The sequence below is a fragment of the Pseudomonas sp. S2_E02 genome (assembly GCF_054668355.1).
The window spans coordinates 2,744,562-2,837,500 of record NZ_CP162761.1; the positions used below are offsets into that span (position 1 = coordinate 2,744,562).

The 92,939-nt window shown below is 59.3% G+C and carries 81 protein-coding genes, 7 tRNA genes, 2 rRNA genes and 2 pseudogenes (1 of these 92 only partly in view); 36 read left to right on the forward strand and 56 right to left on the reverse strand.

The features are described from left to right. Positions 1 to 352 carry the 3' portion of a DUF2062 domain-containing protein gene (locus tag AB4O01_RS12230; protein WP_095048627.1) on the forward strand. The gene continues 167 nt to the left of window position 1, outside the view, so only the last 352 of its 519 coding nucleotides appear in the window; its start codon lies off the left edge, out of view; it ends in the stop codon at positions 350 to 352. Positions 353 to 499: 147 nt separating this feature from the next. On the opposite strand, the gene AB4O01_RS12235 is transcribed toward AB4O01_RS12230, so the two are convergent. From AB4O01_RS12235 to AB4O01_RS12250, 4 genes are all read right to left on the reverse strand, one after another. Then, positions 500 to 1,279, reverse strand: a complete 780-nt coding sequence (locus tag AB4O01_RS12235; RefSeq protein ID WP_008087860.1) for an ABC transporter permease — start codon at positions 1,277 to 1,279, stop codon at positions 500 to 502. Then, positions 1,276 to 2,208 carry an ABC transporter ATP-binding protein gene (locus AB4O01_RS12240; protein ID WP_093435472.1) on the reverse strand — a complete coding sequence of 311 codons (933 nt, stop codon included), beginning with the start codon at positions 2,206 to 2,208 and terminating at the stop codon, positions 1,276 to 1,278. Before AB4O01_RS12240 ends, AB4O01_RS12235 begins: the two co-directional genes overlap by 4 nt. Before the next feature lie 133 nt (positions 2,209 to 2,341). Next, positions 2,342 to 2,965 carry a glutathione S-transferase family protein gene (locus AB4O01_RS12245; protein ID WP_093435475.1) on the reverse strand — a complete coding sequence of 208 codons (624 nt, stop codon included), beginning with the start codon at positions 2,963 to 2,965 and terminating at the stop codon, positions 2,342 to 2,344. Between the two features lie 43 nt (positions 2,966 to 3,008). Beyond that, positions 3,009 to 3,668 carry a transglutaminase-like domain-containing protein gene (locus AB4O01_RS12250; protein WP_093435478.1) on the reverse strand — a complete coding sequence of 220 codons (660 nt, stop codon included), beginning with the start codon at positions 3,666 to 3,668 and terminating at the stop codon, positions 3,009 to 3,011. A 248-nt stretch (positions 3,669 to 3,916) separates the two neighbouring features. Between AB4O01_RS12250 and AB4O01_RS12255 the strand changes: the two genes are divergently transcribed. Together AB4O01_RS12255 and AB4O01_RS12260 are read left to right on the forward strand one after the other, a co-directional pair. Beyond that, a complete protein-coding gene (locus AB4O01_RS12255) occupies positions 3,917 to 6,364 on the forward strand; it encodes an acyl-CoA dehydrogenase (RefSeq protein WP_460091914.1) in 2,448 nt (815 codons plus the stop codon). Between the two features lie 74 nt (positions 6,365 to 6,438). Then, positions 6,439 to 6,846 carry a PA2817 family protein gene (locus AB4O01_RS12260; RefSeq protein ID WP_460091917.1) on the forward strand — a complete coding sequence of 136 codons (408 nt, stop codon included), beginning with the start codon at positions 6,439 to 6,441 and terminating at the stop codon, positions 6,844 to 6,846. 108 nt (positions 6,847 to 6,954) lie between these two features. Here the strand turns inward: AB4O01_RS12260 and AB4O01_RS12265 are convergent, their stop codons facing one another. Further along, positions 6,955 to 7,953: a LysR family transcriptional regulator gene (locus tag AB4O01_RS12265; protein ID WP_093435485.1), complete on the reverse strand. Its 999-nt coding sequence runs from the start codon at positions 7,951 to 7,953 to the stop codon at positions 6,955 to 6,957. Between the two features lie 90 nt (positions 7,954 to 8,043). Between AB4O01_RS12265 and AB4O01_RS12270 the strand changes: the two genes are divergently transcribed. The 3 genes from AB4O01_RS12270 to AB4O01_RS12280 all read left to right on the forward strand — a co-directional run bounded on the left by AB4O01_RS12270 (position 8,044) and on the right by AB4O01_RS12280 (position 10,168). Next, positions 8,044 to 8,670 carry an alanyl-tRNA editing protein gene (locus AB4O01_RS12270; RefSeq protein ID WP_093435488.1) on the forward strand — a complete coding sequence of 209 codons (627 nt, stop codon included), beginning with the start codon at positions 8,044 to 8,046 and terminating at the stop codon, positions 8,668 to 8,670. A gap of 87 nt (positions 8,671 to 8,757) precedes the next feature. Beyond that, positions 8,758 to 9,528 carry a 2OG-Fe(II) oxygenase gene (locus AB4O01_RS12275; protein ID WP_093435492.1) on the forward strand — a complete coding sequence of 257 codons (771 nt, stop codon included), beginning with the start codon at positions 8,758 to 8,760 and terminating at the stop codon, positions 9,526 to 9,528. A 1-nt stretch (position 9,529) separates the two neighbouring features. Further along, complete coding sequence (locus AB4O01_RS12280) at positions 9,530 to 10,168, forward strand: LysE family translocator (RefSeq protein ID WP_095048634.1); 639 nt, start codon at positions 9,530 to 9,532, stop codon at positions 10,166 to 10,168. A gap of 127 nt (positions 10,169 to 10,295) precedes the next feature. Here the strand turns inward: AB4O01_RS12280 and AB4O01_RS12285 are convergent. The 6 genes from AB4O01_RS12285 to AB4O01_RS12310 all read right to left on the reverse strand — a co-directional run bounded on the left by AB4O01_RS12285 (position 10,296) and on the right by AB4O01_RS12310 (position 10,919). Beyond that, positions 10,296 to 10,371, reverse strand: a tRNA-Gly gene (locus AB4O01_RS12285). Positions 10,372 to 10,373: 2 nt separating this feature from the next. Continuing rightward, positions 10,374 to 10,449, reverse strand: a tRNA-Glu gene (locus tag AB4O01_RS12290). Positions 10,450 to 10,506: 57 nt separating this feature from the next. After that, positions 10,507 to 10,582, reverse strand: a tRNA-Gly gene (locus tag AB4O01_RS12295). Positions 10,583 to 10,585: 3 nt separating this feature from the next. Next, a tRNA-Glu gene (locus AB4O01_RS12300) sits at positions 10,586 to 10,661 on the reverse strand. 104 nt (positions 10,662 to 10,765) lie between these two features. Then, a tRNA-Gly gene (locus tag AB4O01_RS12305) sits at positions 10,766 to 10,841 on the reverse strand. A gap of 2 nt (positions 10,842 to 10,843) precedes the next feature. Further along, positions 10,844 to 10,919 (reverse strand) — tRNA-Glu (locus AB4O01_RS12310). Positions 10,920 to 11,302: 383 nt separating this feature from the next. Here AB4O01_RS12310 and AB4O01_RS12315 point away from each other — a divergent pair. Beyond that, positions 11,303 to 12,061 carry a hypothetical protein gene (locus AB4O01_RS12315; protein WP_176471267.1) on the forward strand — a complete coding sequence of 253 codons (759 nt, stop codon included), beginning with the start codon at positions 11,303 to 11,305 and terminating at the stop codon, positions 12,059 to 12,061. Between the two features lie 1,250 nt (positions 12,062 to 13,311). Here the strand turns inward: AB4O01_RS12315 and AB4O01_RS12320 are convergent. The 4 genes and pseudogenes from AB4O01_RS12320 to AB4O01_RS12335 all read right to left on the reverse strand — a co-directional run bounded on the left by AB4O01_RS12320 (position 13,312) and on the right by AB4O01_RS12335 (position 17,756). Continuing rightward, positions 13,312 to 14,208: a methyl-accepting chemotaxis protein gene (locus AB4O01_RS12320; RefSeq protein ID WP_460092257.1), complete on the reverse strand. Its 897-nt coding sequence runs from the start codon at positions 14,206 to 14,208 to the stop codon at positions 13,312 to 13,314. Positions 14,209 to 14,235: 27 nt separating this feature from the next. Beyond that, positions 14,236 to 15,510 (reverse strand): annotated as a pseudogene (locus AB4O01_RS12325) (methyl-accepting chemotaxis protein); the annotation flags it as partial. Continuing rightward, positions 15,404 to 16,804, reverse strand: a complete 1,401-nt coding sequence (locus tag AB4O01_RS12330) for an aminotransferase-like domain-containing protein (RefSeq protein ID WP_093435504.1) — start codon at positions 16,802 to 16,804, stop codon at positions 15,404 to 15,406. The gene AB4O01_RS12330 and the pseudogene AB4O01_RS12325, both read right to left, overlap by 107 nt. A 190-nt stretch (positions 16,805 to 16,994) precedes the next feature. Further along, complete coding sequence (locus AB4O01_RS12335) at positions 16,995 to 17,756, reverse strand: SDR family oxidoreductase (RefSeq protein ID WP_007917441.1); 762 nt, start codon at positions 17,754 to 17,756, stop codon at positions 16,995 to 16,997. Between the two features lie 103 nt (positions 17,757 to 17,859). On the opposite strand from AB4O01_RS12335, the gene AB4O01_RS12340 reads away from it, so the two are divergent. Both AB4O01_RS12340 and AB4O01_RS12345 read left to right on the forward strand, forming a co-directional pair. Continuing rightward, entirely contained in the window at positions 17,860 to 17,997 is a 138-nt protein-coding gene (locus tag AB4O01_RS12340) for a hypothetical protein (protein WP_460091920.1), read from the forward strand. Beyond that, positions 17,994 to 18,998, forward strand: a complete 1,005-nt coding sequence (locus tag AB4O01_RS12345; protein ID WP_186625694.1) for an NADP-dependent oxidoreductase — start codon at positions 17,994 to 17,996, stop codon at positions 18,996 to 18,998. Before AB4O01_RS12340 ends, AB4O01_RS12345 begins: the two co-directional genes overlap by 4 nt. A gap of 125 nt (positions 18,999 to 19,123) precedes the next feature. Here AB4O01_RS12345 and pyrF read toward each other — a convergent pair whose 3' ends face one another. Next, the gene (gene pyrF, locus AB4O01_RS12350; RefSeq protein WP_175559628.1) at positions 19,124 to 19,822 is read right to left on the reverse strand and encodes an orotidine-5'-phosphate decarboxylase; all 699 of its coding nucleotides are present in this window, start codon (positions 19,820 to 19,822) and stop codon (positions 19,124 to 19,126) included. A gap of 296 nt (positions 19,823 to 20,118) precedes the next feature. Here pyrF and AB4O01_RS12355 point away from each other — a divergent pair, with 296 nt between their 5' ends. The 3 genes from AB4O01_RS12355 (at position 20,119) to xopAW (ending at position 22,849) form a co-directional block, all read left to right on the forward strand. Continuing rightward, positions 20,119 to 20,868 carry a response regulator gene (locus AB4O01_RS12355; protein ID WP_016983639.1) on the forward strand — a complete coding sequence of 250 codons (750 nt, stop codon included), beginning with the start codon at positions 20,119 to 20,121 and terminating at the stop codon, positions 20,866 to 20,868. Further along, positions 20,868 to 21,917 carry a sensor histidine kinase gene (locus AB4O01_RS12360; RefSeq protein ID WP_320336517.1) on the forward strand — a complete coding sequence of 350 codons (1,050 nt, stop codon included), beginning with the start codon at positions 20,868 to 20,870 and terminating at the stop codon, positions 21,915 to 21,917. Before AB4O01_RS12355 ends, AB4O01_RS12360 begins: the two co-directional genes overlap by 1 nt. A gap of 233 nt (positions 21,918 to 22,150) precedes the next feature. Continuing rightward, complete coding sequence (gene xopAW, locus AB4O01_RS12365) at positions 22,151 to 22,849, forward strand: XopAW family type III secretion system calcium-binding effector (protein WP_460091924.1); 699 nt, start codon at positions 22,151 to 22,153, stop codon at positions 22,847 to 22,849. Between the two features lie 774 nt (positions 22,850 to 23,623). Here xopAW and AB4O01_RS12370 read toward each other — a convergent pair. From AB4O01_RS12370 to AB4O01_RS12410, 9 genes are all read right to left on the reverse strand, one after another. Continuing rightward, positions 23,624 to 24,676 (reverse strand): AI-2E family transporter, encoded by a 1,053-nt coding sequence (locus tag AB4O01_RS12370; protein WP_257355901.1) that lies wholly within the window; start codon positions 24,674 to 24,676, stop codon positions 23,624 to 23,626. Positions 24,677 to 24,745: 69 nt separating this feature from the next. Beyond that, a complete protein-coding gene (locus AB4O01_RS12375) occupies positions 24,746 to 25,552 on the reverse strand; it encodes a DUF4892 domain-containing protein (RefSeq protein ID WP_093442271.1) in 807 nt (268 codons plus the stop codon). A gap of 115 nt (positions 25,553 to 25,667) precedes the next feature. Beyond that, positions 25,668 to 26,522 carry an alpha/beta hydrolase gene (locus AB4O01_RS12380; protein ID WP_460091926.1) on the reverse strand — a complete coding sequence of 285 codons (855 nt, stop codon included), beginning with the start codon at positions 26,520 to 26,522 and terminating at the stop codon, positions 25,668 to 25,670. Then, positions 26,519 to 27,325, reverse strand: coding sequence for an alpha/beta fold hydrolase (locus AB4O01_RS12385; protein ID WP_460091929.1), 807 nt, complete (start codon positions 27,323 to 27,325; stop codon positions 26,519 to 26,521). The genes AB4O01_RS12380 and AB4O01_RS12385 overlap by 4 nt, the downstream gene beginning before the upstream one ends. Positions 27,326 to 27,617: 292 nt before the next feature. Next, a complete protein-coding gene (locus AB4O01_RS12390) occupies positions 27,618 to 28,061 on the reverse strand; it encodes a hotdog fold thioesterase (protein ID WP_093442258.1) in 444 nt (147 codons plus the stop codon). Positions 28,062 to 28,092: 31 nt separating this feature from the next. Continuing rightward, positions 28,093 to 29,748 (reverse strand): AMP-binding protein, encoded by a 1,656-nt coding sequence (locus AB4O01_RS12395; RefSeq protein WP_460091931.1) that lies wholly within the window; start codon positions 29,746 to 29,748, stop codon positions 28,093 to 28,095. A 204-nt stretch (positions 29,749 to 29,952) separates the two neighbouring features. Then, positions 29,953 to 30,405, reverse strand: coding sequence for a phosphohistidine phosphatase SixA (gene sixA / locus AB4O01_RS12400; protein ID WP_320336515.1), 453 nt, complete (start codon positions 30,403 to 30,405; stop codon positions 29,953 to 29,955). Then, entirely contained in the window at positions 30,402 to 30,749 is a 348-nt protein-coding gene (locus AB4O01_RS12405) for a DUF4389 domain-containing protein (RefSeq protein ID WP_008087808.1), read from the reverse strand. Before AB4O01_RS12405 ends, sixA begins: the two co-directional genes overlap by 4 nt. 18 nt (positions 30,750 to 30,767) lie before the next feature. Beyond that, a complete protein-coding gene (locus AB4O01_RS12410) occupies positions 30,768 to 31,793 on the reverse strand; it encodes an NAD(P)H-dependent glycerol-3-phosphate dehydrogenase (RefSeq protein ID WP_460091933.1) in 1,026 nt (341 codons plus the stop codon). A 196-nt stretch (positions 31,794 to 31,989) separates the two neighbouring features. Here AB4O01_RS12410 and AB4O01_RS12415 point away from each other — a divergent pair, with 196 nt between their 5' ends. The 6 genes from AB4O01_RS12415 to AB4O01_RS12440 all read left to right on the forward strand — a co-directional run bounded on the left by AB4O01_RS12415 (position 31,990) and on the right by AB4O01_RS12440 (position 39,519). Further along, the gene (locus AB4O01_RS12415; RefSeq protein ID WP_460091935.1) at positions 31,990 to 34,113 is read left to right on the forward strand and encodes a TonB-dependent receptor plug domain-containing protein; all 2,124 of its coding nucleotides are present in this window, start codon (positions 31,990 to 31,992) and stop codon (positions 34,111 to 34,113) included. A gap of 1 nt (position 34,114) precedes the next feature. Beyond that, entirely contained in the window at positions 34,115 to 35,047 is a 933-nt protein-coding gene (locus AB4O01_RS12420; RefSeq protein WP_414925594.1) for an ABC transporter substrate-binding protein, read from the forward strand. Next, the gene (locus tag AB4O01_RS12425) at positions 35,044 to 36,948 is read left to right on the forward strand and encodes an ATP-binding protein (protein ID WP_093442229.1); all 1,905 of its coding nucleotides are present in this window, start codon (positions 35,044 to 35,046) and stop codon (positions 36,946 to 36,948) included. Before AB4O01_RS12420 ends, AB4O01_RS12425 begins: the two co-directional genes overlap by 4 nt. A gap of 247 nt (positions 36,949 to 37,195) precedes the next feature. Continuing rightward, positions 37,196 to 37,711, forward strand: a complete 516-nt coding sequence (gene fabA, locus AB4O01_RS12430) for a 3-hydroxyacyl-[acyl-carrier-protein] dehydratase FabA (protein ID WP_003227150.1) — start codon at positions 37,196 to 37,198, stop codon at positions 37,709 to 37,711. A gap of 11 nt (positions 37,712 to 37,722) precedes the next feature. After that, positions 37,723 to 38,943, forward strand: a complete 1,221-nt coding sequence (fabB, locus tag AB4O01_RS12435) for a beta-ketoacyl-ACP synthase I (RefSeq protein WP_007968959.1) — start codon at positions 37,723 to 37,725, stop codon at positions 38,941 to 38,943. Between the two features lie 387 nt (positions 38,944 to 39,330). After that, positions 39,331 to 39,519, forward strand: coding sequence for a hypothetical protein (locus tag AB4O01_RS12440; protein ID WP_077574113.1), 189 nt, complete (start codon positions 39,331 to 39,333; stop codon positions 39,517 to 39,519). Positions 39,520 to 39,589: 70 nt separating this feature from the next. Here AB4O01_RS12440 and AB4O01_RS12445 read toward each other — a convergent pair whose 3' ends face one another. From AB4O01_RS12445 to AB4O01_RS12475, 7 genes are all read right to left on the reverse strand, one after another. Continuing rightward, the gene (locus tag AB4O01_RS12445; RefSeq protein WP_016987455.1) at positions 39,590 to 40,132 is read right to left on the reverse strand and encodes a DUF2058 domain-containing protein; all 543 of its coding nucleotides are present in this window, start codon (positions 40,130 to 40,132) and stop codon (positions 39,590 to 39,592) included. A gap of 25 nt (positions 40,133 to 40,157) precedes the next feature. Next, positions 40,158 to 40,991, reverse strand: a complete 834-nt coding sequence (mazG, locus tag AB4O01_RS12450; protein WP_116256332.1) for a nucleoside triphosphate pyrophosphohydrolase — start codon at positions 40,989 to 40,991, stop codon at positions 40,158 to 40,160. Between the two features lie 156 nt (positions 40,992 to 41,147). Then, a complete protein-coding gene (gene relA / locus AB4O01_RS12455) occupies positions 41,148 to 43,391 on the reverse strand; it encodes a GTP diphosphokinase (protein WP_077574114.1) in 2,244 nt (747 codons plus the stop codon). A 101-nt stretch (positions 43,392 to 43,492) separates the two neighbouring features. Beyond that, on the reverse strand, positions 43,493 to 44,869 hold the full coding sequence (rlmD, locus tag AB4O01_RS12460; protein WP_093442221.1) for a 23S rRNA (uracil(1939)-C(5))-methyltransferase RlmD: 1,377 nt from the start codon (positions 44,867 to 44,869) through the stop codon (positions 43,493 to 43,495). Continuing rightward, complete coding sequence (cysM, locus tag AB4O01_RS12465) at positions 44,869 to 45,771, reverse strand: cysteine synthase CysM (RefSeq protein WP_175559687.1); 903 nt, start codon at positions 45,769 to 45,771, stop codon at positions 44,869 to 44,871. The genes rlmD and cysM overlap by 1 nt, the downstream gene beginning before the upstream one ends. Before the next feature lie 236 nt (positions 45,772 to 46,007). Continuing rightward, positions 46,008 to 47,432 (reverse strand): histidine kinase sensor domain-containing protein, encoded by a 1,425-nt coding sequence (locus tag AB4O01_RS12470; protein ID WP_460091936.1) that lies wholly within the window; start codon positions 47,430 to 47,432, stop codon positions 46,008 to 46,010. Next, on the reverse strand, positions 47,419 to 48,141 hold the full coding sequence (locus AB4O01_RS12475; protein ID WP_427120777.1) for a response regulator transcription factor: 723 nt from the start codon (positions 48,139 to 48,141) through the stop codon (positions 47,419 to 47,421). Before AB4O01_RS12475 ends, AB4O01_RS12470 begins: the two co-directional genes overlap by 14 nt. A gap of 219 nt (positions 48,142 to 48,360) precedes the next feature. On the opposite strand from AB4O01_RS12475, the gene AB4O01_RS12480 reads away from it, so the two are divergent. Continuing rightward, positions 48,361 to 51,114 carry a response regulator gene (locus tag AB4O01_RS12480; protein WP_460092259.1) on the forward strand — a complete coding sequence of 918 codons (2,754 nt, stop codon included), beginning with the start codon at positions 48,361 to 48,363 and terminating at the stop codon, positions 51,112 to 51,114. 82 nt (positions 51,115 to 51,196) lie between these two features. Next, positions 51,197 to 52,186, forward strand: coding sequence for a 2-hydroxyacid dehydrogenase (locus tag AB4O01_RS12485; RefSeq protein WP_186624792.1), 990 nt, complete (start codon positions 51,197 to 51,199; stop codon positions 52,184 to 52,186). Between the two features lie 12 nt (positions 52,187 to 52,198). Here the strand turns inward: AB4O01_RS12485 and AB4O01_RS12490 are convergent, their stop codons facing one another. Then, positions 52,199 to 52,657 carry a hypothetical protein gene (locus AB4O01_RS12490; RefSeq protein WP_460091939.1) on the reverse strand — a complete coding sequence of 153 codons (459 nt, stop codon included), beginning with the start codon at positions 52,655 to 52,657 and terminating at the stop codon, positions 52,199 to 52,201. 133 nt (positions 52,658 to 52,790) lie between these two features. On the opposite strand from AB4O01_RS12490, the gene AB4O01_RS12495 reads away from it, so the two are divergent. Next, the gene (locus AB4O01_RS12495) at positions 52,791 to 53,225 is read left to right on the forward strand and encodes a hypothetical protein (protein WP_093442198.1); all 435 of its coding nucleotides are present in this window, start codon (positions 52,791 to 52,793) and stop codon (positions 53,223 to 53,225) included. Further along, positions 53,225 to 53,629, forward strand: a complete 405-nt coding sequence (locus tag AB4O01_RS12500; protein WP_093442194.1) for an META domain-containing protein — start codon at positions 53,225 to 53,227, stop codon at positions 53,627 to 53,629. The genes AB4O01_RS12495 and AB4O01_RS12500 overlap by 1 nt, the downstream gene beginning before the upstream one ends. 260 nt (positions 53,630 to 53,889) lie before the next feature. Here AB4O01_RS12500 and AB4O01_RS12505 read toward each other — a convergent pair whose 3' ends face one another. Then, positions 53,890 to 54,357, reverse strand: a complete 468-nt coding sequence (locus AB4O01_RS12505) for a TlpA disulfide reductase family protein (RefSeq protein ID WP_194934145.1) — start codon at positions 54,355 to 54,357, stop codon at positions 53,890 to 53,892. Between the two features lie 113 nt (positions 54,358 to 54,470). Between AB4O01_RS12505 and arsC the strand changes: the two genes are divergently transcribed. The 3 genes from arsC to AB4O01_RS12520 are packed head-to-tail and all read left to right on the forward strand — an operon-like array spanning position 54,471 to position 55,844. Next, a complete protein-coding gene (gene arsC / locus AB4O01_RS12510; RefSeq protein ID WP_093442189.1) occupies positions 54,471 to 54,824 on the forward strand; it encodes an arsenate reductase (glutaredoxin) in 354 nt (117 codons plus the stop codon). Next, a complete protein-coding gene (gene wrbA / locus AB4O01_RS12515; RefSeq protein ID WP_093442184.1) occupies positions 54,821 to 55,417 on the forward strand; it encodes an NAD(P)H:quinone oxidoreductase in 597 nt (198 codons plus the stop codon). Before arsC ends, wrbA begins: the two co-directional genes overlap by 4 nt. 1 nt (position 55,418) lies before the next feature. After that, complete coding sequence (locus AB4O01_RS12520; RefSeq protein ID WP_460091940.1) at positions 55,419 to 55,844, forward strand: DUF2069 domain-containing protein; 426 nt, start codon at positions 55,419 to 55,421, stop codon at positions 55,842 to 55,844. A 98-nt stretch (positions 55,845 to 55,942) separates the two neighbouring features. Here the strand turns inward: AB4O01_RS12520 and AB4O01_RS12525 are convergent, their stop codons facing one another. Both AB4O01_RS12525 and ttcA read right to left on the reverse strand, forming a co-directional pair. After that, positions 55,943 to 56,617, reverse strand: a complete 675-nt coding sequence (locus AB4O01_RS12525) for a DNA-3-methyladenine glycosylase I (protein WP_093442173.1) — start codon at positions 56,615 to 56,617, stop codon at positions 55,943 to 55,945. Positions 56,618 to 56,767: 150 nt separating this feature from the next. After that, on the reverse strand, positions 56,768 to 57,592 hold the full coding sequence (ttcA, locus tag AB4O01_RS12530; RefSeq protein WP_093442168.1) for a tRNA 2-thiocytidine(32) synthetase TtcA: 825 nt from the start codon (positions 57,590 to 57,592) through the stop codon (positions 56,768 to 56,770). Between the two features lie 288 nt (positions 57,593 to 57,880). Between ttcA and AB4O01_RS12535 the strand changes: the two genes are divergently transcribed. Both AB4O01_RS12535 and AB4O01_RS12540 read left to right on the forward strand, forming a co-directional pair. Next, complete coding sequence (locus tag AB4O01_RS12535) at positions 57,881 to 58,483, forward strand: Yip1 family protein (RefSeq protein ID WP_007917515.1); 603 nt, start codon at positions 57,881 to 57,883, stop codon at positions 58,481 to 58,483. Between the two features lie 127 nt (positions 58,484 to 58,610). Further along, a complete protein-coding gene (locus tag AB4O01_RS12540; RefSeq protein ID WP_007917517.1) occupies positions 58,611 to 59,105 on the forward strand; it encodes a SprT family zinc-dependent metalloprotease in 495 nt (164 codons plus the stop codon). A gap of 108 nt (positions 59,106 to 59,213) precedes the next feature. Here the strand turns inward: AB4O01_RS12540 and AB4O01_RS12545 are convergent, their stop codons facing one another. Beyond that, entirely contained in the window at positions 59,214 to 60,395 is a 1,182-nt protein-coding gene (locus AB4O01_RS12545) for a CaiB/BaiF CoA transferase family protein (RefSeq protein ID WP_460091942.1), read from the reverse strand. A gap of 145 nt (positions 60,396 to 60,540) precedes the next feature. Then, positions 60,541 to 61,875, reverse strand: coding sequence for a dicarboxylate/amino acid:cation symporter (locus AB4O01_RS12550; RefSeq protein ID WP_016987435.1), 1,335 nt, complete (start codon positions 61,873 to 61,875; stop codon positions 60,541 to 60,543). 352 nt (positions 61,876 to 62,227) lie between these two features. Here AB4O01_RS12550 and AB4O01_RS12555 point away from each other — a divergent pair, with 352 nt between their 5' ends. Then, complete coding sequence (locus AB4O01_RS12555; RefSeq protein WP_099756935.1) at positions 62,228 to 63,226, forward strand: AraC family transcriptional regulator; 999 nt, start codon at positions 62,228 to 62,230, stop codon at positions 63,224 to 63,226. A 234-nt stretch (positions 63,227 to 63,460) separates the two neighbouring features. Here the strand turns inward: AB4O01_RS12555 and AB4O01_RS12560 are convergent. The 3 genes and pseudogenes from AB4O01_RS12560 to AB4O01_RS12570 form a co-directional block, all read right to left on the reverse strand. Continuing rightward, positions 63,461 to 64,806 (reverse strand): annotated as a pseudogene (locus AB4O01_RS12560) (ATP-binding protein). Further along, positions 64,803 to 65,480 carry a response regulator transcription factor gene (locus AB4O01_RS12565; protein WP_093442145.1) on the reverse strand — a complete coding sequence of 226 codons (678 nt, stop codon included), beginning with the start codon at positions 65,478 to 65,480 and terminating at the stop codon, positions 64,803 to 64,805. The pseudogene AB4O01_RS12560 and the gene AB4O01_RS12565 overlap by 4 nt, the downstream one beginning before the upstream one ends. Before the next feature lie 150 nt (positions 65,481 to 65,630). Further along, a complete protein-coding gene (locus tag AB4O01_RS12570) occupies positions 65,631 to 66,233 on the reverse strand; it encodes a porin family protein (RefSeq protein WP_093442140.1) in 603 nt (200 codons plus the stop codon). A 143-nt stretch (positions 66,234 to 66,376) separates the two neighbouring features. Here AB4O01_RS12570 and AB4O01_RS12575 point away from each other — a divergent pair, with 143 nt between their 5' ends. Next, positions 66,377 to 67,168, forward strand: coding sequence for a dienelactone hydrolase family protein (locus AB4O01_RS12575; RefSeq protein ID WP_460091943.1), 792 nt, complete (start codon positions 66,377 to 66,379; stop codon positions 67,166 to 67,168). Positions 67,169 to 67,318: 150 nt separating this feature from the next. Continuing rightward, a complete protein-coding gene (locus tag AB4O01_RS12580; RefSeq protein WP_460091945.1) occupies positions 67,319 to 68,044 on the forward strand; it encodes a 4'-phosphopantetheinyl transferase family protein in 726 nt (241 codons plus the stop codon). A gap of 116 nt (positions 68,045 to 68,160) precedes the next feature. Here the strand turns inward: AB4O01_RS12580 and AB4O01_RS12585 are convergent, their stop codons facing one another. After that, entirely contained in the window at positions 68,161 to 69,771 is a 1,611-nt protein-coding gene (locus tag AB4O01_RS12585; RefSeq protein WP_093442125.1) for an ATP-binding protein, read from the reverse strand. After that, complete coding sequence (locus AB4O01_RS12590) at positions 69,768 to 70,490, reverse strand: response regulator (RefSeq protein WP_320336504.1); 723 nt, start codon at positions 70,488 to 70,490, stop codon at positions 69,768 to 69,770. Before AB4O01_RS12590 ends, AB4O01_RS12585 begins: the two co-directional genes overlap by 4 nt. Positions 70,491 to 71,345: 855 nt before the next feature. Here AB4O01_RS12590 and AB4O01_RS12595 point away from each other — a divergent pair. Next, a complete protein-coding gene (locus AB4O01_RS12595; protein ID WP_093442118.1) occupies positions 71,346 to 74,240 on the forward strand; it encodes a ribonucleoside-diphosphate reductase subunit alpha in 2,895 nt (964 codons plus the stop codon). Between the two features lie 361 nt (positions 74,241 to 74,601). Here AB4O01_RS12595 and flgE read toward each other — a convergent pair whose 3' ends face one another. The 6 genes from flgE to AB4O01_RS12625 form a co-directional block, all read right to left on the reverse strand. Continuing rightward, entirely contained in the window at positions 74,602 to 75,933 is a 1,332-nt protein-coding gene (flgE, locus tag AB4O01_RS12600; protein WP_093442114.1) for a flagellar hook protein FlgE, read from the reverse strand. Positions 75,934 to 75,963: 30 nt separating this feature from the next. Beyond that, positions 75,964 to 76,689, reverse strand: a complete 726-nt coding sequence (flgD, locus tag AB4O01_RS12605; RefSeq protein WP_093442110.1) for a flagellar hook assembly protein FlgD — start codon at positions 76,687 to 76,689, stop codon at positions 75,964 to 75,966. A 15-nt stretch (positions 76,690 to 76,704) separates the two neighbouring features. Then, a complete protein-coding gene (flgC, locus tag AB4O01_RS12610) occupies positions 76,705 to 77,148 on the reverse strand; it encodes a flagellar basal body rod protein FlgC (RefSeq protein WP_099756939.1) in 444 nt (147 codons plus the stop codon). A gap of 3 nt (positions 77,149 to 77,151) precedes the next feature. Then, positions 77,152 to 77,559, reverse strand: coding sequence for a flagellar basal body rod protein FlgB (gene flgB / locus AB4O01_RS12615; protein WP_007917581.1), 408 nt, complete (start codon positions 77,557 to 77,559; stop codon positions 77,152 to 77,154). 372 nt (positions 77,560 to 77,931) lie between these two features. Beyond that, on the reverse strand, positions 77,932 to 78,759 hold the full coding sequence (gene cheR / locus AB4O01_RS12620; protein ID WP_016983976.1) for a protein-glutamate O-methyltransferase CheR: 828 nt from the start codon (positions 78,757 to 78,759) through the stop codon (positions 77,932 to 77,934). Positions 78,760 to 78,805: 46 nt separating this feature from the next. Then, entirely contained in the window at positions 78,806 to 79,738 is a 933-nt protein-coding gene (locus tag AB4O01_RS12625; RefSeq protein WP_007917585.1) for a chemotaxis protein CheV, read from the reverse strand. Between the two features lie 82 nt (positions 79,739 to 79,820). Here AB4O01_RS12625 and flgA point away from each other — a divergent pair, with 82 nt between their 5' ends. The 4 genes from flgA (at position 79,821) to AB4O01_RS12645 (ending at position 82,408) form a co-directional block, all read left to right on the forward strand. Then, positions 79,821 to 80,582 carry a flagellar basal body P-ring formation chaperone FlgA gene (gene flgA / locus AB4O01_RS12630; protein WP_026000512.1) on the forward strand — a complete coding sequence of 254 codons (762 nt, stop codon included), beginning with the start codon at positions 79,821 to 79,823 and terminating at the stop codon, positions 80,580 to 80,582. Between the two features lie 148 nt (positions 80,583 to 80,730). After that, entirely contained in the window at positions 80,731 to 81,057 is a 327-nt protein-coding gene (gene flgM / locus AB4O01_RS12635) for a flagellar biosynthesis anti-sigma factor FlgM (protein ID WP_077574151.1), read from the forward strand. A gap of 48 nt (positions 81,058 to 81,105) precedes the next feature. Continuing rightward, positions 81,106 to 81,573, forward strand: coding sequence for a flagella synthesis protein FlgN (locus AB4O01_RS12640; RefSeq protein ID WP_099756941.1), 468 nt, complete (start codon positions 81,106 to 81,108; stop codon positions 81,571 to 81,573). An 88-nt stretch (positions 81,574 to 81,661) separates the two neighbouring features. Beyond that, the gene (locus tag AB4O01_RS12645; RefSeq protein WP_093442101.1) at positions 81,662 to 82,408 is read left to right on the forward strand and encodes a flagellar brake protein; all 747 of its coding nucleotides are present in this window, start codon (positions 81,662 to 81,664) and stop codon (positions 82,406 to 82,408) included. Between the two features lie 74 nt (positions 82,409 to 82,482). Here the strand turns inward: AB4O01_RS12645 and AB4O01_RS12650 are convergent, their stop codons facing one another. The 4 genes from AB4O01_RS12650 to AB4O01_RS12665 form a co-directional block, all read right to left on the reverse strand. Continuing rightward, positions 82,483 to 83,862 carry an MFS transporter gene (locus tag AB4O01_RS12650; protein ID WP_460091949.1) on the reverse strand — a complete coding sequence of 460 codons (1,380 nt, stop codon included), beginning with the start codon at positions 83,860 to 83,862 and terminating at the stop codon, positions 82,483 to 82,485. A gap of 69 nt (positions 83,863 to 83,931) precedes the next feature. Then, positions 83,932 to 85,173: a glutamine synthetase family protein gene (locus AB4O01_RS12655; protein ID WP_320336569.1), complete on the reverse strand. Its 1,242-nt coding sequence runs from the start codon at positions 85,171 to 85,173 to the stop codon at positions 83,932 to 83,934. Between the two features lie 200 nt (positions 85,174 to 85,373). Then, positions 85,374 to 86,066 carry a sensor histidine kinase gene (locus AB4O01_RS12660; protein ID WP_093442086.1) on the reverse strand — a complete coding sequence of 231 codons (693 nt, stop codon included), beginning with the start codon at positions 86,064 to 86,066 and terminating at the stop codon, positions 85,374 to 85,376. Next, entirely contained in the window at positions 86,063 to 87,667 is a 1,605-nt protein-coding gene (locus AB4O01_RS12665; RefSeq protein WP_093442081.1) for a tetratricopeptide repeat-containing response regulator, read from the reverse strand. The genes AB4O01_RS12660 and AB4O01_RS12665 overlap by 4 nt, the downstream gene beginning before the upstream one ends. Positions 87,668 to 87,877: 210 nt before the next feature. Here AB4O01_RS12665 and AB4O01_RS12670 point away from each other — a divergent pair, with 210 nt between their 5' ends. After that, positions 87,878 to 89,227: a lysozyme inhibitor LprI family protein gene (locus tag AB4O01_RS12670; RefSeq protein ID WP_460091952.1), complete on the forward strand. Its 1,350-nt coding sequence runs from the start codon at positions 87,878 to 87,880 to the stop codon at positions 89,225 to 89,227. Positions 89,228 to 89,447: 220 nt separating this feature from the next. Here AB4O01_RS12670 and rrf read toward each other — a convergent pair. The 3 genes from rrf to AB4O01_RS12685 form a co-directional block, all read right to left on the reverse strand. Continuing rightward, positions 89,448 to 89,563, reverse strand: a 5S ribosomal RNA gene (gene rrf / locus AB4O01_RS12675). Between the two features lie 151 nt (positions 89,564 to 89,714). After that, positions 89,715 to 92,608: ribosomal RNA gene (locus AB4O01_RS12680) — 23S ribosomal RNA — on the reverse strand. 246 nt (positions 92,609 to 92,854) lie between these two features. After that, positions 92,855 to 92,930 (reverse strand) — tRNA-Ala (locus AB4O01_RS12685). Between the last annotated feature and the right edge of the window lie 9 nt (positions 92,931 to 92,939).

Here is a 92,939-nt window from a genome sequence, read left to right on the forward strand (position 1 = left end):
GATCCCGGCGCAGATGCTGGTGGCCGCCGCCCTCGCCGTCACGGTGCGCGGCAACATGCCGATTGCGGTCAGCCTGGTCTGGCTGACCAATCCGATCACCATGCCGGCGGTGTTCTTCTGCACCTATCAGGCCGGGGCGTTTTTGATGGATGTGCCCGCCCGACATCTACCGGACGAGCTGACCTGGGAGTGGATCAGCGGCGAGTTGTCGACGTTGTGGCAGCCGTTTCTGCTCGGCTCGGTGGTAGTCGGACTGGTACTCGGCGCCCTCGCCTACTGCATTGTGATGATGTATTGGCGCTGGTGGGTGGCGCGGCAATGGGCGCGGCGCAAGAAGAGTCGCATGCGCTGAACGCAAAACGGCCTCCGCAATGGGAGGCCGTTCTGATTTGTGGCGTCTGCATTCGCGAGCAAGCTCGCTCCCACAGAAGATCTTCAGCACAACATAGATCCAATGTGGGAGCGAGCCTGCTCGCGAAGAAGTCGACGCGGTTCTGGATCAGGTACGCATCCCGCGCCCACTCACCAGCAACCGCGCACATCCGAGATACAGCACAACGGTCGCCACCAGCATGAAGGTGATCGCAATGCCGATCTTGATATCCGACACACCCAGAATGCCGTAACGGAAGGCGTTGACCATGTGCAGCACCGGGTTGGCCAACGACACGGTCTGCCAGAACGGCGGCAGCAAGGTGATCGAGTAAAACACCCCACCCAGGTACGTCAGCGGTGTCAGCACAAAGGTCGGGATGATAGAAATATCATCGAAGTTGCGCGCGAACACCGCGTTGATGAAGCCCAGCAGCGAGAAAATCGTCGCCGTCAGTACCACCACCAAAATGGTCACGCCGAGGTGATGTACCTGCAAATGGGTGAAGAACAGCGACAGAATGGTCACGATCACGCCAACCATCAGACCACGCAACACGCCGCCAATGGTGAAACCGATCAGAATCGTGTGCGGCGACACCGGCGACACCATCAGCTCTTCGATGGAACGCTGGAACTTGCTGCCGAAGAAACTCGAGACCACGTTGCCGTAGGAGTTGGTGATCACCGACATCATGATCAGCCCCGGCACGATGTACTCCATGTAAGTGAAGCCACCCATGTCGCCGATCTGCCGACCGATCAGGTTACCGAAGATCACGAAATACAGAACCATGGTGATCGCTGGCGGCAGCAGCGTCTGCGGCCAGATCCGCGTGAAGCGTTTGACCTCGCGGTAAACAATGGTCTGCAGGGCGACGAGGTTGGGACGGAATTCGGAACTCATACCGCCACCTTCGACAGATTCTTCTCCACCAGGGACACGAACAGCTCCTCGAGGCGATTGGTTTTGTTACGCAGGCTCAGCACTTCGATGTTCTGCTGCGCCAACTGGGTGAACAACGCCGTGATGCCCATGGATTTGTCGACCTGAACTTCCAGGGTGTGGCTGTCGATCAATCGCGCCGGATAACCGAGCAATTGCGGCGCGGCGTTCAAGTCGTTTTTCAGGTCCAGCAGGAAGGTCTCCACGTGCAACTGGCCCAGCAACTGTTTCATGCTGGTGTTCTCGACGATGGTGCCGTGGTCGATGATGCCGATGTTGCGGCACAACTGCTCAGCCTCTTCCAGATAGTGCGTGGTGAGGATGATGGTGATGCCTTTCTGGTTCAGTTCGGTGAGGAACGTCCACATTGATCGACGCAGCTCAATGTCGACGCCTGCGGTCGGTTCATCGAGGATCAGCAGACGCGGTTCGTGCACCAGCGCTCGGGCGATCATCAAACGCCGCTTCATGCCCCCGGACAGCGAACGCGACGGCACATCGCGCTTGTCCCACAGGCCCAGTTGGGTGAGGTACTGCTCGGCGCGTTCCTTGGCGATCTTCGCCGGAATGCCGTAGTAACCGGCCTGGGTCACGACGATGTCGAAGGTCTTTTCGAACTGATTGAAGTTGAATTCCTGGGGCACCACGCCAATCGAGCGCTTGAGCTGCGCAGGATTTTTGTCCAGGTCATGGCCGAAGATATTCACCGTGCCGCTGGTCTTGTTCACCAGGGTCGAGAGAATGCCGATGGTCGTGGATTTGCCGGCACCGTTAGGGCCGAGCAAGGCGAAAAAATCACCTTCGGCGACGTCCAGATCGATACCACTCAAGGCCTGGAACCCGTTGCCGTAGGTTTTGGTTAGCTGCCGGATGGACAGAGCGGAACTCATATCGGATTTACGCACCAAGAAGGGAAGAAAGGGATAAATAAGGGCGGGCGGCGAGGGAAACAACCGCAGCACCAGAGCGCAATGGTGCTTGCCGCCGCCGCACAAGTACAGTCAAGTGTGTCGATAGTAAGTATTAAGTCAACGCGGTCATAACCGCTTTCTGGTAAGCCGGACGCTGCTTCAAGCGCTCATACCAGGCTTGCAGATGCGCTTGTGGTGCGCGTTCGATGGGCATCTCGAACCAGGCATAAATGAAACTGCCGAGCGGGATATCGCCCATGCCGATGTCTTGTCCAGAGAGATATGGCTGACTGGCCAAGGCATGATCGGCCATGCTCAGCAACTCATTGCATTCCTTGATCGCGGCGTTGATCGCAGCCCAGTCCTGCTTGTCCGCCGGCGTGCGCAAGACGCCCCAGAACACCGTGCGGAAGGGACCGGCAAAACTTGAAGTGGTCCAGTCCATCCATTTGTCAGCGATGGCTCGCGCTTGCGGATCCGCCGGATACCAGTGACTGTCGGGCGCATGTCTGGCCAGCAGATAGCGGACGATGGCGTTGGACTCCCACAGCACGAAACCGTCGTCCTCGATCACTGGCACCCGACCGTTCGGGTTCATCGCCCGGTACTCGGGAGTGTCGACTACTCCAAATGCGCCGCCGGCATCGATTGCCTCGTAGGCTAGGCCAAGCTCTTCAGCCGCCCACAATGGCTTCCTGACATTCGATGAGTTTTTCCGTCCCCAGATCTTCAGCATGACCGCCTCTTTTCAAATGAGTGGGCAGGCAGCATACGCCGGATCAGGTACGGCTCAAATCACTCTGCATATCGCCCAGCCGTTGCGGCTGCTGATCAGTGAACAGATGCGGATAGCACTTTTGCAAATGTTCGAAGAAGAACGTTTCCGGGACATCGGCGAATTGGCCGTGATCGACCAGATACTCCATGAGCTGCGCGCCGTCGCGATTGAACGGGTGGAAAACGCTGTCATTGATACCGTCGAACTCCAGCGGCGCAACGTTGAACAATTCGCATAGCTTCTGATTGAACGCCGGTGTGGCTTTGACCCAGCGTCCATTGAGGAACAGTTCGGTGTACCCGTGCATGGCGAACATGTCGCTTTTCAGCAACTCAAGCAGACGTGGCGTCGATAAGTGATTTTTTACGTCGGCCAGACCGATACGCGCCGGGATCCCGCAATGCCGCGCACAACCGGCAAGCAGCGTGGCTTTGGGCACGCAATAACTCTCCCCCGTCGTCAGCGCATAGCTGCCACGCAAGGTCTGCGGATCGCGACTGAAGGTGTAGGGGTTGTAGCGCACCGCCTCACGCACCGCGTAATAAAGATTGATCGCCCGCTCGAGCGGATCGCGGCTGGCACCCCGATGTTGTTCGGCGAACTCCACCACTGCCGGGTGGTCACTATCGATGAAGCGGCCGGGACTCAGATACTCGCGCATGACGACAATCTCCTGGGTGAGCCCCGAGTCTAGCGACAGCGTCAGCACAGAGATAACGACGTTTCGGCCAAACTTGGACGCAAAGACGCGGGATCAGCGAACGATTTCCCACACGTGTTGCCCACCGAACCTACGAAAACCATCCGGGGTTTCCCACGATTTCAATCACCTTGGTCTGACCACCCGGTTTTACAGATGCCGTCTAAGCTCTGGAGGGTCGATTTGCCTTGGTTCACGGAGGACTGAATATGCTGTTGTTGTGGATACTGGTTTTGATCGTTGGTGTGGCGTATCTCGCCCACCGGCGTATTTCACCTCTGCCTGCGTTGGGCATCGTGGCAGTCTACCTGCTGGCGATGGGTATTTTCAGTCATGCGCCGGGCTGGTTGTTGCTGGTGTTCTGGGTGCTGCTGGCGGTGGTCGCTGCCCCGCTGCTGCTGCCCGACCTGCGTCGCAAGCATTTCACTGCGCCGTTGTTCAACTGGTTCCAGAAAACCCTGCCACCCATGTCGCAGACCGAACGCGACGCAATCGACGCCGGCACCGTGTGGTGGGACGGTGAGCTGTTCAGCGGCCGCCCGGACTGGGACAAGCTGCTGGCCTATCCCAAGGCGCAATTGAGTGAGGAAGAACAGGCGTTCATTGACGGCCCGACCGAGGAACTCTGCGCGATGGTCACTGACTGGCAGATCGGCCAGTCGATGGACCTGCCACCCGAAGCCTGGGCGCATATCAAGGAACACGGTTTCTTCGCCCTGATCATCCCGAAAGAATTTGGCGGCAAAGGCTTCTCGGCTTACGCCCACTCGCAGGTGGCGATGAAACTCGCTACCCGTAGCGGTGACCTCGCCTCCACCGTGATGGTGCCGAACTCCCTCGGCCCGGCCGAACTGCTGCTGCATTACGGCACCGACGAACAACGCAATCACTACCTGCCACGGCTGGCTCGGGGCGATGACATCCCGTGCTTCGCCCTCACCGGTCCGCTCGCCGGGTCCGATGCCGGTGCGATGCCCGACACCGGGATCATCTGCAAAGGCCAATGGGAAGGTCAGGAAGTCATCGGCCTGCGCCTGAACTGGGAAAAACGCTACATCACCCTCGGTCCTGTCGCGACCCTCCTCGGCCTGGCTTTCAAGGCCTACGACCCGGAGCATCTGCTGGGCGACAAGGAGGACCTTGGCATCAGCCTCGCGTTGATTCCGACCGATACCGCTGGGGTGGAAATCGGTCGTCGTCACCTGCCACTCGGCGCGGCGTTCATGAACGGCCCGAACTCGGGCAAAGACGTGTTTATTCCGCTGGACTTCCTCATCGGCGGTCAGGAGATGCTCGGCAAGGGCTGGATGATGCTGATGAACTGCCTGTCGGTCGGCCGTTCGATCTCGTTGCCGGCAGTCGGCACTGGCGCGGCCAAATTCACCAGCCTGGTCACCGGCCAGTACGCGCAGATTCGTGAGCAATTCAATGTACCGCTGTCGGCTTTCGAAGGTATTCAGGAAGCCATGGCGCGCATCGGCGGCAACGCCTGGATGATGGACGCGGCGCGGATGCTCACTGCCAACGCAGTGGACCTGGGCGAGAAACCGTCGGTGCTCTCGGCGATTCTCAAGTATCACCTCACCGAACGCGGCCGCGAGTGCATCAGCCACGCCATGGATGTGCATGGTGGCAAGGCGATCATCATGGGCCCGAACAACTACCTCGGGCGTAGCTGGAACGGCGCGCCGATCTTCATCACCGTGGAAGGTGCAAACATCCTGTCGCGCAACCTGATGATCTTCGGTCAGGGCGCGATTCGTTGCCATCCATTCGTGCTGAAGGAGATGGCCCTTGCCGGTCGTGAGGACAAGGATCAGGCGCTGAAAGAGTTCGATGGTTTGCTGCTCAAACACATCGGTTTCACCGTAAGCAATGCGGCCAGTACGCTGGTGTTGAACCTCGGTTTCGGCCACTTCGAACACGCGCCGGGCGACAAGATCAGCCAAGGCTACTTCCGCGCACTGAACCGTCAGGCAGCGGCGTTCGCCATGCTCGCCGACTTCAGCATGATGCTGCTGGGCGGCGAACTGAAACGTCGCGAGCGTCTGTCGGCACGTCTGGGTGATGTGTTGAGCAACCTGTATCTGGCCTCCGCCGCGCTCAAGCGTTATCACGATCTGGATTCGCCAGCGTACATGGAGCCACTGTTCCGTTGGGCGATGGAAGAAAGCCTCGGCCAATCGGAACGGGCGCTGGATGAATTGCTGCGCAACTTCCCGAACAAGGTATTCGGTTGCCTGCTGCGAGCCATCGTGTTCCCGTTCGGTCGTCGTCACAAAGGCCCGTCGGACAAACTCGGTGCCGAAGTGGCAGGCGTGATTGGTCGCGCCAAAGGTGATCCGGCGCTGGAAGAACTGCTTGCCGGTTGCTATCGCCCGCAGTCGGCAGACGATGCCGTCGGCGCGCTGCAACACGCCAGTGATTTACTGAATGCCGCGCAGCCACTGCACAAAAAACTGCACACGTCGCTGAAAAGCGGTCAGGTCAAACCGGTAGCGGGCGAACACGCCATCGATGCGGCGCTGGAGGCCGGGGTGTTGCAACCGGGAGAAGCACAGAGCCTGCGCGATGCCGAAGCCGCACGACGCAAGGTGATCGACGTCGATGACTTCGACAAAGAGGAACTGAAACTGGCAGAGGGCAAAGTCCGCTGATCCTGACAGGCATGTCCAAGAGGGCGCGGGAGCTTTATACTCCCGCGCCCGTTTTGCTCTTGAGGACTTATCTCGTGTCCAACGTCGTTGCCGATCATCTTGTTTTGCTCGACCACCTGCGCAGTATCCTGGTCGCCGTAGGTGAGGCCGATCAGGTTCCCGAAGAAAGCCATGCCTTGTTCCTGGAGCGCTTCGACGAACTGCTGGCATCGCTGCCAATCGATCCGATCGAAAGCCAGTACCTGGGCCAGGACATCCTGACTCAAGTGATTAGCCGTTATCCACAAATCGCCCACCTGATCCCGCGCGATCTGTTGTGGTTCTTCGCCGGCGACTGCCTGCATTACTTGTCCGATGAAGAGATCGACCTGTATCAGTCACTGGAAGAACGTCGCTACGAAGCCGAACAGAACGATGAACCGTTCGACTGGAACCAGGAAAAACAACTGCTGGCGATGTCCGCTCAGGACAGCAAGCACTGATATAACAGTGGGTTGAAGATCAAAAGATCGCAGCCTTCGGCAGCTCCCACAGTGGACTCACGCAATCCTCTGTAGGAGCTGCCGAAGGCTGCGATCTTTTGCTTTGCGCTACAACAACCCTTCACTTTCGGGCAATTCATACGCCATCGCCGCGTTGCTTTCCCCCACTGATTTGCCCGGCTTGCTCAAGGTCGGCTCTTTCTGCAGGCACTCCACCAGATAGTCGATGAACACCCGCAACTTGGGTGGCAGATAGCGCGTCGGCGAATGCAGCAGCCACAGTCCGCCGTGATAGGACGCGAGGAACGTCCAGTCCGGCAACACCTGCACCACCAACTTTTGCTCAAGCGCGTAACGGGCGGTGAAATACGGCAGGCTGCCGATGCCGATGTGCTGCAACACCGCGCCCAGCCGCACACCGGTGTGATTGGCGGCATACCTACCGCGGACACCTACCGTCACCGCCTTACTGCCCTTCTTGAATTTCCAGCGCGCATCACTCGGGGTTTCCCCCAGATAAATACAACTGTGATTGAGCAGATCATGCGGGTGAGTCGGTACGCCGTGCTCGGCCAGGTACTGCGGCGTGGCACAGAGCAAATGGTCGATGGTCAGTAACTGCCGGCCAACCAGCCCGGCCGGTGGTCGATCGGTGATGCGAATGGCCAGATCGACATGGTCGTCGATCAAATCGACCTGGCGATCCTCCAGCAACAACTCGACATCGACCTTGGGATAACGCCGCAGGAACTCGGGCATGTGCGGATGAATCACGAAGCGCCCCACCGCTTTCGGCACGCTGACGCGCACCAGTCCTTCCGCTTCATGGGTGAACTGGCCGCTGATTTCCATCACCGACTTGGCCGCGCTGACCATCTCCTGGCAGCGTTTGAACACCTCTTCGCCACCGTCACTCAAGCGCAGTTTGCGTGTAGTGCGCTGCAGCAGGCGCGTGGCCAAGGCTTTTTCCAGACGCGAAATACTACGACTCACCGCTGACGGCGATGAACCCAACTGCCGAGCCGCTTCAGAGAAGCTACCGGTCTCGACGACCTTGACGAAAATCGCCATTTCACCAAGCAGCGGTAGCGGCAGATTGATGCTCACAGCGCACAAGTCCTTTGATGTTTGAACGGATTATCACGTTATTGCACGATTCATATAATAAAAAAAGAAACTTTAATAAGGGCATGGAATATGACGCTTCGCCTCTTTTTCCATAGTGATGACCTCAAGGCCAATGTGGAAGTCCTCGACTGCACGCCCCAAGAGAACGAATTCGCCGTGGTCTTGCGCGCCACGCTGTTTCACCCGCAGGGCGGTGGTCAGCCGTGTGATACCGGCTGGATCGGCGAAAGCCAGGTACTGCGTGTAGTGCAGGAGCCGGACCGGATCATTCATTTTGTCGACCGGCCGGTGGAACTGGGCATGACCTGCATCCGCATCGACGAACAGCGCCGCCACTTCAATACGCGCATGCATTCGGCCGGGCACCTGATCGGGCATTTCGTCCAGGCGCTGGGCTGGATGCCGATCAAAGCCCATCACTGGCCGGATGAAGGCCGAGTGCAATTCAAACCCGGCGACACCGCGCAGGAAGTCGATGCAGAGACCGTTCAACACGGGATCGACCAGTGGATCGAACACGACCTGCCCCGCCTGACCTCGCTACGCGAAGGTGCGCGGGAAATCGGTTTTGGTGAACTGCCCGCCTATGGCTGCGGTGGCACCCACGTACGCAGCCTGAAGGATCTGGGCACAGTCACGATCGCGTCCCTTTCGCAGAAGAAAGGCACGTTGTCCGTCCACTACAACGTGGATTGAGCATTTCGGGCGCTGCTTCACGCAGCGTCCGACGCCGGGGAACCGCATTCGCAGGTTCCGTTGACTATCGATAGATGGACCTAAAAAATGATGCTAGACGTCGAGCGTCTCGATGAGACGTGCATAAAAAAACTGGCCAACGAAGAAGTCCTCGCCATCCGCGTCAAAGGCTTTTTGCCTGAGCCGCTGGCCATTCAGATTGGCGACAAGATTCTCGCTCCAGGCTTCGAGGGTTACATCAACGCACCGAGTATCGGCCGCATCGGCATGGCATTTTACGAGGCGGAAAACCAGCCGCTGCTGATTGAGGACTACTTCGAACGCGCCACCAGCAACATCGCTGAACTGCGCAATCGCTGCGCGCCCTACTCCTCACCGATCGACACCTTGCGCTGCATGCTCGACGAATCCTGGCCGGCCGGCGCGCACCTGGAAAACCTCTACGGCCGGAAAATGTATGTCGGCCTTTCGCGCGTGGTGAAACCCGGCGTGTGCTTCCTCGCCCATCACGACATCTTCGCCAAGGATGCTCCGGACAGCTTCCAGGCCCGCAGTCTGGAAGCGCAGTTCGCCTGCAACGTCTACCTGAACATGCCGACCGAGGGCGGTGCGTTGCAGATATGGGACGACGACATCACCCCGGATCAATTCGACGAGATGCGTGGCGACAGTTATGGCATTGAACCAGCGCTGCTCGGCCCACCTGCGCTCGAAGTCCGACCGCAACCCGGTGATTTCATCATGTTCAACTCGCGGCGCATGCACTCGGTGACTCCGGGCGTGGCCGATCCGCGTTTGAGCCTTTCCTTTTTTGTCGGCTATCGCGGCAATGCTTCACCCCTGACCTATTGGAGCTGAGATGTATTCGAATTATCTGGGCGAGTTTCTGGCGCTGGCAACCATTCACTTTCTGGCTGTGGTTGCTCCCGGCCCGGACTTCGCAGTCACCATTCGCCAAAGCGTACGGTTCGGCCGATTGGTAGGGATCTGCACGGCGCTGGGTATCGGCGCGGGGATTTCCGTGCACGTGCTCTACACGTTGTTGGGTGTCGGGGCATTGATGCACACCACCCCGTGGCTGCTGACTGTCGCCAAGGTGATTGGCGGTGCCTACATCCTGTATCTGGGCGTCAGCCTGCTGCGCAGCAAACCCAAATCGGCCGTTGAAGGTGAAAAAGCTGCGGACGAGCCCGTGGTCGAACAAACGCTGTTCAAAGCTTTCAGCACCGGTTTTCTGACCAATGCAACCAACCCCAAGGCCACGCTGTTTTTCCTGGCCATCTTCACCACGATCATCAGCGCCAGCACGCCCCTGCAGATCCAGGCCTTTTACGGGCTGTGGATGTGCTTTGTGAATGCATTGTGGTTTGTCGTGGTCGCGCTGTTCTTCTCAAGCAATCGGGTTCGCCTGCTGTTCATGCGCATGGGCCATTGGTTCGAGCGCACCATGGGCGTGGTGCTTATTCTGTTTGCTGGCCGACTGATGCTGTCCTGGTAAGCAGATGCAAAACGCAAAAAGGCCCGCCGAATCGCTTCGGCGGGCCTTTTTCTTTATGACAGATGACACAACCACAAATCGCGCGCATACAAAAACGCCGCTCTGTTGAGCGGCGTTTTTGTGAATATGGAGCGGGAAACGAGACTCGAACTCGCGACCCCGACCTTGGCAAGGTCGTGCTCTACCAACTGAGCTATTCCCGCAATGGCGTCCCCTAGGGGACTCGAACCCCTGTTACCGCCGTGAAAGGGCGGTGTCCTAGGCCACTAGACGAAGGGGACACAGGCTACAACTTTCACTAATAAAAACGCCGCTCACTGAGCGGCGTTTTTAGAATTTGGAGCGGGAAACGAGACTCGAACTCGCGACCCCGACCTTGGCAAGGTCGTGCTCTACCAACTGAGCTATTCCCGCAAATGGCGTCCCCTAGGGGACTCGAACCCCTGTTACCGCCGTGAAAGGGCGGTGTCCTAGGCCACTAGACGAAGGGGACACGCTACCCGGAACACATGGTGTGTGTTTCGGTGTCCAGATCCGCATCCGAAGACTTGGCTCTGGTTTCACTCAGCACCGCCCGAAAGCGCTGCTGTTTAAAATTGGAGCGGGAAACGAGACTCGAACTCGCGACCCCGACCTTGGCAAGGTCGTGCTCTACCAACTGAGCTATTCCCGCATTGGCGTCCCCTAGGGGACTCGAACCCCTGTTACCGCCGTGAAAGGGCGGTGTCCTAGGCCACTAGACGAAGGGGACACACTACAACATTCACTCCCTGCCGCGCTTCGCTGTGTGCTTTACGCTGCAAGTGGCGCGCATTCTATGGATGGATTGAGAGGTCGTCAACCCCCTGATATAAATTTATTTAAATCAATGACTTCGACGACCTTTACGGCGGCAATCGGGCTTTTCCGTCGCCCGACGATTGACGCCTATATTCCGCCACTCGCCAAGACGCTATAGTCCACCCACAGTGATGGCAATCTGCACTCGCAGCGCCAGCATTCATATAAGCAGCGTGCGGCCGATACAGATTGAACCTGCCGATCCAACTCGTCGAGCGGCGCTAGGCGACTAAATGCCCAGCCACTACACTCGCATGCGAACCCTATAAAGAGGTCTTACCGGTGACACCACTCATGATCACCCTGCTAGTCGTAGCCGGGATCGCAATTCTGATCGCCATTGGCTACATGAACCATGTGGTGGAGAACAACAAACTGGAGAAGGCCCGCACCAAGGTCGAACTCAACGACCGCCTGCGCCGTTGCGGCGAACTGACCGAAACCTTCCCCGGCCAGTTCATGACCCCGGCGCTCAAGCTGCTGCTGACCCGTCTGGAACTGAACGTCTGCCAGCGCCTGCTGAACCTGGAAAAAACCAGCGCCACCACCAAAGCACGCATCACCGAACTGAGCGCCCTCGTCGCCCAAGGCGAATCGATCCCGGTCAACAACCCACCGGCACCGATCCTGACCGAAGCCAAAGCCAAAGACGTGCGCTTCCTGCTCGAAGCCCTCCACGGCCAGATCACCCGCGCCGCCCACGATGGTTTCCTGCCACCGAACGAAGCCAAGCACTGGATCCGCGAAGTCCGCCACATTCTGGTGCTGCTGCACATCGAATTCTTCAACAACCTCGGCCAACAGTCCCTGCAACAAAACCAGCCCGGCCAGGCCCGCCTCGCCTTCGAACGCGGCGTGCAATACCTGCGCAAACAGCAGGACCCGCAGATGTACGCAGAACAACTGCAATACCTGGAAAAACTCCTGGCCCGCGCGAACGCCCAGGTCATGGACAAGATTGCACCGGTTGAAGGTGAAGAAAACCAACTGACCGCTGGCCTCAAAGATGTCGAGGCCGATGCGGACTGGAAAAAGAAAGTGATTTACGACTGATTGCAGATGCTGGAAGAGAAGCCACCGAAAGGTGGCTTTTTTGTGGGCTCGCGGGAGTGAACCTGATAGAAAACCGGTGAATGTGAGGCCGCTTTCGCGAGCAGGCTCGCTCCCACAAGGGGGCTGAGTACATCTGACAGAGGTTGGTCGGCTATCAGGCCGCCATCGCGAGCAGGCTCACTCTTACATTGGGGCTGAGTACATCTGATAGAAAATTGGTCGGCTATCAGGCCGCCATCGCGAGCAAGCTCGCTCCCACAAGGGGGCTGAGTACATCTGACAGAGGTTGGTCGGCTATCCGGCCGCCATCGCGAGCAGGCTCACTCCTACATTGGGACTGAGTACATCCGATAGAAAATTGGTCGGCTGTCAGGCCGCCTTCGCGAGCAGGCTCGCTCCCACAGGGGGCTGAGTACATCTGACAGAGGTTGGTCGGCTATCCGGCCGCCATCGCGAGCAGGCTCACTCCCACATTGGGACTGAGTACATCCGATAGCGGATTGGTCGGCTATCCGGCCGCCTTCGCGAGCAAGCTCGCTCCCACAAGGGGCGCTGAGTACATCTGACAGAGGTTGGTCGGCTATCCGGCCGCCATCGCGAGCAGGCTCACTCCCACATTGGGACTGAGTACATCCGATAGCGGATTGGTCGGCTATCGGCCGCCTTCGCGAGCAGGCTCACTCCTACATTGGGACTGAGTACATCCGATAGAAAATTGGTCGGCTATCCGGCCGCCATCGCGAGCAGGCTCACTCCTACATTGGGGCTGAGTACATCAGATAGAAAATTGGTCGGCTGTCAGGCCGCCTTCGCGAGCAAACTCGCTCCCACAGAAAAGCAAAAGCAACGCCCACCTCGCAACCGCATCAGCTTCTCACCACTCAACAGGATGAGCGTTAGCCCGGCTGCCGCTCTTGATCTTGATCCACGGGCGACGTCGGAAGGCTGAGTGGAGGGATTGATCCGGGCGTGGGAGCGCAGCGACCGTTTGGCGCAGCCAAACACAGCGAGAGGAGGTGCAGCGAAGCAAACCGTAGGCGCTGCGCCCGGATCGATCCCGGAGCGAAGGAACCCCGAGCCCCAGCGAGCGGGCCGCACGTAGGAGCAAGCGTTTTTGGTTACTTTTTAGGCGTTTGTAAAAAGTGACCCGCCGTAAGGGCGGAACCCTAATCAGCAACACCCGCAGCAACGGATATCCCCCCAAAACCCCAAGAGCCTGGTCGGCCCAAAGGCCGCCAAGCGTCAAAGCGTCAAAGCGTCAAAGCGTCAAAGCCGAAAATGCCCAACCATCCCGCGCAACTCCCCCCCAACTGGGCCAGCTCAACACTCGAAGCCGCATTCCCACGCATCGCGATCGACGACTGATCCGCACTCGCACGAATACTCGTCACACTGCGATTGATCTCCTCCGCCACCGAACTCTGCTCCTCGGCCGCCGCCGCAATCTGCTGATTCATCTGCTGAATCAACGACACCGCCGCCGCAATACTCCCCAGCGCACTCTCGGTCTGCAACGCATCACTCACCGCCAGCTTCACCAACTCGCCGCTGCTCTGAATCTGCTGCACCGACGAATGCGCCGCCAAGCGCAAAGCACTGACCAGCCGTTCAATCTCCTCAGTCGATTGCTGCGTGCGCCGAGCCAAAGCACGCACCTCATCAGCCACCACCGCAAAGCCCCTGCCCTGCTCCCCGGCCCGCGCAGCCTCGATCGCCGCATTCAGCGCCAATAGATTGGTCTGTTCGGCAACACTCTTGATCACCCCGAGCACCGTGCCGATATTCTGGATTTCCGCACTAAGGCTTTCGATGCTCGAACTGGCCGACGTCGCCGAGTCAGCCAATTGCTCGATGCGCGCCATGCTCTGGCGCACCACCTGCTGTCCACTCTCGACCTTGTCATCCGCCGTCTGCGCGGCCAGCGCCGCTTCTTCGGCGTTGCGTGCAACGTCGTGAACGGTGGCGGTCATCTGGTTCATCGCCGTGGCAACCTGCTCGGTTTCTTCCTTCTGGCTGCTGACCTCAAGGTTGGTCTGCTCAGTGACCGTCGACAACGATTGCGCCGAACTGGCCAGTTGCTCAATCCCCGCCTGCAAACCACTGACGATGGTACTCAGACCCGCGCCCATCTGTTGCATCGCCAGCATCAACTGACCGATCTCGTCGCGACGGGTCACTGCCACGGTCGCACTCAAGTCGCCGGCGGCAATCTGCTGCGCGACCTGAATCACACTGCGCAATGGCGCGACGATAAGTCGGGTGATCAGCCACGCGGCGAGTAATCCCACCAGCAATGCCAGCGCCGATGAGCCGATGATCAGCAGCGAGTTTTTCTTCAGTTCTGCCTGCATCGCGCCGTCTTCAGCGACATACGCCTGATTCACCCGCTCGACCACTTCGTTGGCACGCTGGTGCAATTGCTCGTAGACGGTTTTTTCCTGCGCGAGCAACCCGGTGTACTCGGCCAGTTTGTCGTTGAAACCGGCGATGTGCCCGGACACTTCATTGAGCACGGTGAGATAGCCCTCGTCCTTGACCGTGGTTTTCAATTCTTCGGCCTGCGCCTGCGCTTGTGCGGCCTGTTCGATATTGCCCTTGCCAGCACTGTCGGCATCGCCCTTGCGGCTTTGATCGAGACGAATCCGCGCTTCGTTCATCGCTTGCAGCATCAACCGCGAAACCTGGCTGACCTGACTGGCCTGCTCGATGAACTGTGCGCCGTCCTTGCCCTCGGTGTCCTTCAAGGTATAAGCACCGTCGTCGGCAAGTCCGGCCTGCAATACGTCAAGATTGTTGGCCACACTGGACACCGACCAACTGGCCATTTCCAGCGCCAGGTCCTTGGCCTGAGTCAACGACACAAACTCGTCGAACGCCTTACGATAAGCGCCCAGCGACTGCTGCACATCATTCATGACCGGCACATTCGCCGCCGACTGCGCTTTGAGCTGATCAGCCAGAGCAACCAGTCCGTCGACGCCCTTACGCAGGGCATCGGCCGTCTTCGGATCGCCCCGCAAGGCATATTCCTGCTCGAGCAGGCGCACCTTGAGCAAGCCACTGTTGAGCGAAGACATCTGTTTCAGCCCGTCGAAACGCTGACTGATGGTTTGCAGGGACCAAACGCCGATGGCCGCCACCAGCGCGGTCAGAAGCAAAACCAGCACAAACCCGATACCCAGTTTTTTCGCCATACCGAGGTTGGCAAAACGTCCTTGCATGGCCGAAATCATTGCGCGTAGTCCCCTGCCATTGTCAGTAGAGCGAAGAGTCGCAACGGCCATGAAGCAGCACAAGTCTCTGGCGTCGGAATAATGGCAAAAAGCTACGCCTGCGTCGTTTTCAGAACACTTGAGGTCGATCCGAACCGGTGTAGCGAAAAAACTGCCGGGCGCGCGGATCACAGGCATAGGCGACGTTGATGCGCAGCCAATCGCCCGACTCGCCATTGGGACTGAATGCATCAGGCGCTGACAGCAACACGCCGCAACGTTGAGCCTGCCGACGCAGCCGAATCTGATCGGTCATGCGCGAGCGCGCCCAGATGAACAAGCCACCCGCAGGCTTGCCGAAAACCTCCCAGTCGGCGTCCTCCAGCGCCTGCAATGCGGCCGCGCGATCGGCATTCAGGCGTTGACGCTGGCGCTGCACCAGTTTGCGGTAAGCGCCGCTCACCATCAGGCTGGCCAGCACCGCTTCGGTAAACCTTGACGCCCCCAGACCGCTGATCATCTTGACCTGCGCCAGCCGTCTGACCATGTCGCTGTCGGCAAAAACGAAACCGACCCGCAACGAGCTGCTCAGCGTCTTGGAAAAACTGCCCACGTAAATGACTCGCCCCTCATCATCCAGAGCCGCCAGGCGCGTGCCGTTGCCGGTGTGCAAGTCTGCGTAGACATCGTCTTCGATCACGCGCAAATCGTAGGTCTTGCTCAGTTGCAGGATGCGTTGCGCTACGCTCGGCGACAGGCAACTGCCGGTGGGGTTGTGATGATGGCTGTTGATGAATAACGCGCCGGGGCGAAACTGTTGCAGCAACGCTTCCAGCGCGTCGATATCCGGCCCGTTCGGGGTGCGACGCACCTCGAGCATGCGCACGCCGTGCATCCGCAGGAGATCGAACAACGGCGCGTAACCGGGCGTCTCGACCACCACGCAGTCTCCAGCCTTGAACAAGGTGCGCACGATCAGATCAAGCGCATGGCTGGCGCCGCAGGTACTCAGCAACTGCGCACTGCGGGCCTCGATACCGAACAGTTTCAGGCGCTTGGCGATTTGCTCGCGCAACGCTGGAAGCCCCAAGGGCGTGCTGTAGTTGAACAGGCTGGCCATGTCGGTGCGAGCCACCTCGCGCAGGGCATAACTGAGGTCGTCAGGTTCACGCCAGCTATGCGGCAGTCCGCCCGCGCCAAGTTTCAAGCCGCCCGCGGCCTCGCACACGGCATCGCACCAGGCGAACCGGCCCTCGAATGGCGCCAGCTCATCTTCTGCGCCTGTTGCCGAGGGCGAGGCGGCGACAATGAACCCGGTGCCCTGGCATGAACTCAGAACACCCTGCGATACCAGCCGCTCACACGCCTCGACCACACACGACTGGCTGAGCAGATTGCCCCGGGCGATTTGCCGCACGGACGGCAAACGGGTGGCCGGCGGTACGCCACTTTGCAGGATCCACTCGGTCAGTCCGTCAACAATCTGCTGCACGACCGGCACCATTGCCTGTCGATCAATTCTCAATTCCATGAGCAAGCAAACTCCTGTCCGTTTTGCTGGCGGCAGTAAATCACAGCCGCGCCGGACAGGCTGTGCGACAACGCCGCCAAAAGCGACCGTTCTAACCGTTTGATACACATTGTTTAAGAGGCTTCACGGAACTGACCGCTGCCCACAAAAAAGCCCGCAACGAATGCGGGCTGTTGTTCTTGGGCGTGATTCAGAAAGCGGTGACGCCACCATCCACTGCCAGCGAGTGGCCGGTGGTGAATGCCGCACCGTCGCTGCACAGGTACAACACGGCACTGGCGATTTCCTCGACTTTGCCGATGCGCCCGACCGGGTGCATGGCGTTGGCGAACTCACCCTTCTTCGGGTCGGCCTCGTAAGCACGGCGGAACATGTCGGTATCGATCACCGCCGGACACACAGCGTTGACGCGGATTTTCTTCTTCGCGTATTCGATGGCTGCCGATTTGGTCAGACCGATCACCGCGTGCTTCGACGCCGCGTAGATGCTCATCTTCGGCGCCGCGCCCAGTCCCGCTACCGAGGCGGTGTTGACGATCGCCCCGCCGCCCTGCGCCAGCAACAGCGGCAGTTGATACTTCATGCACAGCCAGACGCCTTTGACGTTGACGCCCATGATTGCGTCGAACTCATCCATTGAGCCTTCGGCCAGTTTGCCTTTTTCAATTTCGATGCCGGCATTGTTGAAGGCGTAGTCGAGACGGCCGTAGGTATTGATGACCTCGTCCATCAGATTTTTCACTTCGCTTTCGACGGTTACGTTGCAGCGCACGAAGGTCGCTTCGCCGCCGGCTGTACGAATCAGCGCCACCGTGCCCTCGCCCCCTGCCGCGTCCAGATCGGCGACCACCACTTTCAGGCCTTCGGCGGCAAACGCCTGCGCGGTCGCACGGCCGATGCCGTTGGCCGCGCCAGTGACTACAGCAACCTGACCGGAAAACGTCATGCTCATTGTTATGTCCTCGAAGGGATAGATGCAGGGGATGTATGGAATGGCAGCATAGCCATTGAGGTCTGCCGAGCGTCAGCACTATCCAATGGCTGTTTATGTGCCCATGCGTCGCAGTGATAAAACCGGCCAGGTGATCATCACTGCACTGGATCGGCGTGCATTCGCCGCATCAGCCAACCTTGCGCCAATGCCGGCGAAGGTCTATCAACAAGGCTTCATTCCGTTCGAGTGCCTGCCATGACCAACCAGACCAATCGCCAGTTCCTGCTCGCCAAACGCCCGGTGGGAGCGGCCAACCGCGAGACCTTCACCTATCAGGAAGTACCGGTCGGCGAACCGGCGGCGGGCCAGATTCTGGTCAAGAACGAATACCTGTCCCTCGATCCGGCGATGCGTGGCTGGATGAACGAGGGCAAGTCCTACATCCCGCCGGTCGGTATCGGTGAAGTCATGCGCGCGCTGGGCGTAGGCAAAGTCATTGCTTCGAACAACCCTGGCTTTGCGGTCGGGGACTACGTCAACGGCGCCATTGGCGTGCAGGATTATTTCCTCGGCGAGCCAAGAGGTTTCTACAAAGTCGATCCGAAACTGGCACCGCTGCCGGTGTACCTGTCAGCGCTGGGCATGACCGGCATGACCGCCTACTTCGCCCTGCTGGATGTCGGCGCACCGAAGGCCGGCGACACCGTGGTGTTGTCCGGTGCAGCGGGCGCAGTGGGCAGCATCGCCGGGCAGATTGCCAAGCTCAAAGGCTGCCGCGTGGTTGGCATTGCCGGCGGCGCCGACAAGTGCAAATTCCTTATTGATGAGTTGGGTTTTGACGGTGCCATCGACTACAAGTCCGAAGATGTCGTGGCCGGGCTTAAACGCGAATGCCCGAAAGGCGTCGATGTGTATTTCGATAACGTTGGCGGCGACATCCTCGATGCGGTGTTGAGCCGTTTGAACATAAAGGCGCGGGTGGTTATCTGCGGCGCGATCAGTCAGTACAACAACAAGGAAGCGGTCAAGGGGCCAGCCAACTACCTGTCGTTGCTGGTCAATCGTGCGCGTATGGAAGGTTTTGTGGTGATGGATTACGCAGCGCAATACGCCAGTGCCGCGCAGGAAATGGCCGGCTGGATGGCCAAGGGGCAGCTCAAGAGCAAGGAAGATATCGTTGAAGGGCTGGAGACCTTCCCGGAAACGCTGATGAAATTGTTCAGCGGTGAGAACTTCGGCAAGTTGGTGTTGAAAATCTAAAACCACCACAAAACAAATGTAGGAGTGAGCCTGCTCGCGATAGCGGTGTGTCAGTCAACATTACCGTTGTTTGACACACCGCTATCGCGAGCAGGCTCACTCCTACAGGGTTTTGCGGTGCCTGATCAGGCGATTTCGGCTACGACCGAAGCCAGCGCCTGCGCCGGATCCGCCGCCTGGCTGATCGGACGGCCAATCACCAGATAATCGGAACCGGCATCCAGCGCCTGACGCGGAGTCAGAATGCGGCGCTGATCGTCCTGCGCGCTGCCCGCCGGACGAATTCCCGGGGTCACCAGTTGCAGCGAAGGGTGCGCAGTTTTCAGTGCCGAGGCTTCCAGCGCCGAGCACACCAGACCGTCCATGCCAGCCTTTTCGGCCAGCGCGGCCAGACGCAGCACTTGCTCTTGCGGCTCGATATCCAGACCGATACCGGCCAGGTCTTCGCGCTCCATGCTGGTCAGCACGGTCACGCCGATCAGCAACGGCTGCGGGCCGCTGCGTTTATCCAGCTCTTCACGGCAAGCGGCCATCATGCGCATACCACCGGAGCAATGCACGTTGACCATCCACACGCCCATCTCGGCAGCGGCTTTCACGGCCATCGCGGTGGTGTTGGGAATGTCGTGGAATTTCAGGTCGAGGAATACTTCAAAACCCTTGTCACGCAGGGTGCCGACAATTTCGGCGGCGCAACTGGTGAACAGTTCCTTGCCCACTTTGACCCGGCACAGCTTCGGGTCCAACTGGTCGGCCAGCTTCAGTGCGGCGTCACGGGTAGGGAAATCCAGGGCGACGATGATAGGAGTCTGGCAGGCGGACATGAATGGGCTCTCAGGCAGGTCGAAATCGGCGCGCATTGTAGCGGAACCGGCGGCAGCGCGGCACCCGATGATCGGTAAATCGTCGCGCTGGCCGTGATCAGCATAGCGCTCGCTGCTATTGTGTCGACTCCGATACACAACCGACACGCCAGCAACAAGCACCCGCGCTAGCCTCGCCAGCCGCAATACGTCCTTACATCAGCACTTCCCGCCTCACGGCCGGACGCCTATGCTGAAACCACAACCTCGCAGCCCATCTTTTGTGGTTGGCGGCCTACTGGCAGATGAACAGCCTCATGCACAACACCCAAATGACCGCGACGGATGAGCCTAAAGACGACAAGCGCTGGAGCATTCGCGCGCTGATCGTCGATGATGACGTGCCGATCCGCGAGCTGATGATTGACTACCTCGCGCGCTTCAATATCCACGCCAGCGGCGTCACCGACGGCGCGGCGATGCGTCAGGCGCTGCTCGCCGAACATTTCGACGTTGTCGTGCTGGACCTGATGCTGCCCGGCGAAGACGGCTTGTCGCTGTGCCGCTGGCTGCGCGCTGAATCGGACATCCCGATCCTGATGCTCACCGCTCGTTGCGAACCGACCGACCGCATCATCGGCCTGGAACTGGGCGCCGATGACTATATGGCCAAACCGTTCGAGCCACGCGAACTGGTCGCGCGCATTCAAACCATTCTGCGCCGGGTGCGCGACGATCGAACCGAACAGCGCGCGAACATTCGTTTCGACAACTGGCGTCTGAACAGCGTCCTGCGCCAGTTGATCGCCGACGATGGTCTGGTGGTGCCGCTGTCCAACGCCGAATTCCGCCTGCTGTGGGTGTTTATCGAACGTCCGCGTCGGGTACTCAGCCGCGAGCAACTGCTCGATGCTGCCCGTGGCCGCTCGATCGAAGCCTTCGACCGCAGCATCGATTTGCTGGTCTCGCGTCTGCGGCAGAAACTCGGCGACGACCCGAAAGCCCCGCAGTTGATCAAAACCGTGCGCGGTGAGGGTTACCTGTTCGACGCGCGGGACATCGGCTGATGCGGGCGCGCTTCGACACGCTGTTCGGGCGTCTGTTTGGCGTGCTGTTCGTGGCGATTGTCCTGGCGCACCTGCTGGCGTTCGCCTGGTTCCACCACTACGGGCCCCCGCCGCCCCCGCCGCCACCGGAGTTCTCTCAAGGCGCCGAAGGGCAACCGATGGCACATGATCCGCGCTACCCGCCACGGCCACCGCGTCCGTGGTTCGGTGGCCCGGTGGTGCCGCTGACCTTTCAATTCATCACGCTGATGATCGCGGCCTGGTACGGCGCCAAACTGCTCAGTCGCCCGATCCAGCGCCTGAGCGACGCCGCCGAACGCCTCAGCGAAGACCTCGACAGTCCGCCGCTCGACGAGTCCGGCCCGCGGGAATCGCGACAAGCCGCCTACACCTTCAACCTGATGCAGCAACGCATTCGCGAACAGGTGCAGCAGCGCGCACGGATGCTGGGCGCGGTTTCCCATGATCTGCGCACACCGTTGTCACGCCTGAAACTGCGCCTGGAAAACATCAGCGATGAAAAGCTGCAAGGCCAGATGCGCCAGGACCTCGACGACATGATCGGCATGCTCGACGCCACCCTCACCTACCTGCACGAACAGCGCACCAGCGAAGCCTTGCAATTGATGGATGTGCAGGCGCTGGTCGAATCACTGTGCGAAAACGCGCAGGATCAAGGCGCCGACGTACAGGTCAGCGGCCATTGCGCACCGTTGCCGGTACAGCCGATGGCGCTGCGTTCGTGCCTCAACAACCTCATGGACAATGCCCTGCGTTATGCCGGCCAGGCACGCATCGAATTGCAGGATCAGCGCGAGCAACTGCTGATCCGCGTAATCGATCACGGCCCGGGGATCACCGAGGACAAGCGTGAAGCGGTGTTTGAACCATTTTATCGGCTGGAAGGCTCGCGCAATCGCAACTCTGGCGGCGTCGGGCTGGGTATGACGATTGCCCGCGAAGCGGCCCAGCGTCTGGGTGGCCAGCTCAACCTCGAAGAAACCCCCGGCGGCGGCCTCACCGCCATCATTCGCCTGCCGCGCACCTGAGAAACACACAATCCACCTGTAGGAGTGAGCCTGCTCGCGATAGCGGAGTGTCAGTCACAGTAAATGTCACTGATAAACCGCTATCGCGAGCAGGCTCACTCCTACAAGGTATTTGGTGTTCATTCCATCGTGTGTACCCACCGGTACAAATCCCACATACCCCCGACAACTTGCGCCCCGACGCTGCATAAGCCGGTACACCCACCGGTTTTCCATTCCAGGGAGTGAATCCGATGATTGGTAGCGTCAGCAACTACACGAGCTATACCAGCACCAGCAGTACCTCCACGCAAAACGCCCGCAGCCAGCAACTGCAAAAAGAACTGTTCGCCAAACTCGACAGCAACGGCGACGGCGCAGTGGATCAGGACGAACTGAAAAGCGCCCTGTCGCAGAAGAACGACGACGGTCTGCTGGTCAAACTGAGTAAACAATTCGGTGATCTGGACAGCGATGCCAGCGGCAGCCTCAGCGCCGAAGAATTGACCGCCATGGCGCCCCCGCCACCGCCACACGATCAAGCACCGGACACCGACCTCGCCGACGCCCTGATCAGCGCCCTCGACAGCGACGGTGACGGCGCCATCAGCAGCGACGAACTGTTCAGCCAACTTGATGCGGATGGCGACGGCAGCGTGACCGCGACAGAACTCGGCAGCGCACTGCAAGCCAGCGACAGCGCGACTTCAACCACCAGCACTGACACCAGTGCCGCGCTGCTCAAGGTGCTCGATAGCGACAGCAGCGGCGGTGTAAGCAGCGACGAGCTGAAAGCGGCTTTACAGGCAGGGCGAGAACGGCCGGATGAAGAACAGACCGCTTCTACCCAGAGCACCACCGAAGCCCTGAACCGCATGATTGCCAATTTGAGCAAACAGTACTCGCTGGAGAAAACGGCATCGGTGGGCAAGTATTTGAATGTGGCGACTTGAGTCGAAGACACTATTTGCCGCAGACAATCAAAAGCCCCTCACCCTAGCCCTCTCCCAGAGGGAGAGGGGACTGATCGAGGTGTTTGGGAGAGCTACGCCGACGTGAAATACCGAGTCGAACTCAGATTCTGAAACAGATCAAAAGCCCCTCACCCTAGTCCTCTCCCGGAGGGAGAAGGGACTGATCGAGGTGTTTGGGAGAGCTACGCCGACTTGAAATACCGAGTCGAACTCAGATTCTGGAACAGATCAAAAGCCCCTCACCCTAACCCTCTCCCAGAGGGAGAGGGGACTGATCGAGGTGTTTGGGAGAGTTACGCCGACGTGAAATACCGAGTCGAACTGAGGCTTTGAAAAGCACACATTTCAGCCCCCTCTCCCTCGGGAGAGGGCTGGGGTGAGGGGCAGCAACAACGCAAATCAAAAGCCGAACACCCGCGCTCTTCACCACTCAATAGGCCGAGTGTCAGCTCGCCTGCTTTTGATCTTGATCCACGGGCGACGTCGGAAGGCTGAGTGGAGGGATTGATCCGGGCGTGGGAGCGCAGCGACCGTTTGGCGCAGCCAAACACAGCGAGAGGAGGTGCAGCGAAGCAAACCGTAGGCGCTGCGCCCGGATCGATCCCGCAGCGAAGGAACCCCGAGCCCCAGCGAGCGGGCCGCACGTAGGAGCAAGCCTTTTGGGTTACCTTTTCGGCGTCTGGAAAAAGTGACCCGCCGTAAGGGCGGAACCTTAATCAGCAACACCCGCAGCAACGGATATGCCCACAAAAATCAGCGCCGCTCCTCAACCCGCCCCTGACTCTTGCTCCAATCCGTCAACAAACTATAAGCCACCGCCAACAACGTAGGCCCGATAAACAACCCGATAAACCCAAACGCAATCAACCCGCCAAACACCCCAAGCAACACAATCACCAACGGCAAATTCCCCCCGCGGCTGATCAAATACGGCTTGAGCACGTTATCCACCCCACTGATGACAAACGTCCCCCAGATCCCGAGAAACACCGCCATCCCGTACTCACCCTTCCACGCCAGCCAAGCCGTCGCCGGCACCCACACCAACGGCGGCCCCATCGGAATCAGACTCAACAGGAAGGTGACAATCCCGAGCACCAGCGCCCCCGGCACCCCGGCAATCAAAAACCCGATCAACGCCAGAACCGCCTGCGCCGCCGCCGTGCCGATCACCCCGTTGACCACCCGCTGCACCGTACCCGCCACCAACTCGATGTAATACCCGGCACGATCCCCGATCAAGCGCTCCAGCAGACTGTGCACAAACGCCGCCAGTCGCGGCCCGTCACGATAGAAAAAGAACACAAAGACAATGCTCAACGTCAGCTCGAGAATCCCGCCACCAATCTGCGCACTGCGCGCCAGCAGCCAGTTACCGACCTGCCCCAGATAAGGTTTGATCGACACCATCAGCGCGGCGCCCTGCTGATCGATGCTGTTCCACAGCCCGACCAGCCGCTCGCCCACAAACGGCAAAGTCCCCAGCCACACCGGCGCTTCCGGCAGACCGTCGACCTGCACATCCTTGATGAACGCCGTGGCATCACGCACATGATCCCCCACGTTGAACCCCAGCCAGACCAGCGGCGCGGCCACCAGCAGCATCCAGCCCAGCGTCAGAATCCCCGCAGCCAGCGACTCACGCCCGTTGAGCCAGCGGGTCAACAGACGCATCAGCGGCCAACTGGCAAACGCCAGCACCGCGCCCCAGAACAGGGCCGACCAGAACGGAGCCATCACCCACAGGCTGGCACCAAACAACACCAGCAGCAGGATTTGCACCAGCAGGCGATCGTTATTGAGCATGTAATGTCTCGAAAAAGTCAGTCAGGCAAAGAGTAGGCGAACACGCAGTTCGTGCTCGCCCGAAACAGCTTAACGCAACAGATCGATGCGCAGGCCAGAGCCTTCAACACTGCCGGTCTCCATGCGTGCCGCCCGCACGCCCTGATTGATCAGGGCCTGTCGCCATGCCTCGGCTTTCGGCCCGGACACCGTCACGCGCAACGTCGTATCGAGATTAAGGCCACGGGAAATCAGGCGTAGCCATGTATCGTCCGGATCATTCACGCGATCAGGAAAATCCAGTTCACCGGTGCTTTTCAACTGACGCAACAGGGTCGCCGAGGTCGGCAGCAGCTCACCCAACGGTGCAGCCGCCTCGAACTGTTCGACATGCAGATAGGCTTTGCGATTGCCGCGCGTGATGCTGTAAAGCGCCACCAGCGTGTTGTCACGCGGTGCGGCCAGTCTCAACAACAGATACGCCTGTTGTTCGTCAGCACCGTACAACTTGGCGTTGCCGAACACCTCGTTGGCCCACAGGCTGCTTTCACCGCAATCACGCGCCTGACACCAGAACAGCAATTCGGCGTCCTGCTTTTGCAGGGCTTCACGAGCGGCAGTAAAGGCTTCGGTGGCGGAGTGTTCGGGGGGCAACTCGTAGGTCACCGAAGTGGTCTGGCCACGGGCGGTGACCTGACCGTCGAAACGCAGCTGCCCGCTGATCTTGCGGATCGAGCCCAGCGGATAGATCCGCTCAAGCTCCACAGGCGGGCGGTAGTCGACGATCTGTGCATCGGCCAGACGCGGCACGATCTGCAGATCCTGACTGCCCGGCACATCGGCGGCGAACGAAACGGTACTGAAACAGCACAGTGCCAACAGACTGAGTGACCGCATAGTCAGGCTCATCGGATCGGCATGACTGGGTAATTCGAGGTCGCAGCGGTATAGAAATCCATCGTAGTTGTCTCCCATTTCAACCCGCCCAGCCTCGACAGTTGCCCGCAGCAAGTCAAGGAATGGCGAAGAACCGATTGAAACAGTCTGCTACAAGGCCGGCACCCGCCTCGTCGTTCAGGTGCAAATGGTGCCCGCCCGCCAACTGTTCCCGGCTAAAGGGTAGACGCTCCAGCAGCTCCGGATGTTTGGCGAGCATGCCGTCAGCCGCGACCACCAGCTGCGCCGGACAACTGACCCGCAGCGCGAAAGCCATTGCCTGTTCCTGGGTCAGACGCAGCGGCGAAGGCAGGGTCAGGCGATTGTCGGTGCGCCAGGTGTAACCGCCGGGCACCGGCATCAGACCGCGCTGGGCCAACAATTCAGCCGCCTCACGGCTGACCGCCACCAGACCTTTCATGCGCGCTTCGATGGCACGGTCGAGGGTGCTGTAAACCGGTTTGCGCTTCTCGCGCAGATCCAGTTGCGCTTGCAGGGCCATGCCCATGCGCTCGGCGGCGTTTTCGCCTTTGTCTGTAGGAGGAATGACGCCGTCGATCAGCGCCAGATGGCTGATGCGTTCCGGCAGCGAACCCGCCAGCACCATGGAAACGATGGCACCCATCGAATGCCCGAGCAGGCCGAAACGCTTCCAGCCCAGTTGTTCGGCGACTTGCAGCACGTCATGGGCGTAATCCCACAGCGCATAGCCGGCGCCGTTCGGCCGATGCCCGGAGTGCCCGTGCCCGGCCATGTCCAACGCAATGATGCGCAAGCCTTTGAGTTTGGGCGCCAATCGGGCAAAGCTGTTGGCATTGTCGAGCCAACCATGCAGTGCAATCACCGGCAGCCCGTCCTCGGGCCCGAATAAATGCGCGGCCAGTTCTATATGCGGCAGGCTCAGGCGCACTTCTTCGAAGGTCGGACTCATGCGCAATCCTTGTTCTGACGGTGCTCCCAACGGGTAAACAGATTCTTCAACAACCGCGCGGTGTCCTGTGGACGCTCAAGCGGGAACATGTGGCCGCCGGGCATGCTCAACGCCTCGCCCTGGGCCAGACGCGAAACGAAACGGGTGTGATGGCGCATGACCACACGACTCGTATGCCCCCGCACCACCGCCAGCGGCACTTGCAATTGACCGGTACGGCCAGGGCTGGTGTGCGGCACGCCGCGATAGATGCTGATCTCGGTGGCCGGGTCGAAACGCAGGCGCAGTTTGTCGCCAACCTTGTGCAAACCGTGCTGCAGGTAGGCGTCGAAACATTCCGGATCGAAGCCGCGAAACAGCGTCTTGCCAGCAAAATAGCTGCGCGCACTGTCGAGGTCGGCGAACTCTTCGCGCCGGCCCAACGTGCGGCCGGCCGGGGTCAGTCTGTCGATGAAGCCAAAGCGCTTGGCCGCGCGGATTACCCACTGATCAGTGCGGGTCAGCACCGGCGAATCGAGCATCACCACGCCGCGATACAGCTCAGGGCAACGCAGTGCCGCGTGCAAATGCAGTACGCCGCCGAACGAATGGCCGACGCCCCACACCGGCTGATCCTGCTGCTGCAAATGGTGGATCAACTCGTCGACGAGGTTGTACCAATTGTCATCCGCCGGGAAACGCGGGTCATGGGCATGCTGCTCCAGATGCGCGACCCGGTACTCGGGCGCCAGCGCCGCGAACAATTTGCCATAGGTGCCCGAAGGGAAGCCGTTGGCGTGGGCGAAAAAGATCGGTTGCGACATGCTGGCAAATCCATGAGCGGGAAACGTGGCGTTGATTGTCCGTAAGACCGCGGCTTACAGCAATGACCGTAACTGCCAGGAATGATGACAGTCCGGTCAGCGTGATGGTGTGTCAGAGAGATCGCGTCCCCCTCACCCCAGCCCTCCCGAAACGTCGGACCGCCCCCCAGGGGAACGAGGGGAAAAGGGAGCCGATCTGCATGCTTTTCCGAATCTTGATTCGACTCGGTATCTCAGGTCGATGTACTTCGAATAAACCACTCGGTCAGTCCCCTCTCCCTCTGGGAGAGGGTTAGGGTGAGGGTGGCTGCTCACCCAACGGCACCACCGCCATGGTCAACCGCGACACACAACTGGCCTTGCCTTCATCACTGGTCAAGCGAATGTCCCACACATGCGTGGTGCGACCAATGTGAATCGGCTTAGCCACCGCCGTCACCCGCCCACTGCGCAAGCCGCGCAGATGGTTGGCGTTGATCTCAAGTCCCACGCAGTAAAACTTGCTGGCATCGATGCACAGATAGCTGGCCATCGAACCGACGGTTTCTGCCAGTACCACCGAGGCGCCGCCGTGCAGCAAACCGTAGGGCTGATGGGTGCGATGGTCGATGGCCATGCTTGCAGTCAGCGATTCTTCGTCGAACGCTTCGAAGCGGATGTCCAGCACTTCGCCAATGGTGTTCTTCTGGATTGCGTTCAACTGCTCGATGTTCGGAGTGGTACGCCACAAGCTCATCGCAGACTTCCTTTGTTGTTTTAGTGGTCGCTCAATCCTGCCACAGCACCGCCTCGCTGCGCTCGCTCCATTCTTCGAAACGCGCGCCATAGGTGTCTTCGATGACGTTGCGCTTGATCTTCAGGGTTGGCGTGAGGAAGCCGTTTTCCACCGCCCAACTGTCCTTGACCACCACCAGTCGACGCAGGCGTTCGTGCTTGTCGAGCACGGCGTTGACCTCTTCGAGGAGTTTTTCCAGGCTCGAATGCAGGCTCGCCCGGCCCTCCTCCTGATTGACCGTCGACAAGACGCACAAGCCGAGTGGCGCGCTTAGGCCGTCCCCTACCACGCACACCTGTTCAATCCGCGAATGCACGGCCAAGCGATTTTCGATCGGTGCCGGGGCAACATATTTGCCCTTGCTGGTCTTGAAGATCTCCTTGAGTCGGCCAGTCAGGCGCAGGCGCCCTTCAGCATCCTGTTCGCCCTTGTCACCGGTGCGCAGAAAGCCGTCCTCAGTCAGGGTTTCGGCGGTCTTCTGCGGTTCCTTGAAATAGCCGAGCATGTTCGCCTGACTGCGCACCTGCACCTCGCCCGACTCATCGATGCGTACTTCGACATCCGGGCACGGCTTGCCGATCCAACCCTGCTTGTATTGCCCCGGCAGGCAGATGTGCGAGTAGCCGCAACTCTCGGTCATGCCGTAGACCTCCAGCACATCCAGGCCAAGTTTCTGATACCAAGCGAGCAAGGTCTGCGGCACCGGCGCGGCACCGGATAACGCCACGCGCAAAGCATCCAGCCCCAGGCCTGCCAGTACCTTGTGACCAACGCGCTTGCCAATGAATGGCAGACCGAGAAGAAAATCCAGACGTTTCGCCGGGATCTTGCTGTACACGCCCATCTGGAATTTGGTCCAGATGCGCGGCACACCGAACATCGCGGTCGGCCGTGCTCGCTGCAGGTCAGTGATGAAGGTCTCAAGGCTCTCGGCGAAGAAAACCGTCTGCCCGGTGTAGATCGACGCCAGTTCTACGAACATGCGCTCGGCGACGTGGCACAGCGGCAAGTACGAGAGCAGTCGATCGTTCTCGTTAAGCCCGAACAGTTGCGTGCCGCGCGTCGTGGCGAAACCGAGATTGGCAAAACTGTGCATCACGCCTTTGGGCAGGCCGGTGGTGCCGGAGGTGTAAATGATCGTCGCCAATTGCTCGGCCGCCGGATGGGGATCATCCTGAATCGGCGAACTGCGCTGCAAGTCGGCCCAAGTAAAATCGAAATCCCCGGGCGGGTGCAGTGGCAGGCTGATGGTCGGCAGATCCGCCGGCACGCCTTTGCACATGCCCGGCCAGTCGTCGAGCTTGCCGATGAAGGCCAGGACGCTTTCCGAGTGATTGAGCACTTGCGCGACAGAGTCGGCGGTGAGGTTGGGATACAGCGGAACGGAGACGTGCCCGGCCATCCAGATCGCCAGGTCGGCGATGATCCAGTGCGCGCAGTTTTTAGAGATCAGGGCGATATGGCTGCCCTGCGGCAACTCCCGCGCACGCAACCAATGTGCGGCGCAGCGGGCCTGATGGCCGACGTCGGCCCAGCTCAACGTCTCGACCTGGCCGCCGCCAATGGGCTGCACGAGGAAGCGCTGGCGCGGGTGCCGGGCTTCACGTTCGTAGAACACGTCCAGCGGCAAACGGAAGGCGGCAGACATGCGACTCGCTCCTGTTTTTTGGGTCTGGAGCAAGCGTAGTCAACCAAGCAAGTGCTTGGTTGGAAAATTCACACAAATAATTTCATGGTTTACGCAGAAACCAATGTGGGAGCGAGCCTGCTCGCGAATGCAGGCTGTCAGACACATAAATGATGAATGACACGCCGCTTTCGCGAGCAGGCTCGCTCCCACAAGGAACCAGCGTTATGGATGTTTGAGGCTGTTGAGGGTCATCGAGCCGATCAGCAGCTCTGCGCTTTCAAGCTCAGCCAACCCGGCAGTACTGACCTTCTCCGGCGGATACCCGGCGCCATGCTGCAGATAGCTGAGCAAATTTCCCACCAGCGGGTTGTGACTGACCAGCAGGACGTTGCTCACCGACACCAGTTGATCGGTGACCTTGTCCGGGTCGGTCTCCGGCGTCAGCCACTCGACCGTGCGAATCTCCGGCTCGAAACCCAGCGCCTCACGAACAATCTGCGCAGTCTGTTGCGCGCGCAGATAAGGACTGGCGTAGATCGCCGTCAGCGGTTGGCCGATCAAATGGGCCGCGCTGTTCAAGACTTCTTTACGGCCGTGATCGGTCAGTTCCCGTTCGGAGTCGGGGCACGAGCCGTAAGGCACGGCTTCACCGTGACGTAATACCCAGAGTTTCATAGCTTGGGTTCCTCATCTCGGACCGGATGCGGTGCCGGTGCGACGGCGTGCGGCGCTTCACCTTCCGGAGTACGCGGGGTTGGCCAGTCGGCGAACGGCCACGGTTTCTGGTCGCTGTGGAAACTGCCGAAACGGCCGATCTGCGCCAGAAACTGGCTCAGGCTGTCGCCGAAATTCATCAGGCTGGCGCTCGGGGCGCCATAGATCAAACGGTAGATCAGTTGCACCAGCACCACCGCGCCGAGGATGAACTGTGCCACTTGCCAGACCAGCACGTAGACGATCATCCACAACACACGCAGAAGGATGGATTCGTACTTGGCTTCGGTTTTCGGATCGTTCATGACTTGCTCCGTGCTGAATCAGTTGAAACCACTGGTGGAAATAAAATCGACGTCGGTTTTCGGTTCGGCTCGCATCAGTAGACCGATCACCTGTTCCAGCGTGCGTCCTTCGAACAGGATTGCGTGCAGCCCGGCGACCAGTGGCATGTACACGCCGACTTCCTGAGACTTGGCCTTGAGCACCTTCAAGGTGTTGACCCCTTCAGCGACTTCACCAAGTCGTGATACCGCTTCGTCGAGACTCAAGCCCTGACCCAACGCAAAACCGACTTGATAGTTGCGACTCTTCGGCGACGAACAGGTCACGATCAGATCGCCGACACCGGCCAGACCGAGGAAGGTCATGGGATTAGCGCCCTGATTCACGGCAAAACGGGTCATTTCCGCCAGTGCCCGGGTGATCAGCATGCTCTTGGTGTTCTCGCCCATCTCCAGCGCCACCGCCATGCCGGCGATGATCGCGTAAACGTTTTTCAACGCCCCGCCCAGTTCGACACCGAAACGGTCAGCACTGGCGTAAACGCGGAAGGTACGACCGTGTAGCGCGGCTTGCACGGCTTTACACAGTTCTTCGTCTTCGCTGGCGACCACGGTGGCGGTCAGTGCGTGCTCGGCAATCTCGCGCGCCAGGTTCGGCCCGGACAACACGCCGATGCGCGCCTGCGGGGCGATTTCTTCGAGAATCTGGCTCATCAGTTTGAAGGTCTGCGCTTCGATGCCTTTGGTCAGGCTGACCAGCATCTTGCCGCTCAACCGCTCGGCGTGAGCGGCAAGCACCGTGCGCAACGCGCTGGACGGCAGCGCGACAAAGCACAGATCGCAGGCGTCGAGGGTTTCCTGCAGGTCGGTGAGGGCAGTCACCCCCGGCAGAATCTTGATGCCTTTGAGGTAACGCGGGTTTTCGCGATTGACCCGGATGGCCTCGGCCTGCTCGGGGTCACGCATCCACTGCCGGACTTGATGGCCGTTCTCGGCCAAAAGATTGGCCACGGCGGTACCAAAACTTCCGCCTCCCAGGACCGCAATCGGGCGCTGTTCAGTCATATGCAATCCGTTAATCCATACCAGTGGCGATGCCGGCATTATACGGGGCGGCCAACGCGCGGCCAGCCCCAGCAACAATTACCGACACTTGTAGGAAGAAGACCAATAAAACCTAGGAAAATGCCTGCAACGTGACTGGAAATGTCGCTGCCCTCGGTTAACATGCGCGCCAATTCTTCGCTATCAAGGTTGTGTCGTGTCTTTTGGCTCTGCGTCCCCGCGTTCGTCCGTCTTACTGGCGCTGCTGTTCAGCCCGGTATTAATGGCGGACGACCTGTTCATGGACAACGAAGCACTGCCCCAGGTGCTGACCGCCACGCGCCTGAAGCAGACACCGGCGGAAGTGCCTGGAAGCATGACCGTAATTGACAACGAACTGATCCACGCCAGCGGTGCCCGCGATATCAGCGAACTGCTGCGACTGGTGCCGGGGATGATGGTCGGCAACATCAGCGGCAATCAGGCGGCGGTCAATTACCACGGCACCAACGCCAGCGAAGCACGGCGCATGCAGGTGCTGATCGACGGTCGCTCGGTGTACCGCGCCGGTTTGTCCACGGTGGACTGGAGCGATATTCCGGTGGCCATGGAAGACATCGAGCGCATCGAAGTTTTTCGCGGCCCCAACACTGTCAGCTACGGCGCCAACGCGCTGATGGCGGTGGTCAACATCATCACGCGAAACCCGGCGGACAGCCACGGTACGCGGCTGAAGTACACCCGTGGTCAGCGCGGCATCAACGATTTCTACGCCAGCCAGGGCACCGGCTGGAATGGCGGCGATCTGCGCTTGTCGCTGTCCGGGCAAGAAGACGACGGCTTCGACAGCGATCGCAGCGGCGCCGATTACCGCGACAGCCGGCGCTTGAACCGTTTCAGTCTCGCGGTCAGCCACACCCTCAGCGATAACCAGAGCCTCGACTGGCAGGTCAACGCCAAGGACGGCAGCAACCAACGGCCGTACACCTATCGTCCGGTGTTCTCCGGGATTACCGCCGCCGGGAACAATTCCGACGTGGTCGCCAAGGATTACGCCGGCTCGGTGCGCTGGAACCTCGATCTCAACCCGGAGCACAGCCTTTATATACAAGGCTCGGCGCAACACTGGGATCGTCAGCAAACCTGGCGCGCCTGCGATGCCGAGGTGTCATTCAGCCCCGAACTGACGCAACTGTGGCAACTCAACCCGAATTACACCGAACGCCTGGCGCGCAACATCACCCGTTACACCGGCCCTGGCGCTGCGCCCGGCACCCCGCAGGAAATGGCCCTGGCCAATCAGGTGCTTGATCAATGGCGTAACGGCGCCAGTCGCACCCTGTGCGGCGACATCGACCAGAGCGCACGGGAATCGCGCTACGACCTCGAATTGCAGGACACCCTCAGCCTGTCCGACAGCCTGCGTCTGGTCAGCGGCATGAACTATCGTTACGACCGCGCCGACTCCGAAACCTACTTCAATGGCACGCTGGACGACACCACGTGGCGCGCGTTCGGCCAACTGGAATGGCGTGCCACTGAACACTGGTTGTTGCAGGGCGGTGCGATGTTCGAAAACACGCAACTGATCGGCAGTTCGCTGACGCCGCGCTTCGCCGTCAATTACCTGATCAACCCGCGCCACGGCCTGCGCGCGGTTTACTCGGAAGCGATCCGCTCGCCGGACATGTTCGAGAACAACGTCAACTGGAGCTATCAGGTCAGCAACCTGCGGCCTTCGGCTTACGGCCAGTCGTCGGCGCGGTACTTCGTCAAGACGCGCGGCCCGGGCGATCTCGATCAGGAGCACATGCGCTCGCGGGAGCTGGGCTACAACGGCTACTTCGCCGAGCTGGGCCTGGCCCTGGATGTGAAGCTGTTCTACGACGAGATCACCGGAATGATCAGTGAGCCGCTGCGTAACAACCAATACATCGCCAGCAACGCCAACAGCTCGCGGTTTCGTGGCACCGAAACCCAGCTCGACTGGCGCGTGAGCCTGGCCGACCGCTTGCGGTTCACCTACGCCTTCGTCGATGCCGAAGCGAGCAATCCGCTGGATCAACAATTCACCTCACGCAATAGCGGTTCGGCCGGTTGGCTGCGCGATTGGGGCCATGGCTGGAACAGCGCCCTCTTCTATTACGGCGACAACGCGCTCAATGGCTACCGTTTCGAGCGGGTCGACACGCGCATCGCCAAACGCATCCCGCTGGGCAAAGCCCAGCTGCAACTGGCCGGCGTACTGCAACAGCGCCTCGACCATGAGCCGACCACCTTCGTCGACAATAATTACGACGAGCGTCGGGTGATGTATTTCAGCGCTGAGCTGGAGTTCTAGGATGCGCTACGGGCCGTCACGGAAGCTGCCAACCCTTGGCCACTGGCTGGCCGGGGTTTGCCTGTTTCTGACCGCATGGCTTCATGGCATGGCGGTGCAAGCCGCCGATATTCTGTTGACCGGTGCCGAGGAAAGTCCCGGCGTGCAAGCATTCGTCCAGGCACTCAGCGAATTGCGTCCGACTGACAACGTGCGTTTCCAGCCGCTGGCCAGTCTGCCGGCACCGGGAAAACTGCCTGCCAGTCTGCGCCTGATTCTGCTCGACCTGCCGAGCCTCGACTGGCGCCTGCAAGACCCCCAAGGCCCGGCAACGCTGGTGCTGCGCATCAGTCGTCTGCAAGCGCGCCAGCGCCTCGGCAGCGCGCAACCGGCGCACCTGAGTTTGCTGTGGAGTGACCCACCGCTGAGCCGCCAGTTGCAGTTGATCCGACGCATTCTGCCCCAGGCCCAGCGCATCGGCGTGCTCTTCGATCAACACAGCGAATTCCTCCTCAACGAACTCAATCTCGCCGCTAAACCACTGAACCTGCAAATCGTCAGCCAGCGCTGGGACAACATCCACGACAGCCGCCCGCTGCAAACCGTGCTGAAGAACAGCGACGTGTTACTCGGCCTCGACGACCCCGACCTGTACAACCCGAAAACCGCGAAAAACCTGCTGCTCAGCAGCTATTCACGGCAAGTCGCGCTGGTCGGTCCCAACGTGGCGTTCGTCCGCGCCGGCAGCCTGGCGAGTACCTACAGCGACCAGAACGATTGGCTGGCCGTGCTCGATCATTTGCTCGACCAATCGCCGGCCAGTTGGCCGCGAACGCTCTACCCCGCACGCTTTAAAGTCTCAAGTAATGCGCAGGTCGCTCGTTCCCTAGGGATCGAGCCGCTAAATGAAGCGTCTGTCGCCCAAGCGCTGGCTGAAGGAGAACGCCGTCCATGAGTTTTCGTCGCCGTTGGGACATCAACACCCGCACCCAGTTGATCAGTCTGGGCCCGGCGCTGTTGTTGACCTTGTTGCTGATCAGCTTCTTTACCTTTGTGCGCATTCAGGATTTGCGCCAGGAGCTGAACCACACCGGCCAACTGATCGCCAACCAACTGGCACCCGCCACTGAATACGGGGTGATTTCCGGCAATAACGAAGTGCTGGAAAGCCTGCTCAAAGCGACACTGGCCACGCCCAACGTGCGCTTTCTCGAAATACAGGACAGCGCCAACCGGATTCTGGTGTACGTCGAACAGCCCGCCGCCGCGCACAGTCGCCCGCATCAGGTTGAAGTGTTTCAGGCACCGGTGCGCCTGCAACGCATCGCCCTGCACAATGATTTCTTTCAGGACGGCAAGGTCAGCAACGGCGGGGCCAGCGAGGACTATCTGGGCCGAGTAATCGTTGGCTTGTCCAACGATGCCTTCAGCCAGCGCCAGCAGGAGATTCTGTTCAAGGCCGGGATTCTCGCGCTGTTCGCCCTGCTCTTCACCTTCGTATTGGCACGACGCCTGGCCGGCAGCCTGTCGCAGCCGATTCGCGACATCGGCGATGCAGTCAAGGCGATTCAGGACGGCGATTACAAAACCCCGCTGCCGATTGTCGATGACACCGAACTGGGCGCGCTGTCGCAGCACATCAACAACCTCGCCCAAGCGCTGGAACAGGCCAGCCGTGAGCAGCACCAGGCCATGGCGCAACTGATTCAGACCCGCGAAGAGGCGGAAAAGGCCAACAACGCCAAGTCGGACTTTCTGGCGATGATGAGCCACGAACTGCGCACGCCCATGAACGGCGTGCTGGGCATGCTGCAACTGCTGGAAACCACTGAGATGACCGAGGAGCAGGTCGAATACGCCGCCCTTGCCTCGGAGTCCACCGAACACCTGCTGAAAGTCATCAACGATATTCTCGACTTCTCGCGCATCGAACGCTCGGAACTGGAACTGGAGCACATCCCGTTCAACCTCGCCGAACTGATCGGCGCCTGCGCCCAGTCGTTCCAGCACAGCGCGGTGCAGCGGGGTCTGGCGCTGAACTTGCGCATCCCGGACGACATGCGCGGTTTGCAGGTGCAGGGCGATCCGACGCGGATCCGGCAGATTTTGGTCAACCTGGTTGGCAATGCGCTGAAATTCACCGAACAGGGCCGGGTCAGCATCGAGGCGCAGTGGCAGTCGCTGGATCACGAATTACTGTGGTTCACCTGTTCGGTGCGTGACAGCGGCATCGGTATCTCTTCTGAAAGTCTGGAGTTGATGTTCAATGCCTTCCAGCAGGCCGACAGTTCGATTTCACGGCGCTATGGCGGCACCGGTCTCGGTCTGCCGATCGCCCGCACGCTGGCCGAACGCATGGGCGGCACCTTGCGCGCGCAGAGCGAGGAAGGTCGCGGTTCGGTATTCACTCTGGAAATTCCCCTGGCACTCTATAAGCAGGCGCTGCCGCCCCTGGCTGCGCCGCGTGCACTGAACGGCAAAGAGCATGGTGAAGGGCGCAATGTCTTGCTGGTCGAAGACAATCCAGTGAACCAGACCGTTATTGAAGCGATGCTGCGCAGTCTGGGCTTTACTGTCAGTGTTGCTACCGATGGCGCACAAGCCGTGCGCAGCGCCGAGGGCAGCGACTTCGAAGTGATTCTGATGGATTGCCGTTTGCCGATCATCGATGGCTATGAGGCCACCCGACAGATCCGTTGCCTACCCGGACGCAGCGAAGTGCCGATCATCGCGCTGACCGCCAACGCCTTGCAGGGCGACCGGGAAACCTGCCTGTCGGCGGGCATGAACGATTATCTGGCGAAGCCGTTCAAACGTAATGATCTGCAGCAGATTCTGCAGCGCTGGGTGTCGTAGTGTGGGCCTTTCGACCATCTGCGACTGGCGTGAAAAGCGAAAGTGCGGCAGTCTTAGGCACCCGAACGAGCCTCAAAAGAGGCTTGAATAAAAATTTCAGTGCACAAGTGTACATTCATGTCCTTGGTGCTGTGACTTTCACCACAACGCAATAGTCTATGAGTAGGCTGCCGGTTCGAGGCATGAACGCTTCGAACGGTCGGGAAGATTTGCCCCACCTGCCGCATGGGATTATTGAGGAGCTCGCATGACCAAACAAAACGCCTTTACTCGGGAAGATCTGCTGCGCTGCAGTCGCGGTGAGCTGTTCGGCCCAGGTAACGCGCAACTGCCCGCCCCGAACATGCTGATGGTCGATCGCATCACCCTGATCAGCGAAGAAGGCGGCAAGTACGGCAAAGGTGAATTGGTCGCCGAGCTGGATATCAACCCTGACCTGTGGTTCTTCGCGTGCCACTTCGAAGGCGATCCGGTGATGCCGGGCTGCCTGGGTCTGGATGCCATGTGGCAACTGGTCGGTTTCTTCCTGGGCTGGCAAGGCCTGCCGGGCCGTGGCCGTGCGCTGGGTTCAGGCGAAGTGAAGTTCTTCGGTCAGGTGCTGCCGACCGCCAAGAAAGTCACCTACAACATTCATATCAAACGCGTCCTCAAGGGCAAGCTGAACCTGGCCATCGCCGATGGTTCGGTGACTGTCGACGGTCGCGAAATCTACACCGCCGAAGGCCTTCGCGTCGGCGTGTTCACCTCCACTGACAACTTCTAAGGGTTATTCGCATGCGCCGCGTCGTTATCACTGGTCTGGGCATCGTTTCGTGCCTGGGCAATGACAAAGAGACCGTCTCCGCTAACCTGCGTGCAAGCCGCCCTGGCATCCGGTTCAACCCGGAATATGCTGAAATGGGTCTGCGTAGCCAGGTTTCCGGCTCCATCGACCTCAACCTTGAAGAACTGATCGATCGCAAGATCTATCGCTTCGTCGGCCACGCAGCCGCGTACGCCTACCTGGCCATGAAAGACGCCATCACTGACTCCGGCCTGACCGAAGAGCAAGTGTCCAACCCGCGTACCGGCCTGATCGCTGGTTCCGGTGGTGCTTCCACGCTGAACCAGATGGAAGCGCTGGACATCCTGCGCGAGAAAGGCGTCAAGCGCGTTGGCCCGTACCGTGTAACGCGGACCATGAGCAGCACCGTTTCCGCTTGCCTGGCCACGCCATTCAAGATCAAAGGCCTGAACTACTCCATCGCATCTGCCTGCGCCACCAGTGCTCACTGCATCGGTACTGCCATGGAACAGATCCAGATGGGCAAGCAGGACATCGTTTTCGCCGGTGGCGGTGAAGAAGAGCACTGGAGCCAGTCGTTCCTGTTCGACGCAATGGGCGCTCTGTCCAGCAAGCGTAACGACACCCCGGAACAAGCTTCCCGTGCCTACGACGCTGACCGTGACGGTTTCGTCATTGCCGGCGGTGGCGGTATGGTCGTGGTTGAAGAACTGGAACACGCTCTGGCCCGTGGCGCGAAGATCTACGCCGAAATCGTTGGCTACGGCGCAACGTCCGACGGCTACGACATGGTTGCCCCAAGTGGCGAAGGCGCGATCCGCTGCATGCAGATGGCGATGTCCACCGTTGATACGCCGATCGACTACCTGAACACCCACGGCACCTCGACTCCGGTCGGCGACGTCGCGGAAATGAAAGGTGTGCGTGAAGTGTTCGGCGACAAGGCACCAGCGATCAGCTCGACCAAGAGCCTGTCCGGTCACTCCCTGGGCGCCGCCGGCGTTCACGAAGCGATCTACTGCATGCTGATGATGGAAGGCAACTTCATTGCCGGTTCCGCCAACATCGACGAGCTGGACCCTGAAGTGGCCGACCTGCCGGTGCTGACCAAGACCCGCGAAAACGCCACCATCAACACTGTGATGAGCAACAGCTTCGGCTTCGGCGGCACCAACGCCACGCTGGTACTGAAGCGCTGGGAAGGCAAGTAATTCCCCCCGCTTGAGCCACACATGAAAACGCCCCGACTGGTTCGGGGCGTTTTTTTTGCCCGCGCAAAACTCATGGCCGACACAAATCCCCTGTAGGAGTGAGCCTGCTCGCGATAGCGGTGGATCAGCCACCGCCATCAGCTACTGACACTCAGCTATCGCGAGCAGGCTCCCACAATGGGTTTCGGCGCTTCTGAAAATGAAACTTCTGTCATGAAACCTACCGCCCTGCGACCGAATGTCGCGGATTACGCGGGCTGCAGCACTGTTGCAAAAAACGCAATAACACCTTGCGCAAATCAAGCGTTTACTTAGCAAGCTAACAAATCATATAAAAGAGTCCTGCACACGCCTTGCTGCAGATAACTTGAGATTTGGAGCTAGCAGATGACTGTAAAAGTAACTGAACGCGACGATTCACACATGTCCCACGAAGGCGTAGCCGCCGGTATCCGCATCTGGGACGTGCATCAACAAGACTTGCTGGTCGGCATGTTCCACAACGAGATCGATGCCCACAACTACAAGGCCGAACTCGAAGTGCAAGAGCAACAACGCGAAACCCGTTCCTCCTGATTCAACCACAGCATTGAAAACGACAAACCCCGCCATGAGCGGGGTTTGTCGTTATTACAGCTTTATCGATTTACCACATCAGATCATCAGGGATCTGATACGCCGCGTACGGATCGTCCTCGGTGCTGACCTCTTCGGTCTGCACGTTGAGCTGGACGATGCGCTGTGGATCGCGCTCCTGGATCTTCAGGGCCGCTTCACGCGGGATCACTTCGTAGCCGCCGGCATGGTGCACGATCGCCAGCGAACCGCTGCTGAGCTTGTTGCGCATCAGCGTGTTGACCGAGATGCGCTTGACCTTCTTGTCGTCGACGAAGTTGTAGTAGTCCTCGGTGGTCAGCTTCGGCAGACGCGAGACTTCGATCAGTTGCTTGACCTGTGCTGCACGCGCCTTGGCTTCGGCTTTCTCTTTCTGCTGGCGGTTCAGCTCCTGGTCACGCTTGACCTTCTCGGCCATGGCTTCCTGGGCGGCACGCTGCTGCGAGTCATCCAGTTCGATCTGACCTTTGTGCGCCAGACGTTGCTGCTTCTGCTTGTCCTTGCTGACCTGCTTGGCCTGCTTTTGGTTGACCAGGCCTGCTTTGAGCAACTGGTCGCGAAGGGAAATACTCATGGTGCTTACTCACTTGGGCAGTGGCTCAGCCGCAGCCGGGCAAATTCTTTTCCTGACGTTTGGCTTCACCCCACAGGGCGTCCAACTCTTCGAGGGTGCAATCTTCTATGGGACGGTGGGTGTCGCGCAATGCCTGTTCGATAAATCGGAAACGTCTTTCGAACTTGCCGTTGGCGCCACGCAGCGCAGTTTCCGGGTCGACCTTCAGATGCCGGGCCAGGTTGACCACGGAAAACAGCAGATCGCCGATCTCGTCCGCTACGGCGACGGCATCGTTTTCGGACATGGCTTCGAGGACTTCATCAAGTTCTTCGCGCACCTTGTCGAGCACCGGCAAGGCGTCCGGCCAGTCGAAACCAACCTGGCCTGCGCGCTTCTGCAACTTGGCCGAACGCGACAATGCCGGCAACGTTGCCGGCACGTCATCGAGCAGTGACAGTTGCTCGGGCGCGGCAGATTTCTCCGCGCGCTCTTCAGCCTTGATCTCTTCCCAGCGCTGCTTGACCTGTTCTTCGCTCAAGCGCGGCACATCCAGCGGCGCGTAGAGATCACCGGTGGGAAACACGTGCGGGTGACGACGGATCAGCTTGCGGGTGATGCTGTCGATCACCCCGGCAAATTCAAAGCGCCCTTCTTCCTTGGCCAACTGGCTGTAATACACCACCTGGAACAGCAGATCGCCCAGCTCGCCCTGCAAGTGATCGAAGTCGCCGCGCTCGATGGCGTCGGCCACTTCGTAGGCTTCTTCGAGGGTGTGCGGAACGATGGTCGCGTAGGTTTGCTTGATGTCCCACGGGCAACCGTATTGCGGATCGCGCAGACGGTTCATCAGGTGGAGCAGGTCTTCAAGGCTGTACATACAAAATCTCACTCAACCCTTTCTGCGATCTTGATCGTTCCCACGCTCTGCGTGGGAATGCAGCCCGTGACGCTCCGCGTCACTGGACGCAGAGCGTCCCTAGAGGCATTCCCACGCGGAGCGTGGGAACGATCAACAGTTGATCGGCGTCGGTGTTCAAGGGGTACGGTTACGCCGCGTTTCGATGATGTTCGGCAACTGCGAAATCCGCCCCAGCAAGCGCCCCAGCGCATCCAGACCCGGGATCTCGATCGTCAGGGACATCAGCGCGGTGTTGTCTTCCTTGTTCGAGCGGGTGTTGACCGCCAGCACGTTGATGCGTTCGTTGAGCAATACCTGCGAGACGTCACGCAGCAGACCGGAACGGTCGTAGGCGCGGATAACGATGTCCACCGGATAGGTGAGCACCGGCACCGGGCCCCAACTGACCTGGATGATCCGCTCCGGTTCGCGCCCACCCAGTTGCAGCACCGAGGCGCAGTCCTGACGGTGAATGCTCACGCCACGGCCCTGAGTGATATAGCCGACGATCGCATCGCCCGGCAGCGGCTGGCAGCAACCGGCCATCTGCGTCATCAGGTTGCCGACGCCCTGGATCTGAATGTCGCCGCGCTTGCCCGGTTTGTAACCGGTGGCTTTGCGTGGAATCAGTTCCAGCTGCTCGTTGCCGCGTTCCGGTTCGACCAGTTGCTGCGCGAGGTTGACCAGTTGCGCCAGACGCAGGTCGCCGGCACCGAGGGCGGCAAACATGTCTTCGGCGGTTTTCATGTTGGCCTTGTCGGCCAGCTTGTCGAAGTCCACCGCAGGCAGACCGAGGCGCGTCAGTTCGCGCTCGATCAGGGTTTTACCGGCGGCAACGTTCTGATCGCGCGCCTGCAATTTGAACCAGTGAACGATCTTCGCCCGCGCCCGCGAGGTGGTGACGTAACCGAGGTTCGAGTTCAGCCAGTCGCGGCTCGGCGTACCGTGCTTGCTGGTGATGATCTCGACCTGCTCACCGGTCTGCAGGCTGTAGTTGAGCGGCACGATGCGCCCATTGATCTTCGCGCCACGGCAGTTGTGGCCGATCTCGGTGTGCACGCGATAAGCGAAGTCCAGCGGTGTCGCGCCCTTCGGCAAGTCGATGGCGTGGCCATCGGGGGTGAAGATGTAGACCCGATCCGGCTCGATATCGACGCGCAGCTGTTCGGCCAGACCACCGATATCGCCCAGCTCTTCATGCCACTCGAGGACCTGTCGCAGCCAGGAGATTTTCTCTTCGTAGTGGTTGGAGCCTGATTTGACGTCGGTGCCCTTGTAGCGCCAGTGCGCGCAGACACCGAGCTCAGCCTCTTCATGCATCGAGTGCGTACGGATCTGCACCTCGAGCACTTTACCCTCAGGGCCGATCACCGCCGTGTGCAGCGAGCGGTAGCCATTCTCTTTCGGGTTGGCGATATAGTCGTCGAATTCTTTCGGGATGTGCCGCCACAAGGTGTGGACGATGCCGAGCGCGGTGTAGCAGTCACGCATTTCCGGGACCAGCACGCGCACCGCACGCACGTCGTAGATCTGGCTGAATTCCAGACCCTTGCGCTGCATTTTGCGCCAGATCGAATAGATGTGTTTGGCCCGGCCGCTGATGTCGGCATCGACGCCGGTGGCCTGCAATTCATCCTTGAGCTGGGTCATCACATCGGCGATGAAACGCTCACGGTCCAGCCGTCGCTCGTGGAGCAACTTGGCAATCTGCTTGTATTGATCCGGCTCGAGATAACGGAAGGACAAGTCCTCCAGTTCCCATTTGATATGACCGATGCCGAGGCGGTGCGCGAGCGGCGCATAAATGTCGAAGACTTCGCGGGCGACGCGGTTACGCTTTTCGTCGTCGGCGGTTTTCACCGCACGAATGGCGCAGGTGCGTTCGGCGAGTTTGATCAGGGCAACGCGAACGTCATCGACCATCGCCACCAGCATCTTGCGCAGGTTTTCCACCTGCCCTTGCGTGCCCATGACCATCGACTGACGCGGGCTGAGGCTGGCACTGATGGCGGCCATGCGCTGCACGCCGTCGATCAGCTTGGCCACCACCGGACCGAAGCGCTGGCCGACAGCCGCGAGTTCGATCTGGCCTTCGCGCACGCCGCGATACAAAACCGCTGCGACCAGCGAATCCTGATCGAGCTTGAGGTCGGCGAGAATCTCGGCGATTTCCAGGCCCGTACTGAAACTGCCGGAGCCTTCGGCCCACAGATTCTTCCTGGCATTGGACTGTTGTTCGGCCTCGCGAGCGAACTCGCAGGCTTCTTTCAAGGCTTCGCGATCCAGTGCCAGATCGACACTGACCGCGTGATCGAGCCAAGCCTCGAGATTGATACTGCCGTCAGTGTTGATCGGCTGGTGTGCTCTCACCTGTACCATCTTGCTTTACCTTCCCTACGACGCAGATTCAATGCGTCAAATCGCTGACCCTTGTTGCCCGTTTGCGCTCGCGGGGCTAAAGCGAGCGCTGCACGGACAGATCAGGCGGATTCAGACGAGCCATCCTGGCTCGCTTCAAATAACGCCATGGCCTCGACATGTGCCGTCTGAGGAAACATATCGAGAATCCCGGCACGTTTTAACCGGTAGCCCTGCTTGATCAATTCGACCGTATCGCGCGCCAGAGTTGCAGGGTTGCACGACACATACACCAACCGTTTGGCACCCAGGGTCGCCAGCTTGCGAACCACCTCGAAAGCACCGTCACGCGGTGGGTCCAAGAGTACCGCAGAAAAGCCGTTTCCGATCCACTGGGCATCGGTCAAAGGCTGGGATAAATCGGCTTGAAAAAACTTTGTGTTATGCAAATTGTTACTAGCCGCATTGGCTTCGGCGCGATCGACCATGGTCTGCACGCCTTCGACCGCCACCACTTCCCGAACGGTTTTGGCCAGCGGCAAGGCAAAGTTGCCCAGGCCGCAGAACAGATCCAGCACGCGCTCGTCGCTACCGGGTTTCAGCCAGTCCAGCGCTTGCGCAACCATGGCTTCGTTGACGCCGGCGTTGACCTGGATGAAGTCACCCGGGCGGTACGCCAGATCCAGATCCCACTGTTCCAGGCGATAGCCCAGCGCCTGGGTCGCATCGACCGGTTGCGGCTCGCCTTCGCCATGCAGCCATAATTGCGCTTCATGGAACTGGCAGAACTCCTTGAGGATGGTCAGATCCGCTTCCGACAACGGCGCCATGTGCCGCAGCAGCACCGCCAGTGACGAGCCACTGAACAACTCGACATGGCCCAGTGCCTGCGGTTTGCTCAAACGACGAAGCATCTCCGGCAAACGGGTCATGATCGGTTGCAAGGGCTGTACCAGCACCGGGCATTCGTTGATCGCGACGATGTCCTGGCTGCCGGCGGCACGGAAACCGACTTCGAGTTTCTTCGCCTTCATGTCCCAACGCACCGCGATGCGGGCACGACGGCGATAGCCAAATTCGGGACCGGTCAGCGGCGCTGCCCACGCGTCAGGTTCGACACCGGCGACACGCGACAATTGCTCGGCGAGCATGCGCTGTTTCAGGGCAAGCTGTTCGCTGTGGGGCAAGTGCTGGACGCTGCAACCGCCGCAACGACCAGCGTGCTGACACGGTGCCGGGCGACGCAGTTCGCTGGCCTTGAACACGCGCTCGGTGCGCGCCTCGACCACTTTGCCGTGGGCGCCGAGCACCCGCGCTTCGACCTCTTCGCCGGCGAGGGCGCCGAGGACGAACCAGGTTTTGCCTTCGAAAAACGCAATACCGCGACCATCATTGGCCAGGCGCTCAATGGTCAAGCGCTGCTTTTTGCCGGTCGGAATTTGCGCGGCCTTGCTCCCGCCCGTGGGCTGGAAGCGCAGGCCTCTCTCGTGCTTGGCCATCAGTTAGGCGCGTCGAAAATGCCGGTCGACAGGTAACGGTCGCCACGGTCGCAGATGATCGCGACGATCACCGCGTTTTCAACTTCTTGGGACAGGCGCAGCATCGCTGCCACCGCACCGCCCGAGGACACGCCGCAGAAGATACCTTCTTCGCGGGCCAGACGACGGGTGACGTCCTCGGCCTCGCTTTGCGCCATGTCGACGATACGGTCGACGCGGTCGGCCTGATAAATTTTCGGCAGGTATTCCTGCGGCCAGCGGCGGATGCCGGGAATGGCCGAGCCTTCCATCGGTTGCAGACCGACGATCTGCACGCTGTCGCTCTGCTCTTTCAAGTAGCGCGACACGCCCATGATGGTGCCGGTGGTGCCCATCGAACTGACGAAATGGGTGATAGTGCCCTGGGTCTGACGCCAGATTTCCGGACCCGTGGTGGTGTAGTGCGCCTCAGGATTGTCGCCATTGGCGAACTGATCGAGCACCTTGCCACGGCCTTCGGCTTCCATGCGCTGCGCAAGGTCGCGGGCGCCTTCCATGCCTTCTTCCTGGCTGACCAGAATCAGCTCGGCACCGTACGCGGTCATCGCCGCTTTACGCTCGGCGCTGGAGTTGTCCGGCATGATCAGGATCATCTTGTAACCCTTGATCGCAGCGGCCATGGCCAGCGCGATCCCGGTGTTACCCGAGGTCGCTTCGATCAGCGTATCGCCGGCGTGGATCTGCCCGCGCAACTCGGCGCGAGTGATCATCGACAACGCCGGACGGTCCTTGACCGAACCTGCCGGGTTATTCCCTTCGAGCTTGAGCAATAGGGTGTTGCTGGTAGCACCGGGCAGGCGCTGCAAACGCACCAGCGGCGTGTTGCCGACGCAATCGGCGATGGTTGGGTACTGCAAGGTCATGGCGTATTCGCAATCCAGACGTGCGGGGGCGCCTATCATACCGGCAAACCCGCGCATGCCATATCACGCAAAGTGCGGTGCTTATGGTTTATGGGAATAAGGGATTGAAAGTCGCACCAGTGGTGCGACTTTTGCGGTGGGTCATCTTAATTGGCGGTGATGCGTATGGCCTCTTCGCGAGCAGGCTCGCTCCCACAGGGAGTAGTGTCAGCAGTGATGACACTATTAACTGTTGATCACACAATCTGCGGCGAACCGAGTTCCAATGTGGGAGCGAGCCTGCTCGCGAAGGCGTCAGTCGGCGCAACACCGTCATCCGCCAGCAACCGCAAATTCAACCGCAACCCTGCCCCGCTATTTTCCGCCCAAATACTCCCGCCCTGACGCTGCACGGCATTGCGCGCGATGCTCAGCCCCAAGCCAAAACCACCATCACCGGGCCGCGAGCCGTCGAGCCGAGTGAACGGCGAGAAGATCCGTTCCAGATCCCCTTCCGCTACGCCGCCGCCCTGATCTTCCAGCCACAGGTGCCAGAAATCGCCATCGCGCCGTCCATCGAGTCGCACGATCCCACCCGGCGGCGAATGCCGAATGGCGTTGCGCAAAATGTTCTCCAAAGCCTGCGCCAGCGTATTCAGGTTGCCACGCACCCAGCACGACGCTTCGACCGAACACTGCAACTGCAGACTCGGCCAGCCGCTTTCATAACAGGCGTTATCGGTGAGCATTTCCCACAGCGCCTGGATCTGAATCGCCTCGTCGGGCAATGGCGAGCGCTCGGTATCGAGCCAGGCCAGTTGCAGGGTGTCTTCGACCAAGCGTTGCATACCGTCGACTTCACGACCGATGCGCTCGCGCAGTTGCACCAGGCCTTGTTCGCTTTCACTGGCCACGCGCAAACGGCTCAGCGGCGTGCGCAACTCGTGGGACAGATCACGCAGCAATTGCTGTTGCAGGGCGACGGTGGATTGCAGGCGCTCGGACATGGAGTCGAACGCCCGCGCGAGTTCACCGAGTTCGTCCGGGCGCTGAGTAATGCCGCTCGACAGGCGCACATTCAATTGATCGGCGCGCCAGGCGTTGGCCTGTTCGCGCAGGTTGTTCAGGGGCACGACCAGCAAGCGGTACAGACCGACACACAGCAATAACGTGAACAACCCGGGAATCACGCCGTTGGTGATGACGCGCCAGAACACCCGGTACTTACCCGGAACAAATCGTTCGGGCAATTCGATCACCAGGCTGCCGGCAGACGGCTCTTTGGGGAAAGGAATGCGCAACCACGGCCGGCCTTTCTTGTGGATCGGCCAGTCGAGCCCGCGCAAGAAGGTCAGGTGCTGAATTTCCTGATCATTCAGCGGATCATTGCTCAGCGACTGTAAGTTGCCACCGATCACACCGACCCAACTGGCTTCGCGCAACTCCATGCTCTGCAACCAGTCATCGACCCCGCTGCGGCCGCCGTGCTGCCAGGCCTGTTCCGCTTGCGCGGCGTAACGCGTCAGAGTGCCGCGCGCGTCGTCGGAGAGGAACTGGTTGCGCTCCTCCATATAACGTCCCCACGACCAGCTCAGCCAGATCATCAGCAGACAAAATGCGACCAGCAGAAACGCCAGTTTCCAGAACAGTGAATGCCGCCCCGGCAGTTCAGAGCGTTTCATCGGCGGCGCTCAGAACGTAACCCTTGCCCCAGACCGTACGCACTTCCCGCTCGGTGTAACCGATGGCTTTCAGTTTGCGGCGGATCTGGCTGATGTGCATGTCGAGGCTGCGATCGTGGGCCGCGTAGCCGCGCTGCAAAACGTGCTGATAAAGGAAGGCTTTGCTCAGCACTTCCTCTTCGTTGCGATTGAGGGTTTCGAGCAAACGGAATTCGCTGCGCGTCAGCCCGGCGGGTTGTTCGCGGAAAAACACATCGCACTGTTGGTCATCGAAGCGCAGCGTACCGACCGCCACTGGCGTCGCCAGCGCTGCCGGGCGCCGATCCAGCGCAACCCGGCGCAGGATCGCTTCGATGCGCACATGCAACTCGGCCATGCTGAACGGCTTGGGCAAATAATCGTCAGCACCGAGACGGAAACCGCTGATGCGATCCGCCTCGGCGCCGAGGGCCGACATCAGCAGCACTGGCGTCGTGTGGCTCTGGCGCAATTGCGTCAACACCTGCAAACCGTCCAGGCCCGGCAAGAGGATATCCATCAGCACCACGTCGAACGGCTGGCGCGTGGCGATGCTCAGGCCCTCCTGGCCGTTCTGGCACCACGTCACCTGAAAGCCGCTGCGGCCCAGATGTTCGTGAACATAGGCGCCGAGTACCGGATCGTCTTCGATGGAGAGAATGCGTGGCTGGCCAGCGGAAACAGGAGTCATGAGTATCTGCAAGTAATTCTCAGTTGAGACTGATTATTCAAGATTGCCGGGCATCGGGCAACTCAAGGTTGACCGAGCTGACCAACGAGCAGCGACGCCCTGCCCCGACGCGAGCGCATTTTTCCGGAGATTGCCCGCGAGCAAATCGCTACACTGCGCCAATGTCGCGTGCCGGATGCACGCATGAGTCAACAGATCAGCGGGATGCAGGAGATAGGCGTGCTCAAGAAACTGGGAATCAAAGGTCGCGTGTTATTGCTGACCTTGTTGCCGACCAGCCTGATGGCGCTGGTGCTGGGTGGTTATTTCACCTGGACGCAGCAGGCCGACTTGCAGACCCAATTGATGCAGCGCGGCGAAATGATTGCCGAGCAACTGGCGCCGCTGGTGGCACCCGCCATGGGCCATGGCAACAGCGAATTGCTGGAGCGCATCGCCACGCAATCCCTTGAACAGCCGGACGTGCGCGCGGTGACCTTCCTCGCCCCGGACCGCTCGCCGCTGGCGCATGCCGGCCCGACCATGCTCAATCAGGCACCCAGCGGCGACAGCGCGCATTTGCAACGGCGCAGTGGCAATGACGCGACGCGTTACCTGATGCCGGTGTTCGGCAAACATCGCAACCTCGCCGGCGAACTGATCCCGGGAGAATCCGAGCGACTGCTTGGCTGGGTCGAATTGGAGCTGTCGCATAACGGTATGTTGCTGCGCGGTTATCGCAGCCTGTTTGCCAGTCTGCTGCTGATTGCCGCGGGCCTGGCGGGGGCCGCCCTGCTGGCATTGCGCATGGGCCGTACCATCAACCGGCCGCTGAGCCAGATCAAACAAGCCGTCGCGCAACTCAAGGATGGCCATCTGGAAACGCGTTTGCCGCCACTGGGCAGCCAAGAGCTGGATGAACTGGCCTCCGGGATCAATCGCATGGCCGGTACCTTGCAAAACGCCCGCGAAGAACTGCAACACAGTGTCGATCAGGCCACCGAAGACGTGCGCCAGAATCTGGAAACCATCGAGATCCAGAACATCGAACTGGACCTGGCGCGCAAAGAAGCGCTGGAGGCGAGCCGGATCAAATCCGAATTCCTCGCCAACATGAGCCACGAAATCCGCACGCCGCTAAACGGCATTCTCGGCTTCACGCATCTGTTGCAGAAAAGCGAACTGACCCCGCGCCAGCTCGATTATCTGGGCACCATCGAAAAGTCTGCCGACAGCCTGCTGGGGATCATCAACGAGATCCTCGACTTCTCGAAAATCGAGGCTGGCAAACTGGTACTCGACCATATTCCGTTCAACCTGCGCGATCTGTTGCAGGACACCCTGACCATCCTCGCCCCTGCCGCACACGCCAAGCAATTGGAGCTGGTCAGCCTGGTCTACCGTGACACGCCGCTGTCGCTGGTCGGTGACCCGTTACGCCTGAAGCAGATCCTCACCAACCTGGTCAGCAACGCGATCAAGTTCACCCGCGAAGGCACCATCGTTGCCCGCGCGATGCTTGAAGATGAGCACGAGGACAGCGTGCAGTTGCGCATCAGCATTCAGGACACCGGCATCGGCCTGTCGAATCAGGACGTGCGCGCGTTGTTCCAGGCCTTCAGTCAGGCCGACAACTCGCTGTCGCGGCAACCGGGCGGCACCGGCCTGGGGCTGGTGATTTCCAAGCGTCTGATTGAGCAGATGGGTGGTGAAATCGGCGTCGACAGCACACCGGGCGAAGGCTCGGAATTCTGGATCAGCCTGAGCCTGCCGAAAACCCGTGACGACGCCGAAGACTTGCCGGCCCCGCCGCTACTCGGGCGCCGCGTGGCAGTACTGGAAAGTCATGAACTGGCGCGTCAGGCCTTGCAACATCAACTGGAAGATTGCGGCCTCGATGTCACGCCGTTCAATACGCTGGAAACCTTGACCAATGGCGTCACCGGTGCGCACCAGACCGATCAGGCGATTGATCTGGCGGTCATTGGCATCACCAGCAACGACATGCTGCCCGAGCGTTTGAATCAGCACATCTGGGACCTCGAACATCTGGGCTGCAAAGTGCTGGTGCTGTGCCCGACCACCGAACAGACGCTGTTCCATCTGTCGGTGCCGAACCCGCACAGTCAGTTGCAAGCCAAGCCGGCCTGCACACGCAAACTGCGTCGCGCGCTGGCCGATCTGGTCAACCCGCGCCAGCCGCGCAATGAGCCGGGGGAACCGCTGTCGAGCCGCGCGCCGAAAGTACTCTGTGTCGACGACAACCCGGCCAACTTGCTGCTGGTGCAAACCCTGCTCGAAGACATGGGCGCCAAGGTGCTCGCGGTGGAAAGCGGCTACGCGGCGGTCAAAGCCGTACAAAGCGAGTCCTTCGATCTGGTGTTGATGGACGTGCAGATGCCGGGCATGGACGGCCGTCAGAGCACCGAAACCATTCGCCAGTGGGAAAGCGAGCGGCACTGCACGCCGCTGCCGATCGTCGCCCTCACCGCCCACGCCATGGCCAACGAAAAACGCGCGTTGCTGCAAAGCGGCATGGATGACTACCTGACCAAACCGATCAGCGAACGGCAACTGGCGCAGGTGGTGCTGAAGTGGACCGGCCTGGCCTTGCGCAATCAAGGGCCGGAGCGGATCAGCGACAGCGCGGCGGGCAATAATGAACTGCCGGTGCTCGATCACGAGGAAGGTTTGCGCCTGGCCGCCGGCAAGGCTGATCTGGCGGCAGACATGCTGGCCATGTTGCTCGCCTCACTGGAAGCCGACCGCGAGGCCATCCGCGCGGCGTGCGAAAACCGCGACCAGAATGCATTGATCGAACGCGTCCATCGCCTGCACGGTGCCACCCGTTATTGCGGCGTACCGCAATTGCGCGCGGCCTGCCAGCGCAGCGAAACCCTGCTCAAGCAGGACGACCCCAAGGCCGTGGCAGCGCTGGAAGAACTGGAGCGCGCGATCAACCGGCTCGCGGCACAAGCGAAGATCAGCGCCTGATCCACGGCAATGCCGGCCAACACCGGCAGCGCTAAAGTGGGTTCGGGTGATTCAATCCGTGTCGATGTTCCAGGAGGATTTCATGCGCACGCTCGTTTTCAGTAGCCAGACCTATGACCGCGACAGCTTTCTCGCCGCCGCTTGCCCGGCAGGTATCGAGCTGCACTTTCAAGCGGCCCGGCTCAGCCTCGATACGGCAGCGCTGGCCGATAAACATGAAGTGGTCTGTGCGTTCATCAATGATGATCTCAGCGCTCCCGTGCTGGAGCGCCTGGCTGCGGGCGGCACGCGTCTGATTGCCCTGCGCTCGGCGGGCTACAACCATGTCGATCTGGCCGCAGCGAAACGTCTCGGACTGGCCGTGGTGCGCGTGCCGGCCTACTCGCCGCATGCAGTGGCCGAACACGCCGTGGCGCTGATCCTGGCCCTCAACCGTCGCCTGCACCGTGCCTATAACCGCACCCGTGAAGGCGATTTCAGCTTGCATGGCCTGACCGGTTTCGACCTGGTCGGCAAAACGGTGGGGATTGTCGGCACCGGACAGATCGGCGCCACATTCGCGAAAATCATGCACGGTTTCGGTTGTGAGCTACTGGCTTACGATCCCTTCCCCAACCCCGATGTTCTGGCGTTGGGTGCGCGTTACCTGAGCCTGCCGGAACTGCTCGCGCAGTCGCGGATCATCAGCCTGCACTGCCCGCTCAACGAGCAAAGCAAACACCTGATCAACCGCGACTCACTGGCGCACATGCAGGCGGGCGCCATGCTGATCAATACCGGCCGTGGTGGGCTGGTCGACACACCGGCACTGATCGATGCATTGAAGGACGGCCAACTCGGCTATCTGGGGCTGGATGTCTATGAGGAAGAGGCACAACTGTTTTTCGAGGATCGCTCCGACCTGCCTTTGCAGGACGATGTGCTGGCGCGATTGCTGACCTTTCCCAACGTGATCATCACCGCGCATCAGGCCTTTCTGACCCGCGAAGCACTGGGCGCCATTGCCGCAACCACCCTGCACAACATCGCGACCTGGGCGGCGGGAACGCCACAGAACCAGGTCGAGGGCTGAGATTTTTTGCGCTTATTTCGGTGAAAGCGAAGACGCCAGAATCAGCAGCGCCAGCCAGCCGAAACCAAAAAAGCGCTGTTTCATCGAGTGGCCGTAGCGCAGCAGGAACCAGACGAAAACCATCGGCAGCAGGAAGATCATGATTTTCAGCCAACCTTCCACCGGACGACTGCCATCGGCATTGGCCTGCTCAGTGGCCGGTTGCTCGGTTGGCTGCTGGCGTCGACGCCGCGCGGCGGCCGGCATGACTTTCGGTAAAGGTTGCGGTTCAGGCGCTGGTGCAGTGACTTCGGGCACAGCCTTGTTACGCGGCAGACTGCCAAAAGAAATCGTCGAAGGCTGAGCCGGGGCCTCAGCTGCCTGCGCCTGGGCGTGAGCGGTTTGCTCCGCCATCGGAGCTCCACAATGAATGCAGGCCGAGGCTTCGGAGCTGATGCTCTTTTTGCATTCATAACATTCGATCAGCGCCATGTTCCGTTCCTTCAGATTCGAGGCCGGCAGTTTGCCATGAGTGTCGCGGTATTTGAACCGGATCGAAGGTCGTACGCGCGCATCATTCTGCAATCAACCCCGTGCTAGCATGTCGCGCATATTTGGAGGACCCATGGTCGAACACGATTTCCGCTACACCCTGATGAACCCGCAACACACCCTCACCGAATGCCGCGCCCTCGTTCCGGGCCGCTATCAGGTCACCGGCAATGGTGGCTCGATTCGCATCGGTGACGCGCTGTTGGTCACCCTCAAAGGCAGCAAGGACTTGTCCATGCGCCTGACCGTTGAAACCGTCCGCCATCTGATCAACCCGCCGGGCCAATGGACCGCGATGACCACTGGCCCGGTGTTCGGCGAACTGGCGATCCACACCTGGCAGGTCAATTGCGACAGCTGCGCCAAAGAGCTGAGCTTCGAATTTGCCGTGGACGCCAAACTCGGCAAGGCCGCCGAGAAACCGGCGGCCACCGCGCGCATCGCCGAGCTGGGCTGGAAAGCCGTTGGCGACAAGCACCTGTGCCCGAAATGCCAGGAGCCTGCGTGATGAAACGGCTTGCCCTGACCGCTATGGTCGGTGTGGGTCTGGTGGGTTGCGCGGCAGAGCCTGTGCAACTGCAACAGAACCGCAGCTACATTCTGGAGTGGATCGGCGAGCGCCCGCTGATGGATTACAGCCATCTGACCGTGACCCTGGGCGATGATGGCCGCGCCTACGGCAACGGTGGCTGCAACCATTGGTTTGCGCCGTATACGCTGGACGGCGACAAGCTGACCTTCGGCAAGATCGGCAAGACCCGCAAACTCTGTGCACCGGCGTTGATGGAGCAGGAACAACGCTTCCTGCAGGCGCTGGAACACGTCGAGCGCTGGGACATCTCGCCGATCGAGCAGATGCGCTTCTGGCCGGCTGAAGGCAAGCCGTTGCGTTGGTGGTTGGAAGAAGGCTAAAAAGCCCTCACCCTAGCCCTCTCCCAGGGGGAGAGGGGACTGAATGGGGGATATTGGAGAGCTACGCCGACCTGAAAGGCCTATGCCGAATCCATAATCGACCGGATTTTGCTTTGGCGACCCCATAATCGACCTGATCTTGCCTTGGCGAATCTACAATCGACTCGATCTCTCAGGTCGATGTACCTGGCCAGACACCTCGGTCGGCTCCCTCTCCCTCTGGGAGAGGGCTGGGGTGAGGGTTGCTCTTTAGCGGCAACTCACTTGGTTGCCTGCAACGCCTCCAGCTTCGCCATCACCCCCGCCGCCGTCTGCTCGCCCATCAATTGCTCACGCACCTTGCCCTTGTTGTCGATGATGTACGTCACCGGCAATGCTTCACTGCGCGGCAACTCAAACAACTCCGCCGGATCCTGCGCCAGCACGGTGAACTTGATGCCCAGTTTTTCACTGGCGTCTTTCAGCTCCACCCCCTGCACATTGTCAAAGTTGACCCCGAACACGCCGACGTTCTTGTTCTTCAGCTCGTCAGCCAGATGGTTGAGCTCCGGGATCTCGGTGCGGCACGGGCCGCACCATTCGGCCCAGTAGTTGAGCACCACCCATTGCTTGTCGAGACGTTCGGACGCGACCTTCTGACCGTTCTGGTCGATCCCGTAATCATTGCCGCAGCCCCCCAGCATCAACGCCCCGATTATCGTCAATGCCGCTGCCAATCGCCGTGTCATGTCGTGTTCCTTGTGAAAATTTGAAGGCGCCTGCGACCCATTGCCTCCGAAGGTTCTGGATTGCGCGCTGCACAGTTAGAATAGCCGCCACTTTACGCCAGAAGCGACCCGCCATGACCGATCTGACGCTTTATCACAATCCGCGCTGCTCGAAATCCCGCGGCGCGCTGGAACTTCTTGAAGCCCGCGGCCTGACCCCGAACGTCGTGCGGTACCTCGAAACCCCGCTGAATGCAGCGCAAATCAAGGCCCTGCTCGGCAAGCTCGGGATCAGCGCTCGGCAGTTGCTGCGCACCGGGGAAGATGAATACAAAATGCTTCAACTGGCTGACGAAAGCCTCAGCGAAGCGCAATTGATCGACGCTATTGCCCAGCATCCAAAACTGATGGAGCGACCGATTCTCGAGGTTGGCGACAAAGCGGTGATCGGTCGCCCACCCGAGAATATCCTGGAGTTGCTGCCGTGAGCGCGCCGTACATTCTGGTGCTGTATTACAGCCGCAACGGCTCGACCAACGAGATGGCCCGGCAGATTGCCCGCGGCGTCGAGCAGGCTGGCCTCGAAGCGCGCCTGCGCACCGTGCCGGCAATCTCCACCGAGTGCGAAGCCGTGGCCCCGGCCATCCCGGACGAAGGCGCGCTGTACGCAACGCTGGATGATTTGAAGAACTGCGCCGGTCTCGCCCTCGGTAGCCCGACGCGTTTCGGCAACATGGCTGCGCCACTGAAGTACTTCCTCGACGGCACCAGCAACCTGTGGCTGACCGGCGCCCTCGTCGGCAAACCGGCTGGCGTGTTCACCTCCACCGCCAGCCTGCACGGCGGTCAGGAAACCACCCTGCTGTCGATGATGTTGCCGCTGCTGCACCACGGCATGCTCATCACCGGCTTGCCGTACAGCGAGTCGGCGCTGCTGGAAACCCAGGGTGGCGGCACGCCTTACGGTGCCAGTCATCACGCCGGAGCGGACGGCAAAAAAGGCCTTGATCAACACGAAGTGGCGCTGTGCCGTGCGTTGGGTCTGCGGCTGGCCAAAACCGCTCAGAAACTGGTGGGCTGAGATGGCGAAGAAGCCGAAGATTCTGCCGAGTGTCGAGTGGCTTGAGCCACGGGTGAAGGCAATGCGGGTGCTCAGCCTGCTGAGCTTTTTCGCCCTCGCCGGTCTGCTCGCGGCCTACTATCTGCTGTTCGCCGACCTGCACGGCGCGCGGCCATGGGTGATTCTGCTGGTCGAGCTGATCCCGTGGATCGTCCTCGCCCCGGCGATGATCATGGGCAGCGCCCGTGGGCATTCGTGGATGTGCTTCGTGGTGAATCTGTATTTCATCAAAGGCGCACTGGCGGCGTATGACCCGAGTCGACAGTGGTTTGGGGTGCTGGAGATGATCGCGAGCCTGGCGGTGTTCTGCTCGGCGCTGTTGTATGTGCGGTGGCGGTATCAGTTGAATCGTAAACTGGCTGGCGAGGGCGAGATCAGCGTCGCCTGACGAATAGCTATCGCGAGCAGGCTCACTCCTACAGGGGATCTGTGGCGTTCACAAATCCCTGTAGGAGCGAGCCTGTTCGCGAATGGGGCGACGCGGTCTTAATGGTTGACGGTGTACGCGAGCATCATCGAAATCTGGCTCATGGCCCGCCCGCCACTCTGTTCGTGCCACTGGTTGAACACATCTTGCACGATCGCCAGATCGCGCAGACTGGTCGGCACCTTGTCGACGATCTTCTGTGCATTCAGCGCCGCAACCACGTCGTAGCTCGGCACGAACGTATCCTTGCCGACCATGCGCAAAAAGCGTGGCGCCGACAGCCCGCCCAATTGATGGCCGTGCTTTTTCAGGTACGTCCACAGGCCGACGATATCGGTCACCGGCCAGTCGGCGATCAACGCGCCAAAACTGCCCTTGTCTTTCTCGACATCGAGGATGAACTGCGCATTGCGCGGCACGCTCTTGAGCTTGCCCAGGTGACGGATAATCCGCGCATCCTGCATCAGGCGTTCAAGGTGTTCGGCGCTCATCAGCACGACTTTTTCCGGGTCGAACTTGAAGAACACTTCTTCGAAGGCCGGCCACTTGGCGTCGACCAGACTGTGCTTGAGGCCGGCACGGAACACGCGCAGGGCCATGGTCGAGAGGTAACGGTCGTCGCTGATCTTGCGCAATTGCGCAGGGGTCTTGGGAACGGGCAGATGGGCTTCCAGTTCAGCCGCCGAACCGAAGCGGTTCAGACAGTATTCGTGCAGCCACTTGTAATCGCGCATGCCCTCTCCTGGGAATTGAAAATGAAATTCTACCTTTGAACACAAAACACTGTGGGAGCGAGCTTGCTCGCGAAAGCGGCATGTCATTCAACATTGATGCCGGCTGACACGACGCCTTCGCGAGCAAGCTCGCTCCCACAGGGAATGGGTTTACAGGTTAACGACGTTGACGAAGCGCGAAGCCGCGGTCTCGTCGATCTTCAGGCTGGTGAAGTCGAACAGGTTGCGGTCGGCCAGTTGCGACGGAATCACGTTCTGCAGGCTGCGGAAGATGCTTTCGGTACGGCCCGGGGTCTTGCGTTCCCAGTCCTGAAGCATTTCCTTGACTACCTGACGCTGCAGGTTTTCCTGCGAACCGCAGAGGTTGCACGGGATGATCGGGAATTCCTTGAAGTCCGAGTACGCCTGAATGTCTTTCTCGTTGCAGTAGGCCAGCGGACGAATCACCACGTTGCGGCCGTCATCGGCGCGCAGCTTCGGCGGCATGGCCTTGAGGCTGCCGTTGAAGAACATGTTGAGGAAGAACGTCTCGACGATATCGTCACGGTGGTGACCGAGAGCCATTTTCGTCGCGCCAATCTCATCGGCAAAGGTGTACAGCGTGCCGCGACGCAGGCGCGAGCACAGCGAGCAAGTGGTCTTGCCCTCCGGGATCAGTTCCTTGACCACCGAGTAGGTGTCTTTCTCGACGATGTGGTACTCGACGCCCAACTCTTTCAGATAGGCCGGCAGCACATGCTCGGGGAAGCCCGGCTGCTTCTGGTCCATGTTCACCGCAACGATCTCGAACTTGATCGGGGCAACCTTTTGCAGGTGCAGCAGCACGTCGAGCATGGTGTAGCTGTCTTTGCCGCCGGACAGGCAGACCATGACCTTGTCGCCATCTTCAATCATGTTGAAATCGGCGACCGCTTCGCCGGCCAGACGGCGCAGGCGCTTTTGCAGTTTGTTCTGGTTGACCGTAAGAGTGCCCATGACGCGAAATCCGTGAGGTGTGACGAAAGGCCGGCATTTTACGCAAAAACCCCGGGGTTGTGGGCACAGGTTGTCGCGGCCAGCCGACGGCGCGTTAACAGACCCCGAGGCGATTACCCGCCCTGTTTACAGCGCGATTTGCTCTAAGCCCCTAATACCTGTGCGGGTAAGACCTTTCTATACTGCGACATAAGGTCGCACACATCTGAAGACCTGAATTTGCTCGGCCACCTTGGCCCGTAGGCGCTCCGTTGGGGGGCGATGGCAATAACAAGAGGAGTGACTGGCATGATCCATCACGTAGTGGGACTTTTTACCCACCCCGATCAGGAATGGAAGGAAATCCGTGGCGACCAAGAGGAAAGCATCAGCCACATGTACCTCACTCACACGCTGATTCTGGCGGCGATCCCCGCTGTCTCGGCGTTTATCGGTACTACACAAGTCGGCTGGGTGATCGGCAACCGCGCGCCGGTGATGCTCACCGTCGAAAGCGCGATCTGGATGACGGTCATGTCGTATCTGGCCATGCTCGGTGGGGTCGCGGTCATGGGTGCTTTTGTGCACTGGATGGCCCGCACCTATGACGCCAATCCGAGCCTGGCCCGTTGCGTGGCGTTTGCCACTTACACCGCAACACCGTTGTTTGTCGGCGGCCTGGCGGCGCTGTATCCGCATATGTGGCTGGGGATGATCGTCGGCACGGCGGCCATCTGCTACACGGTGTATCTGTTGTATGTGGGGCTGCCGACGTTCATGAACATTCCGTCGGACGAAGGTTTTCTGTTCTCGAGCTCGGTGCTGGCGGTGGGTCTGGTGGTGCTGGTCGCCATCATGGCGTTTACCGTGATCGTCTGGGGGCTGGGCGTGGGGCCCGTCTATACCAACTGACTCGATAAGCCAATCAGAGGCCGCCGCAAGGCGGCCTTGTCGTTTGCGCGATGACCATTCGGCAGCTTGGCGATTCGCAAGTGCACAGGGTTGCGGCATACTCGACGCCTCTGGAGATCCATCAAGCATGCCCGAGCAACTCAATACCCGCGTCGAAGACTGTTACCAACTCGCTGAATCCTTTTTCAAACGCTCTTTCCCACGCCCTGTCGTCAGCCTCAAGCTGCGCGGGCAAAAAGCCGGTGTCGCGCATCTGCACGAGAACCTGCTGCGCTTCAATCCTCAGCTGTACCGGGAAAACACCGAACATTTCCTCAAGCAGACCGTGGCCCACGAAGTCGCGCACCTGATCGCCCATCAGTTGTTTGGCGAGCGTATCCAGCCGCATGGCGAGGAATGGCAACTGATCATGCGCGGTGTTTACGAACTGCCGCCGGATCGCTGCCACACCTATGCAATCAAGCGCCGCAGCGTGACCCGCTATATCTACAAATGCCCCTGCGCCGACAGTGATTTCCCGTTTTCGGCGCAGCGCCATAGTCTGGTGCGGCAGGGGCGGCGTTACCTGTGTCGCCGATGCCGCAACACGTTGGTGTTCAGTGGCGAGATGCGCGTCGAATAGTCAGTTTTTTATTGCCTGTTCTGGCCTCTTCGCGAGCAAGCTCGCTCCCACCGTGGAATGCATTCTCCTGTGGGAGCGAGCTTGCTCGCGAAAGGGTCGGTACAGGCACTAAAGAATCACTTTGGATGAACGCAATTCGGCAATCCGCTCAGCACTAAACCCCAACTCGCCCAACACCTGATCCGTATGCTGCCCCAACGCCGCGCCAACATGCCGCGGCGCCGGCAACGCCTCGGAAAATTTCAACGGGCAGGCCATCTGCGCCTGCGTCGAGCCATCCCCACGCGGCACCTGCGTCACCAGTTTCCGCGCCTGCAATTGTGGGTGGCGCACCGCCTCACCCAGACTCAACACCGGCTCGACGCACGCATCGATCCCGGCAAACATCTCGCACAGCTCGGCAAAGTCATGTTTTTCAAACTCGACCGTCAGCGCGTATTTCAACGCCCGCTGTTGTTCAGGCTTGGGCGACAGGCCCTGCGCGGCCAACTCCGGCCGCCCCAGCGCCGCACACAATTGCTGCATGAACCCCGGCTCCAGACTGCCCACCGACATCCAGCGTCCATCGCGAGAACGGTAATAATCGTAGAAGCTGCCGCCGTTGAGCATCTGCTCTTCCCACTCTGGCTCTTCGCCGCAAGCCAGATAGCCGGCACCGGCCATGGCATTCAGGCTGAACGCGCAGTCAGTCATGCTCACATCCAGGTGCGTGCCCTGCCCCGTTTGCTGACGGGCAATCACTGCCGCGAGCAGGCCGATCACCCCGTGCAGCGAACCACCCGCCACGTCCGCCACTTGCATGCCCAGCGGCAACGGCCCGCTATCGGCACGGCCGGTGTAACTGGCAAGGCCGGCCAGCGCCAGGTAGTTAATGTCATGCCCGGCGCGATCCTTGTACGGCCCGGTCTGGCCGTAACCGGTGATCGACACGTAAATCAGCTTCGGGTTGATCGCCTTCAGCGCCTCATAACCCAGGCCCAGACGCTCCATGACACCGGGGCGAAACTGCTCGAGGACGATGTCGTAATCGCTCAGCAGCTGCTTGATCACTTCCAGCGCCTCGGGTTGTTTCAGATCCAGGGCCAGGCTGCGCTTGTTGCGATTGAGGTAGGCGTGACTGGCCGATACTCCGCCATCATGCGGCGGCAATACCCGCAGCAGATCCAGGCGCGTCGGCGACTCGATGCGCAGCACTTCAGCGCCCATGTCCGCCAGCAACAGCGAGGCGAACGGCCCCGGCAGCAATGTCGAGAAATCGAGAATCTTCAGTGAGGCCAGCGGTGCGGACATGGGTGAACTCCTTGGGCGATGCACTCAGCCTAGGCAGCGATGCCGTGTACGGCAATCACCGCAAATGTCAGCGGGTGTGACCGTTACGCTCAAACAGCAGGCAAGAAAAAACCCGCCGAAGCGGGTTTTTCCAGGCAAGCAGTGCTTACTTCACATTGCTTGGGGTTGGGCCTTCAGCCACACCCAGGTCATCTTCAGGACGGGTATCAGCGATACCGCGACCGCCCGAGGCCAACTCGGTTTGCAGCGTGTCGGTGTCCAGCTCTTTCACCCACTTGGCAACCACGATGGTCGCAACAGCGTTACCCACCAGGTTGGTCAATGCGCGAGCTTCGGACATGAAGCGGTCGATACCGAGGATCAGCGCCAGACCGGCTACCGGCAGGTGACCGACCGCCGACAGGGTGGCAGCCAGCACGATGAAGCCCGAACCGGTCACGCCAGCCGCACCTTTGGAGGACAGCAGCAACACCACCAGCAGGGTGATCTGATGGGTGATGTCCATGTGCGTGTCGGTGGCCTGGGCAATGAACACGGCAGCCATGGTCAGGTAGATCGCGGTGCCGTCGAGGTTGAACGAGTAACCGGTCGGGATCACCAGACCCACTACCGATTTCTTCGCGCCCAGACGCTCCATCTTGATCAGCATGCGTGGCAGTACCGATTCCGACGAGGAAGTGCCGAGGACGATCAGCAGCTCTTCACGGATGTAACGAATCATCTTCAGCACGCTGAAACCGTGCATGCGGGCGATACCGCCGAGGACGATGAGGATGAACGCCAGGCAGGTGATGTAGAAGCAGATCATCAGTTGACCCAGCTGCACCAGCGAGCCGACACCGTAGGCACCGATGGTGAAGGCCATCGCACCGAAGGCACCAATCGGCGCAAGCTTCATGATCATGTTGATGATGTTGAACATCACGTGGGCGAAGCGATCGATGAAGTCGAGGATCGGCTTGCCGTAGGCACCCAGGCGATGCAGGGCGAAACCGAAGATCACCGAGAACATCAGCACTTGCAGAATGTCACCGGTGGCAAACGCGCCGACGATGGTGGTCGGGATCACGTTGAGCAGGAAACCGACAACGCTTTGGTCAGCACCTTGGGCTACGTAGGTGGCGACTTTCGAAGCGTCGAGGGTGGCGACGTCAATGTGCATGCCGGCGCCCGGTTGCACCACGTTGACCACGACCAGACCAACCAGCAAAGCGATGGTCGAAACGATTTCGAAGTACAGGAGTGCGTAACCGCCGGTCTTGCCGACCGATTTCATGTTCTGCATGCCAGCGATACCGCTGACCACGGTGCAGAAGATGATCGGGGCGATGATCATTTTGATCAGCTTGATGAACCCGTCACCCAGCGGCTTTACCGCGACACCGAACTGCGGGTAGTAGTGACCGAGCGCAATACCGATGATGATTGCGATGATCACCTGGAAATACAGGGATTTGTACAGTGGCTGACGAGTCGTCATTGCAAGTGTCCTCAAGCGTCCCGCGTGGCAACATCCATCTGTTGGCCGCGAAACCTGAATTGCGAACCCTCCTGCACTGGAGGGATTTGTTGTTCGAGCGGCGCCTCTCCGGGCGGGATAGATGCACGCTTCTGTCGCTGTTATCGCAAACCTCGTGCCACTTTGGTGCAATTGCCTGCAAGCCTTTTGATATCAGGTATTACAGGTGCATGGATGTCACCGTCCCGTTACTCAAGTGTGGCGGATTTCCGCCAACTCGCCGCTTCTCGTCCTACAATTTGGCGGAAATCCGCCTTGTAGGCGCGCCCAGCCGCCGGCTACCATCCGGCGCCTGAGAAAGGATCTGCCGCTTATGCGCGAACGCACCATCGCCAGCCATTTCGCCCGTGCCGCCCTCGGTGGCGCGCGCCGCCAGGGGTTCGATTACTCGGGCCTGCTGCTGCAACTGGGCATCAGCCCGGAACTGCTCGACGAGCCGCGCGCACGCATCGCTCCGGAACAATTCACCCGGTTGATTCAGGGCCTGTGGCTGGCGCTGGATGACGAATACCTGGGTTTCGGCAACGCCCCGAGCAAACCCGGCAGTTTCGCCATGATGTGCCACGCCTCGATCCACTGCCGCAATCTGGAGAAAGCGCTGCAACGGGGTTTATTGTTTTATAGCCTATTCCCCGAAGCCCCGCGCCTGAGCCTGACGCGCGAAGACGAATGGGTGCGTTTGAACCTCGATGATTCGCAAATGTGGGACCCGGATCACTTTCTCACCGAGAGTTTGCTGGTGATCTGGCATCGTCTGGGCAGTTGGCTGATTGGCCAGCGGATTCGCCTCGAACAGGCGACTTTCAGCTATTCCCGGCCCGAACACGGCGCTGAATATGACTTGTTGTTCCCCTGCCCGCTGACTTTCGGCACCGAGCAAAGCAGCCTTTTATTCCACAGCCGCTATCTGTCTATGCCGCTGTTGCAGGACGAACGCACGCTCAAACATTTTCTCGAACGCTCCCCCGCCGACCTGCTCTCACGCCCGGACGACGGCGACAGCCTGAGTAGCCGTCTGCGCCGTTTGCTCAGTCGCGACACGGCACGCTGGCCGGATCTTGAGGCAGTGGCGGCGCATCTGCACATCAGCCCGCAGACGCTACGCCGGCACTTGCGCGAGGAAGGCAGCAGTTTTCAGGAGTTGAAGGATCAGTTGCGGCGGGATATCGCCATTTATCATTTGGGCCGTGCGGATCTGTCGTTGCAGCAGATTGCCGAGCAGTTGGGGTTTTCCGAACCGTCGGCGTTTCATCGGGCGTTCAAGAAGTGGACCGGGCTGACGCCGGGGGCTTATCGGGCGCAGGAGCAGTGAGGCACAAAAATCAAAAGCCCCTCACCCTAACCCTCCCGAAACGTCGGACCGCCCGGAGGGAGAGGGGACTGATTGGGGGATGCTCAAGAAGTACGCCTGCCTGAAACTTCGCGTTTGAATTCATAATCGACTGGCTATTTCAGGTCGATGTATAACGCCAGACACCTCGGTCGGCCCCCTCTCCCTCTGGGCGGTCCGACGTTTCGGGAGGGCTGGGGTGAGGGCAACTCCCGATCACACCGCCGGAAAATGAATCCTGAACGCCGCCCCCCCATCGGTGAATCCCCCAGGGCCAATTTGGCGTTGTAGCTTTCAATAATGTCCTTGACCACCGCCAACCCGATCCCCTGCCCCGGATGCTGGGCATCCAGCCGCTCGCCACGCTCGAGAATCCGCGCACGCTGATCCGGCGGCACGCCCGGGCCGTCATCTTCGACGCACAGTTCGATTCCGGCGAGGGTCTCGCGCACGCTGATGCGCACCTCGCCCAGACACAGGCGATAAGCGTTTTCCAGCAAGTTGCCCATCATCTCCAGCAAGGCACCCTGCTCGATCGGCACATAGCAATGCTCGGGTAAATCAAACGCCACCCGCACGTGCTTATCGCGGTAAACCTTGTCCAGCGTGTCGCAGAGGCTTTTGAGCACCGGTTGCAGGCGCACCTGGTGCCGCACCAGTCCGCTTTTGCGCAAACTCGCCCGTTGCAGTTGGTAGCTGATCTGCTGGCTCATGCGTTCGATCTGGCTTTGCAGCACCCAGGCCTGATCGCGCTCTTCGGGACGTTGAGCCATGTCCTCGCTAACCCCTTGCAACACCGCCAACGGGGTTTTCAGGCTGTGCGCCAAGTCATCGAGGGAATCGCGATAACGACTGCGCTGCTGGCGCTCGCTGTGCAGCAAACGGTTGAGCGAGCCGGTCAGGCGCAGCAGTTCGCGTGGATGTTGTTCGGTGAGGCTTTCACGGGTGCCGCCTTCGATTTCGTCGAGTTCCTGACTGAGCCGGCGCAAGGCTTTGAGACCCCAGGTCAGGCCGATCCACAGCAGCGCCAGCAACACGAGTAACGCAGCGCCGAAGCCCAGATAGAGATTTTCACGCAGGCCTTCAAGGGTGGTTTCGTACTCGCGCACCGGTTGCAGGGCGACGATGCTGAACGCCGCGCTTTTGCCGCCGAGCAGTTTGACTTCGACGTCGTAGACGAAGAATTCCTGGCCGTTGGTTTCACGAATCCGCGCGAACTCGTTACCGAGGCCGTCATAACGCGGTTTGTAGTTGATCTGCTCTTCCTGGGTGGCTTTCGAGCGCCACACCAGATGCCCTTCGCGGTCGTAGATGTAGCCGAGCAAACGGAAGTCGGTGAGATTGAAGCGCTCATCCGGCAGTTGCGTCGGCATCACCAGCCGACCGTTTTCAATGCGCGCGGCCGAGATCAGCGTGGTGACATCCGAAGCCAGCCGCTGCTCAATGGAATCCTGCAAGGCGAGGCTGAACGCGCCTTGCATTGCCGGCAGCAAGGCAAGCATGAACAACACCGCCAACGTGGTGGCGGCGAGCATCAAGCGAACGCGAAGGGAACGAATCAAGTGCAGCGCTCATTGAACAGGTAGCCGAGGCCGCGCACGGTGTCGATCGGCTTGAACCCGGCCGGGCCTTCGAGTTTGCGCCGCAGACGACCGACCAGCACTTCGATGACATTCGGATCGCGCTCGTCGTCGTCCGGGTAGAGCTGCTCCATCAAGCGATCCTTGGGCACCACTTGCTGGTGATGGCGCATGAGGTATTCGAGGATGCGGTACTCGTAGGCGGTCAGCGCCAGCGGTTGCTCGTCGAGGCTCGCCTGTTTGCGATTGAGGTCGAGCAGCAGCGGCCCGGCGACGATGGTCGACTGGGTGAACCCGCTGGAGCGGCGCAGCAAGGCGTTCAGGCGCGCGTCGAGTTCTTCGAACTGGAACGGCTTGACCACATAATCGTCGGCGCCGGCGGCGAGGCCTTCGACCTTGTCCTGCCAGTTGCCACGCGCGGTGAGGATCAGGATCGGGAAGGTCTTGCCCGCCGCGCGCAATTGGCGAATCAGGTCAAGACCGCCCATGCCCGGCAGGCCGAGATCGATCACCGCCAGGTCGAAGTTGAACTGTCCGGTCTGGTACAGCGCCTCTTCGGCATTGGCCACGGACTCGACCACGTGACCACTTTCTGTCAGGCGGGTTTGCAGGTGATGGCGCAACAGCGCTTCATCTTCGACGACCAACAGTTTCATAACACTCTCCCGGATAAATCAGAATCTCCAGTCACACACCTGTGGGAGCGAGCCTGCTCGCGAAGGCTGTGTGTCAGTCGATAAATTGATCGACTGATTCACCGCCTTCGCGAGCAGGCTCGCTCCCACATTGAACCTGCTGGCAACTCCTTAGAAATTGTAGTTAGCCGACAGGTAAGTCTGCGCGCTGCTGGTCAAATCCAGCGAACCTTGCTTGCTGCCACCGCGTTCGCTCATCTCGGTGCTGGCATTGCTGCGCAGGTAACGGTAACCGAGTTCGACCGAAGTGTTTTGCGATACTTGTTGCAACACACCGAGCTGACCGCCGACGGCGTAACCGATATCACTGTCGCGGCTAAAGCCTGGCGATTCCTGAGTCAGCTTGGTCAAACCCGCCGTCGCGCCACCGAACAACTGGGTGCTGCCGCCTACCGGGTAGAACAGATCGTAGCTGCCCAGCAGGTTTTCCTGACGCAGTTTAATGCCATTGTGCGAGCCCGACACGTTGTCGTAGGTGGCGTAGTAGCGACCCTGGCTGTTTTGCTGACCGAGGCGTACGCCGTAGGTGTTGTTACCGTCGATGGCGCCGGTGGCGTTCGGGTGGTCGAGGTTGTTGTTCAGTGCGTGGGACTTGTCAATCTTGTCGCTGGTCTGGCCAAAGGACAGGCCGGCGAAGTTCGAAGTGGTGTCAGCCTGGGCCGCGATACTGGCGCTCATTACGGTCAATGCCAGCAACAGTTTGTTAAAAGTCATGGGTATTTCCTCTTTCACAGTGCTGTTTGGGTATGGCGCAAGGTTACTGACCGCCCCCTGTACCGCCCCTGAACCGTCTCTGAACCTGACCTGAACCAAATGAACTAGGCTGTTTTGACCCTTTATTGTCAGGAGACCCGACCATGCGCCTGTTCCTCGCCCTTACTTTGCTGGCTGTCAGCAGCCTCACTCACGCTGCGATCAAGACTGAAGAAATTCCCTATCAGAGCGCCGACGGCACGAAACTGATCGGCTACTACGCCTACGACGACGCCATCAAAGGCAAACGCCCGGGTGTCGTCGTGGTGCACGAATGGTGGGGCCTGAACGATTACGCCAAACGCCGCGCACGCGATCTCGCCGCACTTGGCTACAGCGCGTTGGCGATCGACATGTACGGCGAAGGCAAGAACACCGAGCACCCGAAAGACGCGATGGCGTTCATGCAGGCGGCGACTCAGGATGCGGCGGCTTCCAGCAAGCGCTTTGAGGCCGGGCTGAATTTGCTGAAGAAGCAGCCGCAGACCGACGTCAACAAAATCGCCGCCATCGGTTACTGCTTCGGCGGCGGCGTGGTGCTCAACGCCGCACGACAAGGAGAGCCGCTGGCAGGGGTGGTGAGTTTCCACGGTGCGCTGGCGACCAAGACCCCGGCGACACCCGGCAGTGTGAAGGCGAAGATTCTGGTCGAACACGGTGCGCTGGACAGCATGGTCACTCCAGACAATGTCACGGCGTTCAAGGCGGAAATGGACAAGGCTGGCGCTGACTACAAGTTCGTCAGCCTCGACGGCGCCAAGCACGGTTTTACCAATCCGGATGCCGATCGCCTGAGCCATGGCGAGCACGGTGGCCCGGACATCGGGTACAACAAGGCAGCGGACGAAAAATCCTGGGCGGACATGAAAGCGTTCTTGCAGAAAATCTTTAGCTGATCAGCGACACCGCGGTGCGGCCTTCGCGAGCAGGCTCGCTCCCACACCGGATCTATGCCGCCCAGAAGATCCCCTGTGGGAGCGAGCCTGCTCGCGAAAGCTTCACCGCCAATCTCGACCTTGTCTCGACTAACCGGCAAAATGCCCGCCATGAATCTCACCCCCACCCTCCCCGCCTGCTGCACCGCGCTCGACAGCCACTGGCCGTTGCCGACGGTGCTGCCTGATACCGTGCTGCTCAGCACTCACTTCGATCCGGCTCAATTGCTTGGCGATGACTTTCGCCGTAGCGCCATCGAGCCGCCGCCAAGCATTCAGCGCTCGGTGGCCAAACGTCAGGCGGAATTCCTCGCCGGGCGGATTTGCGCCCGTGCAGCGTTGCAGCAACTGGAAGGCAGCAGCGTTGTGCCAGCGATTGGTGAAGACCGCGCGCCGATATGGCCCGCGCATATCTGCGGCTCGATCACGCACAGCACCGGACGCGCGGCAGCGATTGTCGCCGACAAAAGGCACTGGCGCGGTTTGGGCATGGACCTGGAAAATCTGCTCGACACCGAACGGGCCGAGCGCTTGGCTGGGGAGATTCTGACGCCACCTGAAATGCAGCGCATGACGGCCGCCTCGCGGGATCAGTTGGCGCTGTGGGTGACGCTGACGTTTTCGGTGAAGGAAAGTCTGTTCAAAGCGCTGTACCCGATTGTGCAGAAGCGCTTTTATTTCGAGCATGCAGAAGTGCTGGAATGGACGGAGGCGGGTCAGGTGCATTTGCGCTTGTTGATAGACTTGTCTGCTGAATGGCGCAACGGTACTGAACTGGAGGCGCAGTTCGGGGTGCAGGATGGGCAGTTGCTGAGTCTGGTCAGCATCAAGGCCTGAAATCTTTCGGTGCCTGCAAGGGCCTCTTCGCGAGCAAGCTCGCTCCCACAGGAAACCGCATTTCAAATGTGGGAGCGAGCTTGCTCGCGAAGGCGGCATCGCGGCCACCACAAGAATTACCGGCGTTCCTGATTGCGCGGCCAACTCAGGCTAAAGCAAGCCCCACCCAGACTCTTGCTCTTGCCAATGATCGCCCGGCCGTCATGCCAGTGAATGATCCGTCGCACAATCGACAAGCCCAGGCCATGCCCGCCCGACGCCCGCGTACGGCTGTCATCCAGGCGTAGAAACGGCGTGAAAATCCGCTCCCACGCCACTTCCGGCACGCCCGGGCCGTCATCCTCGACGTCGACGCGGCAGCGCAATTGCCCGACCTGATAACTGACCGTCACCTTCGAACGCGCATGGCGCATGGCGTTGCTCACCAGATTCTGCAGCGCCCGATGCAGATAACGTGGTTCGGCTTCGACCCAGGCATCATCGTTATCCGCCGCAGACAGGCACAAACCACGTTGCACCGTGACCTCGGCACGCAGCGGCGCCAGCTCTTCAATCACCTGATTGACCAGCGCATCCAGATCGATGCGCTGGAACGTCAGCGCCGGCGAACCCTGCTCCAGTCGCGCATAGGTGAGCATTTCATCGACCAGTTTATCGAGGTCTTCGATGTCGTGATCCATGCCTTCGCGGTATTTCTCCAGCGCTTGCGGGGTGGTCGCCGAGCCGATCATTTCCAGACCGAAACGCAGACGCGCCACCGGCGTGCGAAGTTCATGAGAGACCGCACGCACCAATTCGCGCTGGATTGCCAGTAGCTGCTGCAAGTGCTCGGCCATGCCGTTGAACGCCGCCGCCAGACGCCCGACCGAGTCGGCACCGCGCGCCGGCACACGGGTTTCCAGGCTGCCCTTGGCAATCCGCGTGGCCGCTGCTTCGAGGCCGCGTAAACGGCGTTCGAGCTGGCGCACCAACAGATAAACAATGAGGCCGATCAGGCTCAGGCCGAGTGCCGCAATCAGCACCAGCCATTCCGGCGGATACGGGTTCATCTGATACAGCGGCCCGATTTCCAGCACCCACGGCGTGCCGACCATGCCGGCAAACACGCGGATCGAATCGCCGCCCTTGCCCAGCGCCATCACCGTGTCGCCTTCGGCCACGCGGCGGCTCTGGTCTTCGTCCATGTCGGCGTCATTCACCGTGACCAGGCGCAGATCAAAACCGAAGCCCTTCTCGTCCTTTATCTGTGCGAGGCGCTTGGGTTGCTCGGCGACCGGCACGCGCACCAGTTCATCGGCCAGCAGGTAAATGGTTGCGCGGGCCAGTTGCTCGCTGATCTGCTGAACTTCACCCACCAGTACGAGCTGTTCCTTGTCGCTGACCATCCGGTAAACCTTCGCCGCGTGCGGACCGGTCTGCTCGACCAACGCCTGCCCCCGTTGCACGCGGGTGCGCTGGGTCAGATCGAGATCGGTCTCGGCAAACTTCTTCAGCGCCAGCGGGATCCCCAGCAAACGTTCCCACACCAGCAACGCGCGATGGCGCTCGGTTTCATTCATCGGTTGCAGGTTGTCGGCCATCAGCGAGAACGTACCGTGGGCCAGCCGCTCGCGATACTGCTCGCTGCGCACCTGATTGAGCAGATTCAGCGCCAGCACGCCGAGCACCGCCACCAGAATCAGCGCTGCGCACATGCCGCCGTAGATGCGCAGGAAGATCGAGTTCACAGCGGCAGGTCTACGCAGGCTTCAGGAACGAACAGATAACCTTTGCTGCGAATGGTCTTGATCAGGCGTGGATGGTCGGGGTCGTCGCCGATTTTCGGGCGGATGCGCGAGATGCGCACATCAATCGAACGGTCCTGACCGTCATAGCCGATGCCGCGCAGTGCGGTGAAGATTTCTTCGCGGGACAGAATCCGCCCGGCGTTGGACACCAACAGCCAGAGCAGATCGAACTCGGCGCTGGTCAGCTCGATGCCGCTGTCGCTCAGCCACGCTTCACGCAAGGCGTTATCGACCACCAGCGGGCCGAATTGCAGACGGCGGGATTTTTCGGCGAGCGGTTCAGGTGTGTCGCTACGGCGCAGCAACGCCTGGATTCGTGCCAGCAACAGACGTGGGCGCACCGGTTTGCACACGTAATCGTCGGCACCGAGATCGAGCCCGTGGATCTGATCGGCATCGTCGGTGCGCGCGGTGAGCATCAGAATCGGCCCGTCATACTGATTGCGCACCTTGCGACAGATGCTCAGGCCATCCTCGCCCGGCAGCATCAGATCAAGGATCACCAGATCCGGCTGTTCCTTGATGATCCGCGCCGCCGCCAGCGCCCCGTTGCCTTCGATATCCACGCGCAGTCCATTGGCTTGCAGGTAGTCGCGCGTCAATTCGGCCAGCCGCTGGTCATCCTCGACGATCAATACCTCAAAGGCTTGTTGCTCCACCGCTGACCTCTGCTTTCTATTGTTATTAATAAAGGAGGAACGTCTGCCTCAACACAATTCCCTGTGGGAGCGAGCCTGCTCGCGAAGGCGTCGTATCAGCCAACATCTGAGTCAGCTGACATAGCGCATTCGCGAGCAGGCTCGCTCCCACAGCTTCAGATCCTCCCGACCTTTTGTCATGTTTAAGGAGGATAAGAATGCCTGCGCATGGGCCGATTGTATAAACGGCGTACAGCCAGAACACAAGTCGGTAAATGCGTTCGGACAAGGCCGTTTTTTGTGATAGGGTTCGCGCCCTTAAAAATCCGCTGAAGCGTTTTTCCCGGTGAAAAAACAGTGACAGACGGTCTAGCTCAGCAGGTTCGCGGCCTACACGCGAATTCCGGATTTCTTACACAATTTACGCACAGGTTTATCCACAGTTAGTACGTTGCAAGCACCCGTGAAACGCATTATCTTGTAGCACGGCGCAGGGAGAGACCCTACATATAGGGTTTTCCGCTTAAACGCCCAACCACATTTCAGACCTGAAACTCAAGCGATTTATTGCCTGTTTCCGGTTGAACCAAGCAAGTTTTTCAAAGCCCAAACCGCACTTGCGGATGGCACCGTTTTTTAGCTCGCAGCGGCGAGAACGGTACGGGTGTTGCAGTCATTACTGTCACCCGGGAAGGAATCCGGCTCGAGCCCTGGCTCGTAGCCAAAAACTTCGGCAAGGATGCGGCTTCATCAGCCTTTTTTCCTACTGTCCCGAAGTTGTTATACCCGACGCCCGTCGGCTGTAGTGCTTCTGGACAGAACGGTGGGCACCATGATGGTGCCCAAACAAACATAGAGAATGTGGAGACCCCCCCCATGCAAACCGACACAACTCGCGAGAACCCGCAGGGCACCTTGCCGCAGGCCGCTGATTCGAATTCGGATCTGGCAGCCACCGCGCCTGGTCAACTGCGCGTGATCAAGCGCAATGGCACTGTCGTTCCTTACACCGATGACAAGATCACCGTCGCTATCACCAAAGCGTTCCTCGCAGTTGAAGGCGGCACCGCTGCCGCTTCGTCGCGAATCCATGACACCGTTGCCCGTCTGACCGAACAGGTCACCGCGACCTTCAAGCGTCGCATGCCGTCGGGTGGCACCATCCACATCGAAGAAATCCAGGACCAGGTCGAACTGGCCCTGATGCGTGCCGGTGAGCAGAAAGTCGCTCGCGACTACGTGATCTACCGTGACGGTCGTTCGAAAGAACGCGCTGCCCACGCGCCGGCCGAAGAAGCGGTCAACGCTCACCCGTCGATCCGCATCACCCGTACCGACGGCAGCCTGGCGCCGCTCGACATGGGCCGCCTGAACACCATCGTCACCGAGGCCTGCGAAGGTCTGGAAGAAGTCGACGGCGACCTGATCCAGCGCGAAACCCTGAAAAACCTGTACGACGGCGTGGCCCTGACCGACGTCAACACCGCCCTGGTGATGACCGCCCGTACGCTGGTCGAGCGTGAGCCGAACTACTCGTTCGTGACTGCCCGCCTGCTGATGGACACCCTGCGTGCCGAAGGTCTGGGTTTCCTCGGTGTGGCCGAAAGCGCCACTCACCACGAAATGGCCGACCTGTACGCCAAAGCACTGCCGGCTTACATCGCCAAAGGTATCGAGTTCGAACTGCTGAACCCTGTGCTGGCTTCCTTCGACCTGGAAAAACTGGGCAAGGCGATCAACCACGAGCGTGATCAGCAATTCACCTACCTGGGCCTGCAGACCCTGTACGACCGTTACTTCATCCACAAGGATGGCGTGCGTTTCGAACTGCCGCAGATCTTCTTCATGCGCGTGGCCATGGGCTTGGCGATCGAAGAGAAGCAGAAAGAAGACCGTGCGATCGAGTTCTACAACCTGCTGTCGTCCTTCGACTACATGTCGTCGACCCCGACCCTGTTCAACGCCGGTACCCTGCGTCCACAGCTGTCGAGCTGCTACCTGACCACCGTGCCGGATGACCTGTCGGGCATCTACCACGCGATCCACGACAACGCCATGTTGTCGAAATTCGCCGGCGGCCTGGGCAACGACTGGACGCCTGTTCGCGCTCTGGGTTCGTACATCAAGGGCACCAACGGCAAGTCGCAAGGCGTTGTGCCGTTCCTCAAAGTGGTGAACGACACCGCTGTAGCCGTTAACCAGGGTGGCAAGCGCAAAGGCGCTGTCTGTGCCTACCTGGAAACCTGGCACATGGACATCGAAGAGTTCATCGAGCTGCGCAAGAACACCGGTGATGATCGTCGTCGTACCCACGACATGAACACCGCCAACTGGATCCCTGACCTGTTCATGAAGCGTGTCTTCGATGACGGCAAGTGGACCCTGTTCTCGCCATCCGAAGTACCGGACCTGCACGACCTGACCGGCAAAGCCTTCGAAGAGCGCTACGAGTACTACGAAGCGCTGACCGAATACCCAGGCAAGGTCAAACTGTTCAAGACCATCCAGGCCAAAGACCTGTGGCGCAAAATGCTCTCCATGCTGTTTGAAACCGGCCACCCATGGCTGACCTTCAAAGACCCGTGCAACCTGCGCAGCCCGCAGCAGCACGTCGGCGTGGTTCACAGCTCGAACCTGTGCACCGAGATCACCTTGAACACCAACAAGGACGAGATCGCCGTTTGCAACCTGGGCTCGATCAACCTGCCGAACCACATCGTTGACGGCAAGCTGGACACCGCCAAGCTGGAACGTACCGTGAACACCGCTGTACGCATGCTCGATAACGTGATCGACATCAACTACTACTCGGTGCCACAAGCGAAGAACTCCAACTTCAAGCACCGTCCGGTCGGTCTGGGCATCATGGGCTTCCAGGACGCGCTGTACCTGCAGCACATCCCTTACGGTTCCGACGCTGCCGTCGAGTTCGCCGACAAGTCGATGGAAGCGGTCAGCTACTACGCGATCCAGGCGTCCTGCGACCTGGCTGACGAGCGTGGCGCGTACGAGACGTTCCAGGGTTCGCTGTGGTCCAAAGGCATCCTGCCGCTGGATTCGCAACAGATCCTGATCGAAGCCCGTGGCCAGAAGTACATCGATGTCGACCTGAACGAAACCCTCGACTGGGCACCGGTTCGCGCCCGTGTACAGAAAGGCATTCGTAACTCCAACATCATGGCCATCGCACCGACCGCGACCATCGCCAACATCACCGGCGTATCGCAGTCGATCGAACCGACCTACCAGAACCTGTATGTGAAATCGAACCTGTCGGGCGAATTCACCGTGATCAACCCGTACCTGGTTCGCGACCTCAAGGCTCGCGGTCTGTGGGACTCGGTCATGATCAACGACCTGAAGTACTACGACGGTTCGGTTCAGCAGATCGAGCGCATCCCGCAAGAACTCAAAGAGCTTTATGCGACCGCGTTCGAAGTGGACACCAAGTGGATCGTTGACGCCGCCAGCCGTCGTCAGAAGTGGATCGACCAGGCCCAGTCGCTGAACCTGTACATCGCTGGCGCATCGGGCAAGAAGCTCGACGTGACCTACCGCATGGCCTGGTACCGTGGTCTGAAAACCACTTACTACCTCCGTGCCCTGGCCGCGACCAGCACCGAGAAGTCGACCATCAACACCGGCAAGCTGAACGCTGTTTCCAGCGGCGGCAACCACGGCGACGATTCGGTTCTGGCAGCTCCTGCCGGTCCTGCGCCAGTGCCAAAGGCTTGCGCGATTGACGAGCCGGATTGCGAAGCTTGCCAATAAGCTGAGCTGAGTCAGGCGTTGCGAGACGTCTGATTCTTCCAGGCAAAAGAAACCCCCGACAGACTTCTGGTGTGTCGGGGGTTTTCTTTTGTGCGCCGTTTACCTTCGGCAGCGCTTACAGAGGTTGAGTACATCTGGCAGAAGCTGCCTGGCTTTCAGGTCGCCTTCGCGAGCGAACTCGCTCCCACAGTGGGATTGGGAGTGTGCAATCGGAGATTGGTCGGAGTGAGTCGCTGTAAGAGCGAACCGCCAGCCGCAGCAACGGATATACACCCAATCAAAACATCCCCCCTCCCCCAAAAAAAACCCAACAAAAAAGCCCCTCAAAAGAGGGGCTTCCTTGCACAAGCAGCCACCAGAATCAGGTCATCTGAATGATGGTCTGCATGATGGTGCTCTGAGTGGAAATGGTCTTGGCGTTCGCCTGATAGTTGCTCTGGCCCTTGATCAGGTCTACCAGTTCGTTGGTCAGGTTAACGTTCGACTCTTCCAGCGAGTTGGAAGCGATCGAACCCAAGGTACCGGTTTCCGGTGCATCGTAGCCCGGGATACCCGAAGCAAACGTCTCTTTCCAGCTGGTGCCACCGATAGCCTGCAGGCCTTGTTCGTTGGTGAAGCTGGCCAGCGCAACCTGGCCGATGGCCTTGCTCTGGTTGTTGCTGAAGTTGGCGAACAAAGTACCGGTGCCGTCGATGGTCAGGTTGGTGATCTGGCCAGTGGCGTAACCGTCCTGAGTCGGAATCGAACGCGCGGTGTCAGCGTTGTACTGAGTGGTCTTGGACATGGAGATGGTCACGCCAGCCGTGTTGGCTGCTGCGCCGTTAGGTACAAAGTTACCGTTGACCACGTTGCCCGGCTTCCAATTGGCCAGCTTCAAGTCGCTGCTGATGATCGGATTGGCCGGATCCGCCGGATTAGGTGTGCTGACCTGAGTCAGATTGCCCGAACTGTCAAACGTCAGTGTCGAAGCAGTTGGAGGCGTCGTGAGTGGATTGCTACCGGTTGCATCCGGATTACGCCCGTCCACCAGGGTGTAAACCTTCCAAGTGTTTTGGCCGGTTTTCACCATGTACTGATCCATGACGTGCGAGTTGCCCTGCGAGTCGTAGATCGGAGTGCTGAAGCTCTTCGTGTACGTCTCAAGCTTGCTCGGATCAAACTTGCCGGCCGCCACTGTGTCGTTGATCACCGGCGCAGTCGAGTTCAAGTTGATGCTCGACGTCACCAGGGAAGTCGATTTCGGCGCCAGGTTCGAGGTATCGATCTTCAGGTCGGTCAACACACCGTTGATGATCTTGCCATTGGCGTCCACGCCGTAACCCTGCAGGCGCGAGGTGTAGTCGGTGTTGGTGATGTAACCGGCGTTGTCGACCTTGAACGTACCGGCACGGGTGTAGGACACCGAGCCGTTGTTGCTCATGGTGAAGAAGCCCGAACCGTTGATGCCCATGTCCAGCACGTTACCGGTGTTGTTGATGTCACCCTGGGTGAACTGCTGGGAAACATTGGCCAGGCGCACGCCGTTGCCGATCACTTTGCTGCCGCTACCCAGGCGAGTGGCCGAGTAGACGTCTTCGAATTCTGCACGGGACGATTTGAAACCGGCGGTCGCGACGTTGGCGATGTTGTTGCCGGTCACGTCCAGTTGCTTGTTGGCTGCATAGAGACCGCTAAGGCCGATATTGAAAGACATATTCCACTCCTTTGTGCCGGTTAGTCGGCTCTATATACCAATGGTTTGTACTTTGGACAGGGCAACGGTGCCCTTGCCGGACAGGTTGAGCATCAGCTCGCCGCCGGTCTGGCTGATCGTCACGCTGGTGACAGTGGCCGGCAGGTACGTCGCCATGTCGGTCGAGGTGCCATTGATCGATGCGTTGGCCTTGACGGTATAGGTACCGGTCTTGACCACGTTGCCGTCCTTGTCCTTGCCGTCCCAGGTGAAGCTCGCGCTGCCTGCGGCGCGGCTGCCCAGATCGATGGTGCGAACCACCGTGCCGCTGCTGTCGGTGATGCTGACGGTGCCGCCGGCAATCGACGACGGAACGCTGACCGAGCCGGTCATGCCTTTGCTCGGATCGTCGAGCTGAACCGAGTTGGTCTGCACGATCACATTGCGGCCCACCAGCGACGAAGCCTGCAACGCCTGCGAGGAGTTGTAGTTGCCAGCCAGCGAGCTGACAGTGCTGTTGAGGGTGGTGATCCCCTCAAGGCTGCTGAACTGTGCCAACTGCGCAACGAAGGCACTGTTGTCCTGCGGATCAAGCGGGTTCTGGTTTTTCAGCTGGGTGACCAGCAATTGCAGGAACGCATCCTTGCCCAGTGCCTGGCCGCCGGTGGCGCTGTTGGTCGCCGAAGCAATGCCACCGGTGGTCGAACTGGTCTTTTTCGACGAGTTCGCCAGGATGTCATTCATGCTCAGGCTGCTAGTGGTATCGGAAACACTCATGGCAGTCGCCCCTTATTACTGACCGAGGGTCAGTACCTTCTGCATCATGGTTTTGGCGGTGTTCATCATTTCGGCGTTGGTCTGGAACGAGCGGCTCGCGGAAATCATGTCAGCCATTTCTTCCACCACGTTGACGTTCGGGTAGTAGACGTAGCCTTTGGCGTCGGCCGCCGGATGGTTCGGCTCGTAACGCGCTTCGAGGTTGCTCTGGTCTTCGACCACACCGAGCACCTGTACGCCCTGACCGGCCGCGTCCTGGCTCTGGAACAGCGAGTTGCTGCCGCTGCTCTGGCCGCCCTGGAACATGGTGGCGAATACCGGGTGACGGGCGCGATAGGTCTGGTCGATGCTCGACGAGACGGTTTCGGCGTTGGCGATGTTCGACGCCACGGTGTTCAGACGCGTGGTTTGTGCGCTCATGCCGCTGCCGGCAATGTTGAAAACGCTGGACAGGGACATGGATTACTCTCCGCGCAGGGCTGACACCAGCCCTTTGAATTTGCTGTTGAGCAGGGTGAAGCTGGCCTGGAAGCCGACGGCGTTTTCCGCGTAGTTCGACTGTTCCAGTTGAGCGTCCACGGTGTTCTGGTCGATCGACGGTTGCATCGGCGTGCGATACATCAGCGATTCGTCGCCATTGCCCAGGCCTTCAGCTTCGATGTGACGGCTGTTGGTCATGTTCAGGGCGATGGTGCCGTTCGCATTTTTCTGGGTCTGTGCTTCAAGCACTTTGGAGAAATCCAGATCCCGAGCCTTGTAGTTCGGGGTGTCGGCGTTGGCGATGTTGTTGGCCAGCACTTCGGCACGCTGGGCGCGGAAGCCCAATGCCTTTTCGTGAATGCCGAGCGCTTTATCGAAGCTGATGCTCATGTCGGGAACCTTCAGGTGACCGGTTTTTCGTAACTGAGCTTTAGCAAGCGCCGTGCCAAACCACAAAAGCCGCATAAACCGGGGCTTTGCAGGGAGTCGGCAAAGCGGCAATGCCAGAAAAGCGGCAACCGGTTTCCGCCGGATGCCGCTTTTCTGCCGCTTGCCGTCCATCTCATACACACCACGATCCCCTGTAGGAGTGAGCCTGCTCGCGATAGCGGTGTGTCAGGTACCGATGCTGCTGAATGTGCTACCGCTATCGCGAGCAGGCTCACTCCTACAGGGGGTTTATGGTGTCAGGGAGAATTTCTTTGGGCATAAAAAACGGCAGGTCTTTTTGGGACCTGCCGTTTTTTGGTGTTGCCGATACGGTTATTTCGCCTGGTAAATAATCCCCGGGCTGCACTGCACCATCTGGTAATGGTCCGGCAAACCGTTCAGCGCTTCGGAAGCGCCAAGGAACAGATAACCGCCCGGCTTCAACGTGCTGTGAATGCGCAACAGGATGTCTTTCTTCACTTCGGCAGAGAAGTAGATCAACACGTTGCGGCAGAACACGATGTCGAACTTGCCCAGCGCGGCATAGCTGTCGAGCAGGTTGAACGAACGGAACTCTACCCGGTTCTTGATCGGCGCCTTGATCACCCAGCGGCCCGGCCCTTTCGGGTCGAAGTAACGCTGCAGGCGTTCCGGCGACAAACCGCGACCGATGGCCAGGCTGTCGTATTCGCCGGTCTTGCAGTTGGTCAGCATAAGACCGGACAAATCAGTGGCGACAATCTGCACGCCCATCTTCAACTGACCAAGGTTGGTCCGCTCGAACTCGTCGATCGACATCGACAGCGAGTACGGTTCCTGGCCCGACGAGCACGCCGCTGACCAGATCCGCAAGCGCTGGTTGGGGCTGGCCTTGATCGCTTCAGGCAGCACCTTGTTCTTCAAGACTTCAAACGGATAGGTGTCACGAAACCACAGGGTTTCGTTGGTCGTCATGGCATCAACTACCTGCTCGCGCAAACCGCTGCGCGGCTGGGTCTGGATGCGCTGAACCAGCTCACCCAGGGATTTGATGCCTTGCTGCTCCATCAGTTTGTTGAGACGGCTCGAGACCAGGTACTGCTTGTTTTCACCGAGCAGAATGCCACAGGCTTTTTCCAGGAAGACCCGGAACTGTTCGAAATCCAAATTACCCGTAGACAATGATGCCGCCTCTTAAATCGTGTTGACCGCCAGGAGCAAAACGCCCCTAGCTGATATCTGCTGCTTTGATCCGGTCGACTACCCGGGATGCGAGGTCATCAGGACGGAATTTGGCCAAAAAGTCATCTGCACCGACTTTCTTGACCATCGCCTGGTTGAATACCCCCGACAACGAAGTATGCAGGATGATATGAAGCTTTTGCATGCGTGCGTCGCCGCGGATTTCCGCCGTCAGGGTGTACCCGTCCATCTCCGGCATCTCGATGTCGGAAATCATCATCAGGAACTCTTCTTCCGGCTTCTTGCCCTCATCGACCAGCTTGCGCAGGTAATCCAGCGCCTGTTTGCCGTCGTTCAGCGCCACCACTTCGACCCCGATTGTCTGCAGACAACGCGTGACTTGCTTGCGCGCCACCGACGAGTCATCGACCGTCAAGACACGCAATGACAGTGCCTTGGTCTGGGTCTCGACATCGACCACGCCCACCGAAATCGCTTCCGGCGTCGGCGCAACTTCCGCCAGCACTTTCTCGACGTCGATGATTTCGACTAACTGATTGTCCACCCGAGTCACAGCCGTCAGGTAGTGATCGCGACCCGTGCCCTTGGGCGGTGGATGAATCTCTTCCCAGTTCATGTTGACGATGCGCTCCACCGAGCGGACCAGGAAACCCTGGGTCTTGGTGTTGTACTCCGTGATGATCACGAACGGGTTGTTCTTGTCCTTCAACGCTCCGGAACCGGTGGCCATTGCCAGATCAAGGATCGGAATGGTCGCCCCCCGGATATTTGCCACCCCGCACACGACAGGACTGGACTTGGGCATCAACGTCAGCGACGGGCACTGCAACACTTCCCGCACCTTGAACACGTTGATTCCGTAGAGCTGCTGACCGTCGAGACGGAACAACAACAGCTCCAGGCGATTCTGCCCCACCAGTTGCGTGCGCTGGTTCACCGAATCCATTACACCAGCCATGCCCAGACTCCTACACCAACGCCAAGTGTTGTTGCGACGCACATTTATTGCTAAACGGCACGGCGCTTGCTTTTTAACTCGTATGAACGCTCAAACGACATTTTTCCGACACCTGACCTCCCGCGCTCGCAAAAGCCTTTGCGCGATGTCCGCCGTCTGCTGCTTTTTCGCTGGCAGCCCTGCCATTGCTGATGCGGTTACCTTGCCTGACATGCTTATCGGCGTCACTCAGGGCTTTCTTGAGTTCACCGTAGAAGACTATCTGGCCACCAGTCAAACGGAAGGCCGCTACGAGATCGAAGTAAACCAGCTCGACCCTCGTATGCGCATGCCTATGTGCGACAAGGAATTGACAGCGACTTTGGAGAGTCCGGCACGTCCGCTGGGCCGGGTTACCGTGAAGGTCCGCTGTGAGGGCGCCTCGCCCTGGACTGTGTTCGTGCCCGCTCAAGTCCGCCTGTTTCGCGAGATTGTGACAACCACCCGACCGCTGAAACGTGCAGGGATCATCGAACCACAGGACGTGACCCTGCGTGAACGCGACGTGAGCACGATCAACCAAGGCTTTCTGACCTCGGTAGACGAAGCGATCGGGCAGAAATTAACCCGACCAACGGTAGCCGATCAGGTCATTACCCTGGTCCATCTGGAACAGGCGGAAGTCATTCGCAAGGGTGATCAAGTGGTCATTACTGCGCGCAGCGGCACGCTCGCCGTGCGCATGCCCGGTGAAGCGCTGGCCAATGGCGGTTTGAAAGAACAGATCCGGGTGAAAAACCTCAACTCGCAACGGGTCATCAAGGCGCAAGTCACCGCGCCCGGCCAAGTGGAAGTGGCGATGTAGAAAACTGGCGCTGACCCCGGCTGTTCCCTAAACTGTGCCGCAGCAGGACACGCGCCGGCGCATGCAAGGCTCATTGTAAATGTGCCTAAAGTTTTCCAGGGGATGGCCGAAAACATGGCAAGCGTCCAAATTCCCAGAGGTTTTTATCATGGTCATCGATTTCAGCCGTTTGAACAGCTCCTCGTCACTTACGGGCAGTACACGTACCAGCAACGCCAAGGAAACCGCCGAAACCGGCACCTCCGCGCCGCTGAATACCCAGGCCGAACCGGCCAGTACCGCAAAAAGCGGGGAATCGGTACACCTCAGCAATGAGGCTCAACAGTTGCAGAAGGTCACTGACAAGCTGCGCGATCAGCCTGCTGTCGACAAAGCCCGTGTGGCCGAGTTGAAAGCCGCGATTGCCGATGGCAGCTATAAAGTCGACAGCAACCGTGTAGCCAGCAAACTGCTCAACTTCGAAGCCCAGCGCTAGGCTTTTGCCGGCGCCAGGCTTTTGGACGCTTAAAACCCAAGGCCAGCCATGCACGACACTAATTTATTGCAATTGATCAACGACGACTTTGCTCCAGCTCAACAATTGCTGGAGTTGCTGCAAACCGAATCCCTCGCGTTGCACGGTCGCGACATGCCCTTGCTGGAAAACATTCTGGCGCATAAACAGGCATTGATCATTCTGCTTGAACAGCATGGCCGCAAGCGCAGTGAAATCCTCGCCAGCCTCAACTTGCCGACAGACCGCAGCGGTCTGGAGCAACTGGCTGGCCAGTCGAGCATTGGTGAGCAGTTGTTGGCGCAAGGCGATGCATTGACCGATCTGATCGCTCAATGCCAGGCCGCCAACCTCAAGAACGGCCAGTCGATCCAGATCCAGCAGGCCGCCACGGCCAATCAGCTGAAGATCCTCACCGGCGGTGAAGCGCCGGCGCTGTATAACGCCAGCGGTACATTTGCCAAACCCGCCACACCGCGTCCGCTCAGCCAGGCATGAGCCGTTGATGCGCCAGCTCTATCAACCCGCGAAACATGCTGGCAAAATGCTGGCTAGTCGTCATATTTTGTCTGGAGATTGATAAACCGTGTCCAACGCCCTCAGCGCGGATGATGCTCCGCAGCCCCCTAAGGTGCTTACCACGCCACTGGAAATCTCCAGCAACCTGCGCCAGCTGCAAGAAAGCCACGATCCACTGATCATCACCTTTCATGAGCGCAGCCAGCGCTTCCAGAGCTATCTGATCAAAGTCGACCGCGACAGCGCTACGATCGCACTGGACGAGATGATTCCGCGTGATGGCGAACGTTTCCTGCAGGCCGGTGAGCCATTCAAGGTTGAAGGTTTTCATGAAGGCGTGCGCATCGCCTGGGAATGCACCGGCACGCTGAATATCGAAGAATCCGAGGGTGATCGTTTCTACACCGGCGCACTGCCGACTGAAGTGGTTTACCACCAGCGCCGCAATGCCTTCCGCGCAGCACTGAAACTGACCGATCTGGTCAGCGTTGAACTGGGCGGTGAAAAACTCAAGGCGCCAATCAACGGCAAACTGCTGGATATCTCCGCGACCGGCTGCAAGCTGCGTTTCGAAGGTGATATCACCGACCGCCTGCAATTGGGCCAGGTTTATGACCGCTTGATCGCCCCGCCGCTGTTCGGCAACCAGCCGATCTCCGTCGAATTGCGCTATCTGCATTTCGAAGAAAAACTCAACATCACCTTTGCCGGTCTGCGTTTCCACAACATCAGTGGCCAGGCTGCGCGCAACGTTGAGCGTTTCGTGTATCAGTTGCAACGTGAAGCACGCCGTTTCGACAAAGACGATCTCTGATTCGTTGCGGCCAATAAAAAGGGCAGTCCTTGGCGGGACTGCCCTTTTTTTTATGCGCGGTGTTTTTGTTCAGCTCAGGGTCTGCCGCCACTGAGATCAGGCGCGGGTTTATCGGTATCCGGTTCGACTTCTGCCGCAGGCTCTGACTGAGTATCAGCTTCAGGCTCGGGACTTGCCGGCGCCTGCACAGGGTCTTGCACCATCTGCTCCTGCACCACCTGCTCGTCTACCCGAGGATCGAGGGCCGCCACCAGCGGTGAGCTGGACATGCTGTCCGGCATGGCCACGTGATGCAGCGGCGCGTCGTCGACCTGATGCAGATTGGTCACCGCTTTCGGCCGGATCCGCCACACCAGCACCAACGCGAAGAAGCTGAAGAACGCATACAGGCTCTGGCTGCCAAACAGCTTCATCAACACGCCCGCAAGCAACGGCCCGATGCTCGCACCGACACCATAAGTCACCAGCAGCATCGCCGTCAGCGACACGCGACGATCGCCTTCCACATGGTCATTGGAGAATGCCACCGCCAGTGGGTACAGACAGAACTGCACCAGTGAACACAGGAAACCAACCCCGAACAACACCTCCAGCGGAACCTGCGGCAGCACGGCCAACGGCAACGCCGCCACCGCCAGAAACCCGGCAAAGCAGCGAATCAACAGCGCCCGGTCATAACGATCGGACAACCAGCCCAACGGCCACTGCACCAGTAAACCTGCAAAGATGCAGCTACCCATGAACAGACCGACCTGCTCGGTCGAAAGCCCTTGCTGCGAGGCATACAGCGGCGCCAGACCGTAAAACGAGCCGATGATCAAACCGGCACCCAGCACCGTACTCAACGACTGCGGTACGCGCTTGATAAAGAAGCGTGGCTCCATCGGCGCCGGATGCAGTGGCGCCGGGTGAATCCGCCGCGTCAATGCCACGGGCACCAGACACAGGGCGAAACACAGCGCGACCAGCATCAGCAGTTCCAGCCCCAGGCCCGGGTGCATGACCAGAATCAGTTGGCCGAGGACCAGGCCCAGGTACGAAGCGATCATGTAGCCGCTGAACACCAGGCCACGCTGATTGGCGTCCGCCTGTTCGTTGAGCCAGCTCTCGATCACCATGTACTGGCACATCATGCCCAGACCGACGATGGTCCGCAGCACCAGCCACGCCGGCAGCCAATCGACCAGACCGTGGCCAAGCACCGCCGCCCCAACGATCCCGGCACAGGCCGAATAAGCACGGATGTGCCCGACCCGGGCAATCAGTCGGTGACCGATCTTGCCGCCCAGCACCAGACCGAAATAGTTGGCCGCCATCAACGCGCCGACCCAGAGGCCGTCGACATTGTCAGCGGCCAGTCGCAATGCCAGATAAGTGGATAGAAGGCCCGAGCCGATCAACATCATCAGCGAGGCGAAATACAGTGCTCGAAAGGATTTCCAGATTTGGCGCATCGGCGTTCCGAGCGGCTCCTTGCAGTTAATATCGGGCTACCAGAACGATAGCCCGATGGCGGCGGTACGTCAGGCCTGGGCTGCTAGAACACGTCGTTCCCAGGGAGTGATTTCATCAAAGAAGCTGGTCAACTCCATGGTCTTCGAAGCGATGTAGCCTTCGATGAACTCCTGTCCGAACAGTTCCCTCGCCAATTGGCTACGTTTCAGACGTTCGAGCGCGGCGTGCAAGGTACACGGCAGCGCAAGATTGTCCGGCACCGCGAACTCGCCCTGAATCGCTTCGCTCGGTTCCAGCTCATTCTCGATCCCGTGCAAACCGGCAGCCAGACTGGCGGCGATCGCCAGATACGGATTCGCATCGGCGCCCGGCAAACGGTTTTCCACCCGACGGGCAACCGGCGAGCTGGCCGGAATTCGCAGGCCGGCCGCCCGGTTGTCGTGCGACCAGCAGGCGTTGTTCGGTGATGCGTACGGATGGCACAGGCGCTGATAGGAATTCACATTAGGTGCAAACAGTGCGGTGAAATCAGCCATGCCCGCCTGCTGGCCACCGATGAAGTGACGGAACATCGCGGTCGGCTCACCGTGCGCATCACTGAAGACATTCTTGCCGCTAGCGGTCTCGACGATGCTCTGATGAATGTGCATCGAACTGCCTGGCGTGTGTGCCAGCGGCTTGGCCATGCACACCACAGTCAAGCCGTGCTTGAGCGCGACTTCCTTGAGCAGGTGCTTGAACAGGAACGTCTGATCGGCCAGCAGCAGTGGATCACCGTGCAGCAGATTGATCTCGAACTGGCTGACGCCCATCTCGTGCATGAAAGTATCGCGCGGCAGACCGAGTGCCGCCATGCACTTATAGACTTCGTTGAAGAACGGCCGCAGACCGTTATTGGAACTGACGCTGAACGCCGATTGGCCATCCTCGCGACGCCCGTCAAGGCCTACTGGCGGACGGAATGGCTGGGTCGGATCGGCATTCGGCGCGAAGACAAAGAATTCCAGCTCGGTCGCCACCACCGGCGCCAGGCCGCGCGCGGCATAACGGGCAATGACTTTCTTGAGCTGACCGCGAGTCGACAGGTTGGAGCTTTCGCCGCTCAACTCATCGGCATCGCAAATCGCCAGGGCACGCGGGTCGTCACTCCATGGCAAACGATGGATCTGGGTCGGGTCGGCAATCAGGGCGAGATCGCCGTCGTCGCTGCCGTAAAACCGTGCTGCCGGGTAACCGCCCATGATGCATTGCAACAGCACGCCACGGGCCAGTTGCAGACGCCGCCCTTCGAGGAAACCCTCAGCGGTCATCACTTTGCCGCGCGGCACGCCATTCAGATCCGGCGTAACACATTCAATCTCATCAATGCCGGTCAATCGCTGCGCGAGTGAACCCTGGCCATCGGTTGTCATGACGCAATCCTTGTTATTGTGCGAGCCGCGAACGGCGACCCGCACAAAATAGGCTCCGGCTGTTCGGAATATCAAGCAGCGTCAAAGAAAAACCTGTGTCACGGCAGATAAAGGCTGAACACCCCGCCGCCAAGCGGTCCGCCGTTGCGGATTTCGGTGCGTCCTTCGACACCATTGCGCTGATGCAGCGCCGCGATACGATTGGCGAAATACAAACCGAGCCCGGTGCTGCCACTGCTGTGATTGATGCCCTGTACATAATCGGCCTGGCGCTCGAGCATCTCGGCCGGATAACCGTCGCCGTCGTCGTTGATACTCAGCACCAGTTGCCCAGCCTCGTCACTGACGGTGATCAGCAGCGATTCGCGGGCGTAACGAATGGCGTTATTGATGCAGTTGCCCAGCACCGAGGCAATCAGCTCACGGTCGAAGAAACCCAACGGGCTCAGCGGATCGACTTCATAGGTGGCGATGATCCCGCGACTGGCAAACACTTCCTGATGCGCCGCCAGTTGCGCCTCGATAAAGTCATCGAGTTCGTGATAGGCCGGTTGCAGCGGCATCTGGTTGACGCCGAGCTTGTACAGCCCGAGCAGTTGCACCAGCATGCCGTTGAGATGGGCAAACTCGAAGTCGATCACACCCTGCTCCGCGCCTAACCGTTGCGCCTCAGGCAACCGTGCCAGCCATTGGCTGTGGGCCTGCATGAGCATGGCCAGCGAGTTCTTCATGTCGTGGACGGTGGAGGCGATCACCGTAGAAAAATCCAGAGCTTGCTCGTCGTGGTTCATTCGCCAAACGCCTTGCTTTTCAGCTTCTGATAACGCGCAAAACGCGCGTCGGTGTCGGGCATCAGGCCAACCATTTTCAGGCAGGCCCGACATTCTTCCAGTTCCGCCGACGGCACACTGGTGTCGGTGCCGTGGAGCAGCGACTGGGCCATGTTCAGCGCGATACTGATGTTCTTCGGTTGCATCTTCAGCGCCTTGCGGAACACCTCACGGGCCTCCACCAGGTTGCCGGTCTTGTACACGCGCACGCCCTGACGGTTGAGGTCAGCAGCAGCGTTGCTGGAACTGAGGATGGTCGGGTCATCAGTGAGCTTGGCGATGTCTTTCATTACTGCCGGATCGTCACCGTAGATCTCTGCGCAGCTCTTGAGCATCGAGGTGCCCGCCTCGGCCTGTCCGAGCATCTGCAATTGCTTGGCGACCAACAGCGCAGCTTCCGGACTCATGAACTGCTCCATGCCGTCGAGGCGCATCAGCGCTTGCTCGGTGAGCTTGTCGGCGGTCTCGGCATCGTTGAGCAGCAGGCTGGTGGCTTTCATCAGACGCGCACGAATCTGCAGGCCGGGGTCGCTCGGGTTTTCTTTGGCCACCGCACTGAGCGTGGTGTTGATCTCCAGGCGTGTGCGCGTGTCGAGCCCGCGCTCGCTGCCTTTGCTGATCAACGCGTGAGCCAGGCCGAGATTACTTTCCGGATCCTTGAAGCGCGACTGCGCGCCTTGCGCTACGGCCTGACGATAGGCGCGGGACGCGGTGTCGAAGTCTTCGTTGGCCATCGCCAGTTTGCCCAGCAACGCCTGCCGACGCACCGCCAAGGGAGACAGGCGAATCGCCTCCTCCAGCACCCGTTGCGCACCTTTGCTATCGCCTTCGGCGACCAGTACATCGGCCATGCCGTCGTACAGCGCCGGCATCATCGGGAACACCTTCAGGGCCTTTTCATAAACGCCCTTGGCTTGCGCCACCTGGCCACGCTTGAACAGCAATTTGCCAAGTCCGGCAAATGCCCATGGCAACGGCCGGTCAGCAATGATGCTGTCATAGAGACGTTCCAGCGCTTCGTTCTGATTCATCTCGCGCAGCGCATCGGCGCGATAACGCAGGCACAGCGGTGAATAGCGAATGTCCTGCTTGCACAGGGCGATGCAGGCGTTAAGCACCTCGACCGGTTTGCCACGATCGAGGGCTTGTAGAATCGGCTTGAGCAACGTCTTGCGCTGTTCCAGACGCTCCAGGCGCTGGGCCAGGCCGGAGCGGTTGAACGGCTTGGTCAGGTACGCATCCGGTTCGTGCTCCAGAGCACTGAGCACCATCGCCTGACTGGTCTCGGCCGTCACCATGACAAACACCGCTTCATGGCTGATAAGCTTTTCCGACATCAGATCTTCGAGCACCTGCTGGCCGTTCTTCTTGCCATCGCCGAGATGGAAATCCTGCAGGATGAAATCGTAGGACTTCTGCGCGCACATCTTCAGCGCCTGCTCACCGGTGTCGGCCGTGTCGACGTCCTTGACCCCGAGCTCACGCAGCATCGAACGCACGGAACTGCGGAAATCCGAGAAATCATCGACGATCAGAAAACTTTTTTGGTGATACGACAGCATCGAAGATTTCCAGGCAATTGAAGTGAGGGCAATTTCAGGCGCGCAGATGATAGCTGGCGGCAAAATGCTATCAAGCGATTTCGCGCGACTTTTAAGTCACCGAATGGGTTATCGGCCAGAAGTGCGGTTCCCTGAAGCCAGTGCTTCAAGATTCCTCTGCGAGCATTTACCCTGCGCGCCAGGACAACTTCCCACTACAAGGCTTACATCGTGGACATCAAAGGACGCTACATCGTGTCCGCCTGCGCTCTGCTGTTTGTTCAGCAGGCAATGGCGGCTGGAATGGATTGCACAAAAGCGGCGAATGCCGTCGAAAACACTGTTTGCGCGAACAAGTCGCTGTATGAACTGGATGCGCAAATGGGGGTGGTTTATCGGGATTTATTCAAGGTTTCTGCTCCCGCACAACCTGAGCTCAGGCGCACTCAACGACTGTGGCTGAAAGCCCGCAACGAATGCGCCGAAGACATTTCGTGCCTGGATCAGCACTATCGCGAGCGCCTGCAAGTGCTGCTGGCACAGTGGCAGGCAGCCGTTGCCTATCAACCGGATGACCTCGATGAACAGGCGCTGGACGACCTGCAAAAGAGCATTCAAGCCGCCAGTAAAGATGATCCCGAATTTGCGCTGGACCGAGCACTCGCCGCGCTCGCCGTGAAAACAACTGCCGGCGGTTTTCACGGCGATGCCAGTGAAGAGGATTCGTCGATAACGCACTTTCCGACTGCACAACCCAAAGGCGTTACTGCAAATGAATGGCGAGCCTTGACCGCTTCGCGGATCACTGACGCTGCCGAAACCGGCCTGACCTCTTACACTTTGCAGGATCTGGATGGCGACGGGCAGCGCGATCTGATTGTGAATACCTACGCCGGGGGCACAGGTCTGTTCACCTATGTGGAAACCTGGCGTCGCGACGGAGAACGGTTCGTCAAACGCTCTGTTGAGCCCGAAAGTTCGCTGTTCTACACCAACGATCGCGGTGCCAATCAGTCGGTAGACTGGATAAACCTGCGTGGCAAAACTTACGCGGCTTATCGAAACAGCGAGTACGGCGTTGATCGGATCTACTTGCTCAACCCGCTGCAAATCAACGTCCAGGTGCCTACGGTGACGATCCGTTATCACTACGACCTCAACGTGCCCGTTCTTCAACACAAAGATGACGGCAACAGCACGTTTGAACTCGAACCCGATCTGCACCGAGCGCTCAATCTGGCAGTGGCGAAAGTAAATGAAACCGCTGCTATCCCTTCAAAAGAACCGCTCTGCCCTATTCCGGCTACAGGCGCTGGTGAAAACGATTACTACAGCTTTGGCCCGGCGCATTACAGCATTGAAAAAGTAGCCGACCTGCCAGTCTTCATTGGCAATGATTGTTACATCGGCGCCTTGATCGACTGGTTCGGCAGTTACAGCGAAAAGAATGGTTTGTTCGCGCAACTGGCATTGCGTAAACCGGACAGCGATGACGGCAGCCGCACATACGAAGTCTACGGTCGCCGACACATAACCGAAGTCAGTACCTCAATGGGTAAAATTGAGCTGAACGAGGGTTAACCGCTTATCCAGTCTGATGTTGAAGATCAATGATGCAGTCGCGGCACGTTGTGGCAATTCGTCGGCTGACGGTAAAACAAAAGCCCCGTCGCAATTTCGATTGCGACGGGGCTTTTGTATTTGAACTTGATAGTCTTCCCGAACTTTTTATCCCTGATAAACTTTCCTGCGGGCAAAACAAAACCCCAACTGCTTTCGCAATTGGGGTTTCGGAATTTAATCTTGACGATGACCTACTCTCACATGGGGAAACCCCACACTACCATCGGCGATGCATCGTTTCACTGCTGAGTTCGGGATGGGATCAGGTGGTTCCAACGCTCTATGGTCGTCAAGAAATTCGGGTACTGACTCGTGACCTTGTGGCCTCGCTTCAGCAAATTGGGTATGTGACAGCTTTCGGTGTTTGTGAACATCGAACTTTCGGTTCGTTTCGTCTTCACACACCGCAATCTGGTCTCTTCGACGCAAATTGCTTGGGTGTTATATGGTCAAGCCTCACGGGCAATTAGTATTGGTTAGCTCAACGCCTCACAGCGCTTACACACCCAACCTATCAACGTCGTAGTCTTCGACGGCCCTTCAGGGAACTCAAGGTTCCAGTGAGATCTCATCTTGAGGCAAGTTTCCCGCTTAGATGCTTTCAGCGGTTATCTTTCCCGAACATAGCTACCCGGCAATGCCACTGGCGTGACAACCGGAACACCAGAGGTTCGTCCACTCCGGTCCTCTCGTACTAGGAGCAGCCCCTCTCAAATCTCAAACGTCCACGGCAGATAGGGACCGAACTGTCTCACGACGTTCTAAACCCAGCTCGCGTACCACTTTAAATGGCGAACAGCCATACCCTTGGGACCGGCTTCAGCCCCAGGATGTGATGAGCCGACATCGAGGTGCCAAACACCGCCGTCGATATGAACTCTTGGGCGGTATCAGCCTGTTATCCCCGGAGTACCTTTTATCCGTTGAGCGATGGCCCTTCCATACAGAACCACCGGATCACTAAGACCTACTTTCGTACCTGCTCGACGTGTCTGTCTCGCAGTCAAGCGCGCTTTTGCCTTTATACTCTACGACCGATTTCCGACCGGTCTGAGCGCACCTTCGTACTCCTCCGTTACTCTTTAGGAGGAGACCGCCCCAGTCAAACTACCCACCATACACTGTCCTCGATCCGGATAACGGACCTGAGTTAGAACCTCAAAGTTGCCAGGGTGGTATTTCAAGGATGGCTCCACGCGAACTGGCGTCCACGCTTCAAAGCCTCCCACCTATCCTACACAAGCAAATTCAAAGTCCAGTGCAAAGCTATAGTAAAGGTTCACGGGGTCTTTCCGTCTAGCCGCGGATACACTGCATCTTCACAGCGATTTCAATTTCACTGAGTCTCGGGTGGAGACAGCGCCGCCATCGTTACGCCATTCGTGCAGGTCGGAACTTACCCGACAAGGAATTTCGCTACCTTAGGACCGTTATAGTTACGGCCGCCGTTTACCGGGGCTTCGATCAAGAGCTTCGCGTTAGCTAACCCCATCAATTAACCTTCCGGCACCGGGCAGGCGTCACACCCTATACGTCCACTTTCGTGTTTGCAGAGTGCTGTGTTTTTAATAAACAGTCGCAGCGGCCTGGTATCTTCGACCGGCATGAGCTTACGGAGCAAGTCCTTCACCCTCACCGGCGCACCTTCTCCCGAAGTTACGGTGCCATTTTGCCTAGTTCCTTCACCCGAGTTCTCTCAAGCGCCTTGGTATTCTCTACCCAACCACCTGTGTCGGTTTGGGGTACGGTTCCTGGTTACCTGAAGCTTAGAAGCTTTTCTTGGAAGCATGGCATCAACCACTTCGTGTTCTAAAAGAACACTCGTCATCAGCTCTCGGCCTTAAGATCCCGGATTTACCTAAGATCTCAGCCTACCACCTTAAACTTGGACAACCAACGCCAAGCTGGCCTAGCCTTCTCCGTCCCTCCATCGCAATAACCAGAAGTACAGGAATATTAACCTGTTTTCCATCGACTACGCTTTTCAGCCTCGCCTTAGGGACCGACTAACCCTGCGTCGATTAACGTTGCGCAGGAAACCTTGGTCTTTCGGCGTGGGTGTTTTTCACACCCATTGTCGTTACTCATGTCAGCATTCGCACTTCTGATACCTCCAGCAAGCTTCTCAACTCACCTTCACAGGCTTACAGAACGCTCCTCTACCGCATCATCCGAAGATGATACCCGTAGCTTCGGTGTATGGTTTGAGCCCCGTTACATCTTCCGCGCAGGCCGACTCGACTAGTGAGCTATTACGCTTTCTTTAAAGGGTGGCTGCTTCTAAGCCAACCTCCTAGCTGTCTAAGCCTTCCCACATCGTTTCCCACTTAACCATAACTTTGGGACCTTAGCTGACGGTCTGGGTTGTTTCCCTTTTCACGACGGACGTTAGCACCCGCCGTGTGTCTCCCATGCTCGGCACTTGTAGGTATTCGGAGTTTGCATCGGTTTGGTAAGTCGGGATGACCCCCTAGCCGAAACAGTGCTCTACCCCCTACAGTGATACATGAGGCGCTACCTAAATAGCTTTCGAGGAGAACCAGCTATCTCCGAGCTTGATTAGCCTTTCACTCCGATCCACAGGTCATCCGCTAACTTTTCAACGGTAGTCGGTTCGGTCCTCCAGTTAGTGTTACCCAACCTTCAACCTGCCCATGGATAGATCGCCCGGTTTCGGGTCTATTCCCAGCGACTAGACGCCCTATTAAGACTCGCTTTCGCTACGCCTCCCCTATTCGGTTAAGCTCGCCACTGAAAATAAGTCGCTGACCCATTATACAAAAGGTACGCAGTCACAGAACAAAGTCTGCTCCCACTGCTTGTACGCATACGGTTTCAGGATCTATTTCACTCCCCTCTCCGGGGTTCTTTTCGCCTTTCCCTCACGGTACTAGTTCACTATCGGTCAGTCAGTAGTATTTAGCCTTGGAGGATGGTCCCCCCATATTCAGACAAAGTTTCTCGTGCTCCGTCCTACTCGATTTCATGACTAAGAGATTTTCGCGTACAGGGCTATCACCCACTATGGCCGCACTTTCCAGAGCGTTCCGCTAATCTCAAAGCCACTTAAGGGCTAGTCCCCGTTCGCTCGCCACTACTAAGGGAATCTCGGTTGATTTCTTTTCCTCAGGGTACTTAGATGTTTCAGTTCCCCTGGTTCGCCTCTTGCACCTATGTATTCAGTACAAGATAACCATCTTATGATGGCTGGGTTCCCCCATTCAGACATCTCCGGATCAAAGTCTGTTTGCCGACTCCCCGAAGCTTTTCGCAGGCTACCACGTCTTTCATCGCCTCTGACTGCCAAGGCATCCACCGTATGCGCTTCTTCACTTGACCATATAACCCCAAGCAATCTGGTTATACTGTGAAGACGACATTCGCCGAAAATTCGAATTTCTCAATTAAGAGAACTCACAAATTTTACCTTAGCCTGATCCGTTACCAGTGAAAGTAACGTTCAGTCTATCTTTCTATCACATACCCAAATTTTTAAAGAACGAACTAGTCAAAGACTAGAAATCAACATTCACCATCATCATGATGGAATGCTCATTTCTAAGCTTTACACAAGAGAAGCAGTAGTGGTGGAGCCAAACGGGATCGAACCGTTGACCTCCTGCGTGCAAGGCAGGCGCTCTCCCAGCTGAGCTATGGCCCCGTATTTCTA

Bases quoted from the DNA above. Each gene is read 5' to 3' on its own strand.
- AB4O01_RS12235 (WP_008087860.1), bottom strand. From the start codon at position 1,279: ATGAGTTCCGAATTCCGTCCCAACCTCGTCGCCCTGCAGACCATTGTT.
- AB4O01_RS12240 (WP_093435472.1), bottom strand. From the start codon at position 2,208: ATGAGTTCCGCTCTGTCCATCCGGCAGCTAACCAAAACCTACGGCAAC.
- AB4O01_RS12245 (WP_093435475.1), bottom strand. From the start codon at position 2,965: ATGCTGAAGATCTGGGGACGGAAAAACTCATCGAATGTCAGGAAGCCA.
- AB4O01_RS12250 (WP_093435478.1), bottom strand. From the start codon at position 3,668: ATGCGCGAGTATCTGAGTCCCGGCCGCTTCATCGATAGTGACCACCCG.
- AB4O01_RS12255 (WP_460091914.1), top strand. From the start codon at position 3,917: ATGCTGTTGTTGTGGATACTGGTTTTGATCGTTGGTGTGGCGTATCTC.
- AB4O01_RS12270 (WP_093435488.1), top strand. From the start codon at position 8,044: ATGACGCTTCGCCTCTTTTTCCATAGTGATGACCTCAAGGCCAATGTG.
- AB4O01_RS12275 (WP_093435492.1), top strand. From the start codon at position 8,758: ATGATGCTAGACGTCGAGCGTCTCGATGAGACGTGCATAAAAAAACTG.
- AB4O01_RS12280 (WP_095048634.1), top strand. From the start codon at position 9,530: ATGTATTCGAATTATCTGGGCGAGTTTCTGGCGCTGGCAACCATTCAC.
- AB4O01_RS12315 (WP_176471267.1), top strand. From the start codon at position 11,303: ATGATCACCCTGCTAGTCGTAGCCGGGATCGCAATTCTGATCGCCATT.
- AB4O01_RS12320 (WP_460092257.1), bottom strand. From the start codon at position 14,208: ATGCTGGCGATGCAACAGATGGGCGCGGGTCTGAGTACCATCGTCAGT.
- AB4O01_RS12330 (WP_093435504.1), bottom strand. From the start codon at position 16,804: ATGGAATTGAGAATTGATCGACAGGCAATGGTGCCGGTCGTGCAGCAG.
- AB4O01_RS12335 (WP_007917441.1), bottom strand. From the start codon at position 17,756: ATGAGCATGACGTTTTCCGGTCAGGTTGCTGTAGTCACTGGCGCGGCC.
- AB4O01_RS12340 (WP_460091920.1), top strand. From the start codon at position 17,860: ATGCGTCGCAGTGATAAAACCGGCCAGGTGATCATCACTGCACTGGAT.
- AB4O01_RS12345 (WP_186625694.1), top strand. From the start codon at position 17,994: ATGACCAACCAGACCAATCGCCAGTTCCTGCTCGCCAAACGCCCGGTG.
- pyrF (WP_175559628.1), bottom strand. From the start codon at position 19,822: ATGTCCGCCTGCCAGACTCCTATCATCGTCGCCCTGGATTTCCCTACC.
- AB4O01_RS12355 (WP_016983639.1), top strand. From the start codon at position 20,119: ATGCACAACACCCAAATGACCGCGACGGATGAGCCTAAAGACGACAAG.
- AB4O01_RS12360 (WP_320336517.1), top strand. From the start codon at position 20,868: ATGCGGGCGCGCTTCGACACGCTGTTCGGGCGTCTGTTTGGCGTGCTG.
- xopAW (WP_460091924.1), top strand. From the start codon at position 22,151: ATGATTGGTAGCGTCAGCAACTACACGAGCTATACCAGCACCAGCAGT.
- AB4O01_RS12370 (WP_257355901.1), bottom strand. From the start codon at position 24,676: ATGCTCAATAACGATCGCCTGCTGGTGCAAATCCTGCTGCTGGTGTTG.
- AB4O01_RS12375 (WP_093442271.1), bottom strand. From the start codon at position 25,552: ATGCGGTCACTCAGTCTGTTGGCACTGTGCTGTTTCAGTACCGTTTCG.
- AB4O01_RS12380 (WP_460091926.1), bottom strand. From the start codon at position 26,522: ATGAGTCCGACCTTCGAAGAAGTGCGCCTGAGCCTGCCGCATATAGAA.
- AB4O01_RS12385 (WP_460091929.1), bottom strand. From the start codon at position 27,325: ATGTCGCAACCGATCTTTTTCGCCCACGCCAACGGCTTCCCTTCGGGC.
- AB4O01_RS12390 (WP_093442258.1), bottom strand. From the start codon at position 28,061: ATGAGCTTGTGGCGTACCACTCCGAACATCGAGCAGTTGAACGCAATC.
- AB4O01_RS12395 (WP_460091931.1), bottom strand. From the start codon at position 29,748: ATGTCTGCCGCCTTCCGTTTGCCGCTGGACGTGTTCTACGAACGTGAA.
- sixA (WP_320336515.1), bottom strand. From the start codon at position 30,405: ATGAAACTCTGGGTATTACGTCACGGTGAAGCCGTGCCTTACGGCTCG.
- AB4O01_RS12405 (WP_008087808.1), bottom strand. From the start codon at position 30,749: ATGAACGATCCGAAAACCGAAGCCAAGTACGAATCCATCCTTCTGCGT.
- AB4O01_RS12410 (WP_460091933.1), bottom strand. From the start codon at position 31,793: ATGACTGAACAGCGCCCGATTGCGGTCCTGGGAGGCGGAAGTTTTGGT.
- AB4O01_RS12420 (WP_414925594.1), top strand. From the start codon at position 34,115: ATGCGCTACGGGCCGTCACGGAAGCTGCCAACCCTTGGCCACTGGCTG.
- AB4O01_RS12425 (WP_093442229.1), top strand. From the start codon at position 35,044: ATGAGTTTTCGTCGCCGTTGGGACATCAACACCCGCACCCAGTTGATC.
- fabA (WP_003227150.1), top strand. From the start codon at position 37,196: ATGACCAAACAAAACGCCTTTACTCGGGAAGATCTGCTGCGCTGCAGT.
- fabB (WP_007968959.1), top strand. From the start codon at position 37,723: ATGCGCCGCGTCGTTATCACTGGTCTGGGCATCGTTTCGTGCCTGGGC.
- AB4O01_RS12440 (WP_077574113.1), top strand. From the start codon at position 39,331: ATGACTGTAAAAGTAACTGAACGCGACGATTCACACATGTCCCACGAA.
- AB4O01_RS12445 (WP_016987455.1), bottom strand. From the start codon at position 40,132: ATGAGTATTTCCCTTCGCGACCAGTTGCTCAAAGCAGGCCTGGTCAAC.
- mazG (WP_116256332.1), bottom strand. From the start codon at position 40,991: ATGTACAGCCTTGAAGACCTGCTCCACCTGATGAACCGTCTGCGCGAT.
- relA (WP_077574114.1), bottom strand. From the start codon at position 43,391: ATGGTACAGGTGAGAGCACACCAGCCGATCAACACTGACGGCAGTATC.
- rlmD (WP_093442221.1), bottom strand. From the start codon at position 44,869: ATGGCCAAGCACGAGAGAGGCCTGCGCTTCCAGCCCACGGGCGGGAGC.
- cysM (WP_175559687.1), bottom strand. From the start codon at position 45,771: ATGACCTTGCAGTACCCAACCATCGCCGATTGCGTCGGCAACACGCCG.
- AB4O01_RS12470 (WP_460091936.1), bottom strand. From the start codon at position 47,432: ATGAAACGCTCTGAACTGCCGGGGCGGCATTCACTGTTCTGGAAACTG.
- AB4O01_RS12475 (WP_427120777.1), bottom strand. From the start codon at position 48,141: ATGACTCCTGTTTCCGCTGGCCAGCCACGCATTCTCTCCATCGAAGAC.
- AB4O01_RS12485 (WP_186624792.1), top strand. From the start codon at position 51,197: ATGCGCACGCTCGTTTTCAGTAGCCAGACCTATGACCGCGACAGCTTT.
- AB4O01_RS12490 (WP_460091939.1), bottom strand. From the start codon at position 52,657: ATGGCGCTGATCGAATGTTATGAATGCAAAAAGAGCATCAGCTCCGAA.
- AB4O01_RS12495 (WP_093442198.1), top strand. From the start codon at position 52,791: ATGGTCGAACACGATTTCCGCTACACCCTGATGAACCCGCAACACACC.
- AB4O01_RS12500 (WP_093442194.1), top strand. From the start codon at position 53,225: ATGAAACGGCTTGCCCTGACCGCTATGGTCGGTGTGGGTCTGGTGGGT.
- AB4O01_RS12505 (WP_194934145.1), bottom strand. From the start codon at position 54,357: ATGACACGGCGATTGGCAGCGGCATTGACGATAATCGGGGCGTTGATG.
- arsC (WP_093442189.1), top strand. From the start codon at position 54,471: ATGACCGATCTGACGCTTTATCACAATCCGCGCTGCTCGAAATCCCGC.
- AB4O01_RS12520 (WP_460091940.1), top strand. From the start codon at position 55,419: ATGGCGAAGAAGCCGAAGATTCTGCCGAGTGTCGAGTGGCTTGAGCCA.
- AB4O01_RS12525 (WP_093442173.1), bottom strand. From the start codon at position 56,617: ATGCGCGATTACAAGTGGCTGCACGAATACTGTCTGAACCGCTTCGGT.
- ttcA (WP_093442168.1), bottom strand. From the start codon at position 57,592: ATGGGCACTCTTACGGTCAACCAGAACAAACTGCAAAAGCGCCTGCGC.
- AB4O01_RS12535 (WP_007917515.1), top strand. From the start codon at position 57,881: ATGATCCATCACGTAGTGGGACTTTTTACCCACCCCGATCAGGAATGG.
- AB4O01_RS12540 (WP_007917517.1), top strand. From the start codon at position 58,611: ATGCCCGAGCAACTCAATACCCGCGTCGAAGACTGTTACCAACTCGCT.
- AB4O01_RS12545 (WP_460091942.1), bottom strand. From the start codon at position 60,395: ATGTCCGCACCGCTGGCCTCACTGAAGATTCTCGATTTCTCGACATTG.
- AB4O01_RS12550 (WP_016987435.1), bottom strand. From the start codon at position 61,875: ATGACGACTCGTCAGCCACTGTACAAATCCCTGTATTTCCAGGTGATC.
- AB4O01_RS12555 (WP_099756935.1), top strand. From the start codon at position 62,228: ATGCGCGAACGCACCATCGCCAGCCATTTCGCCCGTGCCGCCCTCGGT.
- AB4O01_RS12565 (WP_093442145.1), bottom strand. From the start codon at position 65,480: ATGAAACTGTTGGTCGTCGAAGATGAAGCGCTGTTGCGCCATCACCTG.
- AB4O01_RS12570 (WP_093442140.1), bottom strand. From the start codon at position 66,233: ATGACTTTTAACAAACTGTTGCTGGCATTGACCGTAATGAGCGCCAGT.
- AB4O01_RS12575 (WP_460091943.1), top strand. From the start codon at position 66,377: ATGCGCCTGTTCCTCGCCCTTACTTTGCTGGCTGTCAGCAGCCTCACT.
- AB4O01_RS12580 (WP_460091945.1), top strand. From the start codon at position 67,319: ATGAATCTCACCCCCACCCTCCCCGCCTGCTGCACCGCGCTCGACAGC.
- AB4O01_RS12595 (WP_093442118.1), top strand. From the start codon at position 71,346: ATGCAAACCGACACAACTCGCGAGAACCCGCAGGGCACCTTGCCGCAG.
- flgE (WP_093442114.1), bottom strand. From the start codon at position 75,933: ATGTCTTTCAATATCGGCCTTAGCGGTCTCTATGCAGCCAACAAGCAA.
- flgD (WP_093442110.1), bottom strand. From the start codon at position 76,689: ATGAGTGTTTCCGATACCACTAGCAGCCTGAGCATGAATGACATCCTG.
- flgC (WP_099756939.1), bottom strand. From the start codon at position 77,148: ATGTCCCTGTCCAGCGTTTTCAACATTGCCGGCAGCGGCATGAGCGCA.
- flgB (WP_007917581.1), bottom strand. From the start codon at position 77,559: ATGAGCATCAGCTTCGATAAAGCGCTCGGCATTCACGAAAAGGCATTG.
- AB4O01_RS12625 (WP_007917585.1), bottom strand. From the start codon at position 79,738: ATGGCTGGTGTAATGGATTCGGTGAACCAGCGCACGCAACTGGTGGGG.
- flgA (WP_026000512.1), top strand. From the start codon at position 79,821: ATGAACGCTCAAACGACATTTTTCCGACACCTGACCTCCCGCGCTCGC.
- flgM (WP_077574151.1), top strand. From the start codon at position 80,731: ATGGTCATCGATTTCAGCCGTTTGAACAGCTCCTCGTCACTTACGGGC.
- AB4O01_RS12640 (WP_099756941.1), top strand. From the start codon at position 81,106: ATGCACGACACTAATTTATTGCAATTGATCAACGACGACTTTGCTCCA.
- AB4O01_RS12650 (WP_460091949.1), bottom strand. From the start codon at position 83,862: ATGCGCCAAATCTGGAAATCCTTTCGAGCACTGTATTTCGCCTCGCTG.
- AB4O01_RS12655 (WP_320336569.1), bottom strand. From the start codon at position 85,173: ATGACCGCTGAGGGTTTCCTCGAAGGGCGGCGTCTGCAACTGGCCCGT.
- AB4O01_RS12660 (WP_093442086.1), bottom strand. From the start codon at position 86,066: ATGAACCACGACGAGCAAGCTCTGGATTTTTCTACGGTGATCGCCTCC.
- AB4O01_RS12665 (WP_093442081.1), bottom strand. From the start codon at position 87,667: ATGCTGTCGTATCACCAAAAAAGTTTTCTGATCGTCGATGATTTCTCG.